At 69.8% G+C, this 115,343-nt stretch carries 98 protein-coding genes and 2 tRNA genes (1 of these 100 running past the window's edge); 28 read left to right on the top strand and 72 right to left on the bottom strand.

Features of this window, described 5'->3' with window-relative positions:
• Positions 1-184: the 5' end (the start) of an NADPH-dependent FMN reductase gene (locus ACIQD6_RS11800; protein ID WP_401880979.1), read on the bottom strand. It extends 518 nt beyond the left edge of the window; 184 of the gene's 702 nt are visible here — the first part of the coding sequence; the start codon lies at positions 182-184; the stop codon falls past the left edge of the window.
• A 75-nt stretch (positions 185-259) separates the two neighbouring features.
• Between ACIQD6_RS11800 and ACIQD6_RS11795 the strand changes: the two genes are divergently transcribed.
• Together ACIQD6_RS11795 and ACIQD6_RS11790 are read left to right on the top strand one after the other, a co-directional pair.
• Positions 260-1,102 carry an aminotransferase class IV gene (locus ACIQD6_RS11795; RefSeq protein ID WP_401880977.1) on the top strand — a complete coding sequence of 281 codons (843 nt, stop codon included), beginning with the start codon at positions 260-262 and terminating at the stop codon, positions 1,100-1,102.
• A gap of 752 nt (positions 1,103-1,854) precedes the next feature.
• Positions 1,855-1,989, top strand: a complete 135-nt coding sequence (locus ACIQD6_RS11790) for a hypothetical protein (protein ID WP_401880975.1) — start codon at positions 1,855-1,857, stop codon at positions 1,987-1,989.
• A 129-nt stretch (positions 1,990-2,118) separates the two neighbouring features.
• On the opposite strand, the gene ACIQD6_RS11785 is transcribed toward ACIQD6_RS11790, so the two are convergent.
• Positions 2,119-2,898 (bottom strand): sulfite exporter TauE/SafE family protein, encoded by a 780-nt coding sequence (locus tag ACIQD6_RS11785; RefSeq protein ID WP_401880973.1) that lies wholly within the window; start codon positions 2,896-2,898, stop codon positions 2,119-2,121.
• A 381-nt stretch (positions 2,899-3,279) separates the two neighbouring features.
• On the opposite strand from ACIQD6_RS11785, the gene nirB reads away from it, so the two are divergent.
• Positions 3,280-5,829, top strand: a complete 2,550-nt coding sequence (nirB, locus tag ACIQD6_RS11780; protein WP_401880971.1) for a nitrite reductase large subunit NirB — start codon at positions 3,280-3,282, stop codon at positions 5,827-5,829.
• Positions 5,826-6,257, top strand: coding sequence for a nitrite reductase small subunit NirD (gene nirD, locus ACIQD6_RS11775; RefSeq protein WP_401880969.1), 432 nt, complete (start codon positions 5,826-5,828; stop codon positions 6,255-6,257). Before nirB ends, nirD begins: the two co-directional genes overlap by 4 nt.
• A 47-nt stretch (positions 6,258-6,304) precedes the next feature.
• Here nirD and rph read toward each other — a convergent pair whose 3' ends face one another.
• The 3 genes from rph to ACIQD6_RS11760 all read right to left on the bottom strand — a co-directional run bounded on the left by rph (position 6,305) and on the right by ACIQD6_RS11760 (position 12,032).
• Positions 6,305-9,016 carry a rifamycin-inactivating phosphotransferase gene (rph, locus tag ACIQD6_RS11770; RefSeq protein ID WP_401880967.1) on the bottom strand — a complete coding sequence of 904 codons (2,712 nt, stop codon included), beginning with the start codon at positions 9,014-9,016 and terminating at the stop codon, positions 6,305-6,307.
• Between the two features lie 294 nt (positions 9,017-9,310).
• A complete protein-coding gene (locus ACIQD6_RS11765; RefSeq protein WP_401881701.1) occupies positions 9,311-10,639 on the bottom strand; it encodes an endo-1,4-beta-xylanase in 1,329 nt (442 codons plus the stop codon).
• Between the two features lie 280 nt (positions 10,640-10,919).
• Positions 10,920-12,032 (bottom strand): ArsR/SmtB family transcription factor, encoded by a 1,113-nt coding sequence (locus ACIQD6_RS11760; RefSeq protein WP_401880965.1) that lies wholly within the window; start codon positions 12,030-12,032, stop codon positions 10,920-10,922.
• Positions 12,033-12,617: 585 nt separating this feature from the next.
• On the opposite strand from ACIQD6_RS11760, the gene ACIQD6_RS11755 reads away from it, so the two are divergent.
• Positions 12,618-13,706 (top strand): tetratricopeptide repeat protein, encoded by a 1,089-nt coding sequence (locus ACIQD6_RS11755; RefSeq protein WP_401880963.1) that lies wholly within the window; start codon positions 12,618-12,620, stop codon positions 13,704-13,706.
• A gap of 223 nt (positions 13,707-13,929) precedes the next feature.
• On the opposite strand, the gene ppdK is transcribed toward ACIQD6_RS11755, so the two are convergent.
• A complete protein-coding gene (ppdK, locus tag ACIQD6_RS11750) occupies positions 13,930-16,668 on the bottom strand; it encodes a pyruvate, phosphate dikinase (RefSeq protein ID WP_401880961.1) in 2,739 nt (912 codons plus the stop codon).
• 404 nt (positions 16,669-17,072) lie between these two features.
• The gene (gene dusB / locus ACIQD6_RS11745) at positions 17,073-18,290 is read right to left on the bottom strand and encodes a tRNA dihydrouridine synthase DusB (protein ID WP_401880959.1); all 1,218 of its coding nucleotides are present in this window, start codon (positions 18,288-18,290) and stop codon (positions 17,073-17,075) included.
• 52 nt (positions 18,291-18,342) lie between these two features.
• Between dusB and ACIQD6_RS11740 the strand changes: the two genes are divergently transcribed.
• Positions 18,343-19,815 (top strand): MFS transporter, encoded by a 1,473-nt coding sequence (locus ACIQD6_RS11740; protein WP_401880957.1) that lies wholly within the window; start codon positions 18,343-18,345, stop codon positions 19,813-19,815.
• On the opposite strand, the gene ACIQD6_RS11735 is transcribed toward ACIQD6_RS11740, so the two are convergent.
• The 3 genes from ACIQD6_RS11735 to ACIQD6_RS11725 all read right to left on the bottom strand — a co-directional run bounded on the left by ACIQD6_RS11735 (position 19,782) and on the right by ACIQD6_RS11725 (position 21,944).
• On the bottom strand, positions 19,782-20,720 hold the full coding sequence (locus ACIQD6_RS11735; RefSeq protein ID WP_401880955.1) for a helix-turn-helix transcriptional regulator: 939 nt from the start codon (positions 20,718-20,720) through the stop codon (positions 19,782-19,784). The two genes, ACIQD6_RS11740 and ACIQD6_RS11735, sit on opposite strands and share 34 nt — an antisense overlap.
• 181 nt (positions 20,721-20,901) lie before the next feature.
• Positions 20,902-21,117, bottom strand: coding sequence for a DUF397 domain-containing protein (locus tag ACIQD6_RS11730; RefSeq protein ID WP_401880954.1), 216 nt, complete (start codon positions 21,115-21,117; stop codon positions 20,902-20,904).
• Positions 21,114-21,944 carry a Scr1 family TA system antitoxin-like transcriptional regulator gene (locus ACIQD6_RS11725; protein WP_401880952.1) on the bottom strand — a complete coding sequence of 277 codons (831 nt, stop codon included), beginning with the start codon at positions 21,942-21,944 and terminating at the stop codon, positions 21,114-21,116. The genes ACIQD6_RS11730 and ACIQD6_RS11725 overlap by 4 nt, the downstream gene beginning before the upstream one ends.
• A gap of 124 nt (positions 21,945-22,068) precedes the next feature.
• Between ACIQD6_RS11725 and ACIQD6_RS11720 the strand changes: the two genes are divergently transcribed.
• Entirely contained in the window at positions 22,069-22,251 is a 183-nt protein-coding gene (locus tag ACIQD6_RS11720; RefSeq protein ID WP_401880950.1) for a hypothetical protein, read from the top strand.
• Positions 22,248-22,514, top strand: coding sequence for a hypothetical protein (locus ACIQD6_RS11715; RefSeq protein ID WP_401880948.1), 267 nt, complete (start codon positions 22,248-22,250; stop codon positions 22,512-22,514). Before ACIQD6_RS11720 ends, ACIQD6_RS11715 begins: the two co-directional genes overlap by 4 nt.
• A gap of 99 nt (positions 22,515-22,613) precedes the next feature.
• Here ACIQD6_RS11715 and ACIQD6_RS11710 read toward each other — a convergent pair whose 3' ends face one another.
• Positions 22,614-22,805: a DUF1918 domain-containing protein gene (locus tag ACIQD6_RS11710; RefSeq protein ID WP_401880947.1), complete on the bottom strand. Its 192-nt coding sequence runs from the start codon at positions 22,803-22,805 to the stop codon at positions 22,614-22,616.
• A gap of 262 nt (positions 22,806-23,067) precedes the next feature.
• On the opposite strand from ACIQD6_RS11710, the gene ACIQD6_RS11705 reads away from it, so the two are divergent.
• Positions 23,068-24,462, top strand: coding sequence for an MFS transporter (locus tag ACIQD6_RS11705; RefSeq protein WP_401881700.1), 1,395 nt, complete (start codon positions 23,068-23,070; stop codon positions 24,460-24,462).
• A gap of 112 nt (positions 24,463-24,574) precedes the next feature.
• Here the strand turns inward: ACIQD6_RS11705 and ACIQD6_RS11700 are convergent, their stop codons facing one another.
• Positions 24,575-24,838 carry a DUF6243 family protein gene (locus ACIQD6_RS11700; RefSeq protein WP_401880945.1) on the bottom strand — a complete coding sequence of 88 codons (264 nt, stop codon included), beginning with the start codon at positions 24,836-24,838 and terminating at the stop codon, positions 24,575-24,577.
• 312 nt (positions 24,839-25,150) lie between these two features.
• Here ACIQD6_RS11700 and ACIQD6_RS11695 point away from each other — a divergent pair, with 312 nt between their 5' ends.
• Both ACIQD6_RS11695 and ACIQD6_RS11690 read left to right on the top strand, forming a co-directional pair.
• Positions 25,151-26,173 carry an aldo/keto reductase gene (locus ACIQD6_RS11695; protein WP_401880943.1) on the top strand — a complete coding sequence of 341 codons (1,023 nt, stop codon included), beginning with the start codon at positions 25,151-25,153 and terminating at the stop codon, positions 26,171-26,173.
• A 124-nt stretch (positions 26,174-26,297) separates the two neighbouring features.
• Positions 26,298-26,882: a TetR/AcrR family transcriptional regulator gene (locus ACIQD6_RS11690; protein ID WP_401880941.1), complete on the top strand. Its 585-nt coding sequence runs from the start codon at positions 26,298-26,300 to the stop codon at positions 26,880-26,882.
• A gap of 120 nt (positions 26,883-27,002) precedes the next feature.
• On the opposite strand, the gene ACIQD6_RS11685 is transcribed toward ACIQD6_RS11690, so the two are convergent.
• Positions 27,003-27,206 (bottom strand): hypothetical protein, encoded by a 204-nt coding sequence (locus tag ACIQD6_RS11685; protein WP_401880939.1) that lies wholly within the window; start codon positions 27,204-27,206, stop codon positions 27,003-27,005.
• Between the two features lie 91 nt (positions 27,207-27,297).
• Positions 27,298-28,680, bottom strand: a complete 1,383-nt coding sequence (locus ACIQD6_RS11680) for a glycine--tRNA ligase (protein WP_401880938.1) — start codon at positions 28,678-28,680, stop codon at positions 27,298-27,300.
• 144 nt (positions 28,681-28,824) lie between these two features.
• On the opposite strand from ACIQD6_RS11680, the gene ACIQD6_RS11675 reads away from it, so the two are divergent.
• The 4 genes from ACIQD6_RS11675 to ACIQD6_RS11660 all read left to right on the top strand — a co-directional run bounded on the left by ACIQD6_RS11675 (position 28,825) and on the right by ACIQD6_RS11660 (position 32,180).
• On the top strand, positions 28,825-29,814 hold the full coding sequence (locus tag ACIQD6_RS11675; RefSeq protein WP_401880937.1) for a metal ABC transporter substrate-binding protein: 990 nt from the start codon (positions 28,825-28,827) through the stop codon (positions 29,812-29,814).
• 182 nt (positions 29,815-29,996) lie between these two features.
• Entirely contained in the window at positions 29,997-30,737 is a 741-nt protein-coding gene (locus ACIQD6_RS11670) for a metal ABC transporter ATP-binding protein (RefSeq protein ID WP_401880935.1), read from the top strand.
• 2 nt (positions 30,738-30,739) lie between these two features.
• Complete coding sequence (locus ACIQD6_RS11665) at positions 30,740-31,666, top strand: metal ABC transporter permease (RefSeq protein WP_401880933.1); 927 nt, start codon at positions 30,740-30,742, stop codon at positions 31,664-31,666.
• Between the two features lie 73 nt (positions 31,667-31,739).
• The gene (locus ACIQD6_RS11660; protein WP_401880932.1) at positions 31,740-32,180 is read left to right on the top strand and encodes a Fur family transcriptional regulator; all 441 of its coding nucleotides are present in this window, start codon (positions 31,740-31,742) and stop codon (positions 32,178-32,180) included.
• 85 nt (positions 32,181-32,265) lie between these two features.
• Here the strand turns inward: ACIQD6_RS11660 and ACIQD6_RS11655 are convergent, their stop codons facing one another.
• Both ACIQD6_RS11655 and recO read right to left on the bottom strand, forming a co-directional pair.
• A complete protein-coding gene (locus ACIQD6_RS11655; RefSeq protein WP_401880930.1) occupies positions 32,266-33,123 on the bottom strand; it encodes an isoprenyl transferase in 858 nt (285 codons plus the stop codon).
• 13 nt (positions 33,124-33,136) lie between these two features.
• The gene (gene recO, locus ACIQD6_RS11650) at positions 33,137-33,886 is read right to left on the bottom strand and encodes a DNA repair protein RecO (RefSeq protein ID WP_401880928.1); all 750 of its coding nucleotides are present in this window, start codon (positions 33,884-33,886) and stop codon (positions 33,137-33,139) included.
• 217 nt (positions 33,887-34,103) lie between these two features.
• On the opposite strand from recO, the gene ACIQD6_RS11645 reads away from it, so the two are divergent.
• Positions 34,104-34,802, top strand: a complete 699-nt coding sequence (locus ACIQD6_RS11645; RefSeq protein WP_401880927.1) for a PepSY domain-containing protein — start codon at positions 34,104-34,106, stop codon at positions 34,800-34,802.
• A gap of 106 nt (positions 34,803-34,908) precedes the next feature.
• Here the strand turns inward: ACIQD6_RS11645 and ACIQD6_RS11640 are convergent, their stop codons facing one another.
• Both ACIQD6_RS11640 and leuA read right to left on the bottom strand, forming a co-directional pair.
• Positions 34,909-35,604 carry a TerB family tellurite resistance protein gene (locus ACIQD6_RS11640; protein ID WP_401880926.1) on the bottom strand — a complete coding sequence of 232 codons (696 nt, stop codon included), beginning with the start codon at positions 35,602-35,604 and terminating at the stop codon, positions 34,909-34,911.
• 154 nt (positions 35,605-35,758) lie between these two features.
• Positions 35,759-37,519, bottom strand: coding sequence for a 2-isopropylmalate synthase (gene leuA / locus ACIQD6_RS11635; protein ID WP_401880925.1), 1,761 nt, complete (start codon positions 37,517-37,519; stop codon positions 35,759-35,761).
• 294 nt (positions 37,520-37,813) lie between these two features.
• Here leuA and ACIQD6_RS11630 point away from each other — a divergent pair, with 294 nt between their 5' ends.
• On the top strand, positions 37,814-38,878 hold the full coding sequence (locus ACIQD6_RS11630; RefSeq protein WP_401880924.1) for a M4 family metallopeptidase: 1,065 nt from the start codon (positions 37,814-37,816) through the stop codon (positions 38,876-38,878).
• A 63-nt stretch (positions 38,879-38,941) separates the two neighbouring features.
• Complete coding sequence (locus ACIQD6_RS11625; RefSeq protein WP_401880923.1) at positions 38,942-39,208, top strand: protealysin inhibitor emfourin; 267 nt, start codon at positions 38,942-38,944, stop codon at positions 39,206-39,208.
• 30 nt (positions 39,209-39,238) lie between these two features.
• Here the strand turns inward: ACIQD6_RS11625 and era are convergent, their stop codons facing one another.
• The 13 genes from era to hrcA form a co-directional block, all read right to left on the bottom strand.
• Positions 39,239-40,189 (bottom strand): GTPase Era, encoded by a 951-nt coding sequence (gene era, locus ACIQD6_RS11620; RefSeq protein ID WP_401880922.1) that lies wholly within the window; start codon positions 40,187-40,189, stop codon positions 39,239-39,241.
• A gap of 61 nt (positions 40,190-40,250) precedes the next feature.
• Positions 40,251-40,616 (bottom strand): cytidine deaminase, encoded by a 366-nt coding sequence (locus ACIQD6_RS11615; protein WP_401880921.1) that lies wholly within the window; start codon positions 40,614-40,616, stop codon positions 40,251-40,253.
• A 148-nt stretch (positions 40,617-40,764) separates the two neighbouring features.
• Positions 40,765-41,124 carry an MmcQ/YjbR family DNA-binding protein gene (locus ACIQD6_RS11610; protein ID WP_401880920.1) on the bottom strand — a complete coding sequence of 120 codons (360 nt, stop codon included), beginning with the start codon at positions 41,122-41,124 and terminating at the stop codon, positions 40,765-40,767.
• Between the two features lie 48 nt (positions 41,125-41,172).
• Positions 41,173-42,462: a hemolysin family protein gene (locus tag ACIQD6_RS11605; protein ID WP_401880919.1), complete on the bottom strand. Its 1,290-nt coding sequence runs from the start codon at positions 42,460-42,462 to the stop codon at positions 41,173-41,175.
• Positions 42,459-42,956: an rRNA maturation RNase YbeY gene (gene ybeY, locus ACIQD6_RS11600; protein ID WP_401880918.1), complete on the bottom strand. Its 498-nt coding sequence runs from the start codon at positions 42,954-42,956 to the stop codon at positions 42,459-42,461. The genes ACIQD6_RS11605 and ybeY overlap by 4 nt, the downstream gene beginning before the upstream one ends.
• 51 nt (positions 42,957-43,007) lie before the next feature.
• Complete coding sequence (locus tag ACIQD6_RS11595) at positions 43,008-44,027, bottom strand: PhoH family protein (RefSeq protein ID WP_401880917.1); 1,020 nt, start codon at positions 44,025-44,027, stop codon at positions 43,008-43,010.
• A gap of 243 nt (positions 44,028-44,270) precedes the next feature.
• A complete protein-coding gene (locus ACIQD6_RS11590; RefSeq protein WP_401880916.1) occupies positions 44,271-45,383 on the bottom strand; it encodes a carbohydrate kinase family protein in 1,113 nt (370 codons plus the stop codon).
• 179 nt (positions 45,384-45,562) lie between these two features.
• The gene (locus tag ACIQD6_RS11585) at positions 45,563-46,471 is read right to left on the bottom strand and encodes a ribonuclease Z (RefSeq protein ID WP_401880915.1); all 909 of its coding nucleotides are present in this window, start codon (positions 46,469-46,471) and stop codon (positions 45,563-45,565) included.
• Between the two features lie 5 nt (positions 46,472-46,476).
• Entirely contained in the window at positions 46,477-46,836 is a 360-nt protein-coding gene (locus ACIQD6_RS11580) for a histidine triad nucleotide-binding protein (protein WP_401880914.1), read from the bottom strand.
• 134 nt (positions 46,837-46,970) lie between these two features.
• Entirely contained in the window at positions 46,971-47,717 is a 747-nt protein-coding gene (locus tag ACIQD6_RS11575; protein ID WP_401880913.1) for a 16S rRNA (uracil(1498)-N(3))-methyltransferase, read from the bottom strand.
• Complete coding sequence (locus ACIQD6_RS11570; RefSeq protein WP_401880912.1) at positions 47,714-48,793, bottom strand: nitronate monooxygenase; 1,080 nt, start codon at positions 48,791-48,793, stop codon at positions 47,714-47,716. Before ACIQD6_RS11570 ends, ACIQD6_RS11575 begins: the two co-directional genes overlap by 4 nt.
• A gap of 393 nt (positions 48,794-49,186) precedes the next feature.
• Positions 49,187-50,326 (bottom strand): molecular chaperone DnaJ, encoded by a 1,140-nt coding sequence (dnaJ, locus tag ACIQD6_RS11565; protein WP_401880911.1) that lies wholly within the window; start codon positions 50,324-50,326, stop codon positions 49,187-49,189.
• Positions 50,327-51,343 (bottom strand): heat-inducible transcriptional repressor HrcA, encoded by a 1,017-nt coding sequence (gene hrcA, locus ACIQD6_RS11560; RefSeq protein WP_401880910.1) that lies wholly within the window; start codon positions 51,341-51,343, stop codon positions 50,327-50,329. It abuts the gene before it with no gap.
• Between the two features lie 248 nt (positions 51,344-51,591).
• Here hrcA and ACIQD6_RS11555 point away from each other — a divergent pair, with 248 nt between their 5' ends.
• Together ACIQD6_RS11555 and ACIQD6_RS11550 are read left to right on the top strand one after the other, a co-directional pair.
• Positions 51,592-52,335, top strand: a complete 744-nt coding sequence (locus tag ACIQD6_RS11555) for an MBL fold metallo-hydrolase (protein WP_401880909.1) — start codon at positions 51,592-51,594, stop codon at positions 52,333-52,335.
• Positions 52,336-52,423: 88 nt separating this feature from the next.
• A complete protein-coding gene (locus ACIQD6_RS11550; protein ID WP_401880908.1) occupies positions 52,424-53,248 on the top strand; it encodes a DUF3097 domain-containing protein in 825 nt (274 codons plus the stop codon).
• Here ACIQD6_RS11550 and ACIQD6_RS11545 read toward each other — a convergent pair.
• The 3 genes from ACIQD6_RS11545 to ACIQD6_RS11535 all read right to left on the bottom strand — a co-directional run bounded on the left by ACIQD6_RS11545 (position 53,226) and on the right by ACIQD6_RS11535 (position 57,394).
• Positions 53,226-53,813, bottom strand: a complete 588-nt coding sequence (locus tag ACIQD6_RS11545; protein WP_401880906.1) for a Uma2 family endonuclease — start codon at positions 53,811-53,813, stop codon at positions 53,226-53,228. The two genes, ACIQD6_RS11550 and ACIQD6_RS11545, sit on opposite strands and share 23 nt — an antisense overlap.
• A gap of 105 nt (positions 53,814-53,918) precedes the next feature.
• Positions 53,919-55,151, bottom strand: coding sequence for a radical SAM family heme chaperone HemW (gene hemW, locus ACIQD6_RS11540; protein WP_401880904.1), 1,233 nt, complete (start codon positions 55,149-55,151; stop codon positions 53,919-53,921).
• A gap of 143 nt (positions 55,152-55,294) precedes the next feature.
• A complete protein-coding gene (locus ACIQD6_RS11535; RefSeq protein WP_401880903.1) occupies positions 55,295-57,394 on the bottom strand; it encodes a SpoIIE family protein phosphatase in 2,100 nt (699 codons plus the stop codon).
• A 269-nt stretch (positions 57,395-57,663) separates the two neighbouring features.
• On the opposite strand from ACIQD6_RS11535, the gene ACIQD6_RS11530 reads away from it, so the two are divergent.
• Positions 57,664-58,248, top strand: coding sequence for a two-component system response regulator (locus tag ACIQD6_RS11530; RefSeq protein ID WP_401880901.1), 585 nt, complete (start codon positions 57,664-57,666; stop codon positions 58,246-58,248).
• A gap of 183 nt (positions 58,249-58,431) precedes the next feature.
• Here ACIQD6_RS11530 and ACIQD6_RS11525 read toward each other — a convergent pair whose 3' ends face one another.
• Positions 58,432-60,336, bottom strand: coding sequence for an AMP-dependent synthetase/ligase (locus ACIQD6_RS11525; protein ID WP_401880900.1), 1,905 nt, complete (start codon positions 60,334-60,336; stop codon positions 58,432-58,434).
• Between the two features lie 319 nt (positions 60,337-60,655).
• A complete protein-coding gene (gene lepA / locus ACIQD6_RS11520; protein WP_401880898.1) occupies positions 60,656-62,524 on the bottom strand; it encodes a translation elongation factor 4 in 1,869 nt (622 codons plus the stop codon).
• A 214-nt stretch (positions 62,525-62,738) separates the two neighbouring features.
• On the opposite strand from lepA, the gene rpsT reads away from it, so the two are divergent.
• A complete protein-coding gene (gene rpsT, locus ACIQD6_RS11515; RefSeq protein ID WP_388547174.1) occupies positions 62,739-63,005 on the top strand; it encodes a 30S ribosomal protein S20 in 267 nt (88 codons plus the stop codon).
• Between the two features lie 223 nt (positions 63,006-63,228).
• On the opposite strand, the gene holA is transcribed toward rpsT, so the two are convergent.
• The 8 genes from holA to leuS all read right to left on the bottom strand — a co-directional run bounded on the left by holA (position 63,229) and on the right by leuS (position 74,461).
• Entirely contained in the window at positions 63,229-64,215 is a 987-nt protein-coding gene (gene holA / locus ACIQD6_RS11510) for a DNA polymerase III subunit delta (protein ID WP_401880896.1), read from the bottom strand.
• A gap of 67 nt (positions 64,216-64,282) precedes the next feature.
• Entirely contained in the window at positions 64,283-64,528 is a 246-nt protein-coding gene (locus ACIQD6_RS11505) for a hypothetical protein (RefSeq protein WP_401880894.1), read from the bottom strand.
• 34 nt (positions 64,529-64,562) lie between these two features.
• Positions 64,563-65,447, bottom strand: a complete 885-nt coding sequence (locus tag ACIQD6_RS11500; protein WP_401880893.1) for a YceI family protein — start codon at positions 65,445-65,447, stop codon at positions 64,563-64,565.
• Positions 65,448-65,742: 295 nt separating this feature from the next.
• A complete protein-coding gene (locus ACIQD6_RS11495; protein ID WP_401880891.1) occupies positions 65,743-68,265 on the bottom strand; it encodes a ComEC/Rec2 family competence protein in 2,523 nt (840 codons plus the stop codon).
• A complete protein-coding gene (locus tag ACIQD6_RS11490; protein WP_401880889.1) occupies positions 68,262-69,104 on the bottom strand; it encodes a helix-hairpin-helix domain-containing protein in 843 nt (280 codons plus the stop codon). Before ACIQD6_RS11490 ends, ACIQD6_RS11495 begins: the two co-directional genes overlap by 4 nt.
• Positions 69,105-69,546: 442 nt before the next feature.
• Positions 69,547-70,392: a DegV family protein gene (locus ACIQD6_RS11485; RefSeq protein WP_401880887.1), complete on the bottom strand. Its 846-nt coding sequence runs from the start codon at positions 70,390-70,392 to the stop codon at positions 69,547-69,549.
• A gap of 98 nt (positions 70,393-70,490) precedes the next feature.
• Positions 70,491-71,282, bottom strand: a complete 792-nt coding sequence (locus ACIQD6_RS11480) for a hypothetical protein (protein ID WP_401880886.1) — start codon at positions 71,280-71,282, stop codon at positions 70,491-70,493.
• A gap of 275 nt (positions 71,283-71,557) precedes the next feature.
• Positions 71,558-74,461 (bottom strand): leucine--tRNA ligase, encoded by a 2,904-nt coding sequence (gene leuS, locus ACIQD6_RS11475; RefSeq protein WP_401880884.1) that lies wholly within the window; start codon positions 74,459-74,461, stop codon positions 71,558-71,560.
• Between the two features lie 750 nt (positions 74,462-75,211).
• Between leuS and ACIQD6_RS11470 the strand changes: the two genes are divergently transcribed.
• Complete coding sequence (locus ACIQD6_RS11470; RefSeq protein ID WP_401880882.1) at positions 75,212-76,978, top strand: hypothetical protein; 1,767 nt, start codon at positions 75,212-75,214, stop codon at positions 76,976-76,978.
• Entirely contained in the window at positions 76,975-78,573 is a 1,599-nt protein-coding gene (locus ACIQD6_RS11465; protein WP_401880880.1) for an NADH-ubiquinone oxidoreductase-F iron-sulfur binding region domain-containing protein, read from the top strand. Before ACIQD6_RS11470 ends, ACIQD6_RS11465 begins: the two co-directional genes overlap by 4 nt.
• Positions 78,574-78,739: 166 nt before the next feature.
• Here ACIQD6_RS11465 and ACIQD6_RS11460 read toward each other — a convergent pair.
• The 9 genes from ACIQD6_RS11460 to ACIQD6_RS11420 form a co-directional block, all read right to left on the bottom strand.
• Positions 78,740-78,812: transfer RNA gene (locus ACIQD6_RS11460), tRNA-Ala, on the bottom strand.
• A gap of 198 nt (positions 78,813-79,010) precedes the next feature.
• Positions 79,011-79,244: a hypothetical protein gene (locus ACIQD6_RS11455; RefSeq protein WP_401880879.1), complete on the bottom strand. Its 234-nt coding sequence runs from the start codon at positions 79,242-79,244 to the stop codon at positions 79,011-79,013.
• A gap of 474 nt (positions 79,245-79,718) precedes the next feature.
• Positions 79,719-79,791: transfer RNA gene (locus ACIQD6_RS11450), tRNA-Ala, on the bottom strand.
• Positions 79,792-79,885: 94 nt separating this feature from the next.
• Positions 79,886-80,539: a histidine phosphatase family protein gene (locus ACIQD6_RS11445; RefSeq protein ID WP_401881698.1), complete on the bottom strand. Its 654-nt coding sequence runs from the start codon at positions 80,537-80,539 to the stop codon at positions 79,886-79,888.
• Positions 80,536-80,994 (bottom strand): ribosome silencing factor, encoded by a 459-nt coding sequence (gene rsfS, locus ACIQD6_RS11440; RefSeq protein WP_401880877.1) that lies wholly within the window; start codon positions 80,992-80,994, stop codon positions 80,536-80,538. Before rsfS ends, ACIQD6_RS11445 begins: the two co-directional genes overlap by 4 nt.
• A gap of 141 nt (positions 80,995-81,135) precedes the next feature.
• On the bottom strand, positions 81,136-82,968 hold the full coding sequence (locus ACIQD6_RS11435; protein ID WP_401880875.1) for an LCP family protein: 1,833 nt from the start codon (positions 82,966-82,968) through the stop codon (positions 81,136-81,138).
• 19 nt (positions 82,969-82,987) lie between these two features.
• Complete coding sequence (gene nadD / locus ACIQD6_RS11430; RefSeq protein WP_401881697.1) at positions 82,988-83,554, bottom strand: nicotinate-nucleotide adenylyltransferase; 567 nt, start codon at positions 83,552-83,554, stop codon at positions 82,988-82,990.
• 212 nt (positions 83,555-83,766) lie between these two features.
• On the bottom strand, positions 83,767-83,931 hold the full coding sequence (locus ACIQD6_RS11425) for a hypothetical protein (protein ID WP_401880873.1): 165 nt from the start codon (positions 83,929-83,931) through the stop codon (positions 83,767-83,769).
• 83 nt (positions 83,932-84,014) lie between these two features.
• Entirely contained in the window at positions 84,015-84,167 is a 153-nt protein-coding gene (locus ACIQD6_RS11420) for a hypothetical protein (protein WP_401880871.1), read from the bottom strand.
• 151 nt (positions 84,168-84,318) lie between these two features.
• Here ACIQD6_RS11420 and ACIQD6_RS11415 point away from each other — a divergent pair, with 151 nt between their 5' ends.
• Complete coding sequence (locus ACIQD6_RS11415; RefSeq protein WP_401880869.1) at positions 84,319-85,491, top strand: M48 family metallopeptidase; 1,173 nt, start codon at positions 84,319-84,321, stop codon at positions 85,489-85,491.
• A gap of 68 nt (positions 85,492-85,559) precedes the next feature.
• On the opposite strand, the gene ACIQD6_RS11410 is transcribed toward ACIQD6_RS11415, so the two are convergent.
• From ACIQD6_RS11410 to proB, 5 genes are all read right to left on the bottom strand, one after another.
• Positions 85,560-86,714 carry a hypothetical protein gene (locus tag ACIQD6_RS11410; protein WP_401880867.1) on the bottom strand — a complete coding sequence of 385 codons (1,155 nt, stop codon included), beginning with the start codon at positions 86,712-86,714 and terminating at the stop codon, positions 85,560-85,562.
• A gap of 153 nt (positions 86,715-86,867) precedes the next feature.
• Positions 86,868-87,458 (bottom strand): hypothetical protein, encoded by a 591-nt coding sequence (locus tag ACIQD6_RS11405; RefSeq protein ID WP_401880865.1) that lies wholly within the window; start codon positions 87,456-87,458, stop codon positions 86,868-86,870.
• 145 nt (positions 87,459-87,603) lie between these two features.
• A complete protein-coding gene (locus ACIQD6_RS11400; protein ID WP_401880863.1) occupies positions 87,604-88,887 on the bottom strand; it encodes a glutamate-5-semialdehyde dehydrogenase in 1,284 nt (427 codons plus the stop codon).
• A gap of 242 nt (positions 88,888-89,129) precedes the next feature.
• Positions 89,130-89,663, bottom strand: coding sequence for a hypothetical protein (locus tag ACIQD6_RS11395; protein WP_401880861.1), 534 nt, complete (start codon positions 89,661-89,663; stop codon positions 89,130-89,132).
• A 140-nt stretch (positions 89,664-89,803) separates the two neighbouring features.
• Positions 89,804-90,928, bottom strand: a complete 1,125-nt coding sequence (gene proB / locus ACIQD6_RS11390; protein ID WP_401881695.1) for a glutamate 5-kinase — start codon at positions 90,926-90,928, stop codon at positions 89,804-89,806.
• Between the two features lie 435 nt (positions 90,929-91,363).
• Here proB and ACIQD6_RS11385 point away from each other — a divergent pair, with 435 nt between their 5' ends.
• Positions 91,364-93,400, top strand: coding sequence for a glycosyltransferase family 2 protein (locus tag ACIQD6_RS11385; RefSeq protein WP_401880859.1), 2,037 nt, complete (start codon positions 91,364-91,366; stop codon positions 93,398-93,400).
• 89 nt (positions 93,401-93,489) lie between these two features.
• Here the strand turns inward: ACIQD6_RS11385 and rfbC are convergent, their stop codons facing one another.
• From rfbC to ACIQD6_RS11315, 14 genes are all read right to left on the bottom strand, one after another.
• Entirely contained in the window at positions 93,490-94,095 is a 606-nt protein-coding gene (gene rfbC, locus ACIQD6_RS11380; RefSeq protein ID WP_401880857.1) for a dTDP-4-dehydrorhamnose 3,5-epimerase, read from the bottom strand.
• Between the two features lie 141 nt (positions 94,096-94,236).
• Entirely contained in the window at positions 94,237-96,222 is a 1,986-nt protein-coding gene (locus tag ACIQD6_RS11375; RefSeq protein WP_401880856.1) for a glycosyltransferase family 2 protein, read from the bottom strand.
• Between the two features lie 169 nt (positions 96,223-96,391).
• On the bottom strand, positions 96,392-97,186 hold the full coding sequence (locus ACIQD6_RS11370) for a class I SAM-dependent methyltransferase (RefSeq protein WP_401880854.1): 795 nt from the start codon (positions 97,184-97,186) through the stop codon (positions 96,392-96,394).
• Positions 97,187-97,283: 97 nt separating this feature from the next.
• A complete protein-coding gene (gene rfbD, locus ACIQD6_RS11365; protein WP_401881693.1) occupies positions 97,284-98,135 on the bottom strand; it encodes a dTDP-4-dehydrorhamnose reductase in 852 nt (283 codons plus the stop codon).
• A 29-nt stretch (positions 98,136-98,164) separates the two neighbouring features.
• On the bottom strand, positions 98,165-99,151 hold the full coding sequence (gene rfbB / locus ACIQD6_RS11360; RefSeq protein WP_401880852.1) for a dTDP-glucose 4,6-dehydratase: 987 nt from the start codon (positions 99,149-99,151) through the stop codon (positions 98,165-98,167).
• The gene (locus ACIQD6_RS11355; RefSeq protein WP_401880850.1) at positions 99,148-100,215 is read right to left on the bottom strand and encodes a glucose-1-phosphate thymidylyltransferase; all 1,068 of its coding nucleotides are present in this window, start codon (positions 100,213-100,215) and stop codon (positions 99,148-99,150) included. The genes rfbB and ACIQD6_RS11355 overlap by 4 nt, the downstream gene beginning before the upstream one ends.
• A gap of 215 nt (positions 100,216-100,430) precedes the next feature.
• Positions 100,431-101,666: a glycosyltransferase family 2 protein gene (locus tag ACIQD6_RS11350; protein WP_401880848.1), complete on the bottom strand. Its 1,236-nt coding sequence runs from the start codon at positions 101,664-101,666 to the stop codon at positions 100,431-100,433.
• 208 nt (positions 101,667-101,874) lie between these two features.
• Positions 101,875-104,034, bottom strand: coding sequence for a hypothetical protein (locus ACIQD6_RS11345; RefSeq protein ID WP_401880846.1), 2,160 nt, complete (start codon positions 104,032-104,034; stop codon positions 101,875-101,877).
• Positions 104,035-104,182: 148 nt separating this feature from the next.
• Positions 104,183-105,694, bottom strand: a complete 1,512-nt coding sequence (locus ACIQD6_RS11340; protein WP_401880844.1) for an SDR family NAD(P)-dependent oxidoreductase — start codon at positions 105,692-105,694, stop codon at positions 104,183-104,185.
• A 413-nt stretch (positions 105,695-106,107) separates the two neighbouring features.
• Complete coding sequence (obgE, locus tag ACIQD6_RS11335; RefSeq protein WP_401880843.1) at positions 106,108-107,544, bottom strand: GTPase ObgE; 1,437 nt, start codon at positions 107,542-107,544, stop codon at positions 106,108-106,110.
• Positions 107,545-107,676: 132 nt separating this feature from the next.
• Positions 107,677-107,931 carry a 50S ribosomal protein L27 gene (gene rpmA / locus ACIQD6_RS11330; RefSeq protein ID WP_401880842.1) on the bottom strand — a complete coding sequence of 85 codons (255 nt, stop codon included), beginning with the start codon at positions 107,929-107,931 and terminating at the stop codon, positions 107,677-107,679.
• 14 nt (positions 107,932-107,945) lie between these two features.
• Positions 107,946-108,266, bottom strand: a complete 321-nt coding sequence (gene rplU / locus ACIQD6_RS11325) for a 50S ribosomal protein L21 (protein WP_225017587.1) — start codon at positions 108,264-108,266, stop codon at positions 107,946-107,948.
• Between the two features lie 381 nt (positions 108,267-108,647).
• Entirely contained in the window at positions 108,648-108,914 is a 267-nt protein-coding gene (locus ACIQD6_RS11320) for a hypothetical protein (protein ID WP_401880840.1), read from the bottom strand.
• Between the two features lie 55 nt (positions 108,915-108,969).
• Entirely contained in the window at positions 108,970-112,497 is a 3,528-nt protein-coding gene (locus ACIQD6_RS11315; RefSeq protein ID WP_401880838.1) for a hypothetical protein, read from the bottom strand.
• A gap of 417 nt (positions 112,498-112,914) precedes the next feature.
• Between ACIQD6_RS11315 and ACIQD6_RS11310 the strand changes: the two genes are divergently transcribed.
• Entirely contained in the window at positions 112,915-113,430 is a 516-nt protein-coding gene (locus tag ACIQD6_RS11310; protein WP_401880836.1) for a hypothetical protein, read from the top strand.
• 110 nt (positions 113,431-113,540) lie between these two features.
• Complete coding sequence (locus tag ACIQD6_RS11305) at positions 113,541-115,190, top strand: trypsin-like serine protease (RefSeq protein ID WP_401880834.1); 1,650 nt, start codon at positions 113,541-113,543, stop codon at positions 115,188-115,190.
• Positions 115,191-115,343: the final 153 nt, after the last annotated feature.

Raw genomic sequence — 115,343 nt, 5'->3', positions numbered from 1 at the left:
CCGGGCCGAAACGGCCTTCGCGGTTGCTGCCCAGGATGACGGCGAGCTTCAGCGGTTCGACTGGGGATGCGGATGCGGATGTGACGGCAGATGCGGATGTGACGGCAGATGTGGACGTGGATGCGGCGGTGGACGTGGATGCGGCGGTGGATACGGGCGCGGATTCCCGCGTGGTGTTGTCCATGAGGAGAGCCTCATACCTCAACCATGCTTGAGGTCAAGCCGCCCTTTGAACCGCCCACGCCATACGGTGAGGAGAATGACAACTGATGCACCGAACCTGCTGATCGAGGTCGACGGCCGGCCCGCTACCGAGGCCGATCTGCAACTCCGCGCGCTCGACACCTACGGTCACTTCACCGCCATGCAGATCAGGGACGGCCGGGTACGCGGCCTGGCCCTCCATCTCGACCGGCTGGACTCCGCGACCCGCGAGCTGTTCGGTGTGGGCCTGGACGGTGAGCATGTACGGTCCCTGCTCCGGCACGCGCTCGGTGACGTACGCGACGCCTCGGTCCGGGTGTACGTCCACCGGCAGACCGAGACGGACGAGAGAACCAGGACAGCCGAGAGAACCGGGACAGCCGAGACAACCGGAACAGCCGGGACAACTCTGATGGTGACGGTACGGCCGCCCGTCGCCACCGACGGACGGGCGCAGAGCCTGATGTCGGTCCCGTACCAGCGCCCGGTCCCGCACATCAAGCATCTGGGCGGCTTCGCCCAGATCCACTACGGCCGGCTCGCCGAACGCGCGGGGTTCGACAGCGCACTGCTCACCGGTCGCGGCGGGGTGGTCGCGGAGGGCGCCATCGCCAATATCGCTTTCTGGGACGGCAGTTCGGTGGTCTGGTCGGATGCCCCGGTCCTGACGGGCATCACCATGGCGTTGGTCCACGCCCGTCTGCTGTCCGCCGGTCTCCCGTCGGTCCACCGCGAGGTCACCCTGGCGGACCTGGGCCGGTACCGCGCCGCCTTCGTCACCAACTCGCACGGAGTCGCCCCGGTGAGCCGGATCGACGAGACGGTCTTCCCGGGCGACGCGACCCTGCTGAAGACGGTGACGGAACTGTACGACGGCGTGGAGTGGGACCGCCTGTGAGGGCGACCGGCCTCTCGTCACCCGTTCAGCACGACGGTGGAACGAATCGCCGCCACCTTGCCGGACACGCGCGTGACCTGCAAAAACAGCGGCTGTCACGTGCGACACGCCGAGGCCGGTCAATGGATCTGATGGTGCATCAGCAGGCGCCGACGCCGAGCCGCGCTTTATCTCGGAGGTGACGGATATCCCCCCGCCGCCTCGGAGGACGCTCTATGCGCACGATTGCCCGCCTGCTCACCTCTACCGCACCGGCGTCCGCTTGGATAGCCCTGGCCTCCGCGAATGCGACCGGGGCCGTCGCGGAGGTATCGAGACACTGGAATTGTCTCCCTACGACCGCGCGCCCCGGCGACCCCCGACACCGTCAACACCAAGGCCCACGGCCTGGACGGACACGGGAAGGGCTTCGTGGAAGCTGTCGACGCGGCGAAATGGTGAGTGGATCCCGGTACGTGCGGGGAGGCCGTCGTCGGAGAGTGCCGACCGCCGCCCGCCCGGCCCTGTACGTACGGCATCCGCGCGACGTGTGAGAACGGCAACGAGGCCACCGGCGATCTCACCATGAGGTACGCCGGGCCTAGGGTCTGTCGTTTGGATCAGGCCGGATCAGGGACGGGGTCTGGTGCCGTGGATCGCAAGGCGGAGGAGGGAGGCGACGCGGAGCGTCGCCGACTGACGACAACGCGGCGAGGCGCGGCACCAGGGCACGCGAGTCCGGCAAGATCCAAACGAGAGGCCCGAGGAGCCGAATGAAGACCGGGGCCGGTGGCACTAACGCCTCCGACACCACCCGGATCGCGGCGGGCACGGCTGTTACGGCCGTGCCCGCCGTCGGCGGGACCCGGCTCCTGCGTCGCCGGGCGAGCGGCGCGCAGGGCAGCTGACAGGGCCGACATCTACCGTGCCGCGCCTCGGTTCCGCCCCGCGTCCCCGTCCCCGTCACGCTCACCGCTGATGGGGGCGGGGAACCTTCATGTGGACCGCGGCACCCGTCTTGGCCTCGCACCCGGCGATCACGCCGTCCACTGGTCGAACGCCAACTTCGCGACCAGCGAGAACACCACTACCAGCAGCACCCCGCGGACGAACTCGCTGCCCTTCCTGAGCGCCGTCCGCGCGCCGAACATCCCGCCCGCCAGATTGAACACCGCCATCAGCGCGGCCAGTTGCCACAGCACCGTGCCCTGATAGGCGAACATCGCGAGCGCCCCCGCGTTGGTGCAGACGTTCACGATCTTGGCGGTGGCGGAGGCGGTCACCAGATCCAGGTGGAGTACGGCGGTGAGCGCCAGCACCAGAAACGTTCCCGTACCGGGCCCGAACAGCCCGTCGTAGAAGCCGATCCCGCCGCCGACCAGCACGATCGCCGTGACCGTACGCGCCCGGGTGACCTGGCCACCCGCCTGCGTCCGGCCGAAGGCGGGCCGCAGCATGACGAAGGCCGCCACCCCCAGCAGCACCACCATGATCACAGGCCGCAGCAGTTCGCTGCTGATCCCGGCCGCGAAGAAGGCACCGCCCATCGATCCGGCGAGCGCCGCGAGCCCGATCCGTACGGCCGCCTTCACATCGACCGGAGCCTTGCGCTCATAGGTCACCGCCGCGCCCGTAGTGCCGACGATCGCGACCGCCTTGTTGGTGCCGAGGATGTACGCGGCGGGGAGGTGCGGCAGCCCGAGCAGCATCGCGGGCAGGAGCAGCAGCCCGCCACCGCCCACCACGGCATCGATCCAGCCCGCCGCGGCGGCGGCCAGGCAGAGCAGAACGAGTACGGTCAGCGATATCTCGGGCATGATCACGAGCTTATGGACGCGATGAGTGCCCCGTCCACGTAACTCCGGAGTCTTGAGCAACGCCTGAGGTCGCGGTGGCGGCTGGGGCGAGCCGTGGACACCGCGGGCGCCGTGAACGCCGTGAACGAGCGAGCCCGAAGTCCCGTCCCCTCCCGTCCAGCGGACCCCTGCCGGACCCCTCACATCCCAGGCGGAGCCGTGCTGAGGGCAGCGTTCCGTACGGGAAACGGTGGCGATGCGGACGGGTAACAGCCGCCGCGCACGCTTCCGGACATGGCCCCGCGATGAGCCGTCCCGCCCGCCACCGCACTACATCTCCCCCCACTCCCCCAATTCCTGATCTCCCCGATCTCCCCGATCTCCCCGATGGAGGCTCCTGAGATGCCCACTCCCACGATCGTGGTCGTCGGCCACGGCATGGTCGGCCAGCGGTTCCTGGAGGCCCTCGCCGAACGGGGTGTGACCTCGCGGGCCCGGGTGGTGGTGCTCTGCGAGGAGCCGCGTCCCGCCTACGACCGAGTGCGGCTGACCTCGTACTTCTCCGGCAGCACGCCCGATGATCTCGCCCTCGGCGAGCCGGATTTCCTGGACCGCCACGGCATCGAGCTGCATCTGGACGACCCCGCCGAGACCATCGACCGCGCCGCGCGCACGGTCACCTCCCGGGCCGGGCTGACCTTCGCATACGACACGCTCGTACTGGCCACCGGCTCGTACCCGTTCGTGCCGCCCGTGCCCGGCAAGGACGCGACCGGCTGCTTCGTCTACCGCACCATCGAGGATCTCCTCGCGATCGAGGAGTACGCGATGACGGCCCGTTCCGGCGCGGTCGTCGGCGGCGGGCTGCTCGGGCTGGAGGCGGCGGGCGCGCTCAAGGGGCTCGGGCTCGACACGCACATCGTGGAGTTCGCGCCGCGCCTGATGCCCGTCCAGGTGGACGACGGCGGTGGCGCGGCCCTGCTCCGCACGATCGAGGACATGGGCCTGACCGTCCACACGGGCGTGGGCACGCAGGAAGTGACGACGGACGCCGGGGGCACGGTCACCGGCATGGCGCTGTCGGACGGTTCGGCCCTCGCCACCGACCTCGTGGTCTTCTCGGCGGGCGTACGGCCCCGGGACCAGCTCGCCCGGGACGCCGGCCTGACGGTCGGCGAGCGCGGCGGCATCGCGGTGGACGAGCGGTGCCGTACGTCCGACCCCGCCGTGTTCGCGATCGGCGAGTGCGCGCTGGCGGCGGACGGCCGGGTGTACGGGCTGGTGGCGCCCGGTTACGAGATGGCCACCACCGTCGCCGATCTGCTGGCGGACGGTGGAACCGGCGCCGTCGAGAAGGGCTTCACCGGCGCCGATCTGTCGACCAAGCTCAAGCTGCTCGGGGTGGACGTGGCGTCGTTCGGTGACGCGCACGGCGCCGCCCCCGGCAGCCTGGACGTCGTCTACTCGGACTCCCGCTCCGGTGTCTACAAGAAGCTGGTGGTGGCCGAGGACGGCACCCTGCTCGGCGGTGTCCTCGTCGGAGACGCCGACTCGTACGGCATGCTCCGGCCGATGACCGGCTCCGTGCCGCCGGTCTCTCCCGAACACCTGGTCCTGCCCTCAGGCGCGGGGGCGCCGGTCGAACTCGGCCCGTCCGCCCTCCCCGACGACGCGGTGATCTGTAGCTGTCACAACGTCAGCAAGGGCGCGATCCTGGGCTGCTCCTCCCTCCCCGAGGTGAAGAAGTGCACCAAGGCCGGTACGGGCTGCGGGAGTTGCGTCAAGGTCGTCGGCCAGCTGCTGGCGGCGAACGGCTCCGGCCCCGCCGACAAGGGGCTGTGCGGCTGCTTCCCGTACACCCGGGGCGAGTTGTACGAGATCGTCCGCACTCTGCGCGTCACCACGTACGCCGCGCTCCTCGACTCGCACGGCCGCGAGCAGGCGCGCGGTGGGGACGGGTGCGAGATCTGCAAGCCGACCGTCGGCTCGATCATCGCCTCGCTCGCACCGGCACTCGGGGTGAGCGGCTATGTCCTGGACGGCGAGCAGGCCTCCCTCCAGGACACCAACGACCACTTCCTGGCGAACATCCAGCGCAACGGTTCGTATTCGATCGTGCCGCGTATCCCCGGTGGTGAGATCACCCCGGAGAAGCTGATCGTGATCGGCGAGGTGGCCCGGGACTTCGGCCTCTACACAAAGATCACGGGCGGCCAGCGGATCGACATGTTCGGCGCTCGCGTGGACCAACTGCCGCTGATCTGGACCCGGTTGGTGGATGCCGGATTCGAGTCGGGGCACGCGTACGGAAAGTCCCTGCGGACGGTCAAGTCGTGCGTGGGGCAGACCTGGTGCCGCTACGGCGTGCAGGACTCGGTCAAAATGGCCATCGATCTGGAGCTGCGCTACCGGGGCCTGCGCTCGCCGCACAAGCTGAAGTCGGCGGTGTCGGGCTGCGCGCGGGAGTGTGCGGAGGCGCGCGGCAAGGACTTCGGTGTGATCGCCACGGCGAACGGCTGGAACCTGTACGTCGGCGGCAACGGCGGCGCGGACCCGCGCCACGCGGACCTGCTCGCCCAGGATCTCTCGGACGCCGAACTGGTGCGGCTGATCGACCGGTTCCTGATGTTCTACATCCGTACGGCCGACCGGCTGGAGCGCACCTCAGCCTGGCTGGAGCGGATCGAGGGCGGGCTGGACCACGTACGGGACGTGGTGGTCCATGACTCGCTGGGACTCTGCGCGGAGCTGGAGCAGCTGATGGCCGCGCATGTCGACGCGTACCGCGACGAATGGGCGGAGACGATCAACGACCCGGAGCGGCTGCGCCGGTTCGTCTCGTTTGTCAACGCGCCGGACGCGCCGGACCCGTCGGTGAAGTTCGTACCGGAACGCGATCAGGTCAAGCCCGACCTGGTATTCCTCACGCTGGAAGGGGCGACCGCCCGATGAGCACACAGCCGAGCACGCAGATGAGCACACCGACGACGCCGGACACACTGGAAGTCCTGCTCGACGCTCCCGACGGCCCCCAAGGCGCCGGCGACGAAGGCGGTGGCGGTGGCGAGGAGTGGTTCGCGGTGTGCGAGCTGTCCTCGCTCACCCCGGGCCGGGGTGTCGCGGCGCTGCTCCCGGACGGCCGCCAGGTGGCGGTGTTCCTGGACCGCGCGGGCCGCCCGTACGCGATCAGCAACCGCGATCCGTTCTCCGGTGCGCAGGTGTTGTCGCGTGGTCTGACCGGCACCCACGACGGGCGGCCCTTCGTCGCGTCCCCGCTGCTCAAACAGCGCTTCGACCTGGCGACAGGGCAATGCCTGGACGACGACGAGGTCGCCGTCCAGGCATACGAGGTACGGGTCAGGGCCCCCGTTCCGGCCTGAGCTTGGGCTTTACGGCTCCCGGTGGGGCCGGTCTCGGCGGAATGCGGTCACGGCAGGATCTCGACGTACCCGTCGGTTCCGTGTACGCGGATCCGCTGTCCGTCCCGGATCATCTGGGTGGCCCGCTCCACGCCCACGACGGCTGGCAAGCCGTACTCCCGGGCGATCACCGCGCCATGGGTCATCAGGCCGCCCACCTCCGTCACCAGGCCCGCGACCGCGACGAACAGCGGCGACCAGCTGGGGTCCGTGAAGGCCGTGACCAGGATGTCGCCCGATTCGAGATCGGCCTCCGCCATGTCAAGGATGACGCGGGCCCTTCCCTCGACGGTCCCGGCGGAGACCGGCAGGCCGGTCAGGGCGCCGGCCGGCACGTCGTCGCGCCGGTACGCCCCGGTCACGGCCTCACCGTCCGAGGTGAGCACCCGGGGCGGAGTGAGCGCGTGGTACGAGCGGAACGCGTCCTTGCGCCGCTGGATGAGCTGGTCATCGACCTGGTTCGAGCGCACGACGTCGTGGAGTTCCTGGAACGTGAGGTAGAAGATGTCCTCCTTCTCGGGAAGTACGCCGGCCCGCACGAGGCGCTCGGCCTCATCCAGCAGGGCCCGCTTGTAGACGAAGTAGCGGCTGACGATGCCGTACTTCGGGTACTCCCGATACCCGATGAAGGTTCTGACCCGGTCGATCATCCGCTTGGCCTCGTCGGCTTTCCGGTCCCCGTCCGGCAGGGCCCGCAAGCGTGACAGCACGTCCTGTTCCTTCTTCCGCGCCTTCTGCCGCCCTTGCTCGAAGCGCCGACCGGCCGCGCCCGGCTCGAAGTTCCTGACGTTGTCGAGGATCACGGGCACGAGCGTGGTGGGGCGCTCGCGCCAACGGGGTCTCGTGATGTCGATCTCGCCGACGCAGCGCATGCCGTACCGGTCGAGATAAGCCGCTATGGCGTCGCGCGCTTCGGTCCCGCCCGCGAGCTTCGCCAACTCGTCCAGGAAGTCTTCGTCCTTGATGTACTCGACGCCCCGCAGGAACGCCACCACCTCCGGCCGCGGGCGGATCACGTCCGCGACGTCGAGCAGCGCCAGTCCCATCTCCGACGTGACGTTGTCGGGGGCGGACAGCGTCAGCGTGTCGGCCGCGTTCTTCTCGCCCAGCCACTCGTGCAGCGTGTCGTTGAGCCACCACGTGGCCTCCATGCCCGCCATGATCGCCTGAAGACTCAGCGGATCACCGAGGGTCCGCTTGTGCTCCTCGAAGGCCTCCAGCAGGAAGTCGAACAGCGCCGGTCCGGCCTTCGACCGGATATCGCGCTCCAGGGCGGCGATGGACATCTGGCTGCGCTCGATCAGCTGGGTCACGATGGCCGGATCGGTCTCGACCGGAGCGGACGCACCGCGTCCCGGCGGCCCGGCGGGACGCGGTGCGTCCGGGAGTGACGGGACGAAATCGTCGCGGTCGAGGACGGTCTCCAGAGCGTCCCTGATCAGCGGATCGCCTCTCCCCATGACGTCCAGGAGGCCGGCGCGGCTCGCGGGCGAGGCCAGGCGCCGGGTGACGTCGACGAACAACCTCCCGCCGGCCTCGTGCATCGGCACCATGGCCGTCAGCCGCCATACGGAGAGCCCCAGGGGCTTCATGGGGTCGGTCATCATCTGCCCATGGCCGACGGAGACGTAGACGCGATTCTCCTGGTCGCCGGTCTCGGAGACGTCGCCGGTCCCGGATACGTCGCCGGTCCCGGGGACGTCGCGGCTCTCGGAGACGTCCTCGGTCCCGGGGATCGGGAACAGCGTCGTGATCGGCCGGCTCTGAACGATCTGGAAGCCGTCATCGTCCAGGCACCATTCGATGTCCTGCGGGCGGCCGAAGTGCGCCTCGATCGCCCGCCCGAGCCGCACGAGCCGCACGGCCTGCGCATCCGTCAGCGCCGGCTGCTCCTGGCGCCGCGAGTCGATCGCCACTTCCCGCGTACCGCCGGCGGGCAGGGCGTGAACGGCACGCTGTTTGGCGGCGATCGTCCTGGCGACGACTTCGCCGCGTCGCACCGTGAAGACGTCCGGATTCACCAGGCCGGAGACCAGGGCCTCGCCGAGGCCGAAGCCGGCGTCCACGGTGGCGACCTTCCGGTTACCCGTGACGGGGTCGGCCGTGAACAGGATGCCGGCCGCATGCGGGAAGACCATCCGCTGCACGACCACGGCCATGTGGACCGTACGGTCGTCGATGCCGTTCCGCCGGCGGTAGGTCACGGCCCGCTCGGTGAACAGCGAGGCCCAGCACCGGCTGATGTGCTGGAGGACCGCCGTCGGCCCCACGACGTTCAGGTACGTGTCCTGCTGGCCGGCGAAGGAGGCCGTCGGCAGGTCCTCCGCCGTCGCGCTGGACCGGACGGCGTAGGCGGCTTGCTCGCCGAGCCGGGCGAGCGCTCGGGTGATCGCCGCCGCGAGATCGCCCGGGACGGCGATCTCTTCGATGGTCCGACGTATCCGCGCGCTGAGCGTACGGATCGCCTCCCGGTCGTCCAGGTTCACGCGCGACAACTGATCCAGCCGATCGTCGATCGACGGCGCCTGCGCTTCCGCTTCCGCTTCCGCTTCCGCTTCCGCCATGATCCGCCGGAAGGCGTCCGTCGTCACGCAGAAGCCGGCCGGCACGCGAATGCCCTCGATCCGTGACAGCCCGCCCAGGTGCGCTCCTTTGCCGCCGACGACCGCGACCTGCTTCTCGTCAACCTCTCGAAGATCCCGCACATACTGCTCGGTCATCGCGACACCTCCGCGCCGAGCACCCGCGACTCCGCTGCCGGTCCCACCACTGGTCCGACTGGACCGGCTGTTTCAACTGGTACGACGTCACCGCGTCCCCCATACGTCACCGACAACGCACACACGTCGGGCCCCATTTCCGCTGGTTGTGGCATCGGCCGACGATTCTGCGCCGTGACCCGGGTCTTGCGGCAAGCCCCCCGGCGCGCTATACGTTGAGAGTGGCAAGGAGAGAGCTCTCCTTGCCTTTGTCTTGTGCCGTCCGTCTTCTGTCGTCCAATGGAGCGGCACGGCCTACGCCGTGGTGCAGGCGGCACCGTTCAGGGTGAAGGTGCTCGGGGCGGTGTTTCCTCCGCTCCAGGCGCCGTTGAAGCCGAAGGTGGCCGATCCGCCGGCGGCGATCGCCCCGTTGTGGGCGGCGTTGACGGCGGTGACCTGGGTGCCGGACTGGCTGACGGTGGCGTTCCATGCCGAGGTCACGCTCTGGCCCGAGGGCCACGTCCACTTCAGTGTCCATCCGTCGATCGCCGAGGAACCGGTGTTCCTGACCGTCACTCCGGCGGTGAAGCCGGTGTTCCACTGGCTCTGTACGGCGTAGCTCACCGCGCAGCCGGTGACCGGCCCGGGATCACCGCCACCGCCACCGGTCCAGCCGAGGGCTTCCGCGATGCCGTAATACGCGGGCTTGGGCTGGAAGTTGGCGTCGTACGGGGTGGCCGCGCCCTGGCCCGGGAAGACGTCCGGGATCCAGGAGTCGGAGTCGGTGAAGCCCCAGACCGTGACGCCCTTGCAGCGTGTGACAGCGAGGCAGGCGCTGGTGACCGCCTTGAATTCGGCTTTCTGCTGGGCGAGTTCGGCATCGGTGGCCGGGAGCGTCATCCGGATGTCGAGTTCGGTGATCGCGACATCCACCCCGAGGTCCGCGAAGCGCTGGAGGTTCGCCTGGAGCGTGGACGGCACCTGACCGAGGATCAGGTGGCCCTGGAACCCGACCCCGTCGATCGGGACGCCCTGTGCCTTGAGCCGCTGGACCAGGGAGTACATCCCGTTGCTCTTGGCGCCCGTACCGTCGGTGTTGTAGTCGTTGATGTACAGCTTGGCGGCGGGGTCGGCGGCGCGCGCGGCGCGGAAGGCGTCGGCGATGTAGGACTCGCCGAGCTGCGTGTAGAACTTGCTGGCCCTCATCGTGCCGTCTTCGTTGAGCGGCTCGTTGACGACGTCCCAGTGGTCGATGCGGCCCTTGTAGCGGGCGACCTCGGTGGTGACGTGACCGGTCGTGATCGTGCGCAGTTCGGCGTCGCTGAAGGTGCCGTTGGCCAGCCAGTTGGGCATCTGGCTGTGCCAGACGAGTGTGTGTCCGCGTACCTTCTGCCCGTGGGCCTCGGCGAAGTTCACGATGCCGTCGGCGCCCGCCCAGTTGAAGCTCCCCCGGGTCGGCTCGACCGATCCCCACTTCATCTCGTTGCCGGGCGTGATCGAGTCGAACTGGGCGCCGGTGACACTCCCGTACGTACCGGTCAGCTTCGACCCCGTGACGGCGGTGCCGTAGTACGTGCCCTTGGCGGTGGCGAGATCCCGCAGGACGGGGTCGGCGGCGTGCGCGGGGGCGGCGAATCCGACCATGGCGACGGCTGCGGCGGTCAGCGCGGAGACGGCTGTCGCGACGCGGGCCGTCACGGCTCGGGCCGTCACTGCGTGAGCCGTCACGGCTCGGGGGCGGGGGCGGGCGGCTCTGGACAAGGCCCGGAGTTTCCTCACGGTCGTCCCTCTCTCCTAGGAGATCCTGGAGTTTCGGAAAGCCAACTGAAAGTTTCGAGGACGCTGCTCGGAAAATAGAGGCACACGTGAGGTTCGTCAACGGACGTACGGGGGGGTCGTCAACGGACGTACGCGTGGGGGTTCGTCAACGGACGTAGAGGCCGTCCATGGTGGCGCAGCCCCGCAGCAGGGCGGCGCCCAGCGGGGTCAGCGTGTGCAGAACGGCGTTCCCGTTCCGCAGGGTGACGACCAGCCCCGCCTCGCGCAGGACGCACGCGTGCTGGCTGGCCGAGGCGAGGGACACGCTGGTCCTGCGGGCCAGTTCGCTGGTCGTACAGCCGTGTTCGATGGCCTGGAGGACTGCCGAGCGGGTGTGGCCGACGAGCCGGCCGAGCGAGGGCCCCGTCCGCTCCGCGACAGGGGGCCCGTCGGAGTGGGTGATGGGGTAGACGAGGACGGGCGGCTGCTCCGGGTCACGGTGCTCGCGGTGGACGACCGCGGTGGAGCGGCAGAAGAAGGACGGCTGGAGCAGCAACCCACGGCCGTCCAGGCGCAGTTCGCGATCCACCGGATAGTCGGCCTCCAGCACCGGGGAGCGCCAGCGCAGCATCGGCGGCAGGGTGGAGAGGAGGGCGTCCGCGCCGCCGTCGAGCAGGGCCCGGCCGCGCAGTGCGCGGTCCGCCTCGGCTCTGGCCCGGAGGTACGGCCAGTACGGCTCGACGGCGGCCCGGTGGTACGTACGCAACACCTCGACGAGGCGGGCGAGTCGGCCGGTGCCGCCGTCCGTGAACGCGGCGAGGGTGGCGAGCCGCCTGCCCCTGCCCGGCCCCGGGTGCCCCGGGCCCGTTCGCCCCGTACGGGCTCTGCCGCCGGTGAGCAGGGAGAGTTCGGCGTGGATCCGCTCCAGCGGGGTGGCGCGCACCGCCTCAAGACCCGCCTCAAGGCCCACCGTGCCGCCCGACTCCAGGCCGGACGGGCCGGACGCGCGGGCCGTCTCCGGGCCGGCGCCGTAGCCGGACAGGCGCGGACCCGGCGTCAGGAAATCGGGGAAATAGCCGCGCTGCGGAACGAGCGCGGAGAGGAGCGCTGTTTCACCATTCAACCGGGCGCGCGTTTCCCTGCGCCATTCACCGAAGACAAGCGGACCCCGCCGATCCCTTATTCGATGAAAGCTGAGAATCGTTTCCCAGAGCGGGTCGGGACCGGCGGCCATCCTGACCCCGCCGAGATCCTTACCCGTGAAATGAATACGCAGCATCGAAATCCCCATCTGTGCCAGCCACTTCCATGCCCCGTCTCCCAATCAAAGAGTATGCATGCCATCACAGGTGGTTACCACGGTGTTTCGGCCACAGTTGAAACGGGTCGCGGCGGCGGGGCCGGAAGCGAAAAGCTGTCCCGCGTCGGACATGAAACCTGAACGACCGAATGGCTCGGTGAAGGCCGTGGGGGGCTTTGCCGACCCGGCGGCGGTCGATGACGGTGGCGGCTCCATGTCCGGCCCGTGTAATGGAGCGCGGCCCGTCGGGTGGGGATCCACGGGCCGCGCTCCGGGGCCTGTCCAATTCAACAGGTCGGCCTTACGAGAGACGAAAAAGCGACAACACACCGTTCTCGTGGCCGAATACACCGTTCCCGTGGCCGGGAAACCGACTCCTCCGTACGACCTGTTGATGACCATGGAACCCCGTGTAGCACTCCAGGGGGACGCCACAAGCCCGTACGCGGAGGGATTCGCCGCCCCCGCCCCACCCCCTAGCTTCGTGATCAAGGCAGCGCGACCGGCCGGCACAGCACGGGACGGCAACCGGTCGGGCGCGCACGATCAGGAGGCCACCCGGACATGTACAGCAAGGCATTCGCTCCCGAGTACCAGGGCGAACTGAGGACCGTACTGGGCGTGAACTCTTCGTACGAAGAGGTACTGACAGCGGCGCGCGAGGTACGGCGCACTGCCGGCACCCCACTGGAACGGGCCCGCGCCTCGCTGGCCGTTGGCGAGGCCAACCGGCGGCTGGGCCGCGTGGACGAGGCCGGCGCGGCATGGCGCGAAAGCTACCGCAGCGCCCGTGAGGCCGAGCACCGGGGCGCCATGGCCTGGGCCCTGTGGAGCGGCGGCACGCTGGCCCGTCAGTGCGGCACGCTGCCGCTGGCCCGCCGCCTGCTGGCCCACGCGCTGGAACTCGCGGCCGGCAGCGGCGACCGGATCGCGCACGGCTACTGCCTGGCCGGGCTCGCCGAGACCGGCCGCATCCAGGGCGATTACGAGGCGGTCGCCGCCATGCACGAGGAACTCCTCGCCCAGGCCAGGGCGCACGGCGAGGCGCGGCACATCGTCTGGGCGCTGTCCGGCATCGCCCAGATGCACCGGAACACCGGCTCGCTGGACTCGGCGCTGGAGATGTTCGAGGAGTCGGTACGGATAGCCACCGACGGCGATGACGCGCGGGGCCGCGCCTGGTCGCTGCGCGGCGTCGCGGACGTCCTGTCCGCCCAGGGACACACGGAGCGCGCCCTGGCCCTGCTGTCCGAGGCCGAGGCGATCTGTTCCCGTATGAACCTCACGAGTGCCCACGCCTACGCGCACAAAATGCGTGGCAACGTCCTCTACCGGGCGGGGCGTTACGCGAGCGCTCGGGACGTGTACACGCAGGCGCTGGTGGAGTTCCGGGCCATCGACGAACCGCGCGGTGTGGTGCTGTCGCGGCTCGGCCGGGTCAAGTCCCTGCACTTCCTGGGGCGTTCGGCGGAGCTGACGCGGCGTGAGCTGGACGACCTGGAGCGCGAGGTGGACCGGATCGGGCTGGGGCATGCCAGGAAGACGATCGAGATCTTCCGGTCGCAGATGTCGGAGTACGACGCCCAGCTGTCGGAGTACGGGACCGGCCCGTCCGAGCACGAGGCCGGGCCGTCCGAGTACGCCGCCGCGTAAGCGGGTTACGAACCGGTCCGACGGCCGTGGCGAAGGAACCCGACGGCCGTGGCGAAAGGACCCGCCGTGGCGAAGGAGACGAAGGGACGGGCACCCCGCACAAAGGCGCCCGCCCCTCCCGTGCCCCGAAGCCGCCCGCCGGATCGCTGAGGGTCCAGGTCCTGTCCGGCCTGGGTGACCCGGCGACGGCCGCTCCGGTGTCCTTCCGGGGTGCCGGGTGGCGTTACCGCGAGTCGCTCCCGGTCGACTCGGCCGCCGCGCGCCCCGCCTCCAGCCGGGCCACCGGGATCCGGAACGGCGAGCAGGAGACGTAGTCCAGGCCCACCTCGTGGAAGAAGTGCACGGACTCCGGGTCGCCGCCGTGCTCGCCGCAGACGCCCAGCTTCAGACCGGGCCGCGTCGCGCGCCCCGCCTCGACCGCGCTCCGTACGAGCGAGCCGACACCGTCCCGGTCGATCGTCTCGAACGGCGAGACCCCGAAGATGCCCTTCTCCAGGTACGCGGTGAAGAAGCTCGCCTCCACGTCGTCGCGGGAGAAGCCCCAGACCGTCTGGGTGAGGTCGTTCGTACCGAACGAGAAGAACTCCGCCGCCTCCGCGATCTGCCCGGCGGTCAGCGCGGCGCGCGGCAGCTCGATCATCGTGCCGAGCGCCAGCTTGAGTTCGACGCCCGTGGCCTGTCGGACCTCCGCGATGACCTGCTCGGCCTCGTCGCGGACGATCTCCAGCTCCTGGACCGTACCGACGAGCGGGATCATGATCTCGGCGCGCGGGTCGCCCTTGGCGTTCTTGCGCTCGGCTGCCGCCTCCGCGATGGCCCGTACCTGCATGGCGAACAGCCCGGGGATGACCAGACCGAGCCGTACCCCGCGCAGACCGAGCATCGGGTTCTGCTCGTGGAGCTTGTGCACGGCCTGGAGGAGGCGCAGATCGTTCTCGTTGTGGTCCTTGCGCGACTCGGCGAGAGCGACCCGTACGGACAGCTCGGTGATGTCGGGCAGGAACTCGTGCAGCGGCGGGTCGAGGAGGCGGACCGTGACCGGCAGGCCGTCCATCGCCTCGAACAGCTCGACGAAGTCCTTCTTCTGGAGCGGCAGCAGGGCACCCAGTGCCTCTTCCCGCTCGTCGTCCGTGTCGGCGAGGATCAACTTCTCAACCATCGTGCGGCGTTCACCGAGGAACATGTGCTCCGTACGGCACAGCCCGATGCCCTGGGCCCCGAACCGGCGGGCACGCAGCGCGTCCTCGGCGTTGTCGGCGTTGGCGCGCACCCGCAGCCGGCGGCAGCGGTCGGCGTACGCCATGATCCGGTGGACGGCCTTGACCAGCTCGTCGGCGTCGTCGGCGCCCGCGTGCATCCGGCCCTCGAAGTACTCCACGACGGGCGACGGGACGACCGGGACCTCGCCGAGGTAGACCTTGCCGGTCGAGCCGTCGATGGAGACGACGTCGCCCTCCTCGATGACGGTCCCGCCCACGGTCAGCCGGCGCGCCTTGGTGTCGACCTCCAGTTCCTCCGCGCCGCAGACACAGGTCTTGCCCATGCCACGGGCGACGACGGCGGCGTGCGAGGTCTTGCCGCCGCGTGAGGTCAGGATGCCCTCGGCGGCGATCATGCCGTCCAGGTCGTCGGGGTTGGTCTCGCGGCGGATGAGGATGACCTTCTCGCCGGACCGGGACCACTTGATGGCGGTGTACGAGTCGAAGACGGCCTTGCCGACGGCCGCGCCGGGCGAGGCCGCGATGCCGCGCCCGAGGAGCGTCCGCGCGGCGTCCTCGTCGAAGCGCGGGAACATCAGCTGGGCGAGCTGGGCGCCGTTGACGCGCTGGAGCGCCTCGGCCTCGTCGATCAGCCCCTGGTCGACCAGCTGGGTGGCGATCCGGAAGGCGGCACCGGCGGTGCGCTTGCCGACGCGGGTCTGGAGCATCCACAACTGGCCGCGCTCGATGGTGAATTCGATGTCGCACAGATCCCGGTAGTGCGTCTCCAGGGTCTCCATGATGCCCATGAGCTGGTCGTACGACTTCTTGTCGATGGTGGCCAGTTCGGCGAGCGCCACGGTGTTGCGGATGCCCGCGACGACATCCTCGCCCTGCGCGTTCTGGAGGTAGTCGCCGTACACGCCCTGGTGTCCGCTGGCGGGGTCACGGGTGAAGGCGACGCCCGTACCGGAGTCGGGGCCGAGGTTGCCGAAGACCATGGAACAGACGGTCACGGCGGTGCCGAGGTCGCCGGGGATGCGCTCCTGACGGCGGTAGAGCTTGGCCCGGTCCGTGTTCCAGGACTCGAAGACGGAGCGGATCGCGAGATCCATCTGCTCGCGCGGGTCCTGCGGGAAGTCGCGCCCGGCCTCGCCGGCGACGATCTTCTTGAACCGCTTGACCAGCTTCTTGAGGTCGGCGACCTCCAGATCCACGTCGGTGGCGGCCTTCTTGGCCTGCTTGGCCTCCTCCAGCGCGTCCTCGAAGAGTTCGCCGTCGACGCCGAGCACGGTCTTGCCGAACATCTGGATCAGGCGGCGGTACGAGTCCCAGGCGAAGCGCTCGTCACCGGACTGGGTCGCGAGTCCGGCGACGGAGGCGTCCGAGAGGCCGACGTTGAGGACGGTGTCCATCATGCCGGGCATGGAGAACTTGGCGCCGGAACGTACGGAGACGAGCAGCGGGTCGTCGGCCTGGCCGAGCTTCTTCGCCATCTTCTTTTCGAGGGCGTCGAGATGGGCGCTCACCTCGTCGCGCAGGGCGACCGGTTCCGTGCCGCTGTCGAGGTAGATGTTGCAGGCCTCGGTGGTGATGGTGAAGCCCGGGGGGACGGGCAGCCCGAGGTTGGTCATCTCGGCGAGGTTGGCACCCTTGCCACCGAGGAGGTGCTTCAGATCCTTGTTGCCCTCGGTGAAGTCGTAGACGAACTTCTCGCGCTCGGGCTCGGGGGTGGCTGCGTGGGGACCTTTGTTTTCCGGCACGGGTCTCGACTCCTCGAGGACGCGGTGGCTGCCCTGACGGCAGGGAACATACCCAGATCAAAGGTGGCTGGGTACGTCCACTTGACTGTCATACGGCCTTAACCACCCGTCCGCCAGCAGATCGAAAGTGGGCCCTGGAGAACCGGTGGTTCGTGGCTCCTTCACTCCTCGAAGCGGGCATGACTCGCACATGACCAAGTTCGCTCAGACGAGCGGAGACATCGACGTCTGAGTTTAAGACTTGAACGCAGAAGGGGTGGCACTGCGTGCCACCCCTTCTGGAGGTACAGCCAGCCAAGACTCGCTCATCTGAGTTGATGATCGATCAAACGTGGCGAGAATCACGCCCTCGAATGGCCGTGTTCACCCCTCGATTCCAGAATCTGGACCAGGAACGCGTGCACTCACCCGCCCGAGGTGTCCAGCTCGGCGTCGGCACCGATGCCCGCGCAGTCGTACGGGTCCTTGAGCCAGCCGTCGGGCAGGACGACCCGGTTGTTCCCCGACGTACGCCCACGCGGCCCGTCCGCGCCCTCCGGCCACGGCTGGTCCAGGTCGAGCCCGGCCATCAGCTCGTCGAGTTCGGCGAGGGACGAGGTGATCGCCAGTTGCTTGCGCAGCTGCGAGCCGACCGAGAAGCCCTTCAGGTACCAGGCCACATGCTTACGGAAGTCGATCACCCCGCGCGCCTCGTCCCCGATCCACTCCCCCAGCAGCTGGGCGTGGCGCCGCATGACCCCGGAGACCTCGCGCAGCGTGGGCCGCGCGGGCGCTCCCGTACCTTCGAAGGCCGCGACCAGGTCCCCGAAGAGCCACGGCCGCCCCAGGCAGCCGCGCCCCACGACCACGCCGTCGCAGCCCGTCTCGCGCACCATCCGCAGCGCGTCGTCCGCCGACCAGATGTCGCCGTTGCCGAGCACCGGGATCTCCGGGACGTGCTCCTTGAGCCGCGCGATGGCGTCCCAGTCGGCCGTGCCGCCGTAGTGCTGGGACGCGGTCCTGCCGTGCAGCGCGATCGCCGTCACGCCTTCCTCGACCGCGATCCGCCCGGCATCCAGATAGGTGATGTGGTCGTCGTCGATGCCCTTGCGCATCTTCATCGTGACGGGCAGGTCCCCGGCGTTGGAGACGGCCTCGCGCAGGATCGCCCGCAGCAGCGGCCGCTTGTACGGGAGCGCCGAGCCACCGCCCCTGCGGGTCACCTTGGGCACCGGGCAGCCGAAGTTGAGATCGATGTGGTCGGCCAGCCCCTCGTCCACGATCATCCGGACGGCCTTGCCGACGGTGACCGGGTCCACTCCGTACAGCTGGATCGAGCGCGGCGTCTCGGTCGCGTCGAAGTGGATCAGCTGCATGGTCTTCTCGTTGCGCTCGACCAGCGCCCGCGTGGTGATCATCTCGCTGACGAACAGGCCCTTGCCACCGCTGAATTCCCGGCACAGCGTGCGGAAGGGCGCGTTGGTGATCCCGGCCATGGGGGCGAGCACCACGGGCGGCCGGACCTCGTACGGGCCGATCGCGAGCGGAGCCGCAGGTGCGGTCACCGGCGCGGTCACCGGTGCGGACGTCGCGGCGGTCTGGGCGGTGGCGGGGCTGGCGAGCGTGGCGAGTGGAGCGGTCATCCGCCCATTGTCGCGCACGACAGGGTTCATTAGTTAGTCGTACTATCAATGAATGTCCGAGCTCAGCCACCGACGGCAAATGCTGGTTCTGGCGATCTGCTGCATGAGTCTTCTGATCGTCAGTCTGGACAACACCGTCCTCAACGTCGCCCTGCCCTCCATGCAGAAGGAACTGCACGCCTCGGTCTCCGGGCTGCAATGGACGATCGACGCCTACACCCTCGTCCTCGCCTCGCTGCTGATGCTCTCGGGCTCGACGGCCGACCGGATCGGCCGCCGCCGGGTCTTCAAGGCCGGGCTCGTCATCTTCACCCTCGGCTCGGCCCTCTGCTCGCTCGCGCCGAACCTCGAATCACTGGTCGCCTTCCGCATGGTGCAGGCCGTCGGCGGCTCGATGCTCAACCCCGTCGCGATGTCGATCATCACCAACACCTTCACCGCCCCGCGCGAGCGCGCCCGCGCCATCGGGGTCTGGGGTGGCGTCGTCGGCATCTCGATGGCGGCGGGCCCGCTGGTCGGCGGGCTGCTGGTGGACTCGGTCGGCTGGCGGTCGATCTTCTGGCTCAACCTCCCGATCGGGCTGGCCGCCCTCGTACTGACCTGGCGGTACGTCCCCGAGTCCCGCGCCCCGAAGCCCCGCCGCCCCGACCCCGTCGGGCAGTTGCTGGTCATCGGCGTCTTCGGCGCGCTGACCTACGCGATCATCGAGGCGCCGTCGGCCGGCCTGACCTCACCGCTGATCATCTCCTTCGCCACCGTCGCGGCGCTCTCCCTGACCGGCCTGCTGCTGTACGAGCCGAGGCGCGCCGAGCCCCTGATCGACCTGCGGTTCTTCCGCAGCGCGCCGTTCAGCGGGGCGACGGTCATCGCCGTGTGCGCCTTCGCCGCGCTCGGCGGATTCCTCTTCGTCAACACGCTCTACCTCCAGGACGTACGGGGACTGTCCGCGCTGAGCGCCGGGCTGTACATGCTCCCGATGGCGGCCATGACCTTCGTCTGCGCCCCGCTGTCGGGCCGGCTGGTCGGCAACCGCGGCCCCCGCCTCTCCCTGCTGATCGCCGGAACCGCGATGACGGTGAGCGGGGTGCTGTTCGCGGCCTTCGACGCCGAGGCGACCACCACGCTGATGTTCACCGGCTATGTGCTGTTCGGCATCGGCTTCGGCATGGTGAACGCGCCGATCACCAACACCGCCGTCTCCGGCATGCCCCGCTCCCAGGCGGGCGTCGCGGCCGCCGTCGCCTCCACCAGCCGCCAGATCGGCCAGACGCTGGGTGTTGCCGTGATCGGCGCGGTGCTGGCGGGCGGGGTCACGGCCGCGGCGGGCTCGGCCCCGTACAGGGCGGGATTCACGGACGCGAGTCGCCCGGCCTGGTGGATCATCACGGTCTGCGGTGTCTGTGTCCTGCTGGTGGGCGCGCTGACCAGCGGCGACTGGGCCCGGCGGACCGCGCTCCGGACGGCGCGGCGACTGGAGGAGCCGTCCTCGGCTCAGGTCGCGACGGGCACCGACTCCAAGGCCTGAGCGGACGGCCGAGCCGGTGCCTGCGCCGATGTCCGCGCGAACGCGTGAAGCCGGTCGAGGCGGAGCCGGGACTCCTCGTCCACGGGAACGTAACTGACCAGCCGAGGGCCGGAGGACGGCCCGAGCCAGAGGTTGGTGTGCTCCACGCTGAGCCCGCCCACATGGGCGTTGACGAAACGCTTGGTCCGGTCGCCGACGGGCGCGACCACTTCGTGCCGCTCCCAGATCTCGCAGAATTCGGGCGAGGCCGCCCGCAGCCGCCCGAGCAGCGTCTTCCAGGCCGGCTCGGCGAGGTGCTCGGCCATGGCGGAGCGGAACTTGCCCGCCATGATCCGGATCGTCTCCTTGCGGTTGTCGCCGAGCGACTCGCCCCACTCCTGGTTGGTGAACGCCAGCAACATGCAATTGCGGTCCTCGGGCGGTATCGCGTCCATGTCACACATGAGCAGCCCGTACGTCCGGTTGTACGCGAGGATGTCGTACCGCGAGTTCTGCACGCAGGCCGGGAACGGCTCCAGCCGCTCCAGCATCGCCCGCAGCGCCGGCGTGATGGTGGGGCACGGCGTGCCGGGCGCGGGATCGGTGGCCGCCGCGAGCGCGAACAGATGCGCGCGCTCACTCCGGTCGAGCAGCAGCGCACGGGCGAGGGCGTCGAGCACCTGGGCGGAGACCTGGATGGAACGTGCCTGCTCAAGCCACGTGTACCAGGTGACCCCGACCGCCGAGAGCTGAGCGACCTCCTCACGCCGCAGCCCGGGAGTACGCCGCCGAGCACCCCGCGCCAGCCCGACCTGCTCGGGCGTGATCCGCTCCCGCCGACTGCGCAGGAACGCGGCCAGCTCGTGCCGCCGGATGTCGGTCTCCCGCTCGCGCAGGCTCGCGGGCGGGGTCACAGTCGTACTCATGCTTCCAGCGTGCCGGAAGCCCCAGCCGAATACCAGGTACGCCCAACACCAGGATAAAAGCGAACGGGCACCCCTCTGAGGCGCCCGTCGTCAAAGATCGTGTACTGGAATTCCCGTGTGGCGGGCATTTCGGTACGGGAGCTGTACGGGAGCCGTACGGGTGCCGGGCTCCCGGCGCGGCTCAGGAGGCGTCGAACTCGCCGCGCCGCACGGACCGTACGAAGGAGGCGAAGGCGCCGTGCGGGAAGGTGAGGTGCGGGCCGTGGGGGGCCTTGGAGTCACGGACGGGGACGACGCCGGTGAGGCCGTCGGCCACCTCGACGCACTCCCCGCCGTTGCTGCCGCTGTAGCTGGAGGTGCGCCACGCCTGCTCAGGTATACGGATCGGCTCGATCATGAAAAGCAGTCCTTCAAAATGGAGTCGATCACGGGGGCCGACTCATCCGGCGGCAGAGCGGTCGCCTTCAGCAAACCATAGGCAGTGCGCGCCGCGACCACATCGTCCGGTTCAGCCAGGATGTACCCCTTCGGGAAGCCGTCGACATGCACGACGTCCGCGCCTTCGCCGAAGGACAGGAGTCCGAACGGAGAGCCCGAACCGGGGTAGGCCGCAATGCTGTTCGGGATGATCTGGATGACGTGCTGCGGCTCCTCCGCCAGGGTCCGCAAGCGTTCCAACTGCCCCCTCATGACGCGCTTTCCGCCGACGGCACGGCGGAGGACGCCCTCATCCAGGATGATCCACAGCCGAGTTGGAACCTCACGCGTAAGGATGCGCTGCCGCTCCATGCGCGCGGTCACCAGGTCGTCCAGGTTGGTGGGGCGCCCGGTCCGCAGTACGGCTCGCGCGTACTGCTCCGTCTGCACAAGACCAGGCACAAGTAGCGGGTGGAACATGTGGACTTCGGTGGCGGTCCACTCCAGCTCGACATACCTGCGGAACCACGGCGGGAAGGCGTACCGAAGGGCGAGCGGCCACAGCCGCACGAAGCGCCCGTTGGCGTAGGGGAACGTACGGTCGCACGCCTCGGCGAAGTCCAGGGACGGCACCCGGTCCCCGGCCTCGATCTTCGCCACGAGCGAGTACCCGCAGCAGGCCACTTTGCCGAGGTCCGCGCGTGACATGCCCAGACGCTCGCGCTCCAGCCGTACCTCAGCCCCGAAATGAGCGAGCGGCGAGGCGGCCGCGTCGGTCGCTTCCACGCTCTCGTTTTCGACAGTCACATGGATCCCCGAATGGTCTTTGGACAGTTACCGGCGTCCAACGCACCTACCTGTTGAACGTACTCGCGACGGCCGAAGATTGAACACAGACAGCGAGTACTCGATGACGGAAGGTACATCCCCGATGCGTGAACGAGCCACCGATACACGGACCTACGACCCGGAAGAGCTGACCGCACTGGCCTCACTGGTAGCCGCCGACGGCTTCTGGCGCTTGGCGCCCGAGTGGGTACCCCTCCAGTTCGCCGTGCCGACGCGGGAGTTGATGGAGCGCGTGGAGCGCGGGCTCAGGCGGCTGGCCGCATGACCGGGAGTGAGGTGCGCAAGCGCCTGTCCCTGCTCATCGCCACGTTCGGCTCGGACGGCGCCCTGGTCGTACCGAAGTCCGGGCTGGAGGCGGAGGGCGCCGACCTCGCCCCCGGGTCCGCGCTCACGTGGCCGCCGTGCCGGTGCGGGAGCCGGAAGTGCCCGGACTACGAGCCGCCGCCCGCGCCGGACGCACCGTCCGCCGAAGAGCTGAGCGCGCGGGTGAAGGAGAGGAACAAGCGCAGCAGCAGGGGCGGGGTGTGAGGGTGTGAGGGCAGCCGTCGCACACCGCAGGAACCATCGGCCCGGCGCGCGACCCCCGGCGCGCCCGGCTCACGGACCGACGGACGACAACTCCCGCCGTCAGTGCGGACGACGCGTCTCCACCGCCGTGTCGGGGCCGGGCGAGACGATCGACTCATGGCCGTCCTCGGCGCGCACCCGGAAGGGCGGGGTACCGTTCGGCCCCAGCACCTCCACGACTTCCACGACCCGGTCCTGCTTGCCCACGACCCTGCCGTGCATCACCAAACGGTCGCCCTTGCTTGCTTTCATCCGCACTCCCACGTCACACGCCACATGAGCGCCCGATGGTCACTCGACGTAATCGTGAGTGTACGGAACAGCACCATCGGCGGCACCTCGGGGACTCAGCCCATTGCCGGGTAGTTCATGTACCAGGATAAAGACACTCTGGTACCAGGCTCAGTGATGAAGGACGGTGGGTGCCGTGAGTACAGCATCCGCGTCCACGACGTCTCCCACTGCCGCCGGGGCCACCGGCAAGGCCGGCCCCGATGGGGGCGGGTCGCCCGTCATCCATGACCACGGGTCCGCACTCGGCACGCTCGGCCTGTTCACCGTGCTGCTCGGGGCGGCCCTCCCGCTGATCGACTTCTTCATCGTCAATGTCGCCCTGCCGACCATCGACCACGACCTGGCCGCCGGGCCCGCGCTGCTGGAGCTGGTCGTCGCCGGGTACGGGCTCTCGTACGCCGTACTGCTCGTCCTCGGCGGACGGCTCGGGGACATGTTCGGCCGGCGCCGGCTCTTCCTGGTCGGCATGGCGGCCTTCGGGCTCACCTCGCTCGCCTGCGGCCTCGCGCCGACCGCCTGGACGCTCGTCGGGGCGCGCGTGACACAGGGGGCCGCCGCCGCGTTGATGCTGCCGCAGGTGCTGGCCACCATCCAGGCCGCGACCGCCGGACCGCGCCGGGCGAAGGCACTGAGCCTTTACGGCGCCACGGCCGGGCTATCGATGGTGGCGGGCCAGATCCTGGGCGGCGTACTGGTCTCCGCCGACATCGCGGGGAGCGGCTGGCGGGCGATCTTCCTGGTGAATGTGCCGGTCGCGCTGGTGGGTCTGTTCCTGGCGTTCCGTTCGGTGCCCGAGACCCGTTCCGAGCGGCCCGCGCCCATCGACGTACCGGGAACGCTGCTGCTGGGCGTCGCGCTGATCACGCTGCTGGCGCCGCTCACGGAGGGCCGCGCGGCCGGGTGGCCGGTGTGGACCTGGGTCTCGCTCGCCGCCTTCCCCGTCGCGGCGTACACCTTCCTCCGCGTGGAACGGCGGGCCGACCGGCAGGGCCGGACCCCGCTCGTACCGCCGAGCCTGTTCGCACTGGTCTCGCTACGGCGCGGGCTCGCGCTGGTGGTGCCGTTCTCGATCGGCTTCGGCGGCTTCATGTTCGTGATCGCGGTCGCGCTCCAACAGGGCCTGCGCATGGGCCCGGTGGCGGCCGGATTCGCGTTGGTGCCGATGGCTGTGGCGTTCTTCGCGGCGTCACTGGCGGGACCTCGTCTCGTACGGCGCCACGGCAGCCTCGTCGTGACGGCCGGCGCGGTGGTGCAGGCCGTCGGTGTCGTGCTGCTGGCGCTCACCGTATGGCGTGACTGGCCCTCGGTCGGCATGCTCGACCTGCTGCCGGGAGTCGCCCTGGCCGGTCTCGGCCAAGGGCTCCAACTGCCCGTCTTCTTCCGGATCGTGCTCTCCGACATACCGGCCGAACGGGCCGGGGTGGGCGGCGGCGTGATGGTGACGACCCAGCAGTCCGCGCTGGCACTGGGAGTGGCGACGCTGGGCTCGCTCTTCTTGACCCTGGAGGCCTCGGCGGGGATGCGGGGCGCGCTGACCGTCACGCTGCTGGCGCAGTTGGCCACGGTCGTCCTGACGGCGCTGCTCAGCCTTCGACTGCCGCGTCCGGTCGCCTGACAACCGCTCCCGCCGGAGGCTTCTCGGCCCGACAGCAGACCACGACATGAGCCCGGATCACTTCGGTGATCCGGGCTCATGTCGCATGTTTCTATGAGGTGTTGACGCTACGTCAGCCCTGCGTCGCTGCCTCACCCGACGCCTGGGCCGCACCGTTGTCGCCGGTCGTCCCGGCCGTGTCGGATGTCTCGGTCGCGCTGTCCTGTCGGTCCTGCCCGGCCGCGCGCTCACGCATCTTGCGCAGCAGTTCCTGCTTCTGGTCGGTGGCGACCTTGCGGTCGGCCTCGCGGGCGGTGGGGCTGCCCTGCCGGTCGGCGCGGGACAGCTTCTTACGCTGTCCGCCCACGCCAAGAAGGTTGTTGCGGCTCTTTGCCACGGGGTTCTCCCGATGTGATGAGAAGTGATCTTCGGATTCGTCGGTGGGGGGCGGGTCGTCGCCGCCGCGCTCTCACTCGTAGATCTGGAAGAACATGCCCGTGACGCTACCACCGGGCGAGGGCAGGGCGTTACGCATTTTTCCGGCGCCGCAGACATGTATTCGATGACAGATATTGAAATCTGTCATCGGTCATGCCATGGTTGTTGTACGAGCCTCCGATGTCGGTCCGGGACCCGCCCCTCACCGATGTCGCACTCACACCGACAACGCATCGAGAACCGCACCGAAAACGCACCGGAGGAACCCCTCATGGCTCCCACTCCCGCTCTCCCCACCCGTCCCCTCGGCACCACCGGCCCCCAGGTCTCCGCGCTGGGCCTCGGCTGCATGGGCATGTCCGGGATGTACGGGAGCGCCGACCGGACCGAATCCATCGCCACCATTCACGCCGCCCTCGAAGCGGGCGTCACCCTGCTCGACACCGGTGACTTCTACGGCATGGGGCACAACGAGCTGCTGATCAACGAGGCGCTGAGCAAGGCCCCGGCAGACCTTCGTGAACGGGCCCTCACCAGCGTCAAGTTCGGGGCCCTGCGTGATCCGGACAGCGGCTGGCACGGCTACGACGGCCGTCCCGCCGCCGTGAAGAACTTCGTGACGTACTCCCTCCAGCGCCTCGGCACCGGCCACATCGACATCTACCGGATCGCCCGGGTCGACCCCCACGTCCCGATCGAGGAGACCGTCGGTGCCATCGCCGAGCTGGTCCAGGCCGGCCATGTGCGCCATATCGGTCTCTCCGAGGTCGGCGCCGAGACCATCCGCCGAGCAGCAGCCGTCGCCCCGATCGCGGACCTCCAGATCGAGTACGCCCTGATCTCTCGCGGGATCGAGGCCGAGATCCTGCCGACGCTCCGTGAGCTGGGCATCGGCATCACCGCGTACGGCGTGCTCGGGCGCGGGCTGATCAGCGGCCACTTCACCCGCGACCGCGAGTTGACGGCGGGTGACTTCCGCGCGGCGGGCCCCCGTTTCCAGGGAGACAACCTCCAGCACAATCTCGGGCTGGTCGACTCCCTGCGCAAGGTCGCCGAGCAGAAGGGCGTCACGGTCGCGCAGATAGCCATCGCCTGGGTGCTGTCCCGGGGCGACGACATCGTGCCGCTGATCGGAGCCCGCCGTCGCGACCGGCTGACCGAGGCTCTCGGCGCCCTCGACGTCACGCTGGACGCCGACGACCTGGCCATGATCGAGCGTGCCGTACCGGCCGACGCGGCCGTCGGAGACCGCTACCCGGCCGCCCAGATGGCTCACTTGGACAGCGAGCACTGACCGTGGCCGGGAGCCACGGCGAGCGGACGCCTGCCCCCACGGCTCGCCCGTGGGGTGGCTGGACCTGACAGGTAATGTCATCTGCCGTGTCCCCTCGCACGCACCACGAAAGGCCGGACATCCCATGGCCGCCGAGACCCTGACCGCCGAGCGCATCCTCGAAGCCACCGAGGAGGTGCTGCGCCGCTACGGACCGGCGAAGGCCACGGTCGTCGATGTGGCGCGAGTACTGGGCGTCAGCCACGGCACGGTCTACCGGCACTTCCGTACGAAGGCGGCGCTGCGCGAGGCGGTCACCACGCGCTGGCTGCGGCGTACGGAGATCATCCTGGAGAGGATCACCGACGAGGGGACCGGGCCCGGCCCGGAGAAGCTCCACGAGTGGCTGCTGGCGCTGTTCGACACCAAGCGGCACAAGGCGGGGGACGATCCCGAGCTGTTCGCCACGTACTCCGTGCTCACCGGGGAGAGCAGCAGCGCGGTCGAGGCGCATCTGGCGGAGCTGACGGGGCAGCTCACGCGGATCGTCGAAGAGGGCGTGCGGGCGGGCGAGTTCACTGCGGAGGACCCGGCGAGCGCGGCCGGAGCGGTGTTCGCCGCCACCGCGCGCTTCCATGATCCGGCGTACGTCGGGGAATGGCAGAAGCCCACGATCGACGCCGAGTTCACCGCCGTGTCCGATCTGCTGGTGCGCGGGCTCCGGGCCTGATCCGGACCTGAGGAGGTACGGCCGGCAGCTTTCCGAGCCGTACCGCACCAGCCGCATCAGCCCTCTTCGGCCCTTTGAGCCGCCTCAACTGCCTCAGCCGCCTCAGCCCTTGCGGCCTCCTCAGCCGCCGGGGTTCACCGTCGCCTGATGCGCTTCGGTGAGATGCTCCTCGGCCTTGAGCCACGGCAGGAACTGCGCGTTCTTGCGCCAGCCGCAGGTGTCGCAGACCAACGACCGCTGCACGCCCGTCTTCTGGACACGTACGACATGCTCACGGCCGTGCTGATCCCACCGGTTGACCTTGCTGGTGGTCGTGGACGGCATCCGTTCCTCCTGTTGGCGTGTGCGCCCAGTGTGCGGCGAAGCCCCCGGTTCCGGTACGGAACCGAGGGCTTCGACCCACGAACGTAATGTGTCAGCAGCCGATCAGTCGGCCACCCAGGTAGCTCTGGATCTGGTCGAGCGAGACCCGCTCCTGCTTCATCGTGTCGCGCTCGCGCACGGTCACCGCGTTGTCGTCGAGGGTGTCGAAGTCGACGGTGATGCAGAACGGGGTGCCGATCTCGTCCTGGCGGCGGTAGCGGCGGCCGATGGCACCGGCGTCGTCGAACTCGATGTTCCAGTTGCGCCGCAGGTCGGTGGCGAGGCCCTTGGCCTTCGGCGAGAGCTGCGGGTTGCGGGAGAGCGGCAGGACCGCGACCTTGACCGGCGCGAGGCGCGGGTCGAGACGCATCACGGTGCGCTTCTCCATGACGCCCTTGGCGTTGGGCGCCTCGTCCTCGACGTAGGCGTCGAGGAGGAAGGCCAGCATCGCGCGGCCGACACCGGCGGCGGGCTCGATGACGTACGGGGTCCAGCGCTCGCCGGCCTCCTGGTCGAAGTACGACAGGTCGTGGCCGGACGCCTTGGAGTGCGCGGAGAGGTCGTAGTCGGTGCGGTTGGCCACACCTTCCAGCTCGCCCCACTCGCTGCCGCCGAACTGGAAGCGGTACTCGATGTCGGCGGTCCGCTTCGAGTAGTGCGAGAGCTTCTCGGCCGGGTGGTCGTACCAGCGCATGTTCTCCTCACGGAGACCCAGGTCGCGGTACCAGTTCCAGCGCTGCTCCATCCAGTATTCCTGCCACTGCTCGTCCTCGCCCGGCTTGACGAAGAACTCCATCTCCATCTGCTCGAACTCGCGGGTGCGGAAGATGAAGTTGCCCGGAGTGATCTCGTTCCGGAAGGACTTGCCCATCTGCGCGATGCCGAACGGCGGCTTCTTCCGCGACGTCTGCTGCACCTGGGCGAAGTTGGTGAAAATACCCTGCGCGGTCTCGGGGCGCAGGTAGGCGACGGCCCCGGAGTCCTGCGTCGGACCGAGGTGCGTGGAGAGCAGCCCGGAGAACTGCTTGGGCTCGGTGAAGGTTCCCTTGTTGCCGCAGTTGGGGCAGTTCAGCTCGGTGAGGCCGTTCGCGGGGGCCTTGCCGTGCTTCGCCTCGTACGCCTCCTCCAGGTGGTCCGCGCGGAACCGCTTGTGGCAGGAGGTGCACTCGGTGAGCGGGTCGGTGAAGGTCGCGACATGGCCGGACGCCTCCCAGACCTCCGTGGCCAGGATCACCGACGAGTCGAGACCGACAACGTCCTCGCGCGAGGTGACCATGTAACGCCACCACTGACGCTTGAGGTTTTCCTTCAGCTCGACTCCGAGCGGCCCGTAGTCCCAGGCGGCCCGCTGACCGCCGTAGATCTCACTGCACGGGTAGACGAAGCCACGGCGCTTGCTCAGGTTGACGATGCTGTCGATCTTGTCGGCGGCCACGTTGCTCTCTTCATTACGACGACGACGAACGGCGAATGCTTCAGATTAGCGGCGGGCGCACCCCTTGGATCAAATCGGTGCGGGGTAAGAGACTTCCTCGCCTCTTGTTGACAACCGTTTCCACTTTTGTTGAAAATGAGTGTCATGAACGTACGACGTCTGATACCCACCGCCACCATCGCCGGAGCGGTCGCTCTCGGCCTGGTGGCGCTGTCCGCCTGCTCCTCCTCCGACGCCTCCGGAGGCGCGGGGAGCGACGGCAAGCTCGCGGTGACCGCGTCGTTCTACCCCATGCAGTACCTGGCCCAGCAGATCGGCGGCGACCATGTCGACGTCACCACCCTGACCAAGCCGGGCGTCGAACCGCACGACCTGGAGCTCAAGCCGCGGCAGACCGCACAGCTCGGTGAAGCGGACGTCATCGTCTACCTCAAGGGCATCCAGCCCGCCGTGGACGAGGCCATCGCCCAGTCCGGTGTGGAGAACACCGTCGACGCGGCCTCCCTCACGAAGCTGGAGAAGCACGGCACCGAGGTCGGTCACGCGCACGAGGGCGACGAGCACGGCCACGAAGGCGAGGCCGACAGCGGGGACGAGGCGAGCGGCCTGAACGGCGCCGACCCGCACATCTGGCTCGACCCGGTGAAGTACGCCGAGGTCGCCAAGGGCGTCGGCGCCTCCCTGTCGGAGGCCGACCCGGACCACGCCGCCACGTACAAGAAGAACACCGCGGCGCTGGTCAAGAAGCTCGACGCCCTGAACAGCGAGTTCCGGCAGGGCCTCGCCGACACCGGCACCAAGACGTTCATCACCACCCACGCCGCGTTCGGCTACCTCGCCGAGCGTTACGGTCTGGAGCAGGAGGCCATCGCCGGTATCGACCCGGAGGCGGAGCCCAGCCCCGCGCGGGTCAAGGAACTGGAGACCATCGCGAAGCGCGACAAGGTCAGCACCGTATTCTTCGAGACACTCGCCAGCGACAAGACCGCCAAGACCCTCGCGGGGGACTCCGGACTCAAGACCGACGTCCTGGACCCGCTGGAGGGAATCACGGACAAGTCCAAGGGCGATGACTACCTACAGGTCATGCGGTCCAACCTCACCGCGCTCCAGAAAGCGCTTGGCGCGAAATGAACCAGCCGACAGCAGTATCGGAGGCGCCCGACATGGCGACGGTGGAGAGCGGAGACTCGGCGGACAGCGGTCCGCAAGCGGCAGAGCACGCTGAGCACACCGCACGGGCCGAAAGCGGACCGGAAACCGAAGAAGCCTCTGCGGAGAACCCGCGGCCGCGGAGTTCCGCCTCCGTCATCTCCATGCGTGGGGCCACCGCGACGCTCGGCTCGCGCCCCGTACTGCGCGGCATCGATCTCACCGTGCACCCCGGCGAGGTCGTCGCCCTGCTCGGCGCCAACGGCTCCGGCAAATCCACCGCCGTACGCTCCGTGATCGGGCAGATACCGCTCACAAGTGGCGAGATATCGCTGTTCTCGACCCCGCTGCGCCGCTTCCGGGACTGGGCGCGCGTCGGTTACGTACCGCAGCGCACGACCGCCGCGAGCGGAGTGCCCGCGACCGTCCGCGAGGTCGTCTCCTCCGGCCGGCTGTCCCGCAGCAGGCTGCTCCCGCCCTCCAAGGCCGACCGTGCGGCCGTCCGGCGGGCCATCGACCTGGTGGGGCTCACGGACCGCGCCAAGGACTCCGTGGGCGCCCTCTCCGGCGGCCAGCACCAGCGGGTGCTGATCGCCAGGGCGCTCGCCTCCGAGCCCGAACTGCTGATCATGGACGAGCCGATGGCGGGCGTCGACCTGGCCAGCCAGGAGATCCTGGCGGCGACCCTGCGCGAACAGGTCGCGGCCGGTACGACCGTTCTGCTCGTCCTCCATGAACTGGGCCCGCTGGAACCGCTGATCGACCGCGCGGTGGTGCTGCGCGACGGCTGTGTGACGCACGACGGACCGCCGCCCCGGGCCGTCGGCCAGCACGCCCTGCCCGGCCACGACCACGTCCACCCCCACGCGGCCGGCGAGCCGCTCCGTACAGGACTGCTGACCTGACCATGGAAATCCTCCAGACCGCCTTTATGCAGCGCGCGCTGATCGCGGCCGTACTGGTCGGCGTCACCGCCCCCGCCGTCGGCATCTACCTCGTCCAGCGCCGCCAGGCACTGATGGGCGACGGCATCGGCCATGTCGCGATGACCGGGGTGGGCCTGGGCTTTCTGCTCTCGGTCAGCCCCGTGTGGATCGCGACCCTGGTCTCGGTCGCCGGCGCCATCACGATGGAACTGATCCGCGCCTACGGCCGTACGCGCGGTGACATCGCGCTGGCGATGCTCTTCTACGGCGGCATGGCGGGCGGTGTCCTGCTGATCAATCTCGCGCCGAACGGCTCGAACGCCAACCTCAGTTCGTACCTCTTCGGTTCTCTGTCGACGGTCTCGCCGGAGGACGTGACCGCGATCTCGGTGCTCGCCGCGTTCGTGGTGCTGGTCACGGTGGGGCTGCGGCGGCAGCTGTTCGCGGTCAGTCAGGACGAGGAGTTCGCCCGGGTCACCGGGCTGCCGGTGCGCGCGCTGAATCTGCTGATCGCGGTCACCGCGGCGGTCACGGTCACCGTCGCGATGCGGGTGGTGGGGCTGCTGCTGGTCAGCGCGTTGATGGTGGTCCCGGTGGCGGCGGCCCAGCAGATCACCCGGTCGTTCGCGGTGACCTTCGTCCTGGCCGTGGTGATCGGTACGGCCGTGACGCTGGCCGGGACGGTCACCTCGTACTACCAGGACGTGCCGCCCGGCGCGACGATCGTGCTGATCGCGATCGGTGTCTTCGTGCTGCTCACCGCCCTCGCCACTCCCCTGGCCAGGCGGCGGGCCCGCGCGTTGCGGGCGGCGCGGGAGCCGGCCGCGGATGCGGCGGGGGACGGGTGCGGAGCAGCCGTACGAGAGGTGCCGGGCGCCCGGCTGCCCGCCGACGACATTCCGGTCTGACCCCGAGCTGGCAGAATGGCCCGTTGGAAGCGGGCAACGCCCGAGAGACACGGGCAAAGGCAAGGAGACACCTGTGACGACTGCGCCCAGTGGTGGATCAAGTGCGGCCCCCGTGCGCGGCCGATCGACCCGCCAGCGTGCCGCCGTGGCGGCCGCGCTCGACGAGGTGGACGAGTTCCGTAGCGCGCAGGAGCTCCACGACATGCTCAAGCACCGCGGTGACTCGGTGGGCCTGACCACGGTCTACCGCACCCTGCAGACTCTCGCCGACGCGGGTGAGGTCGACGTCCTGCGGACGAACGACGGCGAGTCCGTCTACCGGCGCTGCTCGACCGGCGAACACCACCACCATCTGGTGTGCCGCGTCTGTGGGAAGGCCGTCGAGGTCGAGGGACCCGCGGTGGAGCAGTGGGCGGAGACGATCGCCACGCAGCACGGCTATGTGAACGTGGCGCACACGGTGGAGATCTTCGGCACGTGCGAGTCGTGCGCGGCGAGGGCCGAGAAGAATTAGGGCCTGTCCGGCCGATCTTCGCCGGACAGGCCCCCGCGGCGCCGTACGGGCTGAGCGTGAGCCCGTACGGCGCCGAGGGCACCGATCAGGCCTGCTGAGCCTCCGCGTTCCCCTCTTCCCCCTCGTTGGGCAGCTCTTCCCCCACGTTGGGCAGCGCCCCGCCGAAGCGCCGGTCCCTGGACGCGTACTCCAGGCAGGCCCGCCACAGGTCCCGGCGGTCGAAGTCCGGCCACAGCACGTCCTGGAAGACCATCTCCGCGTAACTGCTCTGCCAGATCAGGTAGTTGGACGTGCGCTGTTCACCACTGGGGCGCAGGAACAGGTCCACGTCCGGCATGTCCGGGTAGTACAGGTACTTGGCGAACGTCTTCTCGTTGACCTTGGACGGGTCGAGCTTGCCGGACGCCACATCGGCCGCGAGCGCCTGTGCGGCGTCCGCGATCTCGGCGCGGCCACCGTAGTTGACGCAGAAGTAGAGCGTCATGGCGTCGTTGTCCTTGGTCTGCTCCTGAGCGACCTGGAGCTCCTGGACGACCGACTTCCACATCTTGGGCATCCGGCCGACCCAGCGGATCCGGATTCCCAGCTCGTCCATCTCGTCGCGGCGGCGGCGGATGACATCGCGGTTGAAGTTCATCAGGAAGCGCACTTCGTCTGGTGTGCGCTTCCAGTTCTCGGTGGAGAAGGCGTACAGGGAGAGGTTCTTGACGCCCATCTCCAGACAGCCCTTGAGCACATCGAGGACCACGCCCTCGCCCACCTTGTGACCCTCGGTGCGCGGCAGCCCGCGCTCCTTGGCCCAACGGCCGTTCCCGTCCATGACACACGCCACATGCTTCGGCACGAGCTCGGCGGGGATCTTCGGCGGAACGGCACCGGACGGGTGCGGTTCCGGGGTCTTGTACTCGCGGCGGGAACGTCCCAGGATTCCGCGTCGTGCCATGCGCTCTTGTCTCCTAATTCTTCTCTACATACCTGAGCGAGCGCAGCCCGCGCTCCAGATGCCAGTGCAGATAGGCGGACACCAGCCCGCTGCCCTCCCTGACGTGCCGCGCCTCGCACGCGTCAGCGGTCTCCCAGTCGCCGGTCAGCAGCGCGCTGAGCAGCTGGACGGCCTCCGCAGAGGGTACGACGCTGCCGGGCACCCGGCAGTCACCGCAGACCACTCCACCCGACCCGACCGAAAAGAAGCGGTTGGGGCCGTGAAGTCCGCATTTGGCACAGTCGTCGAAGCTCGGCGCGTAGCCGTTGACGGCAAGGGAACGCAGCAGAAAGGCGTCCAGGATCAGATGGGGGGCGTGCTCTCCGCGGGCGAGCGTGCGCAGCCCGCCGACGAGGAGCAGGTACTGCTGGACGGCCGGCTCGCCCTCATGGTCGGTGAAGCGCTCGGCGGTCTCCAGCATGGCGGTGCCCGCGGTGTAGCGGGCGTAGTCGGCGACGATGCCGCCACCGTACGGAGCGATGGTCTCGCTCTGGGTGCACAGCGGCAGTCCGCGCCCGATGAGTTCGCTGCCGCGCGCGAAGAACTGCACGTCGACATGCGAGAACGGTTCCAGCCGCGCCCCGAACTTGGACTTGGTCCGTCGTACTCCCCGGGCGACGGCGCGGACACGGCCATGGCCGCGGGTCAGAAGCGTGATGATGCGGTCGGCCTCACCGAGCTTCTGGGTGCGCAGCACGATGCCGTCGTCCCGGAACAGACTCATGGACTTCATTGTCCCGCATGGCTGCGGGCCGCATCGCACAGCCCTTTCGCGGCCCTTCGCGGCCCTTTCGCGGCCCCTTCGCGGCCCTTTCAGGTTCCTTCAGGTTCCTTCAGCGGGGCTTCAGGTTCGGTTCGGCAGTGTTGTGGTTGTCGGAAGGCGCACGGAGCCCCCGGCGAAAGCACCTGGCAGGACCTCAACCATCTGGAGGATCGCCCTCATGAAGGCCACCATCAAGCGCACGTTCAGCAACCGCCGCCGCGTCACCGCCGCCGCCGTCGCGGCCGCCGCGCTGCTCGGCACCGTGGGCGCCACCGCCGCCTTCGCGGACGGGTCCGACGACGGCGGCCGGGACGTGAGCTCGTCGGTGCGGCTCTCGGAGAACCGCGAACTGGATGACACGGCCAAGGACCTGGCGCTGGTGAAGGCCGCCAAGATCGGTGAGAGCGAGGCGGCGAGCGCGGCGTCGAAGGCCGTCCCCGGCACGGTCACTTCGGCCGAACTGGACGATGCGGACCGCGACGGCTCGGTGATCTGGGAGGTCGACGTCCTCGGCAAGGACGGAAAGAACCACGACGTGACGGTCGACGCCGGAAACGGCGAGGTGCTGCGGCAGCACGTCGACAGCGACGACGACACCGCCCAGGACCGGGCGCTGGTGAAGGCCGACCGGATCGGCCAGGACGGCGCCACGCACCAGGCTCTTCAGGCCGTCCCCGGGACCGTCACCTCGGTCGAACTGGACGACAGGGACAGCGGTTCGGTGGTCTGGGGGATAGACGTCCTCGGCAAGGACCGCAAGAGCCACGACGTGACCGTGGACGCCGGCAGCGGCAAGGTCCTCAACCAGCATGTCGACCACGACGACCACGGTGACAACGGCGACGGCAACAGCGACGACGACGGTGACGACAGCTGACGTCCTCTCCACCACCCCCCACACGGCGTCCCGCCCCACCCTCACGGGGGGGGCGGGACGCCGGACGCGTAAGACCGACCGGCAATTGAGGGGCGGCGTCGCGACCTCAGGACGGCGTGCCCGACGCCGCCAGCAGCAGCCTCTCCGTGTCGTCCGAGCACAGCCGCAGCGCGCCGCCGACGATGCTGAGCACCTCGCGCTCCGCCGGGCTGTACGGCCCGTCGGCCACGGCGATCCTGGCGCCCTGCAACAGGATCGACTCCCGCCCCGCCGGGGCCAGATGAGGGGCCAGCGGCTCCAGCGCCTCGTGCAGCTCGATGGCGAGCGCCGCGCCGCACGGGCCCGGTTCGGCGATGAACCGGCCGGTGTCGGCGGCCAGCGCCTCGACCAGGTCCGTCAGCCGGTCCTCCGTGCAGTCCTCGAATCCGGCCGACCGGACGATGGCGACAGCGGTCTCCCGGACCGTACGGGAAGAGATGCCACCGGCCGCGAGGACGGCGAGCGCGACCGTATGGACCGCGTCACGCAGCATCGCCGAGAAGCGGACCGTGGTGGGGTGGTCGAGGACATCCATGCCGAAGTGGGCGTGGCAGGCCGCGCATTCGGCGACGGGCCCGGCGAGTCCGCGCGAGAGCAGTGGGACGCCGAGCACGGTGAAGCGCCGACGGCCGGTGCGACGACGGTAGTTGCGGTCGCCCCCGCAGTCGGGGCAGAAGAACTCCCCGTCGCCGACGGTGTTCCACGACGTATGAGTGCCGCAGATGCGCACTTTTCGGCCGCTTGATCCTTGAGCTGGCAGCACGTCGCGCACCTCCGTAACGCTCCGGCAACATTGCCGCGTTGACGTGATGTTAGCCACATCACGCGGGTGCCGTCAGCACCACGGCGTGAGCTCGCCACGACATGGCCGAACCCCGCCCACCGGATCCGGCGGACGGGGTTCGTGAAATCTCGGCTCAGCGGGTCGCGCGGTTCACCGCGGAGATGACCGCTTTGAGCGACGCGCGGGTCGTGTTCGGGTCGATTCCGATGCCCCACAGCACCTTTCCGTCGACCGCGCACTCGATGTACGAAGCGGCCTGCGCGCTCGCGCCCTCGCTCATGGTGTGCTCCTGGTAGTCCAGCAGCCGGGCGTCCACCCCGACCGTGGCCAGGGCCTCGAAGAAGGCCGAAATCGGACCGTTGCCGGTACCGGTCAGTACGGTCTCCGTACCGTCCACGACGGCCTGGACGGTGAGCGTGTCCTTGCCGTCCGTGTCCGTCGTGGTCTGACCGGAGCGCAGCTGCACCCGGCCCCAGGAATTGTCCGGGTTGGGCAGGTACTCGTCCTGGAAGACCGACCAGATCTGGGCCGGCGTGACCTCGCCGCCCTCGGCGTCGGTCTTGGCCTGAATGATCCGGGAGAACTCGATCTGCATCCGGCGCGGCAGGTCCAGCTTGTGGTCGTTGTTCAGGACGTACGCGATACCGCCCTTGCCGGACTGCGAGTTGACCCGGATGACCGCCTCGTACGAACGGCCCACGTCCTTCGGGTCGATCGGCAGGTACGGCACGGCCCACTCGATCTCGTCGACCGACTTGCCCTGCGCGGCGGCGTCGGCCTCGCGCGCGTCGAAGCCCTTCTTGATGGCGTCCTGGTGGGAGCCGGAGAAGGAGGTGTAGACCAGATCGCCCGCGTAGGGGTGGCGCGGGTGGATCTCCATCTGATTGCAGTACTCGCTCGTACGACGGACCTCGTCGATCTGCGAGAAGTCGATCTGCGGGTCGACACCCTGCGAGAAGAGGTTCATGCCCAGTGTCACCAGGTCGACATTGCCGGTGCGCTCGCCCTGCCCGAACAGGCAGCCCTCGATACGGTCGGCACCGGCCATGATCGCCAGCTCGGCGGCGGCGACGGCCGTACCGCGGTCGTTGTGCGGGTGCACGGACAGACAGACGTGCTCGCGGCGGGACAGGTTGCGGGACATCCACTCGAACCGGTCCGCGTGCGTGGACGGCGTCGAACGCTCCACGGTGGCGGGCAGGTTGAGAATGATCTCGCGGCCGGCCTCGGGCTGCCAGACGTCCATGACGGCCTCGCAGACCTCCAGGGCGAAGTCCAGCTCGGTGTCGGTGAAGATCTCCGGGCTGTACTGGTAGCCGAAGCTGGTCTCGGGGCCCAGGATCTTCTCCGCGTACTCCATCACCAGCCGCGTACCGTCCACCGCGATCTGCTTGACCTGCTCCTTCGTGCCGCGGAAGACGACACGCCGGAAGGTGGGGGCGGTGGCGTTGTAGAGGTGGACCGTCGCGCGGTTGGCGCCCTTCAGCGCCTCGATCGTGCGCTCGATCAGCTCCTCGCGCGCCTGGGTCAGGACGGAGATCGTCACGTCGTCGGGGATCGCGCCCTCTTCGATGATCGACCGTACGAACGCGAAGTCGGTCTCGCCGGAGGCCGGGAAGCCGACCTCGATCTCCTTGTAGCCCATGCGCACCAGCAGGTCGAACATCTCGCGCTTGCGGGCCGGTGACATGGGATCGATCAGCGCCTGGTTGCCGTCGCGCAGATCGGTGGAGAGCCAGCGGGGCGCGGTGGTGATCCGGTTGTCGGGCCAGGTGCGGTCCGCGATGTCCACGGCTTCGTAGCTGCCGTATTTGTGGATCGGCATCCCGGAGGGCTTCTGGGTGTGGGTCGCGGTGGTGATGGGGGTGGGGCGACCGACAGAAGAATCAGACATTGCGTGGGGCTCCTCGTGTTCCGCTGAATACGGCCGACGGGGCGGGACTACCGCAACACCAGACTCCGCGGGGAGGGGGTCGGCCTACGACTACAGGCCCTCGCCGCGGCAGCTAAGGAGAAGCAGCCCGAAACGCATGATGCGTAGCAGCGTAACCGAGTCGTACCGAGCGCGCGGATCCGTATCAGCATGCGGAATCGGCGAGGTATTCGTGGAACGCCAACAGATCACTCCATTTCAGGAATTCCGGCCGCATTCAGTGACAGCGCGATGACGGACTGCCACCGTTTTTCCATGGACGCCATCAACTCCGTTTTCTGCACCATCGTGCCGCCCCATGTTCTCGACAAGCTCGCGCAGGCCGAGAACCCGGCCCTGTCCGAGTCCGCCCGCCGCACCCTGGAGGCGGACGCCGCCCGGCGCACCCGCCGTCAGCTGGTCATGGCCCGGACGGCCGCCGCGCCGGGCGACGAGCGCGCGGAGGAGGCCACGGGAAAGCCCCGCCGCACCATTCACGACTGCGAGCACCGCACCGCCCTGCCGGGCACGAAGGTCCGCGACGAGGGCGGGGATCCCGGCCAGGACGCGACCGTCAACCGCGCGTACAGCGGACTCGGCGCCACCTTCGAGCTGCTGCTGACGGCATACGGCCGCGATTCCCTCGACGGCGCCGGGCTGCCGCTGATCGCGAGCGTCCACTACGACAAGAAGTACGGGAACGCGTTCTGGGACGGCGAGCAGATGGTCTTCGGGGACGGTGACGGCGAGATCTTCCTCGACTTCACGCTCCCGGTCGATGTGATCGGGCATGAGCTGGCCCACGGCCTCACCCAGTACACGGCCAACCTCAGCTACTACGGCCAGCCGGGCGCCCTGAACGAGTCCGTGTCGGACGTCTTCGGCTCGATGGTCAAGCAGTACACCCTCGACCAGACCGCCGATCAGGCCGACTGGCTGATCGGCGCGGGTCTGCTCGCCCCGGGTGTCACCGGGGTCGCCCTGCGCTCCATGAAGGCGCCGGGCACGGCGTACGACGACGATGTCCTCGGCAAGGACCCGCAGCCGGCGACCATGGACGACTTCGTCCGTACGGGCCGTGACAACGGCGGGGTGCACATCAACTCGGGCATCCCCAACCACGCGTTCTACCTGCTCGCCACCCAGCTCGGCGGCAAGTCCTGGGAGAAGGCGGGGCAGATCTGGTTCGACGTGCTGACCGGCGGTGAGCTGGCGATCGACGCGAGCTTCGCGGACTTCGCCAAGCTGACGGTCAAGGCGGCGCGGGCCCGGTTCGGGGACGGTGCGGAGCTGGAGGCCGTGACCAAGGCGTGGTCGACGGTCGGGGTCCCGACGGCATGACAAGCGGGACGGGTAGTGCTCCCGCCCTTACGCCGCAGGCCGTCACGGACTAGACAGGAACCCATGCTCATCCAGGTACGGCGCACCGGCGGTTTCGCGGGCATCGAGCGCGGGGCCGAGGTCGACACCTCGGCCCTGCCCGATGCCCCTGTGTGGCATGAGCTGGCGGAGAGGGCCCTGGCCGACGGCCAGGGCCCCCGGCCGACAGGGGTGCGGGACGGCTTCTCGTACGAGATCACCGTCGACGGCCGTACGCTCCACTGCGCGGATCCACGGCTGTCCGAGGCGCAGCGCGCGCTGATCTCCCGTGTCCTGAAGGAGGGAGCCTAGGCACACAGACCGGAGGAGAAGCGGAGAAGCTCAGAAACCGAGCTTCCGCAGCTGCTTCGGGTCCCGCTGCCAGTCCTTGGCGACCTTGACGTGCAGGTCGAGGAAGACCGGTGTGCCCAGGAGCGCCTCGATGTGCTTGCGGGACTTCGTCCCGACCTCCTTGAGCCGCTTGCCCTTCGGGCCGATGATGATGCCCTTCTGGCTGGGCCGCTCGATATAGACGTTGGCGTGGATGTCGAGCAGCGGCTTGTCGGCCGGGCGGTCCTCGCGCGGGAGCATCTCCTCGACCACGACCGCGATCGAGTGCGGCAGTTCGTCCCGTACGCCTTCCAGCGCGGCCTCACGGATCAGCTCGGCCACCATGACCTGCTCGGGCTCGTCGGTGAGGTCGCCCTCCGGGTAGAGCGGGGGGCTCTCCGGGAGCAGCGGGACCAGCAGGTCCGCGAGCAGCCCGACCTGCTGGTCACCGACCGCCGAGACCGGGACGATCTCCGCCCATTCCAGGCCCAGTTCCTTGCCGAGCTGGTCGATCGCGATCAGCTGCTCGGCGAGCGCCTTGGAGTCGACGAGGTCGGTCTTGGTGACGACGGCGACCTTCGGCGTCTTCTTGATCGTGGCCAGTTCCTTGGCGATGAACCGGTCGCCGGGGCCGAGCTTCTGGTCGGCGGGCAGGCAGAAGCCGATCACATCGACCTCGGCCCAGGTGGTCCGTACGACGTCGTTCAGACGCTCACCGAGCAGCGTGCGCGGCTTGTGGAGACCCGGGGTGTCCACCAGGATCAGCTGCGCCTCGGGCCGGTGCACGATGCCGCGCACGGTGTGCCGGGTGGTCTGCGGCCGGTTGGAGGTGATGGCCACCTTCTGGCCGACCAGAGCGTTCGTGAGGGTGGACTTGCCCGCGTTGGGGCGACCGACGAAGCAGGCGAAGCCGGCCCGGTGGGGGGCTTCGGCTGTCTCGGGAAGGGAGGTACGAGCGCTCATGGCGCCCATTCTCCCCGATCGTTCACCCCCCGCCGACCAGACGGGTCCCCGGTGTCCGCCGTCAGCCGGCCGTGACGGTCACCCGGAGCGCGCCGTCGGGGCCCGCCACCAGGACCGAGGTCTGTGCCCCGCCCAGATCGCGCACGGCGGCACGGTCCTCGTCCGACACGCTCTCCGCGTCGGTGACGACGGCTGCCGCCTCCAGTGAGGTGGCGCCGCTGGCCACGGCCATCGCGACCGCCGTGCGCAGCGCGCTGAGCTTGAGGGAGTCCAGCTCGACGGTGCCCGCGACGTACGTACGCCCGGTCTCGTCCCGTACCGCAGCGCCCTCCGGTACGCCATTACGGGCGCGGGCGCTGCGGGCCAGAGTGATGATCTTGCGGTCCTCGGGATCGAGGCCGGTGCCGGGGTCGGTGCTCTGTGTCATGTGCCGAGCATATTCAGCAGGCAGGGAAGCACCACGGACGGCCCCGGGACGCCGGACTCCGGCCCGGCGGGAGCCCGGAGCGCGGTCGGCGCCCCGATGCGCACGTGCTGCTCCTTGCCCCGCCTCCGCCGGGCCAGGGCAGGTCCGTCTACGGCCGGTCGAGGCGGAGTCGCTCCGCCTTCGGCAGGCCCGCCGCCACCAGGTCGTACGAGTCCTCGATCAGCTCCCGCACCATTCGCGCGGGCAGCGGGCCGACCGTTACCGTGTTCCAGTGGCGCTTGTTGAGGTGCCAGCCGGGGACGATCTCCGGGTGGGCCTCCCGCAGTCGGACCGCCTCGTCGGGGTCGCATTTCAGGGAGACCTTCAGGGGCTTCTCCTCCAGCGCGCAGATCGCGAAGATCTTCGCCCCGACCCGGAAGACCGTGACGCCGGGGCTGCGGGGGAACGGGATGTCCTCGGACGTCCCGTTGAGCCCCAGGCAGCAGGCCCGCAGTTGCGCCGGTGTCATACGGTCCTCAGCTCCGCCGGTGTCATACCGCCCTCGGCCCCGCCGGAGTCATGAGGCCGTCGCCTCCTCGCGCACCGGTTCCGCGAGGACCGTAACGATCTTGTTCCGGCGGCCGGCCGGGGACTCGGCCGTCAGGCGCAGGTGCCGGCCGTCGGGCAGCTCGACCTCGGCGGTGGCTCCGGCGATCGGGACCCTGCCCAGGGCCTTCGCCAGCAGGCCGCCGACCGTTTCCACGTCCTCGTCGTCGTACTCGTCGAGCCCGAACAGTTCCCCGAGGTCGCCGATGTCCAGGCGGGCCGTGACCCGGTAGGAGCCGTCGCCGAGTTCCTCGACGGGGGGCAGTTCACGGTCGTACTCGTCGGTGATCTCGCCGACGATCTCCTCCAGGATGTCCTCGATCGTGACGATGCCGGCCGTGCCGCCGTACTCGTCGATGACGACCGCCACATGGCTGCGCTCCTGCTGCATCTCGCGCAGCAGGTCGCCCGCGTTCTTCGTGTCGGGCACGAAGGCGGCCGGGCGCATCGCCGTGGAGACCAGCTCGGACTCGGAGCCCCGGTTGATGTGGGTCTTCCTGACCAGGTCCTTGAGGTAGACGATGCCGACGATGTCGTCCTCGTTCTCACCGGTCACCGGGATCCGGGAGAAGCCCGAGCGCAGGGCCAGCGTGAGCGCCTGACGGATCGTCTTGTAGCGCTCGATGCAGACCAGGTCCGTGCGCGGGACCATCACTTCCCGTACGAGGGTGTCGCCCAGCTCGAAGACGGAATGCACCATCCGGCGCTCGTCGTCCTCGATCAGGGACTCCTGCTCGGCGAGGTCGACCATCGCCCGCAGCTCGGCCTCGCTGGCGAACGGTCCCTTGCGGAACCCCTTGCCGGGCGTGAGGGCGTTGCCCAGGAGGATCAGCAGCTGCGGGATCGGGCCCATGATCCGGGCGAGCGGCAGCAGGACGTACGCCGAGGCCGTCGCCGTGTTCAGCGGGTGCTGGCGGCCGATGGTCCGGGGGGAGACGCCCACCGCGACGTAGGAGACGAGGACCATCACACCGATCGCGACGACCAGCGCCGCCCAGGTCTGCCGGAACTCCTCCAGGCAGACATACGTCACCAGCACCCCGGCCGCCATCTCGCAGGCGACCCGCACCAGCAGCGCCACATTCAGATAGCGCGTCGGGTCGGTGGCGATCCGCTCCAGCTTGGCCGCGCCCCGGCGCCCGGACCGTACGGCCTCGGCCGCCCGGAAACTGGTGACCCGGGCCAGGCCCGCCTCGGCGCACGCCGCCAGCCACGCCACCACGACCAGGGCGACGGCGCCGACGATCAGTTGCCCGGTCACGAGACGGTCGGCGCGGGCGACGGGCCCGTGAGCCCCTGCTCGGTCCGCCAGCCGTCCACGATCGCCGCCTGAAGGCCGAACATCTCGGCCTTCTCGTCCGGCACCTCGTGGTCGTACCCGAGGAGGTGCAGCACACCGTGGACGGTGAGGAGCTGGAGCTCCTCGTCCATGGTGTGCTGCGTCGGTGCTTCCTCGCCCTGCTTCTTCGCGACCTCCGGGCAGAGCACGATGTCACCGAGGAGTCCCTGCGGGGGCTCCTCATCGTCCTTGACCGGCGGACGCAGCTCGTCCATCGGGAAGGACATGACATCCGTCGGACCCGGCAGGTCCATCCACTGGATGTGCAGCTGCTCCATGGCGGCTTCGTCCACCACGATCACCGAGAGCTCGGAGAGCGGGTGGATACGCATCCGGGTGAGCGCGTAGCGGGCGACATCGAGAATCGCCTGCTCGTCGACCTCGGTCCCTGACTCGTTGTTGACGTCGATCGACATGGTGCGCTCTTGCTCTCCTGCTCTCGGTTCAGCGGCTCGGCCCGGTGACCGTCAGGTCCCGTTCCGGCTGTCGTACTGCTCGTACGCGTCGACGATACGGCCGACCAGCTTGTGCCGTACGACATCCTGCGACGTCAGCCGCGAGAAGTGCACGTCGTCCAGGCCTTCCAGGATGTCCTGGACCTGGCGCAGACCGCTCTTCGTGCCGCCCGGGAGGTCGACCTGGGTGATGTCGCCCGTGATGACGATCTTCGACTCGAAGCCGAGCCGCGTCAGGAACATCTTCATCTGCTCGGGGCTGGTGTTCTGCGCCTCGTCCAGAATGATGAAGGCGTCGTTGAGCGTCCGGCCACGCATGTACGCCAGGGGCGCGACCTCGATCGTGCCTGCCGCCATCAGCCGGGGGATCGAGTCGGGGTCGAGCATGTCGTGCAACGCGTCATAGAGCGGCCGCAGATACGGGTCGATCTTCTCGTAGAGCGTGCCCGGCAGGAAGCCGAGCCGCTCGCCGGCCTCGACGGCGGGCCTGGTCAGGATGATCCGGTTGACCTGCTTGGACTGGAGCGCCTGGACCGCCTTGGCCATGGCGAGATACGTCTTGCCCGTGCCGGCGGGGCCGATGCCGAAGACGATCGTGTGCTTGTCGATCGCGTCGACATATCGCTTCTGGTTGAGGGTCTTGGGGCGGATCGTCCGGCCCCGGCTGGACAGAATGTTCTGGGTGAGCACATCGGCGGGCGTCTCGGGGCCGTCCGCTCCGCCGTCCTCGCTCGCCCTGAGCATGGCGATCGAACGTTCCACTGCGTCCTCCGTCATCGGCTGACCGGTGCGGAGCACCAGCATCATCTCGTCGAACAGGCGCTGGACCAGCGCGACATCCGCCGCGCTGCCGGTCGCACTGATCTCGTTTCCCCGGACATGGATGTCTGCGGCCGGGAACGCCTTTTCGATCACGCGGAGCAGGGAGTCCCCCGAACCCAGGACCGTGACCATGGGGTGCTTGGCGGGAACGGTGAACCGGGCACGTGCCTGCCCCGGTGCGGGGGTCTTGGCTGTAGGTGTCTGAGTCATGGGCCGGCGCTGTGGCCTGCGCATACCTCCCGTTGCAGGGTTCTCGCTGCTCGACAACCTCTGGGCTACCAGCCTACGGCTCCCCACTGACAAGGCCCTAGAGCTTTTCTCTGCGCCGTCGCACAGATTTGCGGACGGCGACCACGGGAGGCGTACCTCGGTGTCACGGGAGGCGTACCCCGTATCAGGCGCCCCAGCTGTGCGCCCGTACGGCCCGCGCAGTACGCCCGGTACACCCGCGCCTCACCCCGAGCGACCGAAACCGATCGTCGGTACGGCCCTGCGCAGCGGCCACGGCCGCGTCGGCGCGGGCAGCAGCTCCTCCAGGAAGGCGTAGCGCCGCAGCGCCGCCGGGTCCTGGTCGGAGCAGGCGCGTACGTAACTCCACCAGGCCGCGACCTCCGCCCAGCCCGGCGCGGAGAGCGATCCGCCGAACTCCTGTACGGAGAGCGCGGCCGTCAGCCCGGCGAAGGCCAGCCGGTCGGCGAGCGGCCAGCCCGCGAGCGTACCGGTGACGAAACCGGCCACGAAGACATCGCCCGCGCCCGTCGGATCGAGGGCCTCCACCGCGATCGCCGGAACCTCGGCGGTCTCGCCGGTGGTGCCGTCCACGGCATATGCGCCCTCCGCGCCCAGCGTGACGACGGCGACCGGCACCCGCTCGGCGAGCAGCTGCGCGGCGGCCCGTGGGCAGTCGGTACGGGTGTAGCGCATCGCCTCCTCGGCGTTGGGCAGGAAGGCCTCGCAGTGCTCCAGATCGGCCAGTCCCGACAGGTCCCAGCGGCCGGTGTCGTCCCAGCCGACGTCGGCGAAGATCCGTGCCCCGTGGCGGGTGGCATGGGCGATCCACTCGTCGCGGCGGCCGGGCGTGAGCGCGGCGACGGCGGCACGCGCGCGTGGCGGGCACTCCGGCAGGGCGCCTTCGGGCGGCGGGGCCTCGTGGCCGTGCGAGACCATGGTCCGTTCGCCCTCGTACGCCATGGAGACGGTGACGGGCGAGTGCCAGCCTGCGACCGTACGGGACCGGGACAGGTCGATGCCCTCGCCGTGCTCCAGCGCGTCCCAGCAGTACTCGCCGTAGTGGTCGTCGCCGAAGGCGGCGGAGAGCGAGGTGCGCAGTCCGAGGCGGGCCAGCGCGGTGGCCATGTTGGCGATGCCGCCGGGGCTCGACCCCATGCCCCGGGCCCAGGACTCGGTGCCGCGTACGGGCGCGCTGGCGAGGCCGGTGAAGATGATGTCGAGGAAGACCGTGCCCGTGAGATAGACATCGCACTCCGGGTCGTCCGGTGCGCGCAGGGCGCTCAGCGGATCGACATGGGCGGTGTGGTCGTACGTGTCTCCGTTGGATGTGATCACGGCGGACTCCCCGATCGCGTGCAGATCCGGACAGTCTGCACGATCGGACACGGCGCGGCGGACACGCGCGAGGTCCGCCCCACTGTCCCCGCCCCGCCCCGTCACCGCCGCCCCGTCCCGTCGCCGCCGGTCCCTCTCGCTGTCCCCGGTGTCCCGGGGATGGGCCGCGGGGACCGGCCTCAGGGAGACCGTTTGGGCAGCGGCACTCGTACGAGGTCGGCGGCGACCGTCAGTTCGCCCTCGAAGCCGGCCGCGCGGGCCTGGCGCTCGAACTCGTCCGGATCGCCGTACCGCTGCGAGAAGTGCGTCAGCACCAGATGCCGTACGTCCGCCTCCCGCGCCACGCGCGCCGCCTGGCCCGCGGTGAGGTGACCGTGGTCGGTGGCCAGCCGCTCGTCCTCGTCCAGGAAGGTCGACTCGATGACGAGCATGTCGCAGCCCTCGGCCAGCGCGTGCACGCCGTCGCAGAGCCGGGTGTCCATGACGAACGCGAACCGCTGGCCCCGGCGCGTCTCGCTGACCTCGTCCAGTGTGACGCCGTTCAGCACGCCCTCGCGCTGGAGCCGGCCGACGTCCGGGCCCGCGATGCCGTGCGCGGCCAGCCGCGCGGGCAGCATCCGGTGCCCGTCGGGCTCGGTGAGGCGGTAGCCGTACGACTCGACGGGGTGCGAGAGCTTGTGCGCGTCCAGGGTGTACGCGCCGGTCCGCGCGAGGACGCCGTCGCCGGTCACCGGCGCCTCGGTCAGCGCGACGGACTCGCGGTAGGCCGTCGCGTACCGCAGTCGCTCGAAGAAGCGCTGCCCGCTCGCCGGGTAGTGCGCGGTGACCGGGTGCGGCACCTGGTCGAGGTTGATGCGCTGGATGACCCCGGCCAGCCCCAGCGAGTGATCGCCGTGGAAGTGCGTGACACAGATCCGGTTGATGTCGTGCGCGGCGACCCCGGCGCGCAGCATCTGGCGCTGGGTGCCCTCGCCGGGATCGAAGAGCAGGCCCTCGCCGTCCCAGCGCAGCAGATAGCCGTTGTGGTTGCGATGGCGCGTGGGCACCTGGCTGGCGGTGCCGAGCACCACCAGTTCCCGTACGGACAAGGCGCTTATCCGGGAGGCCAGTTGAGGCCGCGACCGCCCAGGACGTGGGCGTGCGCGTGGAAGACGGTCTGGCCGGCGCCCGCGCCGGTGTTGAACACGATGCGGTAGCCGGTGCCGTCGGCCTTCTCCTGGGCGGCGACCGCGGCGGCCTCACGCAGCACGTCGGCGGCGATCTGCGGCTCGGCGGCGGCGAGGGAGCCGGCGTCCGCGTAGTGCACGCGCGGGATGACCAGGACATGGGTCGGGGCCTGCGGATTGATGTCCTGGAAGGCGACGGTGGTGTCGGTCTCGCGTACGAGGGTGGCCGGCACGTCCCCCGAGACGATCTTGCAGAACAGGCAGTCGGCCTGTGGTTCTCCCGCCATGGTCCTGGCCTCCTCGACGCTGCTGGTGATCAGTTCGGTACGGTCGCATGGTATCCGGGCCGGTGGCCGCTGTCCGTTGAGGGCGTCACCTGCCCGCCGAGGGCATCGCCGCGGCGCTCCCCGGGGCCGGGCGGTCAGGACCAGCGGCCCGTGCGGCCCAGCAGCAGGGCCGTCGCCGCCGTACCCGCGGTGGAGGTGCGCAGCACGCTGCGGCCGAGGCGGTACGGCTTCGCGCCCGCCGCCTCGAAGACCGCCAACTCCTCCGGGGACACGCCCCCTTCGGGGCCCACGACCAGCACGATCCGGCCCTCGGCGGGGAGCGGCGCGGTGGCCAGCGGTTCGCTGCCCTCCTCGTGCAGTACGGCCGCGAAGTCGGCGTCCGCGAGCAGCGCGGCGACCTGTTTGGCCGACAGCGCGTCCATGACCTCGGGGAAGCGGAGCCGGCGCGACTGCTTGCCCGCCTCCCGGGCCGTGGCCCGCCATTTGGCCAGGGACTTGGCGCCCCGGTCGCCCTTCCACTGGGTGACGCAGCGCGCGGCCTGCCACGGCACGATCGCGTCGACACCGGTCTCGGTCATCGTCTCGACGGCCAACTCCCCGCGGTCGCCCTTGGGGAGGGCCTGGACGACGGTGATCCGGGGCGAGGGCTCCTCCTCGGTCCGCACCTCCGTGACCTCGACGTCCAGCCGGTCCTTGCCCTCGACGGCCGCGACCGTTCCGTACGCGCCGGTGCCCGCGCCGTCCGTCAGCACGACCTCCTCGCCGACGCGCAACCTCCGTACGGAGACGGCGTGCCGACCTTCGGGGCCGTCGAGCGTGACCGTCCCCACCGCCAGGGCGCCGGGTCCGCCGTCTCCTACGACGAAGACCGGAGCGGTCACGAGGCGCTGCCGAGGCCCGGCATGAACGACGCCCGGGTCGCGTCGAGTTCGCCCGCGAGGACCTCGACCAGCCGGCCGGCCGGCAGGTCGCGCGCCATCCGGTGGCCCTGTCCCGCCCAGAGCGCCATGCCCTGCGCGTCCCCCACCTTGGCCGCGGCCTTGCGCAGTCCGGAGGTGAGGTGGTGGACCTCGGGGTAGGCGGGCGGGGCGTACGGGCCGTGCTCGCGCATGAAGCGGTTGACGAGGCCGCGGGCGGGGCGGCCCGAGAAGGCCCGGGTCAGTTCGGTCCGTACGAACAGCGGGTTGGTCATGGCCTGCTTGTGCAGCGCGTTCGCCCCGGACTCGGGGCACACCAGGAACGCCGTACCGAGCTGTGCCGCGTCCGCGCCCGCCGCGAGCACCGCCGCGATCTGCCCGCCGCGCATCAGCCCGCCGGCGGCGATGACCGGGATCTGCACGGTCTCCCTGACCTGGGACACCAGCGAGAGCAGCCCGATGCCCGCACCGTCGGTGGCCGGGTCGTCGCGGTGCGTGCCCTGGTGTCCGCCGGCCTCGATGCCCTGTACGCACACCGCGTCGGCGCCGGACCACTGAGCGGTCTGGGCCTCCTCGGGGGTGGTCACCGTGACCACGGTGAAGGTACCGGCGTGGGCGAACGCGTCGAGAACCGTCCGGGTCGGACAGCCGAAGGTGAAGGAGACCACCGGCACCGGGTCGTCGAGCAGTATGGCCAGCTTGGCCTCGTAGCCGTCGTCCCGTCCGGCCTGGGGGTCGCCGAGCGGTGTCTCGTACCAGGTGGCCTCACCGGCGAGCTGGTTCCGGTAGACCTCGACGGCCGCGTTGTCGGCGTAGTGAGGCTGCGGCATGAAGAGATTGATGCCGAACGGCCGGCCGGTGAGCCCGCGCAGCTGTTTGACCTCTTCGTACATGCCGTCCGCGGTCTTGTATCCGGCGGCGAGGAACCCGAGACCCCCGGCCTCGGAGACGGCAGCGGCCAGCAGAGGGCAGGAAGCGCCGCCCGCCATGGGGGCCTGCACGATCGGATACCGGCAAAGATCGGTCAGTGCGGAGGACATGGAGGCATCGTGCCATGTCCTCGGTGAGAGGTCCGAATCGGTGCCACGTATGGCATGCGCCGGGGAACACGGCGTGCGCGAGGCGACACGCACGGGCATCTGGGTGGCTGATTCCCGCCCCCTGGACGCCCGGCTCGCACGCGTCTGCCTCACGCGCGGGCCGCCGACCATCGACGGCGGCCCACGATCGGTCGATCGGTCGAACGACTTCGTCCAACTACGAGCGGCCCAGGGCCTGTCCGGCGGATCTTCCCGGGCCCGCGACGCCTGGCACCGCACCTCGCCGCGTTGTCGGAGTCGTCCACGTACATCCAGTACGCGGACGATCCTCCGCCTTGCGATGCACGGCACCAGACGCCACGGGCTGATCCGCGAAGATCCGCCGGACAGGCCCTACCGCCCGTTGAACGCGTCCTTCAACCGCGAGAACAGACCCTGCTGCCCCGGCTGGAACTGCCCCGTGGGCCGTTCCTCACCACGCAGCTTCGCCAGCTCCCGCAGCAGCCTCTCCTGCTCCGGATCCAGCTTCGACGGCGTCATCACCTCGACGTGCACGATCAGGTCGCCCCGGCCGCCACCGCGCAGATGCGTGATGCCACGCCCGTGCAGCGGGATCGACTGCCCCGACTGCGTACCCGGCCGTACGTCGATCTCCTCCACCCCGTCCAGCGTCTCCAGCGGGCACTTCGTGCCCAGTGAGGCCGCCGTCATCGGAATGGTCACCGTGCAGTGCAGATCGTCGCCGCGCCGCTGGAAGGTGCTGTGCTGCACCTCGTGGATCTCGACGTACAGGTCACCGGCGGGACCGCCGCCGGGGCCGACCTCGCCCTCGCCCGCGAGCTGGATGCGGGTGCCGTTGTCGACGCCCGCGGGGATCTTGACCGTGAGCGTACGACGCGACCGGATGCGACCGTCGCCCGCGCACTCGGGGCACGGCGTCGGTACGACCGTGCCGAAGCCCTGGCACTGCGGGCACGGCCGCGAGGTCATGACCTGGCCCAGGAAGGACCGGGTGACCTGCGAGACCTCGCCACGGCCGCGGCACATGTCGCAGGTCTGCGCCGAGGTGCCGGGAGCGGCACCCTCGCCCGAACAGGTCGTACAGACAACGGCCGTGTCGACCTGGATGTCCTTGGTCGTGCCGAAGGCCGCCTCGTTGAGGTCGATCTCCAGCCGGATCATCGCGTCCTGGCCGCGCCGCGTCCGCGACCGCGGGCCGCGCTGCGACGCCGTACCGAAGAACGCGTCCATGATGTCGGAGAAGTTGCCGAAGCCGCCGGCGCCGAAGCCACCCGCGCCGCCTCCGCCCCCGGCTCCGGAGAGCGGGTCTCCGCCGAGGTCGTAGACCTGTTTCTTCTGCGGGTCCGACAACACCTCGTAGGCGGCGTTGATCTCCTTGAAGCGCTCTTGCGTCTTCGGATCGGGATTCACATCCGGATGCAGCTCGCGCGCGAGCCGCCGGAATGCCTTCTTGATCTCATCCTGGGATGCGTCGCGGCGCACGCCGAGTACGGCGTAGTAGTCCGTGGCCACTTACGACTCCGCCAGGATCTGTCCGACGTAACGTGCCACTGCGCGTACCGCTCCCATCGTTCCGGGGTAGTCCATGCGGGTCGGTCCGACCACGCCGAGTTTGGCGACTGCCTCGTCTCCCGAACCGTAGCCGACCGCGACGACGGACGTGGAGTTGAGTCCCTCATGGGCGTTCTCGTGCCCGATTCGTACGGTCATGCCCGGGTCCTTGGCCTCACCGAGCAGCTTGAGGAGCACCACATGCTCCTCAAGTGCCTCCAGCACCGGCCGGATGGTCAGAGGGAAATCGTGTCCGAAGCGGGTGATGTTGGCGGTACCGCCGATCATCAGCCGCTCCTCGGTCTCCTCGACCAGGGTTTCGAGCAGGGTCGCGAGGACCGCTGTCACGGTCCCCCGGTCCTCCTGCTCGAAGGAATCGGGAAGGTCCTGCACCAGCGGCGGGACGTCCGCGAAACGGCGTCCCACGATCCGGCTGTTGAGCCGGGCCCGGAGATCCGCGAGCGAGGTCTCGCCGAACGGCGCGGGACAGTCGATCATCCTTTGCTCGACCCGTCCCGTGTCCGTGATCAACACGAGCATCAGCCGGGCGGGGGCGAGCGCCAGCAACTCCACATGCCGCACCGTCGAGCGGGTCAGCGAGGGGTACTGGACGACCGCGACCTGCCGGGTGAGCTGCGCGAGCAGCCGGACCGTACGGCCCACGACATCGTCGAGGTCGACGGCGCCGTCCAGGAAATTCTGGATGGCGCGGCGCTCCGGCGGCGACAGGGGCTTGACCCCGGCCAGCCGGTCGACGAAGAGCCGGTAGCCCTTGTCGGTCGGGATGCGCCCGGCGCTGGTGTGCGGCTGGGCGATGAAGCCCTCGTCCTCCAGCACCGCCATGTCGTTGCGGACGGTGGCCGGGGAGACACCGAGCTTGTGCCGCTCGGTGAGCGCCTTGGAGCCGACGGGCTCCTCGGTGCCGACGTAGTCCTGGACGATCGCGCGCAGCACCTCGAGTCTGCGTTCGCTGAGCATCGCGCACACCTCCAGCTGTCGTCGTCGGTCCCGGTCCGGCCCTTGCTCTGGCACTCGCGCGCGGTGAGTGCCAGTACTTCCACCGGCCAGTGTACGGCCGTCGGGTACGCCCCGGGCAAGGGCGGCCGACCACGCTGTCCCGCGATCGTCGTGGCCGTTCGCGATCACCCGTGGTCAAGCGGGTCTACTGCGGTCAACCTGCCCGTTTCATACGCGATCACGCTGGTCGTTGCGGATAGCGTCCTCGCATGAACGTCCGTTGGGAAGAGTGCGGGTGGGAGCGGTTGAGCCCGGGGGTGGGCCGGCGACGACTGCCCAGGTGGGACGCGACGGCCGGGCTGGTGGCGGGGGACGGCGCGGCCCTCCTGTACGACACCGGCTCGACGGTCCGCGAGGGCGCCGCGATCCGGGCGGCGGCCCAGTCGCTGCTCGGCGGCCGTCGAGTGACACATGTCGCACTGAGCCACCCGCACTTCGACCATGTGCTGGGCACAGCGGCGTTCTCCGGGGTCGAGGTGTACGGAGCGGTCGGCACGGCGGAACTGCTGGCTCCGGGCGGTGCCGGGCGGTCGGCGCTGTACGAGGACGCCGTACGGGAAGGTGTCGATGCCGCGCGGGCCGCCGAGGCGGTCGACGTGCTGGTCCTGCCGCGCCACGCGGTGTCCGGGGAGCTGACGGTGGATCTGGGCGGCCGTCAGGTCCTGTTGGCCAACGTCGGCCCGGGGCACACCGGTCACGATCTGGCGGCGCTGGTGCCGGGCGTCGGCACCGGCTCCCCCGATGTGGTCTTCTGCGGCGATCTGGTGGAGGAGTCCGGCGAGCCCCAGGCCGGCCCCGACGCGGTCCCCGCGCACTGGCCGGCGGCGCTGGACCGGCTGCTGGCACTGGGCGGTGAGGACGCGCTGTACGTGCCGGGGCACGGGGCGGTGGTGGACGCGGCGTTCGTACGGGCGCAACGGGACGCGCTGGCGGCGGGTTTCGGCGGGGTGTAGCGGCTCCGGCGGGGCGTTCCGGCAGGGGTCGGACCCTGGTGGGACAGCCTCTTAGCCGTACCGGCCCGATCCGCTTATCGTCTTCCGTATGCGCAGCTACAGCCCCGATCTGACGCCCCCGTGGAAGAAGTCCACGCCCGCGCCCGAGATCCCCGCCGAGCCGGATCTGGTGGTCGAGGAGGTGTCAACAGGCTTCTGCGGTGCGGTGATCCGCTGCGAGAAGACCGCCGAGGGTCCGACGGTCACCCTGGAGGACCGCTTCGGCAAGCACCGGGTCTTCCCGCTGATCCCGGGCGGTTTCCTGCTGGAGGGGCGCGTGGTGACGCTGGTCCGCCCGACGGCGGGCGGCCCGGCCCGGCCCGCCCGTACGGCCTCCGGCTCGGTCGCCGTCCCCGGGACCCGCGCGCGGGTGGCGCGGGCGGGCCGCATCTACGTCGAGGGCCGGCACGACGCGGAACTGGTCGAGAAGGTCTGGGGCGACGACCTGCGCATCGAGGGCGTGGTCGTGGAGTACCTGGGCGGCATCGACGATCTCCCCGCCGTCGTCGCCGAGTTCGCCCCCGCGCCGGACGCCCGGCTGGGCGTCCTGGTCGACCATCTGGTGCCGGGCTCGAAGGAGTTCCGCATCGCGGCGGAGGTGACGGGCCCGGACGTCCTGGTGGTGGGCCACCCGTACATCGACGTGTGGGAGGCGGTGAAGCCGTCCTCGGTGGGCATCGGGGCGTGGCCGTCGGTCCCGAGGGGCGAGGACTGGAAGACGGGCGTGTGCCGCGCGCTGGGCTGGCCGGAGAACACGGGGGCGGCGTGGCAGGACATCCTGTCCCAGGTCCGCTCCTACAAGGACCTGCGGCCCGAACTGCTGGGCAGGGTCGAGGAATTGATCGACTTCGTCACCGTCGGCGGTGCCAACTGACCGGGGAAAGCGTCTGGAATCCGGACGTGTCCAGTTCGACCCCGAGCACGTCCAGGGGAATGGGGTCGCCGAACTTGGTGGTCCGCTCCACCTGGTAGTCGGCCTCCTCACCACTGCCGGTCGGCTCGGTGAGCAGGACGCAGTGAGCCTCCATCGGGTCGATGATCAGGTACGCGGGCACCCGGCCCGCCGCGTACATGGAACGCTTGACGCCGTGGTCACGGTCGATGCTGGACTTGGAGACCACCTCCAGCAACAGGGTCACGGCCGAAGCCGGAATGAGCCGTCCAGGGCCTTCCACCGCGCCCAGTTCAAGGACCACGAGATCGGGCTGGGGCTCACTCGCCTCGCCCGGAATGGCGATGTCCTGCGTCTGCATACGGTCCCAGTCCTTGCGTGGGATCTGGTCCTGCACGGACTCCACGATCCCGTTGTGGACCCGGTCCTGCCCCGGCACCATCACGATGTCGCCCCTGAGGAGTTCCGCCTTGTAGCCCTCGGGGACCTCCATGTCCTCGAAGATCCTGGCCGCGCGCGTGGTCGATCGCGCATCCACAGCGGTCATCTCCGTGAGCCTCCGCTTTCCGCCGCTTCCGTTCCGTCGGCGGCAGCTTAGGAACAGCCCAGGCAGACGCACCCGCGATCCGCGGGGATTCACCCCGGCGAGTGATCAGTCCACCAGGTCCCTGACCACCGCGTCCGCCAGCAGCCGTCCCCGCAGCGTCAGAACCGCCCTGCCCGCCTCGAAGGACTCCGGGGCCAGCAGGCCGTCCCCGACCGCTCGCCGGGCCGCCGTGAGGCCCGCCGGGGCCAGCAGCGACAGCTCGCAGCCGTCGGACAGGCGCAGCTCCAGCAGGATGCGTTCCACCCGGCGGTCCTCCGCCGAGAGGATCTCGCGGCCCGCGCCCGGCGAGCGGCCCTCCGCCAGGGCCGAGGCGTACGCGCCGGGGTGTTTGACGTTCCACCAGCGGACCCCGCCGACGTGGCTGTGGGCGCCGGGGCCCGCGCCCCACCAGTCCGCGCCGCGCCAGTACAGCTCGTTGTGCAGGCAGCGGGCGGCCTCCGAGGTGGCCCAGTTGGACACCTCGTACCAGGAGAAGCCCGCCTCCCCGAGCACCGAGTCCGCGATCAGGTACCGGTCCGCGTGCTCGTCGTCGTCCGTCATCGGGACCTCGCCGCGCCGGATGCGCCGGGCCAGCTGGGTGCCCTCCTCCACGATCAGCGCGTACGCCGAGACGTGGTCGGGACCCGCGCCGACCGCCGCCACGAGCGTCTCGCGCCAGTCGGCGTCGGTCTCCCCCGGCGTGCCGTAGATCAGGTCGAGGTTCACATGATCGAAGCCGGCCGCGCGGGCCTCCGCGACGCACGCCTCGGGCCGGCCGGGGGTGTGGGTACGGTCCAGAACTTTCAGCACATGCTGCTTCGCGCTCTGCATCCCGAAGGAGATCCGATTGAAGCCGCCCTCCCGCAGGGTCGCCAGATACGCCGGATCCACCGATTCCGGATTCGCCTCGGTGGTGATCTCGGCGTCGTCGGCCAGCCCGAACTCGTCGCGGATCGTCCCGAGCATCCGTACGAGATCGTCGGCGGCCAGCAGCGTCGGGGTACCGCCGCCGACGAAGACCGTACGGACCTGCCTCGGGTCGTCGCCCAGCACCTTCCTGGCCAGCCGGACCTCGTCGGCCAGTGTCTGCGCGTAGTTGTCGCGGGAGGCCAGCACACCGCCCGAACCGCGCAGCTCGGTGGCCGTGTACGTATTGAAGTCGCAGTAGCCGCAGCGGGTCGCGCAGTACGGAACATGCAGGTAGAAGCCGAGAGGCCGGTCCGCCGCACCCGTCAGGGCGTGCCGGGGCAGGGCCCCGGTCTCGGGCATGGGGTCACCGTCGGGCAGTGCGGAAGGCATGCCCCCAGTGTCCCGTACGCCGAGGGTGTCCTCGTACGCCACCGATGGGCGGCGCCGTACGGGGCCGGACGCAAACGACGGCCCCGTACGTAGTACGGGGCCGTCGTCCCGCCGCCGCGCCCACCGCCCCGCGCCTCGCGCGGCTACTCGGCCTGGAACACCAGGAGCGCCAGATCGTCCCCCGGCGGCGTCTCCGCGAACTCGTGCACAGCGCGCCGTATGCGCTCCGCGACGCCCTGCGCCGTCAGACCCACGCACCCCGCCAGGGCCCGCGCGAGGCCGTCGCCGTCATCGAGCATCCGCGGACCGGAGCGGCGCTCCGTGACGCCGTCGGTGACGCAGAGCAGGGTGTCGCCGGGCTCCATGTCGAACGTGCTGCTCTCGTAAGCGACCTGCTCGACCACCCCGAGCAGCAGCTGTGGCTCCGCCGCGGGCCGGACCGTACCGTCGGGCCGCAGCAGCAGCGGCAGCGGATGGCCGGCGCTGGCGAGGGTGCACCGTACGCCGCCGCCCTCGCCCGGCAGCGGCCTCAGCTCTCCGTACAGCAGCGACAGGAACCGGGCCTGGCTGCCTTCGGACGGCGCCGACGCGGTGCCCGAGGACAGGCCGGGGAGGGAGCCGGGGCCGGTGGCCGCCGCGGCGACCATCAGGGACGCGGATTCGGCGGCCTCCGTGGCGTCGTCGAGGAGCAGCCGGTTGAGGCGGTCGAGGACGGCGCCGACGCGGTAGCCCTCGCGGGCCAGCAGCCGCAGCCAGGGGCGGGCCAGGCCGGTGACGACGGCGGCCTCGGGGCCGCTGCCCTGGACGTCGCCGAGCATGAAGCACCAGCGGTCGCCGGGCGGGCACGGGAAGACGTCGTAGAAGTCGCCGCCGGCTAGCCCCTCGTCACTCGGCTCGTACACCAGCGAGCTGGCGACGCCCGGAATCCGCGCGACCTGGCTGGGCAGCAGTCCGCGTTGCAGGACGCGGCTGATGGTGGCCTGCCGGGTGTAGCGGCGGGCGGCGCCGATGGCGAGGGCGATGCGTCGCGCGAAGTCCTCGACGAGGACGGTGACTTCGTCGGCGACGCTGCTCTGGCCCGGCCTGCCGAGCAGCAGCGTGCCGAGCACGCGTCCGTTCGCGACCAGCCGGCAGGCGAGAGCCACGCCGCCGTCCGTAGCACTGTCATCCGTATCGCTGTCATCCGTACCGACCACTCGGGCCCCGGCGTCGGACATCACGCCCGAGCTTCCCGGCCACGGCACCCGTACCGCCACCCCGCGCGGCGGGTCCGGCAGCCGCGGCGGCTCCTTCTCCAGGACCGCGCGCAGCCGCTCCAGCCGCGACTCGTCCGCGTGCCAGACCCGGGCGAGCCGGGGCGCGGCGCCCGTCTGGGCGCCCTCGCCGTCCAGCCAGACCGCGCACCACTCCGCCAGCCTCGGCACCAGCAGCTGCCCGGCGAGCGCCGCGACCAGGTCCTCGTCGAGCTGCCCGGCGAGCAGTTCCGAGGCCTCGGCGAGGAAGGAGAGGGCGCCTCGGCCGGCCCAGTCCGGATCGTCGCGCACGGTGCGCCGGGACGCGTACGCGGGCGCAAGGATCTCGGCGGCGCGCAACCCGCGGCGCAGTACCGGTTCGGTCCCCCGCACCGGCCCCGTGTCCCGCCCTTCGAGCGGCAGGCGCGCCCATACGGTCTTGAGCCCGGCGCGGTAGGTGATGCCCCAGCGTTCGGCGAGGGCGGTGACGACGTGCAGCCCCCTGCCGTACTCGGGCAGCCCGGAGGACGGTTCCCGCCCCGGCGACTGCCCGTCTTCCCGTCCGGGCTCCTGCTCCCGGGCGTCGCTCTGTATGGCGCGTGACGGGTGGTGGTCCGAGACTTCGAGGACGAGTGCGGCCGGCTCGTCCTCCTCCCCGGAGACGCCCGCCGAGGGGGCTTCCAGACGGCAGAGCAGTTCGACGGTGGTCCCCGCGTGCACCACCGCGTTGGTGACGAGCTCGTCGACGATCAGTACGGCGTCGTCCGCGAGCAGATCGGTGCTGTGTCTCCCTGGTGGGCAGCTCTCGTCCGCCTGGCAGAAGGTGCAGGTCGTGAGCAGCCCGAGGCTGGTCCAGTCCGCCAGCGCCGCGCGGATGAAGCGGCGTGCGGCGGACGGTGCGAGCGGGTTGCCCGGCAGGCTGGTACGTGATGTGGACCGCGCGTCCCCGCGTGACGGCACCGTGGGTGCCGGACGGTGAAGGGATTCGCGCGGGATCGGAATGGGCCCCACTGCGGCTCCTGATCCGGTTCTGGCGTTGTGCCGCTTACGATCCCGACAGAGTGACAGACAGACCGCGCCCATATGCGCCGAGTCATGGAAGTTGGCAGATATTGACCAAGGTTTGGTGGTAGGGCCGCCGCCGTGGGTGGGGTGCGGACGTACGGAACACGCCGCCACGTACGACACGGTCCCAAACGCGGGGAAGGACGTGCGGTTCCGCCCCGGACGGAGCATTCTTGCCTCGCTGGCCGAAAGTCGGGGCCGGACAAGGAGACGGGATGAGCGGGACAACAGCCACCACGGAGCGCGCGAGCATCCTTCTCGTCGATGACATGGAGGACAATCTCGCCGCGCTGGAAGCGGTACTGGCCTCGCTGGACGAGCCGCTCGTACGGGCCCGTTCGGGCGAGGAGGCGGTGGGGGCGCTGCTGCGGCAGCCGTTCGCGGTGATCCTGCTGGACGTGCGCATGCCCGGTATGGACGGATTCGAGACCGCGGCCCGGATCAAGCGGCTGGACCGGAGCAAGGACATCCCGATCATCTTCCTGAACGGGCCCGAATCCGACAGCGGTTACGCGTTCCGGGGGTACGCCTCGGGCGCGGCGGACTTCCTGACCAAGCCCTTCGACCCGTGGATGCTGCGCGCCAAGGTCAGCGTCTTCCTCGACCTGCACCGCAAGAACCGCCAGCTGGAGCGGATGCTGGCGCGGGAGGAGGAGCATCTGGGTGAGATCGCGGGCCGGTTGGCGGTGATCGAGGAGACGTTACGGCGCGACGTCCCGAACGATCTCACTCTCGTGGGGCGGCAACTGGCCCGGATCGAGGACACCTTGGGCGAGCTACGGCGCGAGCGGGACAGATAGGCGGCGTCACGTCGGCCCGCACCCGGCGCCCGTACGCCAGTGGCCCGCGACCGTACGCCAGTGGCCCGCGACCGTACGCCGACGGCCTGCGTTCGTATGCCAGCTGCCTGCGTTCGTATGCCGGTGGCCCCCGACCGGACACCGCGTGCCCGGTGGCCCCGCTTCCGCTCCGCGCCGTGCGGCTCAGCTCTCCCGCGTGCCCTCGTACATCTCCTCGATCAGGTCCTTGTACTCCCGCTCCACGACCGGCCTCTTGAGCTTGAGGCTGGGCGTCAGCTCGCCGTGCTCGATGTCCAGATCGCGGGGCAGCAACCGGAACTTCTTGATGGTCTGCCAGCGCTGAAGTCCCTCGTTGAGGCGCTTCACATAGCCGTCGATCAGCCGCTCGGTCTGCGCGGAGGCCACCACGTCGGCGTACGGCCTGCCCGCCATGCCGTTCTCGGCGGCCCAGCCGAGGATGGCCGGTTCGTCGAGCGCGATCAGCGCCGTACAGAAGTTACGGTCCGCGCCGTGCACCAGGATGTTGGAGACGAACGGGCACACCGCCTTGAACTGCCCCTCGACCTCGGCCGGTGCGATGTATTTGCCGCCCGACGTCTTGATCAGGTCCTTCTTGCGGTCGGTGATCCGCAGATAGCCGTCCGCCGACAGCTCCCCGATGTCCCCGGTGTGGAACCAGCCGTCGGACTCCAGGACTTCCGCCGTCTTCTCCGGCAGCCCGTGATATCCGGCCATGACCCCCGGGCCGCGCAGCAGGATCTCACCGTCGTCGGCGATCCGTACCTCGGTGCCGGGCAGCGGCTTGCCGACCGTACCGGTGCGGTACGCCTCGCCCGGGTTGACGAAGCTGGCCGCGCTGGTCTCGGTCAGGCCGTAGCCCTCCAGGATGTGGATTCCGGCGCCGGAGAAGAAGTAGCCGATGTCGGGCGCGAGCGCGGCGGACCCGGAGATCGCGGCGCGCAGCCGGCCGCCGAACGCCTCACGCAGCTTGGAGTAGACGAGCGCGTCGGCGACCCGGTGCTTGGCCTCGAGGGCGAACGGCACGGACTTCGTGCCCGTACGGCGGAAGTTGTCCTGGGCCGCCTTCGCGTGCTCGCGGGCGACCCCGGCCGCCCACTGGAAGATCTTGTACTTGGCCGCGCCGCCGGCCCGTGCCTTGGCGGCGACCCCGTTGTAGACCTTCTCGAAGATCCGCGGCACGGCCGCCATATAGGTCGGCCGGACCACCGGCAGATTCTCGATGATCTTGTCGACGCGCCCGTCCACGGCGGTGACATGCCCGACCGCGATCTGCCCGGAGGTCAGCACCTTGCCGAAGACATGGGCGAGCGGCAGCCACAGGTACTGCACGTCGTCCGCGGTGACCAGACCGGTCGTCGCGATGGCCGTGGCCATGTACGACCAGCTGTCGTGCGCCAGGCGTACGCCCTTGGGGCGGCCGGTGGTGCCCGAGGTGTAGATCAGGGTGGCGAGCTGCGTGGGGGTGATGGCGGCGAGCCGCTCCTTGACCGCCTGCGGGTTCTTGGCCAGGTACTCCGTGCCGCGCTCCTCCAGATCGGCCAGGGAGAGCACCCAGCCCTCCGGGTCGCCCTCGGCGGGCAGCGCGTCGGCGGCGTCGATCACGACGACATGGGCGAGGTGCGGCAGCTCGGCCCGGCGCTCCCGCGCCTTGGCCACCTGGGCGGCGTCCTCCGCGATCAGTACACGGCTGTCCGAGTCGGCGAGGATGAACGCGGACTCCTCGGTGTTGGTCGAGGGATAGACCGTGGTGGTGGCGGCGCCCGCGCACATCACCCCGAGGTCGACGAGGATCCACTCGACGCGGGTGGCGGAGGCGAGCGCGACACGCTCCTCGGGCCGTACGCCCAACTCGATCAGGCCGGCGGCCACGGCGTACACACGCTCGGCGGCCTCGCTCCAGCTCAGGGAACGCCACTCGTCGGGACCGCTCCGGCCGCCCTGACCGCTCCGGCCGCCCGCTACGGGGTAGCGGTAGGCCTCCGCGTCCGGCGTGGCCGCCACTCGCTCGGTGAAGAGGGTCGCCACGGAGGGCGGCCGGTTGTCGATCAGGTTCTGTGTGTCGCTCACGACATCCTCCGGGCCAGCGGCAGCGCTGCTTAACTGACTGACTGATTGTGTGACTGACGAGTAACTAACTGGCGAGTAACCGTGGATCCGTGATCAGAGTAGAGGCCACCCGCCCGGCGCGTAAGAGGAAGTGTGGTGCCTCTTCACGACGAATCCGCCGCAAGAACCACAGTGGCCCCCACGCCACAGCGCGGGGGCCCACCGGATACCGGACGACCACGTCACCCAGCCTTCGTCCTACTTCCTCGTACCGCTTCCACGTCCTGCAACGTCGAACGTACTTCCTGCTTCGGCGTACGTACTTCCTGCTTCGTCGTACCTACTTCTTCGCCTTGCCGCCGGAATCGTCGCTGGACAGCACCGCGATGAAGGCCTCCTGCGGGACCTCCACGCTGCCGACCATCTTCATCCGCTTCTTGCCTTCCTTCTGCTTCTCCAGCAGCTTCCGCTTCCGGGAGATGTCACCGCCGTAGCACTTGGCGAGGACGTCCTTACGGATGGCGCGGATCGTCTCCCGGGCGATCACCCGGGAGCCGATGGCGGCCTGGATGGGCACCTCGAAGGCCTGGCGCGGGATCAGCTCGCGCAGCTTGGCTACGAGCCGTACGCCGTACGCGTAGGCCTGGTCCCGGTGCGTGATGGCGGAGAAGGCGTCCACCTTGTCGCCGTGCAGCAGGATGTCGACCTTGACGAGGTGGGCGGTCTGCTCGCCGGTGGGCTCGTAGTCGAGCGAGGCGTAGCCCCGGGTCTTGGACTTCAGCTGGTCGAAGAAGTCGAAGACGATCTCGGCGAGGGGGAGGGTGTAGCGGATCTCGACCCGGTCCTCGGAGAGGTAGTCCATGCCCAGCAGCGTGCCGCGGCGGCTCTGGCACAGCTCCATGATCGAGCCGATGAACTCGCTCGGGGCGAGGATCGTGGCCCGCACGACCGGCTCGTGCACCGAGTCGATCTTCCCCTCGGGGAACTCGCTCGGGTTGGTGACCGTGTGCTCCTTGCCGTCCTCCATCAGCACGCGGTAGACCACGTTGGGGGCGGTGGCGATCAGTTCGAGGCCGAACTCGCGCTCCAGGCGCTCCCGGATGACGTCGAGGTGCAGCAGCCCGAGGAAGCCCACGCGGAAGCCGAAGCCGAGGGCCGCGGACGTCTCGGGCTCGTAGACCAGCGCCGCGTCGTTGAGCTGGAGCTTGTCGAGGGCGTCGCGCAGCTCCGGGTAGTCCGAGCCGTCCAGCGGATAGAGGCCGGAGAACACCATCGGCTTGGGGTCCTTGTAGCCGCCGAGCGCCTCGGTCGCCCCCTTGCTGAGGGTGGTGATCGTGTCACCGACCTTGGACTGACGGACGTCCTTCACGCCGGTGATGATGTAGCCGACCTCACCGACGCCGATGCCGTCGGACGGGGTCATCTCCGGGGAGGAGACACCGATCTCCAGCAGCTCGTGGGTGGCGCCGGTCGACATCATCCGGATCCGCTCACGCTTGTTGAGCTGGCCGTCGACGACACGGACGTACGTCACGACACCGCGGTAGGAGTCGTAGACGGAGTCGAAGATCATCGCGCGGGCGGGCGCGTCCTTGACACCGACCGGCGGCGGAACGTCCCTGACCACCCTGTCGAGCAGGGCGTCCACGCCGACACCGGTCTTCGCCGAGACCTTGAGCACATCCTCCGGCTGGCAGCCGATGAGGTTCGCCAGCTCCTCGGAGAACTTCTCGGGCTGCGCGGCCGGCAGGTCGATCTTGTTCAGCACCGGGACGATGGCGAGATCGTTCTCCATCGCCAGGTACAGGTTGGCGAGGGTCTGCGCCTCGATGCCCTGGGCGGCGTCCACCAGGAGGACGGTGCCTTCGCAGGCGGCGAGCGAACGGGACACCTCGTAGGTGAAGTCCACGTGGCCCGGCGTGTCGATCATGTTGAGGACATGGGTCGTGCCCTCGTCCTCACCCGTGTTGGGGGCCCAGGGCAGCCGGACCGCCTGGGACTTGATCGTGATGCCGCGCTCGCGCTCGATGTCCATCCGGTCGAGGTACTGAGCGCGCATCTGCCGCTGGTCGACCACTCCGGTCAGCTGGAGCATCCGGTCGGCGAGCGTCGACTTGCCGTGGTCGATGTGCGCGATGATGCAGAAGTTGCGGAGCAGCGCCGGGTCCGTACGGCTCGGCTCGGGCACGTGGATAGGGGTCGCGGGCACGCAGGGTCCTGATTCTTGAGACGCGCGGCGTCTCGTCTCGGGTCGACTCGGAGCGATACGTAGGCTCCATCGTCCCACGGGTGGGGGACTGCGCCGGGTTTGGGACGGCAGGAGGGGCGCTGGTAGCCTGAACAGCTGCGTCGCGTGCCGTCTTCGGTACGGGGCGAGCTCAGACAGCGTTTATCGAGTCATCAAAGCTGAAAAGGCATTCAACGTGGCGAACATCAAGTCCCAGATCAAGCGGAACAAGACCAACGAGAAGGCACGCCTGCGCAACAAGGCTGTCAAGTCGTCGCTCAAGACCGCGATCCGCAAGGCCCGCGAGGCCGCTGCCGCGGGTGACGTCGAGAAGGCCACCGTGGCCGCTCGTGAGGCGTCCCGCAAGCTCGACAAGGCCGCGTCGAAGGGTGTCATCCACAAGAACGCCGCCGCCAACAAGAAGTCGGCGCTGGCTTCCAAGGTTGCCTCCCTCCAGGGCTGAGCACTCTCTTGATTTGATCGCCGGAAGGGACTCAGCGGGCCCTCTCTACCGCTCCTGACCGGCACACCTCTAGAACTCGCACGCGACTGCGTTCGCCACGCGGGTGCGAGTTCGTCCGGTTCATGTCGAAGGCCCCGGTCTCGTCCTCCCCAGGACGGGACCGGGGCCTTCGACATGGTCGGGGGGCCCTGCGGGGGTTGCCTACGGGACGTGTGCCGGGCGCTCAACGGCCCGAGCGGGCCGCCCGGGCGATCGTGACGACCGCCTTCTCCAGCGCGTACTCCGGATCGTCGCCGCCGCCCTTGACGCCCGCGTCGGCCTCGGCGACGGCGCGCAGCGCCACCGCCACCGCGTCCGGGGTCCAGCCGCGCATCTGCTGGCGCACCCGGTCGATCTTCCACGGGGGCATTCCCAGCTCACGGGCGAGATCGGCGGGCCGGCCACCACGGGCGGACGAGAGCTTGCCGATGGCCCGTACGCCCTGGGCGAGAGCGCTGGTGATCAGTACGGGAGCCACACCGGTCGACAGCGACCAGCGCAGCGCTTCGAGCGCGTCGGCCGCCCGGCCCTCCACGGCGCGGTCGGCGACGGTGAAGCTGGAGGCCTCGGCGCGGCCCGTGTAGTACCGGCCGACGACCGCCTCGTCGATCGTCCCCTCGACGTCCGCGGCGAGCTGGGAGACGGCGCTCGCCAGCTCCCGCAGGTCACTGCCGATCGAGTCGACCAGGGCCTGGCAGGCCTCGGGCGTGGCCGAGCGGCCCACCGCGCGGAATTCGGAACGTACGAAGGTCAGCCGCTCCGCGGGCTTGGTCGTCTTGGGACAGGCGACCTCGCGGGCCCCCGCCTTGCGGGCGGCGTCCAGCAGCCCCTTGCCCTTGGCCCCTCCCGCGTGCAGCAGGACGAGCGTGATCTCCTCGGCGGGCGCGTCGAGGTACGCCTTGACGTCCTTGATCGTGTCCGCGGACAGGTCCTGCGCGTTCCGTACGACGACGACCTTGCGCTCGGCGAACAGCGACGGGCTGGTCAGCTCGGCGAGGGTGCCGGGCTGGAGCTGGTCAGAGGTGAGGTCGCGTACGTCCGTGTCGGCGTCGGAGGCGCGGGCGGCCGCCACCACCTGCTGCACGGCGCGGTCGAGCAGCAGGTCTTCCTGGCCCACGGCGAGGGTCAGCGGGGCGAGCGGATCGTCGGATGAAGTCTTTCTGGTGGCCATCGCGGTCCAGCATCCCACGCGCCACTGACAACCGGTGCTGCCTCTACGGCGCTCCCCGCCATCCCCGCTACGGCGCTTCCCGCCAGCCTTCCCAGTCCGCCACGAACGCGTCCAGCGCGGCGCCGTCCATCCGTCCCTGCGGGTCCTCGACGACCACCAGCCACTGGGCGTCCTCGGCGTCGTCCTCGCCGGCCAGGGCGTCCCGTACGAGCTGCGGCTCCTCGGTCACCGCGAAGCGCTCGCCGAGCGCCTGCGCCACCTCCTCGGCGGCGTCGCGGTCGGGCAGCACCAGCACGTGTCTCACATCGCTCACGGCCGCATTCTTCCAGGTGCTCAGGTCTTGGTGCTCAGGTCTTGGGGATGATCTGGATGTCCATCTCGATCTTGATGCTGGAACCGACGACCGCGATGCCACGCGCCAGCATGGACTGCCAGTTGACGGTGTAGTCCTCGCGGTGCAGTTCGGTGGTGGCCCGGACGGCCGCGCGGGTCTCGCCCTCCATACCGTTGCCGAGGCCGAGGTACTGGGAGTCGAGCGTCACCGTACGGGTGACGCCATGGAGGGTGAGCGCTCCGGTGATCGACCAGTTGTGGCCACCGCGGTGCGTGAAGCGGTCGCTGTAGAACTCCAGCGTCGGGAAGTTGTCCACGTCGAGGAAGTCCGGGGACCGCAGATGGTCGTCGCGCATCTGCACACTGGTGTCGATCGACGCGGCGCCGATGACGACATGCATCGCGGACTGTTCCATCGTCTCGCCGATCCGGATCGCCCCGGCGAAGTTGCCGAAGCGGCCGTGCACGCGGGCGAGTCCGATGTGACGGGCGATGAAACCGATCCGGGAGTGGGCCGGTTCTATCTCCCATTCACCAGGGGCTGGCAGCGGGAGCGACGGGGCTATCTGGAGCGTGATGTCGCCGACGCCCGCGGTCTCTCCGCCGTCGGTGATCGACACGTTGCCCCGGTACGGGCTGAAGCTCTCGGCGGATATGGCCAGTCGGTACCCACCGAAGGGGACCATCGCCACGAGCATCCCGAAGGGATCGGTCTCACCGCTCACGACCTTGCGGCCGTTGCTGTCGCTCACCGTGAACTCGGCCTGTCCCACCGGCTCGTTGACGGGGTCGAGGACACGGCAGCTGAGCAGGCCCGCGCCGGGCGGCACGGTCAGTCCGGCGAGCGGGTCACGTCTGTCACGAGCGGACGGCCGTCGGCCGAGAAGACGACTGATCATGGTGTGGGTACCCCTGTGCGATCGGACTCGGCGTGGCCGCGCACCGCAAGGCGTCCCGGAGGGAACGGCGGCCCAAGATGGAAGGGCATTCGATCACTCTTGCGCTGTTCGAGGCAAACACACCGACAGGTAGCGAAGTCGCCTGTTACACACCGTTACCGGACCGGGCCCGGGCCACAGACGCCCGGTCGAACGCGACCCGAAACGATCACGACAGGTGGCCAGGTTCTCTTCCTCACCGCCCAGCATCCGCTCCTGCCGGTCACCGCCCACGGTGGTGACGAACCGTCACCACTCAGCGTGACACGGCCGCCACCACTGGACTCTCGCTCCCCTGCGGCACCGCCCGCAGCCCGGCTCCTGTCCCCACCACCGCGATCGCGCCGTCCGTGTCGGTGCGCAGCACCGTCGCTCCCCCGGCACGGAGCGCGTCGACCGTGCGGGGCGCCGGGTGGCCGTACGTGTTGTCACGGCCGACGGAGATCAGAGCGAGCCGGGGGCGGACCTGGTGAAGCAGCCCCGGATCCTGGAACGGCGAGCCGTGATGGGCCACTTTGAGCACATCCGCCCGGGGCAGCGCCGGATAGTCGCGCAACAGACCACGCTGGGCGGGCGGTTCGAGGTCGCCGAGGAGCAGCAGACTGGGACCGCGGGCGATCCGCACGAACAGGGTGACGCTGGAGTCGTTCGGCTCCAGCGTGGCCGGTCCCGCCGGAACGCCCGCACCCGGCTCGGCGCGTGGCCACAGCACCCGCCAGGTGAGCGGCCCGACCCGGCGCTGCTCCCCCGGCACGGCACGGACGACGGGCACCCGCGCCGCCGCTGCCGTTCTCCGTACGAACGCGGCCTGCTCCGGAGGTTCTTCGGAGGTCGTCGTCTGGATCGCGCCGACCGCCCTGCCCCGCAGGACGCCGGGCAGTCCGGCGACATGGTCGGCGTGGAAGTGGGTGAGCAGCAACAGCGGGACGCGCGTGACGCCGAGGGCCCGCAGACAGCGGTCGGCGGGCGCGGGGTCGGGACCGGCGTCCACGACCACGGCCGTACGGTCGCCCGCCGCGAGCACGGCCGTGTCGCCCTGCCCGACGTCACACATCGCGAACGTCCAGCCCGGCGGCGGCCAGCCGGTGACGAACCGGGTGAACGGCGGGGGCCGCAGGACCGCGAGCAGCAGAAGCACGGCGCAGGCCGCGGCCGTCCACGGGTGGTGCCGGATCCGTCGTACGGCGAGCAGGACGAGGACCGTCAGGACGGCGAGCGTCAGCCCGCCCCACCAGCCGCCCGGCCAGGCGGCCTCGGCACCGGGCAGCGCCGCTCCGGTGCGGGCGACCGACGCGATCCAGCCCGCCGGCCAGCCCGCGCACCGGGCCAGCACCTCGGCCACGGGCATGGCCAGGGGCGCCACGGCGAGCGCGGCGAAGCCGAGGACCGTGGCCGGGGCCACCGCCAGTTCGGCGACGAGATTGCACGGGACGGCCACGAGACTGACCCTGGCCGCGAACACGGCCACCACGGGAGCGCACACGGCCTGCGCCGCGCCGGTCGCCGCCAGCGCCTCCGCGATCCGCGCCGGCACTCCGCGCCGCCGTAGCGCGGCACTCCAGCGCGGCCCGATGGTGAGCAGGGCTCCGGTGGCCAGCACGGAGAGGAGGAAACCGTAACTCCGGGCCAGCCAGGGGTCGTAGAGCACCAGCAGCAGGACGGCGGCGGCCAGCGCCGGAATCAGCGTTCTCCGCCGGCCCGTGCCGAGGGCGAGAAGAGTGATCAGCCCACAGGCCGCGGCCCGCAGCACACTCGGCTCCGGCCGGCAGACGACCACGAACGCGAGCGTGAGCACCCCGCCGAGCAGTGCGGTCGACCGCAACGAGATCCTCAGACGCGGGGCGAGGCCGCGGCGCTCGGCTCTCATGGCCAGCCCGGCCGGCCCGATCAGCAGCGCGAGAACGATGGTCAGATTGCTTCCGGACACGGCGAGCAAATGCGTGAGGTCGGTCGCCGTGAACGCGTCGTGCAACTCGGGCGGGACCCGTGAGGTGTCGCCGACGACCAGTCCGGGCAGCAGCGCCCGGGCGTCGGGGGCGAGGCCCTCGGTCGCCGCGCGCAGCCCGGCGCGGAGCTCTCCTGCCGTGCGCTGTACGCGGGTCGGCGGCCCGGTGATCTCCGGCGGTCCGGTCCCTTCCACACGTAACGCCGCCGCGTAACGGTCGTCCGGGTGCAGAGGCGGCGAGAGTCTCGCGGTCAGCCGCAGCCGGGTGGTCGGCAGCAGCCGCTGCCACCGGTCCTTGTGCTCGCCGGGCGTGGTGAGCACAAGGACGGGCGTCCTGGTTGTGGTCACCGCGCCGTCGGACGCCGTCACCCGGGTGATGTCCGCGTCGAGGACGAATCCTCCGCCGGACATCCGGTCGCCGAGAACCCTCGGGCGGGTGGGCCGTGGGTCGGAGGTGACCGTCAGCTCCGCTGTGACGCGCTGGTACCGCTCCGCGAGGCCCGGCACTGGCCCCCGGTGCCGATCCGCGCCATGCAGCCCGGCAGAGGCCGCCCCTGCCGCCGCGCACAGCAGCACCCCGGCCAGCGCCACCTCCTTGAGCCGCCACCCCGCCTCCGGCCGCCGCCTCCCGCTCCGCACCAGAAGCAGTCCGGCCACCAGCAGGCAGACCAGCACGCCGACGGCGGTCCACCGTCCGGGAACACCCAGCGCCACAGCCGCGGCGGCCCAGGCGGCCAGCGCGAGCGGGACAAGCCGGTAGTCGGCCGGGGCCTCCTGGTGGGGGTTGGCGGACCCCAGACGGCCGGCCGCCGCGTGAACCGCGGGGCGTGTCACGGGCTCACGAGCGGCTGAAGGTCCGCGAACCGGCGATCGCCGATGCCGTTGACCTCACGGAGCTCATCGACGGACCGGAAACCTCCGTGCCGGGTGCGGTAGTCGATGATGTGCTGGGCGAGTACGGGACCGACTCCGGGGAGCGTGTCCAGCTGTTCCGCCGTGCCCGAGTTGAGACTCACCGGCCCCGCGCCCTGAGCCCCGCCGGCACCACCACCGGCACCACCACCGCCCCCAGCACCGCCAACTCCGCCCGCGTTCACACCCGGTGGGGCCGGACCACCGACCACCACCTGTTCACCGTCCATCAGCACCCGCGCCCGGTTGAGCGCCGTGATGTCCGCACCGGGCCTGACGCCCCCGGCGGCACGCAGCGCGTCGGCGACCCGCGATCCGGTCGGCAGTCGCAGGACGCCCGGCTTCCGCACCTTGCCGCTCACATCGATGACGACGCGGTCCGCCACCGCCGAAGAGGACGGGGCCACCTCTGACTTGGGGACGACGGCCTTGGGGACGACGGCTTCCGCGCTGACGGTCTCCGGCGCCGGGACGGACCGCGGCCGGGCGACCCAGAAGTGCTGTGCGGCCAGAGCCGCGGCCACCACCAGGACCACGGCGAGTGCGGCGAGTGTCCTGGGCTCCAGCCCACACCTGAGCTGGACCCACATCGGCAGCCGCTCACGCAGCGCCACCCCCACCCGCTCAAGCCTGGCACGCAGGCGAACAGCTCCGGGCGCCCCGTCCGCCCTACGCACCCCGTCCGGCTTGCTCACCCCATCCGGCTCGCTCAGCCCATCCGCCCTGTTCGTACGGTCCGCCCCGCGGGACGCACCCGCCATCCTCGTGCCCCCTCCCCCGACGGGGGCGGGCACCGTATCCGCCGGCGCACCGGCGAAGAGGGCGTCCCCGCGGCGGCGCAGAGCCGTGCGAGGCGGGGCCGTACCGCCAACAGCCCGCCCGACACGCGACAACGCCGTACGCGGGCCGCGGGAACGAGACCGGATGCGTGTGTGGGTGTGGGCGTGAGAGGCAGTGTGGGTGTCGGCACGGACCCGGCCGTGGCGGCCGTGGCGGCTATGACGACCATGACGGGCGCGGCCGTCGGATCCCGGTGCTCGACCCGGGCCGCTGGTTACGGAGCGTGTTCGGAGAGTCATGCCACAGGACGGTAGACACTTCCTCCCGAACTCGCTGAGCGGGACGAATTTCCGTGGACAACCTGGCAGTTGTGGATAACTCGACCACCGGTACGAGCGGTTGACCCGATGACGCCCACGCCCATCAGCGTGGCGAGACCACGGCCCCCAGCAGTCCCGGCCCCGTGTGCGCCCCGATCACCGCGCCGACCTCGCTGACATGCAGATCCACCAGGCGCGGCACCCGCTCCCGCAGCCGCTCCGCGAGCGCCATGGCCCGTTCCGGCGACGCCAGATGGTGCACGGCGATGTCCACCTCGCTCGTGCCCGCGCGTTCGGCGACGATCTCCTCCAGCCGAGCGATCGCCTTCGACGCCGTGCGTACCTTCTCCAGCAGTTCGATACGCCCGCCGTCCAACTGGAGCAGCGGCTTCACCGCGAGCGCCGAGCCCAACAGCGCCTGGGTGGCGCCGATACGGCCGCCCCGACGCAGATAGTCCAGTGTGTCGACATAGAAATACGCCGACGTTCCGGCGGCCCGCTTCTCGGCCGCGGCCACCGCCTCGTCCAGCGTGCCGTCCCCCTCCGCGGCCTCGGCGGCCGCCAGCGCGCAGAACCCGAGCGCCATCGCCACCATGCCCGTGTCCACCACCCGTACCGGCACCGGCGCGTCCTTCGCCGCGAGTACGGCGGCGTCGTACGTTCCGGAGAACTCGGCCGACAGGTGCAGCGAGACGATCCCGGTCGCACCGGCCTCCGCCGCCGTGCGGTACGCGGCGGCGAAGACATCCGGGCTCGGCCGGGACGTGGTCACGGAATGCCGCTTCTGGAGCGCCAGGGCCAGCGAACGGGCCGAGATCTCGGTGCCCTCTTCCAGCGCACGGTCACCGAGCACGACGGTCAGTGGCACCGCGGTGATGCTGTGCCGCTCCATCGTCTGCGGCGGCAGGTAGGCCGTTGAATCGGTGACGATCGCGACATGGCGGGACATGAGACGGGAGGTTACCGGTCGTCGCCCCCGGTCGGCAGACCACCCCCAGGTCAGAGATCGATTCCCTGATCGATTTCGCCCCGCCCGGTGGAATCCGGTCAGTTCGTGGCCTCGGGCCTGGGCTCCCGGGCCGGCTTCTGCCACGGGTACGCCGTCCGCCGCCGGGGATCCGGCGGGTCGATCGCCTGCGGTTCCGCGGCGGACGACGGCTCCGTCCAGTCCGTGTCCTGCCCTCGGGGCCGGTCCGCACCGGAGTGCCGCTGGTCCGCGCCGGACGGCCGCCGCCCCTCACCGGAGCGCTGCCCCTCGCCGAATCGCCGCTGCTCCGCCGCGGGCTGATCCTCCGCCACCGTCCAGTGCCGCAGCGCCCCCGACTCCACATCGATCTGCGCGCTCAGCGACGACAGATCGTCCTCCGAGAACTTCCGCGCCCGGTCCCGCGCCGCCCAGCGCAGCGATTCCGCCGCATGCGTGATCCGCTCGGTGCGCTCGCGCAACTCCTCACGGTGCTCGGCGACCCTCGTCCGGTCCGGGTCCCGCTCCAGCTGCCTCAGCTCGTCGTCCAACTCCCGGCCGTGCACGCTCAACCGCTCGAACAGGCCGATCGACTCCGACAACGAGGCATCCTCGGCCACACCCGCCTGGAGCGCCTCCTGTGTCGCCCTCATCGAAGTGCGCAGCTTCAGCCGCAGCTGCGCCAGCTCCCCCGGCACGCCCGCCTGCCCGAGGCTCCTCGCCCGCAGCGTGGTGTCCTCCACGGTCCGGCGCGCGTTCGAGATCGTACGGTCGACGCCTCGCTTGGCCGCACCGACGGCCTTCACTCCCGCGTACACCCCCAGTGCGACGAAGGTGACGAAGAGCAACGCCATGATCAGGATTACGACCTCCATGGACGCCCCTTCGTAGTCGGTTCGTGCGGAGCCGGTGCACCGACCGGTTCCGACGGAGCCGGTTCACCGACCCGTTCGCGCGCGGCCCCGCTCACGGCCGGCACGCGGCCGGATCGGCCCTGCTCCTACCACCGTAAACGGAACAGGCAGGCTGAGGGTTCCGTCAGAACCCGCAACCTGCCCGTAGGGGAAAACCCTGTGTCCGCCGCGCGATCCACGCCCGCCGCCGGCCTGTGACCGCCGGAACGGTCCCCGCCACGCCGGAACGGTCCCCGCTACGCGGGAACGATGTTCACCAGCTTCGGCGCCCGCACGATCACCTTCCGGATACCCGCGCCGTCCAGCGCCGCGACCACCCCTTCGTCACCCAGCGCCAGCGCCTCCAGCTCCGCGTCCGAGATCGACGGGGAGACCTCCAGCCGCGCCTTGACCTTGCCCTTGACCTGCACCACGCAGGTCACGCTCTCGTCCACGACATACGCCGGGTCCGCGACCGGGAAGTCCTGGTGCACGACCGAGGCGGTGTGGCCCAGCTTGCGCCACAGCTCCTCGGCCACGTGCGGGGCCAGCGGCGCGATCAGCAGCACCAGCCGCTCGGCGACCGACCGCGACAGCGGACCGCCCGCCTTGGTCAGGTGGTTGTTCAGCTCGGTGATCTTGGCGATGGCCGTGTTGAAGCGCAGCCCCGCCATGTCCTGCGTGACCCCGTCGATCGCCTTGTGCAGGGCTCGCAGCGTTGCCTCGTCGGGCTCGGTGTCCACGACCGTGACCTCGCCGGTCGTCTCGTCCACCACATTGCGCCACAGCCGCTGGAGCAGCCGGTACTGGCCCACCACGGCCCGCGTGTCCCACGGCCGCGAGACGTCCAGCGGGCCCATCGCCATCTCGTACAGCCGCAGCGTGTCCGCGCCGTACTCGGCGCAGATCTCGTCCGGAGTGACCGCGTTCTTCAGGGACTTGCCCATCTTGCCCAGAACTCGGCTGACCTTCTCGTCCTGGTACCAGTAACCGCCGTCCCGCTCCTCGACCTCGGCGGCCGGCACCGCGATGCCCCGGCTGTCCCGGTAGACGAAGGCCTGGATCATGCCCTGGTTGTACAGCTTGTGGAAGGGCTCGACCGAGGAGATGTGCCCCAGGTCGAACAGCACCTTGGACCAGAAGCGCGCGTACAGCAGGTGCAGCACGGCATGCTCGGCGCCGCCGACGTACAGGTCGACACCGCCGTGCGGCTGGCCCTCCCGGGGGCCCATCCAGTACTGCTCGATGGCCGGGTCGACCAGCTTCTCGCTGTTGTGCGGGTCCAGGTAGCGCAGCTCGTACCAGCACGAACCGGCCCAGTTCGGCATGGTGTTGGTCTCACGGCGGTAGCGCTTGACGCCCTCGCCCTGACCCAGGTCCAGCTCGACATCGACCCAGGCCTCGTTCCGCGACAGCGGCGTCTCCGGCTGGGTGTCCGCGTCCTCCGGGTCAAACGTGCGTGGCGAGTAGTCGTCAACCTCCGGCAGTTCCAGCGGCAGCATCGACTCGGGCAGCGCGTGCGCGGTGCCCTCCTCGTCGTAGACGATCGGGAAGGGCTCGCCCCAGTAGCGCTGACGGCTGAACAGCCAGTCACGCAGCCGGAAGTTGACCGTGCCCTCGCCGATGCCCCGCTCGGCCAGCCAGTCGATGATCTTCGCCTTGGCCTCGACGACTCCCAGGCCGTCCAGCGTGATGCCCGTTCCCGCACCCGTACCCGTACCCGTACCCGTCGAGTTGACGATGCGCCCGTCGTACGAGGAGAACGCGTCGTCCCACTCGGCGGGGTCGGTGGAGCGGCCGTCCGTGGGCTCGACCACGCAGCGCATCGGCAGCTCGAAGGCGCGCGCGAACGCGAAGTCGCGGCTGTCGTGCGCCGGTACGGCCATGATCGCGCCCGTTCCATACCCCATCAGCACATAGTCGGCGATGAAGACGGGTACCTGCTCGCCGCTGACCGGGTTGGTGGCGAACGCACCGGTGAAGACACCGGTCTTGTCCTTGGCCTCGGCCTGCCGCTCGACGTCGGACTTCGACGCGGCCTGCTTGCGGTACGCGGCGACGGCGTCGGCGGGCGTCGCGTGACCACCCGTCCAGACCTTGTGCGTCCCCTCCGGCCAGGCTGCCGGGACGATCCTCTCGACCAGATCGTGCTCCGGCGCCAGCACCATGTACGTGGCGCCGAACAGAGTGTCCTGACGAGTGGTGAAGACGGTGATCGCGCCCGCGTCGCCGACCGGGAAGTCGACGCGCGCGCCCTCGCTGCGCCCGATCCAGTTGCGCTGCTGCAGCTTGATGGCCTCGGGCCAGTCCAGCGCGTCCAGGTCGCTCAGCAGCCGGTCGGCGTAGGCGGTGATACGCATGTTCCACTGGCGCAGCTTCGCCTTGAAGACCGGGAAGTTGCCGCGCTCGGAGCGGCCGTCCGCGGTGACTTCCTCGTTGGCCAGGACGGTGCCCAGTCCGGGCGCCCAGTTGACGGGCGCGTCCGAGGCGTACGCCAGCCGGTACTCACCCAGGACGTCGGCGCGCTCGGCGGCACTCAGCTCGCCCCAGGGCCGCCGCCCGTCGGGCGTCGCGCGCTCCCCGCTCTCGAACTGCGCCACCAGCGCCTCGATCGGGCGGGCCTTGTCCGCGTCCTTGTCATACCAGGAGTTGAAGATCTGTACGAAGATCCACTGGGTCCACTTGTAGTAGTCCGGGTCGATCGTCGCCACGGTCCGGCGCTTGTCGTGTCCCAGGCCCAGCCGGCGCAGCTGCCGCTTCATGTTGTCCATGGCGGCCTCGGTCGACACCCGGGGGTGCGTGCCGGTGGCGACCGCGTGCTGCTCGGCGGGCAGGCCGAAGGCGTCGAAGCCCAGCGTGTGCAGCACGTTGTGCCCGCTCATGCGCTGGTGGCGGGCGAACACATCGGTGGCGATGTAGCCCAGCGGGTGCCCGACGTGCAGTCCGGTGCCGGACGGGTACGGGAACATGTCCATGATGAACTTCTTGGGCTTCGCGACCAGCTCCGGATCACCGGCCAGCTCACCCGTGGGGTTCGGCGCCTCGTACGTGCCCTCGGCGTCCCAGACGTCCTGCCAGCGTGCCTCGATGTCGGCGGCCATGACCGCCGTGTAGCGGTGCGGCGCTGCGGACTCGGCGGCAGCGGAATTCGTCTCGCTCATGATTTCTGAAGCTCCATCGATCGTCTCTGCCCGCGGACCCGGCCGCGCCGTCCGGCGGATGCCGACCGGCGGCCGTGCCGCCCAGCGGTGCACTGTCCGGGCACTGTCCGGCGAATGAAAAAACCCCTCACACAGGAGGGGACGCCGCGCTGATTCCGACCGGATCACTCATCCGTCGGGACTGATCAGCGCGGCCCGCTAAGCAGAAGGCGTACGGCACGCATGGCGTCAGGGTACCGCAGCGCCCGGACGGCTCGCACGGGAGTATCACGCGCAGTTCCCGCCCTCACGCGGCACTCCCCTACTGAGATGTCGCCCACGGAGATGTCGCCACGACTGAGACGTCACCCCCTGCTGACACGTATCCCCCTACGGAGACGTGTCACTTCCGCGCGGACCACCACGGATCACTACGGATCACTACAGCCCCTACGGATCCCTACGGAGAGACACCACGCGACCACATGACCGGCACCGGACATACGTGAAGGTAGCGCGCGACGATGGCGAAGGGACCGGGCGAAGGAGGTGAAGAGGTTGACAGAAGCGGACACGCGGTCTTGACAGGTGACGATCGAAGGCCTGCGGGGAACCCGGCTTACCCCGCGTATCAGCCCCTATCCGGGCAACCGCGGAGTCGGATAACTCACCTTCCCTCGGTTAAACCTGCAAACGGAGTACCGACTGGTATGGCTCCACTTAGCATGCCGCAACGGGACCGCTTTCCCGAGCCCTTCGGAGTTGCCCCCTATGAACCCTCAACGCAAGCCCGACGCCTCGTCCTCCCTGACCCCCGGCACGCGCCGCAAGGTCCAGGGCGGAGTGACCGTCGCCGCACTGGTAGTGATACCCGTACTCGCCGTCGTAGGAGGCGACGCCTTCCGCGCATTCATCGACTTCGGCGCCGGTGTGCTGTCGCTCCTGTCACTGTCAGGGGCCGTCGTCTGGGGGCTGATAGCCACCGACCGGCTGTTGCTCTCGCCGAAGCACCGGCTGTTAGCCCAAGGCGTCCACCGGGCGACCGCGGTCGCCTCACTCGGTTTCCTGTTGCTGCACATCAGCATCAAGATCTCGCTGGGCAAGGTGGCGCTGATCGGCGCCCTGCTGCCGTTCGGCCTCGGCATCACCGGTACGAACGGCCTCATCGGCTTCGGCTCACTCGCCGGGCTGCTGATGGTCGTCGCCGCCACGACCGGGGCGCTGCGCAGTGTCTTCGTCCCCACCGGCCGCTTCGCGGGCCGCTGGCGCGCGATGCACATGGCGGCCTACCCCGCCTGGTGTTTCGCACTGGTGCACGGGCTCTTCGCCGGCCGTGCCGCGGCGACCTACGTCACCGTGATGTACTCGATGACCCTGATCGGAGTGGCCGCCGCCGTATCGGTGCGCCTCCTCCCCCGCCCGGTCCAGAGCAAGATCGCCGGCCGTATCGTGTCGATGGCCGGAAGCTCCAGGGAGAAGGGCGAGGCAGAGAACTCCCGCCGCGACCTCTCGTCGGCCCCGCTCCCGGGCGCGACGGGCATCCCGCCGCAGCGCGAGTACAAACCCCGGCGCCAGCAGGAACCGGCCTTCTCGGCACAGCCCATGGGCTCGTCGCTCGGCTCGGCGCGTACGCCCCCGCGCCTGGCCCCACCGTCCCCGCCCGTGTACGAAGCGACGCGGCCGTCCGTCGACCCCATGGCCGAGACCTTCATCGCCTCCCGCACGAACGGCTTCGCCGGCCTCGGCGCCGACCCGCTGACGGATACCGGTACGGGTCTCTCCGCCGGCTACCGCGCCGCTTCCCGGGGCGACGACGCGGCCGCGCGGATACCGCCGCCACCCCCGGGACCGCCCGGAAGTCCGCCCGGCGGGGACATCCCGTTCGCCGAGCGCGTCCCCATGACCGAGGAGATCCCGGTCATCTCGGACGAGCCCTCGGGCAGGGGAGGATCCTGGCCCGCGCCGTCCCCCCCACGGCCTGCGCAGGCCTTCATCCCGCCCACCCCGGCCCCGGCGTACGACAGCGGCGCGTTCCCCACGTACACCAACGGTGCGAACCAGCAGTTCGGCACGGGCCCCGCCGCCGCGTACGACACCGGCGCGACTCCCCAGTACGACGCCGGCGCCACACCCGCGTACGACATGGGCGCGGCCCCCCAGTACGACACCGGCGCCACTCCTCTGTACGACCCGGGGTCGGTCGCCTCGTACGACATGGGCGCGGCCCCGCCGTACGACGCCGGCGCCACCTCGGCCTACGGACCCGACGCCGCCTCTCCGTACGGCACGGGCCCCGCGCCGACGTACGACACCGGCGCCGGTCCGCTGTACAACGCCGGTGCCGCTCCCACCTACGACACCGGTGCCATCCCCGCCTACGACAGCCAGAGCTACGGCGGACAGCCCTACTCCGGCCAGTCACCGGCCACACCCCCGCCGTCCCCGTCCGCGTTCGACGGGACCGTGCCCCCGCCCGGTCCCCTCTATCCGCCGCAGGCCGGGGAACCCTGGAACGCACCCGCAGGAGACCGACCGTGACCGCCCTCCCCGATGTCCCCGAAGTCCGCGTCATCGGCCTCCCTCACCTGACCCAGGGGTTCGACCTGGTCGAACGCCTGGATCTGCCCATGCATCTCAAGGTGCACGGGCCACTGGAGGCGATGACCGGCGAGCGCCTGGCCCAACTCGCCGAGCACATATCCCTGACCGGCCGCGGCGGTGCCGGCTTTCCCTTCCACAAGAAGCTGCGCGCCGTCGCCAACTCCGCGATCAAGAAAGGCGTACGACCGGTCGTCGTGGTCAACGGCAGTGAGGGCGAGCCCCCTTGCCGCAAGGACACCGTCATGCTCAACCGGGCGCCGCACCTCATCCTCGACGGTGCGCTGCTGGCGGCCGAGGCGCTCGGCGCCCGCACCCTGGTCGTGGTCGTCACCCGCAACTCCACCGAGGTGTCGATCCGCGCCGCGCTCGCCGAGCGTGGCCTGTCCGACCGGCGTGGCCAGCAGCTGAGAGCACGGGTGGTGCGTACCCCCGAGCGCATGGTCTCGGGTGCGGGAGCGTCCGTGATCCGCGCGGTCAACGGCGGACCCGCGCTGCCGCCGGGCCGTAGCGCGCGTACCTCCGACTCGGGTGTCGCCGGGCTGCCGACGCTCCTGTCGAATGCCGAAACGTTCGCGCAGCTCGCTGTCGCCGCACGCTTCGGTGCTCGGCGCTACAACCACACGGGGCTGGAGGACGAGCCCGGCACGGTCATGCTCACCATCTCCGGAGCGGTGGCCCGTCCCATGGTGATCGAGGCCCCGACGGGAGTACCCCTGCCGTACGTGCTCCAGATGGCGGGCGCGCCCCCGGTCCCCCAGGGCGTACTGACGGGCGGCTACCACGGCAACTGGATGGATTCGACAGCCGCGCACGAGGCCGTCATCTCGAAGGCGTCCTTCTCGGCCTACGGCGGCGCCCTGGGCGCCGGCGCCATCCTGCCGATCGGCCCGGAGAGCTGTCCGCTGGGCGAGGCGCTGCACGTGGCCAACTGGCTGGCGGCCGAGACCGCGGGGCAGTGCGGTCCCTGTTACCGCGGCCTTCCGGCGGCGGCGGGCGGCCTCTCGGACGTCATCAACGGAGGCGGCCAGGCAGCGCTGGAGGCGCTGCGCATGGTGACCCAGGCGGTGAAGGGCCGAGGTGTCTGCCATCACCCCGACGGTTCGGCGCGCTTCTTCGCCTCGACCCTGTCCGCGTTCACCGACGATCTCGCGGCTCATGTGCTGCACGGCGGATGCGGGCGGGAGACGTTCGGGGTGCTGCCGCTGCCAGGCCCGGAGCAGGAAGAGGCGGCGGAGGAGTCGATCCCGAGCGGCGAGAAGCTCGTGATCGACTGGACGCTCTGCGAGGGACATCTGCTCTGCACGGATGTGCTCCCGGAGCTGATACGGAAGGCCCCCGACGGGTTCCCCGCGCTCTCGGACGCGTCGGTTCCGTCGCATCTGAAGGCGCGTGCGGAGCGCGCGGTGGCCAGGTGCCCCGAGCTGGCGCTCCGTCTTGAGCCGTCGGGGCCGCCGCGTCCCGCGAAGCCCGCCGCACGCGCGGAGCTGCCTCCGGGCGGTGGCCGCAAGGCCCTGGGCCCCGGGCGCGGTTAGGAACTTCGTTTCCGATCAAGCGGGATCGGATCAGGCGGGATCGAGCGGTCGGCGGGCCTTGCGGGGCCCGCCGGCCCTACCCGCCCGTAAGGGCATACAAAAGAGCGGACCATCCGGATCGGATGGCCCGCTTCTCTTTATCGCTCAATACTCAGTGAATCTGCTGTGGAGCTAAGGAGAATTGAACTCCTGACCTCCTGCATGCCATGCAGGCGCTCTACCAACTGAGCTATAGCCCCTTGCGATCTACCGCACTCCGGGCTTCCCTTCGGCGGCATCGCCTACATTACACGCTCTCTCAGGCTCCTCACCAATCGTTTCCGTTCTGGGCGGATACGGACGGTACTGTCGCTTTTCGCGACCTCCGCCGCATGACCACGGGCACGGCTCGACGACCGGGATGAAAGGCCGTCAGCCCCGTCAGGGCATCAGGCCCGTCAGGCCGTGGCGAAGGAGTAGAACCGCTTGAGCGTGCAGTGCTCCTCCAGGAGCCGGCCGTAGATCGGCTCGCCCTCCAACTCCCGGTAGGTCTCGATGGGATCGCCCTTTATGATCAGCGCCCGCGCGCACTCCTCGCACCAGTACTGGTAGTCGGAGTTGAGTGGATCCATGTCCCGGACGATCGGCGTACCGCTGTCGCACCAGTCGCATTTTCGCCTGTGTGCACCCATGTCTCAGCTCCAGCTGTGGCCGCAGGCCGTGCACACGTAGGAAATCCCGCCATTGTCACCGAGCACTTGAGCCACATGGGCCGAACCGCACGAAGGGCAGCTGAGGCAGGTACGAACCCCCGCCGAGGCGAGCAGATCATCGGTCTCGTCGATGCTGCTGACGGACAATACGGTCTCCCTCCCGATCCGGTACTTCGTCCCCTCCGGCCGTCCGATTCTGCCACGCCCGAGCAAGGGGGGCAGCCGGAAAAGGCGTGCCTGTAAGGGGCAATACAGGACGTCAGCGCCTTTCGGGCCGTCGTACAGCGCCGCCGGGACCGGCCATCGGCCGGGCCGGCGAGGGAGCCGGCACCGCGCCGAGGCCCGCGCGCCCGGCGTCCCGCGCACCCGCCGCCCGGGGGTGTGGGCGACGAACGCCGCGCGATCGCCGTACAAAAGAAATCCCGCCCCCCAAAGGGGACGGGATCCGAATTGTGGAGCTAAGGAGAATTGAACTCCTGACCTCCTGCATGCCATGCAGGCGCTCTACCAACTGAGCTATAGCCCCGCGTGTTCCCCGCGCTTCGCGCTGCGAACAAGAAGAACTTTAGCCTGCGACCTGCCGGAAAGTGAAATCCGGCCCTACGGCCGCCCCCGACCGCTCAGACGTCGTCACCGAGGACCGGTTCCGGGAGGGTCCCGGCGTTGTGCTCCGTGAGCCGCCAGCCGCGCGCGCCCTCGCCGAGGACCGACCAGCAGCAGTTGGAGAGCCCGCCCAGCCCCTCCCAGTGGTGCGCCTCCAGGCCCAGCAGACGGCCGATGGTGGTACGGATGGTGCCGCCGTGGCTGACCACGACCAGCGTGCCGTTGTCGGGCAGCTTCTCGGCGTGCCGGAGCACCACGGGCGCGGCCCGGTCCGCGACCTCGGTCTCCAGCTCACCGCCGCCGCGCCGCACGGGCTCGCCGCGCTTCCAGGCCGCGTACTGCTCGCCGTACCGCTCGATGATCTCTTCGTGGGTCAGGCCCTGCCAGGCGCCCGCGTAGGTCTCGCGGAGCCCGGCGTCGTACGAGACGTCCAGCCCGGTGACCGAGGCCAGCTCACCGGCCGTGAGCGCGGCCCGCCGGAGGTCGGAGGCGATGATCGCGGCCGGCTTCAGGGAGGCGAGCAGCCTGGCGGACCGGCGGGCCTGGGTGAGGCCGGCATCGGTCAGGTCGATGTCCGTGGTGCCCTGGAAGCGTCGCTCCAGGTTCCAGGCCGTCTGGCCGTGCCGCCACAGGATGACGCGGCGGCCCCTGCCGCTTTTGCTGCCGTTCAGTTCAGCTCACCGTCCGCGAAACGATCCGCGTCCGCGTCCGCGTCGGCGGCGGTGGTCCCGGCGTGCTCCTCGGCCTTGCCGCGGGTCTTGACGGCGTCCTCGGGCAGCGAGATCTCGGGGCAGTCCTTCCACAGCCGCTCCAGGGCGTAGAAGACCCGCTCCTCGCTGTGCTGGACATGTACGACGATGTCGACGTAGTCGAGCAGGATCCAGCGGGCGTCGCGGTCGCCCTCACGGCGCACCGGCTTGGCGCCGAGCTCCTTCTGGAGCCGCTCCTCGATCTCGTCGACGATCGACTTGACCTGGCGGTCGTTGGGCGCGGAGGCGAGCAGGAAGGCATCGGTGATCGACAGCACATCGCTGACGTCGTACGCGATGATGTCGTGGGCGAGCCGGTCGGCCGCCGCCTGCGCGGCGGCGTTCACGAGCTCGATGGAACGGTCAGTGGCGGTCACAAGCAAGCTTTCGTCGGTGGTCGTGGAAAACCCCAGGATCTCACGGACCACCGACAACCCACGCAGCGGCGAAAGGGGACGGGAGGGGCCCGGGGTCCTGTCTCCCGGAGAGCAGGACCCCGGGCCCCTCCCGGACAGGTCTCAGCCGGCCTTGTAGTCCTGGCCCAGGACCACCGAGACATCGGCGTTCGACGCGGCCGTGCCCTTCTTCACCACGCTCGTCGGCAGCCCGAGAGTCTTGGCGACCTCTTCCGCGTCCGCCTTCCGCGCCGCGTCACCGTAGGTGACCTGCGAGGAGGCCGCGGCGCTGCCCGTACCCGCGTCCACGACGTTCTGGCCCGCGTTGACCAGGGTGATCCGGGCGGACTCCGTGGCGTCCTGGTCGCCGGTCGCGTTCTTCACGCCGACCCGTACGGCCGAGCCCTCCGCCGGAGCCTTGACCGTTCCGCCCAGGATGTCCTTGACCACACCCTCGGTGGCCTGGTCACTGACCGTGCCGTCCGCCTGGGTGGGCAGGAGCGTCGTCTTGTAGTCGCCCAGCTTGGCGTGCTCGGCGAGCTTGGCGAGGGACGCGCCGAGGTCCTTCTCCGGCAGCGACGGGTCGAGGACCTGCCCCAGGGTCTCGACGGTGACCGTCGCGGCCTTCGGGTCGTCCGACATCTTCCGCAGTACGCCCTGGATGACCTGGCCGAAGCGCTGGAGCTGCGCGGCCTCGGCCTCGCCGGGTCCCCGGTACGTGGCGTAGGCGACGGCCGCCCGGCCGCTGAGCGTCTGCTTCTCGCCCTTCTTCACCAGCGGGTCCTCGCCCCTCTTGGCTGCGGGCACCGCGGTGTCGGTGGTCACCTCGATATTGCCGACCAGCTCGACGAGGTTCTCCAGATAGGGGGTGTCGAGCCGCCAGGTGCCGGTGATGTCGGTGCCGAGCAGGGAACCGACGGACTGGCGGGTGCCCTCCGAACCGTCGTCGTCCACGGACTTGGCGAGCGTCGTGGAGGCACCGCCCTCCTGGTCGGCCGCGGAGACGGAGAGGGAGTTGGGCAGCAGGACGGTGGTGCCCTGGCCGGTGGTGGAGTTGTCGACCAGCAGGGCCGTGGAGGTGCCCTTCTGCTTGGTGTTGTGCAGATGCACCACGATCACGTCGCGTTTCTGCGGCCCCGAGGCGGTGTTCGACCGCTCGTCCGCGGCGGACAGGCCGGGCAGCTTGCCCGCGTACCAGAGGTAGCCGACGCCTCCGGTGACCGTCAGGGCGAGGACGACGACCAGCGCCACGACCCGGCTGCGGCCTCGCCGCTTGGCCTCCTCGCGTCGTTCGGAGCGGCTCTCGGTGAACTTGAGCCAGTCGATGACGTCTTCGGAGTCCTCGTTCGGTTCCTCGATGAACGAGAACTGCTCGGTGCGGTAGTCACGGTCCTCGTCGGCGCCACGCTGTCCGGGCACGGAGGCCGGGCCGGGCGCGGACGCGGAGGCCGCGGAGGCCTGTTCACGGGCCGGCCCCTGCTCCTGCCCCGGCTGCTCGACCGCGCCGGGCCCGGGGACGGGCGCGGATCGCTGTGACTGCCCCTGCTCCTGGGGCTGTTGCTGCTGGGGCGGTGACTGCTGCTGTTGCTGCGGGATGTTCCACTGCTGAGGGGGGTCGACCGTCACGGGCTGCTGCTGACCCGTTTCATACGGCTGCTGCTGACCCGTTTCGTACGGCTGCTGCCCGCCCGTGTCGTAGCCGTAGCCGTCGTAGCCGTACCCCTGCGGGGCCTGTTGCTGGGCATAGGGGTCGTACTGCTGCTGGGCGTACGGGTCGTGGCCGTACCCCTGCGGCTGTTGCTGCTGGTTCTGCTGCGGCTGACCGTAGGCGTCGTACTGCTGCTGCGGCTGCTGCGGCTGCTGGTACACCGGCTGCCCGTACTCGTCGTACCCGACGATCTGGGGCTGCGTGTAATACGGGTCGTACGGATCGTACGGCTGCTGCTGGTCGTTCACCGGTGCCCCTCTCCGTGGCTCATTCGCCGCGGTACAACTGCCGCTTGTCGATGTAGCGCACCACACCGTCCGGCACCAGGTACCAGACCGGATCGCCCTCCGCGACCCTCCCCCGGCAGTCCGTCGAGGAGATCGCCAGCGCGGGAACCTCCACCAACGAGACGCCGCCCTTCGGCAGCCCGTCGTCCGTCAGATCGTGGCCCGGCCGCGTGACTCCGATGAAGTGGGCCAGCGAGAAGAGCTCCTCGTGATCTCGCCAGCTCAGGATCTGGGAGAGCGCGTCGGCTCCGGTGATGAAGAAGAGATCCGCGTCGCCGTGGTGCGCCCGCAGATCCCGGAGCGTGTCGATCGTATAGGTCGGGCCGCCGCGGTCGATGTCGCTGCGGCTGACCGAGAACTGCGGATTGGACGCCGTGGCGATGACCGTCATCAGATAGCGGTCCTCGGCCGGGGAGACCGTGCGGTGGCTCTTCTGCCACGGCTGCCCTGTCGGTACGAACACCACCTCGTCGAGGTGGAACAGGGCGGCCACTTCACTGGCCGCCACCAGGTGTCCATGATGGATCGGGTCGAATGTGCCGCCCATGACGCCGAGTCGGCGCTTGCCACGACCGGACGACTCCTGACCGGACGACAACTGACCAGGCGCCCCGTGACCGGACGAATCATGACTGGACGACTCGCGGCCGGACGGTTCGCGGCCGGACTTGTCGGGCTCACTGCCGGATTCAGGACCGGTAGGCGATTGCTGCTCTCCCATGCGTGCAGAGCCTACTGGCACACAAGTGCGGCTTCGCCTCAGCGGTCGCGGTTGAAGCGGGTGGTGATCCACAGCAGCAGAAGCAGCGCGAACAGGGAGCCGCCGCCGGTGAGGTAGGGGTTGAGGCTTTCGTGGTTGCCGCCGTGCTCGGCGCCCTCGGCGAGCGTGACCAGGCTGGCGGCGGCGGTACCGGTGAGGCTCATCTTCTGCGGGCCCTTTTCGTCAGGAGTCGGAGCGGGACTTCGCCCACATCGTATGCGGGGGTCCCGGGCACGCTTACGCCGACTCAGTCGTTGTGGTCGTTGTCGCGGTATCCGCGCAGCAGGAACCAGGCGAGCAGGGCGGCTCCGATCAATGAGACGACCAGTACGATCCGCACCGTGTTGCCCGGTCCCTCCTGGTTCGATGCGGCGGCGAGCAGTGTTGCGGTATCCGGCATGTCGGTTGTGCTCCTCGGTCTCCTCAGGCTGCGGACCCGGGACCCACCCCGGGAAGCACGGCCACAGTCCCCCGTCACACGGTAGTCCCAGCGCCTAGGGTGGGGCTGTCAGGGGGACGAGCAGTGGACTCGTACGAACAGGGGACAATCCATGACCGAAGACAGTCACGACGGCCACGAGCCCGACCTTCACAAGAACGTGCCGAGCAGGCAGCGCAGGCGCTTCCCCGGCATTTCCTCGCGGGCGTACGAACACCCCGCGGACCGCTCCGCGCTGGTCGCCCTGCGCAAACTCAGTGGCTTCGACACGGTGTTCAAGGCGCTGAGCGGGCTGCTGCCGGAGCGCAGTCTGCGGCTGCTCTTCCTCTCCGACTCCGTGCGGGTCAGCGAAGCGCAGTTCACGCATCTGCACTCCATGCTGCGGGACGCCTGCTACATCCTGGATCTTGAGAAGGTCCCCACGATGTATGTCGCACAGGACCCGAAGCCCAACGCCATGTGCATCGGCCTGGACGAGCCGATCATCGTGCTGACCACCGGGCTGGTGGAGCTGCTCGACGAGGAGGAGATGCGGGCGGTCGTCGGCCACGAGGTGGGCCACGCCCTCTCCGGTCACTCGGTCTACCGGACGATATTGCTCTTTCTCACCGGCCTCGCGCTCAAGGTCGCGTGGATCCCGCTGGGCAATGTCGCGATCATGGCGATCGTGACGGCGCTGCGGGAGTGGTTCCGCAAGTCCGAGCTGTCGGCGGACCGGGCCGGGCTGCTGGTCGGCCAGGATCTCCAGGCGTCGATGCGCGGTCTGATGAAGATCGCCGGTGGCAACCACCTGCACGAGATGAATGTGGACGCGTTCCTGGAGCAGGCCGAGGAGTACGAGGCGGGCGGCGACCTGCGCGACTCCGTGCTCAAGATCCTCAACGTGCTGCCGCGCACCCACCCCTTCACGACGGTGCGTGCCGCCGAGCTGAAGAAGTGGGCCGAGAGCCGCGACTACCAGCGGATCATGGACGGCCACTACCCGCGCCGCGACGAGGACAAGGACACCTCCGTCTCGGACTCGTTCCGCGATTCCGCGTCGCATTACGCGGACACGGTCCGCACCAGCAAGGACCCGCTGATGAAACTGGTCGGCGACATCACGGGCGGGGCGGGCGACCTGGGCGGGAAGCTGCGCGACCGGTTCATGGGCGGTGGCGGAGGCAGCAGTTCCGCTTCCGGTGACGGTGGCAGTAGCAGTGGCGGTACGGCCGACGGGAACGACAACGGGACCGGGAACGGCAACCGTCCCCGGAATGACGACGACAGCGGCAGCCAGAACTGAGCGCCGCGAGACCGGTCACCGCGGAACGGCGCGCTGACCGATGAAGCAGGCGGTCGGCCGCGCCCCGGTCACCCGGCCGGGCGCGGCTGCACCCCGCCCGGCTGCACCCCGCCCGGCTGCCCCGGGCTCGGCTGGGCCGCGTCGGACAAGGTGCCGCAGAGCGCCGCGTTCGCCGGGCCCGTCGAGTAAGGGTCCGTGCCCGTCGGGTCGTTGGGTCCGGCCCGCTGGCCGTCCAGCAGCGGGCGCAGCGTCCTCGGCACCTCGGCCGAGCAGTCCTGCGGGCCGGCCTGGACCGCGCTGGTCAGCAGCTCCACGCGATGCTTCGGCAGATCCTCCGTATCGAAGCGGAAGCGCAGCTCCCGCCGGACCGTGAACAGCGAGGCGTCCGAGGCCGGCCGAGCGTCGGACGCGGCCGGCCTCAGCGCGTACACGAAGAGATGGTCGGAGGTCACTTCGAGCGTGCCGGGCGCGGTCTCCTCGTAGCGCAGCGTGCCGTGCACCCGCACCGCGGCGCCGGCCTGTGCCACCTTCCCCGGGTCGAAGCGCACCAGCCAGCCGACCGGGGCATGCCTGCCGTCGTCCGCCGGGGCCGCGAAGCTGCTGTCGAACTGTGCCAGTTGGTCCGGGTCGATCAGAATCCGTACGGGCCGTACGGAACGGCCCTCGATGACGTCCGGGTCCAGCGAGGAGGCCACGAGATAGTCCTTGACGGTGGCCAGCGCGGCCATGACCTGGCCGTCCGAGAAGCCCCCGGAGCTGTGGACGGCGGGCAGCGTGATGCCGGCGGCTCCGGCGCGGAACTGCGCGGCGGGGCTGCGCCGGAAGAGGTCGTCGGGCGTGCCGCCCGGCACCGGCCCCTTGGGGGCCAGCGGAGTCACCGACATCCGCACCTGCGCCACGACACCGCCGGTCGTCGGCCGGTACGGACTGCGCACACCCAGGTAGACCGCCGTCCCGAAGGCCAGCACGACCACCAGGACGAGCATCAGGAGCTGCTTGGGACCGTTCCTGAGCCGCCGGATGCCCCGGCGGCGCGGAGGCGGGGGCGGCGGCAGCCTCCGTACGGCGTGCACGTGATCCTTCATCCGCTCTTTCGCGGAGGCTTCCTGGAGGCGGGCGGCGCGAATGAACGATTCGTCGAAGACGACGGACCGGTACTCGTCGTCACCGCCGCCGGGGAGCCCCTGAGGTTCCCCTTCGGGTGGGTCTCCACGCGCTGCCATACCTTCAGAGTAGGTCGATGCGGCCAAACGTAAACGCGGAGCCGACAGCCGAGTTATTCCGGTAAGCCGTCCGGGGAGCACCGTCGCCCGCGCCCGGTGTGGCCCCGGGCGCGGGCGACGGTTCACGGCTTCAGGACCTGGTCGGGCAGCGGCTCACGGCGTACGCGGCAGCGTGGATACCGCCGACGGACTGCCCGGGGCGCCGGTCGCCGCCGAAACCGAGGGCGCGACCGGTCCCGGCTTGTCGATACCGGTCGTGGCGGGCTGCGGCACCGTGTCGTCGCTGCTGCCGGAGGCCCCGCGATAGACGGCGGTGAACGCGAGCGCGACCATCCCGATGCCCATCAGCAGGGCGAGCAGCCAGGCGACGGGGCGGTGCCAGCGGGCGGTGCCCCTGTACGGGCGCAGAGCGCCGCCGTGGCGTCCGTACGGGCTCGCGGGCGCGTCGGGGTCGTCCGGGTCGTAGTCGTCGTCGTAGCCGTACTCATGGCCGTACGGGCCGTACAGCTCGTCGTACTCGTCCTCGGACGCTCCCCCACCGGCCCTGGCCCGTGCCGCCTCGGCCTCGGCTCGCGCCTGGGCGGCGGCCAGCAGCCGCTCGACGGCGGAGGGTTCGTGGATGGTGGCGGATCGGACGAAGTCCTCGTCGAACACCACGGAGGCGAAGTCCTTGTCCGCGCCTCCGCGGTCGTCGTCGGGCTCCCAGCCGTCCGGGAACGGCCTGCCCCCCACGTCGTCCGGCACGTCTTCAGAGTAAACCTGGGACGTCGTTTTGGGCAGGCGGAGTCCGAACTCTCCCGAATTCGTTTTCGTCACCCGCTCCGGACGTTCACCGGCCCCGTGGCTCCGCCCGCGGGGCCCCCGGACCGGCGTCGGTGGCCGTCCGCGCCTACCGGATGTGACCGTCGCCGGTGACGATGTACTTCGTCGATGTCAGCTCCGGCAGCCCCATCGGCCCCCGCGCGTGCAGTTTCTGGGTGGAGATGCCGATCTCCGCGCCGAAGCCGAACTGGCTACCGTCCGTGAAGCGCGTGGACGCGTTGACAGCGACCGTCGTGGAATCGACCAACTGGGTGAAACGGCGGGCCGCGGCCTGTGAAGTGGTGACGATCGCCTCCGTGTGACCCGACGACCAGAGCCGGATGTGGGCGACGGCCGCGTCCAGCGAGTCCACGACCGCGGCGGCGATGTCGTACGAGAGGTACTCGGTCTCCCAGTCCTCCTCGGTGGCCGCCACGATCTTCGCCTTCGTCCCCGTGGCGTACGCCCGCACCCGCTCGTCGGCGTGCACCGTGACCCCCGCCTCGGCGAGCGCGTCCAGCGCGCGCGGCAGGAACGCGGCCGCGACGTCCTGGTGGACCAGCAGTGTCTCGGCCGCGTTGCAGACGCTGGGCCGCTGCGCCTTCGAGTTGATGAGGATGTCGACGGCCATGTCGAGATCGGTGTCGGCGTCCACGTACACATGGCAGTTGCCGGTGCCGGTCTCGATGACGGGGACGGTGGATCCCTCGACGACCGTCCGGATCAGGGAGGCGCCACCGCGCGGGATCAGTACGTCGACCAGGCCGCGGGCCCGCATCAGCTCCTGGACGGCGTCGCGGCCCTCGCCCGGTACGAGCTGTACGGCGTCGGCGGGCAGCCCGGCCCCGCCGACGGCGTCGCGCAGCACCCGTACGAGCGCGGTGTTGGAGGAGAAGGCGGAGGAGGAGCCGCGCAGCAGTACGGCGTTGCCCGACTTCAGGCAGAGCGCGGCGGCGTCCACGGTGACATTGGGGCGGGCCTCGTAGATGATCCCGACCACGCCGAGCGGCACCCGTACCTGGCGCAGGTCGATCCCGTTGGGGAGCGTCGAACCGCGGACGATCTCACCGACCGGGTCGGGCAGCGCCGCCACGTCCCGTACGTCCGCGGCGATGGCCCGGATCCGCTCGGGTGTCAGCGTCAGCCGGTCGATGACCGTCTCGCCGGTGCCCGCTTCTCTGGCCCGTGCGACGTCCTCCGCGTTGGCCGTGACGATCTCGTGCGTACGGACCTCCAGCGCGTCCGCGATCGCCAGTAGCGCGTCGTCCTTGGCGGCGCGCGGCAGCGGCGCGATATCGGCGGCCGCGGCACGGGACCGGTAGGCGGCCCTGGCGACCGGGGAGAGGTTGTCGTACGGCGAGAGCGAGGTCATGCCCGCAGGGTAATGCGCGCCCTGCGGGCATTCCGCGCGTATTCCGCACTTCGAGACGCCCGACGGGACGGCGCAGGCCCGTACCCGCTGGACGCCGACGGGACTGCGCGGGCCCGTACCGCCGGACGCCGACGGGACGGCGCGGGCCCATGCCCCTGGACACCCCACGGGACGGCGCGGGCCCCTGAACGGCCGCGCCGGACTCCGCAGGCTTCCCCCGGGTCCGGATACCGCGTCCCGGGTCAGAACGGATGGACCCCCACCGGAGCCGCGGGCGGCGGACCGTACCCCTCCGCGATGCGCTGGTGGTACGTCTCCCGGTCGATGACCTCCAGCCCCACGATCTCCCACGGCGGCAGCTGCGCGCTCGACCGGTGCTCGCCCCAGAGCCGCAGCGCCACCGCGGCGGCGTCGTGCAGGTCCCGGGCCTCCTCCCAGTAGCGGATCTCCGCGTGGTCGTTGGCGTACCGGCTGGTCAGCAGGAAGGGATGGTCATGCGCCAGCTGCTCCAGGCCGCGGCGGACCTCCGTCAGCGGCGATTCCGCCCCCGAGACACTGAGCGTGATGTGCCACAGCTTCGACACCGGGCGCTTCTCCGCGCGCGCGTCCGCCTTCGATACCGTCTCCCGTTTCGATACCGCCTCCGGCTGTTGCTCGTCGTCGAAGTCTTCCCCCGCTTCGACGCTGGTCAGGGCTCGTTCCTCCCCCACGGCCCTCCGGGCGTGGGGGCTGCCCCCGGTCCCTCGGGGCACCGCCCCCGGGCGCGCTCGTCTCACCAGCGGCCTCCTGTTGATGCGTCGTCGTGCTTCCCCGTCGTACCCCTGGGACAAAGTTGACCAGTCCTGGGCTGGGCATGGGGCGGTTTTGGTAAAGGTGCCTGTTCAAAGGCGGGACTTTCAGCCGTTTCAGGGGCGGGTCAGGGATGCAGGATGACCAAATCGTCCCTGTGTACGACCTCGCGCTCGTAGGCCGGGCCGAGCTCGCGGGCGAGCTCCCGGGTGGAGCGGCCGAGCAGCTGGGGCATCTCCTTGGCGTCGAAGCTGACCAGTCCACGGGCGACGGCGCGGCCCTCGGTGTCCCGTAGCTCGACCGGGTCCCCCGCGGTGAACTCGCCCTCCACGGCGGCGATTCCGGCCGGAAGCAGTGAGGTGCGCCGTTCGACGACGGCCCGTACCGCGCCGTCGTCCAGGATGAGCGCGCCCTGCGGGGTGGAGGCATGGGCGAGCCAGAGCAGCCGGCCCGCGGAGCGGCGTCCGGTGCTGTGGAAGTACGTTCCGGTGTCCCGGCCCGCGAGCCCGTCGGCGGCCCGGCTGGCGGAGGTGAGGACCACCGGGACGCCGGCCGCCGCCGCGATCCTGGCGGCCTCGACCTTGGTGACCATGCCGCCGGTGCCGACGCCGGCCTTGCCCGTACTGCCGATGGAGATACCCGCCAGGTCGGCGGGGCCGCGCACCTCGGCGATCCGGGAGGTGCCGGGCTTGCTGGGGTCGCCGTCGTACAGCCCGTCGACGTCGGAGAGCAGGACGAGCAGGTCGGCCCGTACGAGATGGGCGACGAGGGCGGCCAGCCGGTCGTTGTCGCCGAAGCGGATCTCGTCGGTGGCGACGGTGTCGTTCTCGTTGACGACGGGGACGGCGCCCATGCCGAGCAGCTGGTCGAGGGTCCGGTAGGCGTTGCGGTAGTGCGCCCGGCGGCTGGTGTCGTCCGTGGTGAGGAGCACCTGGCCGACGCGTACGCCGTAGCGGGCGAAGGAGGCGGTGTAGCGGGCGACGAGCAGTCCCTGTCCGACGCTCGCCGCGGCCTGCTGCCGGGCCAGGTCCCTGGGACGGCGGGCCAGTCCGAGCGGTGCGAGTCCGGCGGCGATGGCTCCGCTGGACACCAGCACGATCTCCTTCTCGGGGCCGCCCTCGCCCCGCCCCTCCCCCCGGACGCCCGCCAGTACGTCCACCAGGGCGTCGACGCGGTCGGCGTCGAGCCCTCCGGAGGCCGTGGTGAGCGAGGAGGAACCGACCTTGACGACGATCCTGCGGGCTCGCGCCACGGCGTCCTGCCGGTGCGCCGTGGACTCCCCCGCGGCCGCGTCCTCCCTGGTCGCCGTGCCCTGTCGTGCCGCTGCCACCCGTTCCGCCTCCGCTCTCGCCGGCGGCATGCCCTCCGGCTCGCGGCCGGCATGCCCTCCGGCCGGCCAGCGTACGCGAGCGACGCGTCCGGAAGCGGGGCGGTTTCAGTGGCCGGACGGTCCGTCGTCTCAGTGGCCCGACAGTCCGCCGCCGCACCCCGCGGGCCGTCAACCCCACGCCACCCGCACACGCACACGACGTGAGCGACCGGTCACCCGGTGTAGTACAGGTCGGGAAACGTCACTGCCCGGAGCGGAGACGGCCCGCCGCCGCGACACCCGCGCACTCACCGGCCGAGGCCGCTGCCCTTTTCGACAGCGCGCCGGGAAACCACAGAAGAGATAGGCAGTTCAGCGATGCCAGTAAAAGTGACCGTCGTCATTCCGGTGTACAACCCGGGCAAGTACATCGACCCCTGCATCGATTCCCTACTGGCCCAGACTCTGCCACCGAAGGACTTCGAAGTGCTTTTCGTCGATGACGGGTCGACGGACGACAGCCCGGACCGCCTCGACAAACTCGCGGCCGAACATGCGCACTTCCGGGTGATCCACATCCCCAACTCCGGCTGGCCGGGCAAGCCCAGGAACGTCGGCGTGACCGAAGCCGAAGGCGAGTACGTACAATTCCTTGACCAGGACGACCACCTCGCGTCCGACGCCCTGCGACGCCTGTACGAGATGGGGCAGCGGAATGGTTCCGACATCGTGATCGGCAAGGTGGCATCGAATTTCCGCGGCGTCCCGCACGGTGTGTTCGCGAAGAACCGCGAGAAATGCGACCTGAGCAACGCCCCGCTGTACGACAGCCTCACCCCGCACAAGATGTTCCGCACGGACTTCCTCCGCACCAACAAAATCGCCTACCCCGAGGGAAAGCGTCGCCTCGAGGATCAGCTGTACATGATGCAGGCGTACTTCCCCGCGAAAGTCGTCTCGATCCTGGGCAGTTACACCTGCTACTACTACTCGAAGCGGGACGACGGGCAGAACGCGGGCTCGGCGAAGATCGTCCCGGCCGGCTACTACGGCAACCTGCGCGAGGTCCTCCACGTCGTCGTCGACAACACTGAACCGGGTGAATTCCGCGACCGGCTGCTGAGGCGTTTCTACCGGGTCGAGATGCTCGGACGGCTGAGCGAGCCGGGCGTGCTCAAGCTCGACCCGGAGTACCTCGACGAGATGTGCGAGGCGATCCGGCCGCTCGCCGCGGAGTTCATGCACGACGGTGTGCACGACGGCCTCGGCGCGCTGCCCCGGCTGCGCTCCACGCTGCTGCGCGAGAACAACCGCGAGGGGCTCGTACGGGTCGCCCGCTTCGCCGCGTCCGTGAAGGGGGCGGCCCGGCTGGAGGACTTCGACTGGCAGCCCGACGGCAGGGCGGCGGTCTCCGTAAGCGCCCGGCTCGTCCACGGCGACGACCAGGAACCGCTGCGCGTCGTCCGGCGCGACGACCGGTACTTCCTGCACCCGGACATCAGCGAAGGGCTGCTGCCGGACGGACAACTCCTCGACCTCACCGACGACATGAGCGACTTCAAGGGCGAACTCTCGCTGCGCAACCGCGAGACGGCCGTCGAGTGGCCGTGCCCAGCCACCTGGACCACCGAGGTGGAGAAGCTGGACGACGAAGACGACGAGGTCTACGAGGTCGTCCTGCACGGCCATGGCCATGTCACCAGCGAGGCGGTCAAGGGCCGCGGCCGGGTGTCCCGCGGCTTCTGGGACATCTGGGTGCCGGTGCGGGGCTACGGCCTCGTGCGCAAGGCACGCCTCGGCGCGGACCGCGCGGCGCACGTCGACGCCAAGTGCCTTCCGGCTCTGCTCGGTTCACCGGCGCGCCCGGTCATTCCGTATTTCACCGACCCGCACGGCAACCTGACCCTCGATGTCGCGGGCCGCGCCAAGAAGATGGCCGCCTATCTGGCCGACCGCCCGGTGCTCCGGGTGCCCGGCGGCCGGTCCGAGATCCGTCTCGACGTGTTCACCGGCACCGCGTCCGGTTCGAAGGCCGTAGAGGTGGCGGTGACCGGCGCGGACGGCGCGATCAGGACCGTGGCGGCCACGCTGCGTCCCGACCACGGCAGGGCGCACCTCGATGTCCCCTCCCAGGTGCCGGGCCTGCCCGCCGGCACCGCACACCTCTCGGTACGGCTGGACGGGCCGAAGAGTCCCGGGCTGCCGCTGTGCGAGGTGCCGGTGGCCAGTGGCGGCCGGCTCCGGCTGGACCGCGGCGGCCTGGCGGCCGTGGACGCCCTCACGCTCCGGCTGATGAGGGTGAAGCGCCGCCGAGCGGCGGTGCGCAAGGCGCTCCGCTCGGTCGGTGGACCGTTCGTACGCCGGCTGCCTCCCGTCGCGCGTAAGAAGGTACGCCTCCTCGCGGCCCGTTTCTGAGGACGGCTGAGCCGCGGGACGGGGTCTGATCCGAGCCGCGCCCGGGGTCTGGGTGATCCGGTATCACTCAGACCCCGTCGGCGATCCGCTCACGGCTCTCGTCGCGCGCCCAGCTGATCGCGGTAGGACACGCAGTCCTCGTACCGGGGCAGCAGGCCCTGTTCCTCGGCCTCGGCCAGGGTGGGCGCCGCGGCGTCCTTCGGGGACAGGATCGGCGTGACGTCCGCCGGCCAGGCGATGGCCAGGTCCGGATCGAGCGGGTGGATGCCGTGTTCGCGTGTCGGCGCGTATCCCTCGGAGCAGAGGTAGACGACGGTCGCGTCGTCGGTCAGCGCGAGGAAGGCGTGGCCGAGGCCTTCGGAGAGGTAGACCGAGTGGTGGTCGACGTCGTCCAGACGAACGATCTCCCACTGCCGGTACGTCGGTGAGCCGACCCGGATGTCGACGACGACGTCGAGGACCGCGCCGCGCACACACTTCACGTACTTGGCCTGCCCGGGCGGCACATCCGCGAAGTGGACACCCCGCAGCGTGCCACGGCTCGACACCGAGCAGTTGGCCTGGGCCAGGCGCAGTGGATGACCGGCCACCGCGGCGAAGTCGGGCTCCCGGAACCACTCGTGGAAGCTCCCCCGCTCGTCGGGGAACACCTTCGGCTCGTGTACCCAAGCGCCTTCGATGGACAGTGATCGCATGGTGTGTCCGTGTTTCCTTGCTGGGGAGTTCGGGAGAGTTGAGGTCCGTAGCGAGCCGTCATGGGACATCCGGGGGCTCTGCCCGCACACGCCCCTGTCGGTGAGAACTCGGCGAGAACCATGACTGCATGTCAGTGAAAACTACGACGTGAGCATACGGCGGATTTTCCTGACGATCCGACCCAGCAGCCGACGCAGCGGAGCGAGGCGACCCCGACCGGCCGTCCCCTTCGGCAGAGCCTTGACCTTGATGATCGTCACGCTGCCGTCGGCGCCGACCCGCAGACCGACCGACAGCTTCGTCCAGCGGGGCTTGTCGCGTTGCGGAGAGGGAAGTCCCAGTTCAACGGCCCATGTGCGGCCGGTGAGTTGTCCGATGGCCGGCTCGGACGACAGGAGTACGCCGGTGTCCTTCGGAGCGAGCGAGGCGGAGGCCTCGACTGTCGCGCCGCCCGCCGGGTTCGTGAACCGCAGCGTCACCTTCTCGGTGTCCGGTGCCTGGAGCGGCAACGCCATGTGGAGGCCGCCGTCCCAGGTGACGTCCTGGGGCGACACCTTCGAGACATCCCGGTCGAAGCGCGTGGTGGCAAGGTCGACGTCCAGCGAGAGGTTGCCGTGCGGCTCGGTCCAGTAGGGAAGGACCAGACGGCGGGGGGTCCCGCTGAGGGATCCCTGCCGTGCCTTGTCGACGCTGTCCGCGCGGACAGCACCCAGCCGGGCGTGCTTGGTCCAGCCGCACACGCTCATACGGATGAAGATGTCCCAGATCCCCGGGCCGAGCGGAGCCTGATGGGCCGCGGACTGGGGATCGACGACCGACTCGGCCTTCAGGACGAGCCGGAAGCCCGAGCCGGAACCGTCCGTGGCCGGCACCCGCTCACGGATGATCTGCGCGGGCTGGAAGAACTCGGCGGCGGTGGACCGCTCACGGACCACGAGGTCGGCCTTGGCCGCCTTGACCGGGGCCGTGATGGTGGCTCCCTGTTCACGGATCGAGGCCATGGCGGCATCGCCGATCGGAAGATCGAGCAGGTCTTCGCCGTCCTCGGTACGGAAGACGAGCGGAGCACCGTCCACCTGGTACTCGGCGGTGAAGCCGACCCGCAGTGATCCGCCCTCCCACGTGAGGCTCTCCAGGCGGGTCATGGGCTTGATCTTCGACTCCCAGCGGGCCAGCTCTTCGAGCCTGGCGAACTCACCGGCTCCCACGAGCGCGGCGACGACCTGCTGAGTGGGCTGGAGTCCGGCGACTACGCCTTCGCCCATACGCTCGTTGAAGACCGCGCGTATCTCGTCGAAAAGCTCCCTGCGGTAGTCCTCCGGCAGAACGAGCAGCCGACGGCCGCGCAGTCGCTCCAGCATCTCGTTACGAAGCCAGCGGCGATAGAGCTTGTCACGCAGTGGACCGGGTTCGGTATTGCGCTCGACGACATCCAATGCCTCGCGCATATTTCCGTAGTAGCCCACCGGGTCGAAGCGCTGGAAGCCCGCGTTGGAGGCATCGTCGCGCTTGACGTGGTAGTAGCACAGATAATCGCTCAGGACAGCGACGCTGGAGGCCAGAAGGTATGTCTCGGCGACGAAGACATGGTCTTCGAGGCGCCTGCGTCCTTCCTTGAAGAGAATGTTGTTCCGGTCCAGAAATTCCTTGCGGAACATCTTGTGCGGGGTGAGGCTGTCGATCAGAGGCGCGTTCTTGACGCTCGCGCGCGGCCGGTTGACACGGAACAGTTCCAGCGGCACCGGCCTGCCTTTGCCCGCCATCTTGCCGACGATGACGTCGGCCTCGTTGGCGACACCGTATGCGTGCATACGCTCCAGCGCCTCGTCGCCGAGCCAGTCGTCGTTGTCGACGAACATGATGAACTCGCCGCGCGCGGCGGCCATTCCGACGTTGCGCGGCTTGCCCGACCAGCCGGACGGCTCCTGATGGATGACGTGCATGTGCGGGTGCTCGGCGCTGAGCCGGTCCAGGCGGTCGGGTGTCTCGTCGGTCGAACCGTCGTCGACGAAAATCGCTTCGTACTCGTCATCGGGCAGGCTCTGACGCAGCAAGGAAGCAATACAGTCCTCGATGTACGGACCGGGGTTGTACACCGGTATGACAACACTGACCTTGACGGACATGCAGTAAGCCTCAACTCTTCGCGAAAGCACCCCGCAAGAAGTTGCCAGGGCATCGGATATCCATATTATCCTCTGCCTAAAGACGCGTCGGGGCGGAAGCGAGTTCCACCCCGACGGCCTGAACTTCCGCGTCAGGACCGGGATCCAAGGCGACGATCCCGGTCGAGGATCAGTGGCCGACGGCCTCGATCCGCTTGCGCAGCGGCCCGAATGCCGAGTGCCCACGGCGCAGATCACGGGCACGGGACAGCGGACGCCAGAAGTCGGCACCGAGAAGGATCTCCGGAGCGATCGCGTTCTTGCGCACCATTACCTCCTCCGGGACCTGCTGAGGATCGGGAACGACATATTCCTTGATGATTTCGTCATACGAATCCTTGAGAACGGTGCTCTCCGGGTTCGCGCCGAAGACGACCACCACACCGGTGGGCTTCGTGTCGACCTCGACCACCAGCAGATCGGGGCGGTAACGGCGCAGTACCGTCGCGACCTTGTAGACGTCTCCGGTCCACGCGTTGGTGTGACGGTCACGGGCGGCCTCGTCGATGTCGCGCGGCAGCATGTCGTCGAGGACGATCACGCTGGACCAGCGGGAGTGCTTCTCGACGTTCATGAAGTCGCGCAGCGCGAACTCGAACAGGTGCATGCCGTCGATGAACGACAGCTCCAGCTTCGGATCCCCGCCGAGGAGGTTGACCGGATCCCGACGGGCCAACGCCCGGAACGGGTTGCGGCCGTTGCGCAGATGGAGCAGCGGGTCCTTGCGGGCGAAGAAGTCGTCGCTGGTGGCCTTGACGAGGTGAACATCGCAACTGATGGACGTGACCACCTTGAAGGCCGGGTCGACAGCCACCGACGGGACCCGGGAAAGTGCCAGGCTGCGCCCGTCATTGACCCCGATCTCCAGATAGTTGCGGGGCTTGTACACACGGTGCAGGTGGCGCAGGAAGCCGTGGCGATCCACGTAAGGGCCCTTCACTTCGAATCAACAACAGGGGGATTGATTCTCAGTGAACTTAGTAGGACACCGGACCATCCGTAAACATCTACCGGCCAGTAGTTCACTCGTGTCGCTCAATCTCGGCCATGGCGGGGAACGCCTCGGCGAGCGCCGAGCGCCAGTCGCGAATCGGTTCGATTCCGGCATTCTTCCACCGCTCGTGCCCCAGCACGCTGTACGCGGGCCTGGGTGCGGGCCGCACGAAGGCCTCGCTGGTCGTCGGACGGACCCGCTCCGGATCCGCGCCGAGCAGCCGGAAGATCTCCCGGGTGAATCCGAACCAGGTCGTCTCGCCGCCGCTGGTGCCGTGGTAGACGCCGGGCGCGGCCGTGCCCGCGAGGGCCGCCCGGCCGAGCTGGACCAGCCGGTCGGCGAGGTCACCCGTCCAGGTGGGCTGGCCACGCTGGTCGTCCACCACGTCCAGGGTGTCCTTGATGCCTTCCAGCTTGATCATCGTACGGACGAAGTTGCCGCCGCCCGCTCCGTACAGCCATGCCGTACGGACCACGTAGCCGGTGTCGGGGAGCGCGTCGAGCACGGCGCGCTCCCCGGCCAGCTTGGTGCGTCCGTACGCGCTGCGCGGGGCGGTGGGGGCGTCCTCGCCGTACGGGGTCTCCCCGTCGCCCGCGAAGACGTAGTCCGTGGAGACCTGGAGCAGGACGGCGCCCGACTCCCGGCACGCCTCGGCGAGGACCCGGGGCCCGGTGCCGTTGACGGCCAGCGCCTCGGCCTCCTTGGCCTCGGCGTCGTCAACGGCCGTCCAGGCCGCGCAGTTGACCACCACGGCCGGCGCGTGCGCGTCCAGGGCGGCACGGACCGCGCCGGGGTCGGTGATGTCCAGCGCGGTACGGTCCAGGCCCTCCGCGCGCTCCCCCGCCGCGGCGAGCCGGGCCAGCAGATCCTGCCCCAGCATGCCGCCGGAGCCGGTGACGATCCAGGTGCTCACAGCGCCGCACGCTCCTTCAGGGGCTCCCACCAGGCGCGGTTGTCGCGGTACCACTGAACGGTCTCCGCGAGACCCCTGGCGAAGTCCATACGGGGCTCGTACCCCAGCTCCGAGCGGATCTTGGCGCAGTCCACGGAGTAGCGGCGGTCGTGGCCCTTGCGGTCGGTGACGTACTCGACGCTGGCGTCCCAGTCGGCACCGCAGGCCTCCAGCAGCAGGCCGGTCAGCTCCTTGTTGGAGAGCTCCGTGCCGCCGCCGATGTTGTAGACCTCGCCGGCGCGGCCCTTCGTACGGACCAGCTCGATGCCCTGGACGTGGTCGTCGATGTGCAGCCAGTCGCGGATGTTGCCGCCGTCGCCGTACAGCGGCACCTTCTTGCCGTCCAGCAGGTTCGTGATGAACAGCGGGATGACCTTCTCGGGGAAGTGGTGGTGCCCGTAGTTGTTGGAGCAGCGGGTCACCCGCACGTCGAGACCGTGGGTGCGGTGGTACGAGAGCGCGATCAGATCGCTGGACGCCTTCGCCGACGAGTAGGGCGAGTTGGGCTCCAGCGGGTGGGTCTCCGGCCAGGAGCCCTCGTCGATCGAGCCGTAGACCTCGTCGGTGGAGATGTGCACGAAGGTCTTGACGCCCGCGCGGTGCGCCGCGTCGATCAGCGTGTGGGTGCCCACCACGTTGGTACGGACGAACTCCGCGCCGCCGTCGATGGAACGGTCCACATGCGACTCGGCGGCGAAGTGCACCACCTGGTCGTGCTCGGCCATCAGCTTGCCGACCAGCTCGGGATCGCAGATGTCGCCCTGCGCGAAGGCGAATCCGGGCCGGTCGCGCACCTCGTCGAGATTGGCCGGATTGCCGGCGTAGGTCAGCTTGTCGAGCACCGTGATCTCGACGTCGCCGGGACCCTGGGGGCCCAGGACCGTACGGACGTAGTGCGAGCCGATGAAGCCGGCACCACCGGTCACGAGAATCCTTGTGGTCATGAAGAGATCTGCACCTTGCTGTGGTCACCGAGGACGAGACGGTGGGCGGACGGGTTACGGGGCGCGGGGGTGATCTCGACATCGCGGCCGATCAGCGATGCCTCCACCCGGCGCACGCCGGTGAGGGACGAGCCCCGCAGCACGATGGAGTACTCGATCTCGCTGTCCTCGATCCTGCATCCCTCGGAGACGGAGGTGAAGGGACCGATGTAGGCGTCGCTGACCACCGTGCCCGCGCCGATGATCACGGGGCCCACGATACGGCTGCCGGTCACCTGCGCGCCCGCCTCGATCCTGACCCGCCCTATGATCTCCGTCGCCTCGTCGACGTTTCCGTCGCGGCACGGCTCCACGGTCTCCAGCACCGAGCGGTTGACCTCCAGCATGTCGGTGACATTGCCGGTGTCCTTCCAGTACCCGGAGATGGTCGTGGAACGGACGTCGCGCCGCTGGTCGATCAGCCACTGGATGGCGTGGGTGATCTCCAACTCACCGCGCCAGGACGGCTCGATGGCGCGTACGGCCTCGTGGACGGCCGGGGTGAAGAGGTAGACACCGACGAGCGCGAGATCGCTCTTCGGCTCCTTCGGCTTCTCCTCCAGGGCCACCACCCGGCCGTCGGCGTCGAGTTCGGCCACACCGAAGGACGTCGGGTTGGGCACCTTCGTCAGCAGGATCTGCGCGTCGGGCCGGTCCTCGCGGAAGCCGTCCACCAGACCGGTGATGCCACCGACGATGAAGTTGTCCCCCAGGTACATGACGAAGTCGTCGTCGCCGAGGAAATCACGGGCGATGAGGACGGCGTGCGCCAGCCCGAGAGGGGCGTCCTGCTGGAGGTAGGTGACCTTTATGCCGAACTGGGAGCCGTCGCCGACCGCCTCGCGGATCTCCTCGGCGGTGTCGCCGACGATGACACCGACCTCGGTGATACCCGCCTCCGCGATGGCCTCCAGGCCGTAGAAGAGCACTGGCTTGTTCGCCACGGGGACGAGCTGTTTCGCAGAGGTGTGTGTGATGGGGCGCAGGCGGGTGCCCGCCCCGCCTGACAGTACGAGAGCCTTCACGATCCCTGTCCCATGCTGAGATGTCGGATGCCGTCCGGGCGTCGCCCGTTCACTCCGACTTTACCGACGATTTCAGCACAGCCTCTTGTCGGTCACCACGGGAGAGTGAACAGGGACTGTTCACCCCATGCGAAAGGGCACTCGCGGCGGCTTGAACGCATCCCCCCGAGTGCCCTTCACGAAACAGGTGCGCGGTCGGGCCGCGCCGACAGGCCCTACTTCGGCACCGCGGCCGACGCGCGCGGTACCGTCGCCCCCTGGGCCCGCGACCGCAGCCGCCGCACCAGGCGACGCGCGATCGACCGTCTCACACGTACGGCCGCGAGCGGCTCGATCCGCTCCTCCCCCGGCTTGCCCACCCAGTCCGGCACGGTCACCTCGAACGAGGCGTCCCGCAGTCCGCTCCGCTTGTCCCCGAAGTGCGGGTACGCGAGATACGCCGTGCGCGCGCGGCCGCGGCGGACCACCTCGGGCTTCGTCCCGGCCTTGATGAACTCCAGGGTCTCCCTGAGCAGATCGAACCGCCCCAGGGCGACACAGTCCAGCCGCAGCCGCTCCGCGACCTTGATGCGCTTCGCCACCTCGGGGGTCCAGTACCGCTCCATCAACGGCGCGGCCAGCGCCATCTTGTGCTCCTGGACCATCTCGGACTGCTTGAGGATCCCGTGGGAGAACTGCTGGAGCAGACCGACCGTGAAGGGCCGGACCATCAGCCGGTCGCGCTTGGGGCCGGCCGGCACCAGTTCCTCGATGAGCCCCATCATGGCCGTCGCGGAATCGAACCGCAGCGTGTAACTGCCGCTCTTCGTCACCTGCTTGCCGTCGTCACGGCCGACCAGGTAGTAGCAGGTGTAGCCGGCCACCACCGAGACGCCGTTGCCCCGGACGTACGCCTCCATCGTGAAGAGCGCGTCCTCGCCGGTCTTGAGCCCCTCGTCGAACCGGAGACCGATCCGCTCGATCATCTCGCGCCGGAAGAGCTTCTGCGCGCTCAGCGTGAAGATCACCTGGGAGTCGTAGATGTCGACCCGCTCGGCGGTCCGGCCCCACATCGACTTGGGCGCACCCCTGTTGACGCCCTCGACCTTGCCGAGCACCACATCCGTACCGGCGCGGTCGGCCATGGTCACCATGCGTTCCAGCGCCTCGTCGGCGAAGTAGTCGTCCGCGTCCAGGAAGAAGACGTAACGCCCCCGCGCCAGGCCGAGGCCCACATTGCGCGGTCCACTGGGGCCGCCCGAGTTGGCCTGTCGTACCACTCGGGTCGGGATGGTCGTGCGTGCGGCAAACTCCTCCAGATATTCCCCCGTGCCATCGGTCGAGCCGTCGTCGATGGCGACGATCTCGATGCGGTGGGCCATGGACTGCGACTCCACCGATTCCAGGCAGCGGACCAAGTACGGCATCGCTTCGTATGCCCCGACAATCACGCTCACATCAGGAACTGCCATATCGTTCATCGGATTTTAAGACAATCAATACTGCGCATTGGTTGTCCTGCCGGGATCGTCTGACCTGTGATGACGGTCACATGAATGTATCGCCATACCGCCAGAATGCGAACGAAACGGCCCGGCGGAGCGCTCGGAAGCGCTCCGCCGGGCCGTCGTGAGCCGTCGCGTACGGGCGGTGGACCAGCCCCGTACCGACCGGGAGGCGTCAGCCCCGCACGGGCGAGTCCAGGTCGTTGTTCTCGGGCTCGGTCCGCGCGTCCTTGGACGTCTCCAGGCCTTCCTCCGCACGCGGTTCGGCCGGTACGGAATCGTCCGGCGCCGGTGCGTCCGCGGGCTCCGCGAGGCGCTCTTCCACGCCCACGTTGCGCGCCTCGGACTTCACGGCCAGCGCGCGCGCCGCCGCGTTGAACTGCTCTATCGACGTCGGCTCGTCGGGACCCAGCAGATACCGCTTGAGCTCGTGGCGGTCATCCGCCAGCCGGTCGGCGGACGGATCGGCGACCGCCGCGAGCAACTGGCCCAGTTCCTCGGCGCTGTTGGAGAGGATCACGGCGGCCCGCACCGCGGTGTTCTGCCGCTTGAACTCCTCGGCGCCCAGCTCGGCGGAGTCGGTGACCGCGTACGGCTTGCCGCTCGCGATGAAGTCCGAGACCACGCTGGAGATGTCGGAGACCATGGCGTCCGACTCGTTGAAGCAGTCGTACAGCCGGGGCTCGGCGCCGCTGATGACCCGGTGCTCCCACCAGGGGAAGGAACGCCAGTACGCGGTGTTCCACTCGCTCCGCAGCCGCGCCAGCTCCAGCTGCCGCGCCGGGTCCGCCTTGGCGTCACGCGAGGCCTCGGCCTCGTCCCGGCCGCCCTCCGACACCCCCGACAGCTCGTTCAACCGCGCCTGGATACGGGCCAGTTCGGCACTCGCGGCGCTCTGCCCCTCGCGCAGCCCGGCCGCCTCCTTCGCCCAGCGGGCGTCGGTGGTACGGGCTGCGGCGGCCTTCTCGACCAGCGAGATGATCCGCGCGTGCACGGCCTTCGCCTTGGCGCTGCGCGTACCGGTGAAGGGATGCGGCTTGTAGAGGACACGGACCGGCTGCTCGGCGTTGAGCAGCCGCTTGATGATGTTCTCGCCGGCCAGCAGCAGCGAGGTGTTGCCGGGGTTGTCGTCCCAGCCCTCCCAGGTCGGGGCGTACAGCACCGTGGGGACGGGGTTCTTCGGCGAACCGGTCCCCTTCTCGATCGGGGCCAGCTGCGGGCGGCCCACCTCGACGATGTCCTCGTCCCGCACACCGACGTCGGCCAGCGCGTAGCGGTCGCGGCCGGCCCGGCCCGCCGTCCACACCTCGTCGTACGCCTTGCTGTACGGATTGACGCTGGCCAGCTTGTCGCTGTCGCCGTGCCCGATGAAGACGTGCTTCATGGTCGGGACGCGCAGCATGTGGATGTTCTTGCCGACGTTGGCCGCGTACAGCGCGACCCGCACGCTCGACAGGTCCAGGTTCATCAGATGCACGCCGCCCGGGACGCAGAGCACCGGCACGGCCGTCGGGGCCAGCTGGTTCGCGATGGCCCGCTCGCGCAGGACGATCAGCGGCCGGCCCTCCATCTTGTCCATCGTGTCCAGCCACATGTTGACCTGGTACGCGGACTCCTTGGAGCCGGAGAAGTACAGCATCACGGTCGGCCGGTACTCGGCCAGCCACTCGTCGACCGCCACGAGCACCTTGTCGGCCGGGGGTACGAGCCGGCTCGGCCGCATGTACGGCAGCAGCGCGGCGATGTAGCCGACGGCGAGGAACAGGCTGAGGCCCAGGCCCGCGAAGCCGTAGATGTTGTCGCGGGTCTGAAGCGTGACGATCACGCCCACCATGGCGAAGACGTCCAGGTGGAGCATCTTCTCCGCGGAGCGGTTGAGCAGCTTGCGCGGCGGGGCGTCCGGGATCCGGATGGCGCCGAGGTCGATGTTGCGGGTGACCACGGGCAGCCGGCGGCGCAGCCGGAGCAGGGTGACGATCGCGCCGTGCGGTGCCTGGAGCCCGTAGAACATCAGCACCGCGATGACGGTCACATAGAAGATCCGGTCCTCACCGAGTCCCGAGCGCGCCACCAGCAGCACCAGCAGCATCTGCCGGATCAGGAAACGGATCGACAGGCCGGCCCGCACCTTGGCGAGCCGGTTGACCAAATAGCTGCCGCGCCGATGCAGAAACGTGTCCGCGAGATAGGTCACGGCCGCCGCGGCGGCGAAGAGCCAGATATTGGGAAGTATCGCGGCGAGCATGACGCACGGGAAACTCAGCCCCAGAAGAAGTGCGGCTGCCAGCTCTGATCCGCTGCCCACTCGGGCCAGGCGGATGGCTGTCGAAATCACGGAAAACCTGCTCCAGACCGTGCCGGAAATTGACCTTGCAACGAGTTGACCTGCAACGAAAGTGTGAAGAGACACTTTCAAGAACTCGGGCCTCCGTAGTTCGCACAGCGGCGACCACGGAGGCCCTTATCAAGATTGTCGAGAATTATTACACATCTTCCTGACGGTCCAGAACGGCCGCCAGCGCCTGCTCGAATCCGGAGGCCTCGGAGGCACCCCGGGTCGGGTCCTGCTGCCGTACGTCGATGACGTGGCCGGTCAGCTCGGAAAGCAGCACATCGAGTGAGGTCTTGGCGACGGCCTCGGAGGAAAGCAGCGAACCCTCGGGCTCCTGGCCGAATGCCTTGGTGCGCATGGGAGTGGCGGTGCGCTCTGGATTCACGCAGTTCACCCGGATTCCCTCACCGGCCCATTCGTCCGAGAGCGCCTGGGTCAGATTCACCATGGCGGCCTTGGTGGACGAGTACAGGCTGTACTCCGCGCGGCCGCGGGTGTAGCTGCTGGAGGTGTACAGCAGCAGCTGGCCCTTGGTCTCCACCAGGTACTTGTACGAGGCGCGGGCGATCTGCACCGGCGCCAGGTAGTTGACGTTCAGCGCTTCCTGAATGGTGGTGTTGTCCGTCTCGGCCAGCTTGCCGATGCGCAGCACGCCCGCCGTGTTGATGACGTAGTCGATACGGCCGGTCTCGGCGTAGGCGCGGGACAGCGCGTCGTCCACGTGCTCCGGGTTCTCCACATGCGTACCGGTGGTGGAGCGGCCCAGCGCGTACACCGTGGCGCCGAAGGACTCGGCGAGCTGCGCGATGTCCGCGCCGATGCCGTACGACCCGCCGAAGACGACCAGCGTCTTGCCGGTCAGCAGCTCACGGTAGGCCTCCGCGGAGGGCTGCTCCGGGGCGGTGGCGGTGGCCAGCTGGAAGAGCTTGTCGGCGATGAAGACGTCGACCGGCTGGGTCACCTTCATGTTGTACTCGTCGCCCGCGACGACATAGATCGGCACGTCCGGCAGGTACTTCAGCACCACGGAACAGTCGTCGGTGGCCTGGAAGTTGGGGTCGGTCGCGGCGACCTCGTACGCCTTGCGGACGGTGGAGAGCTTGAACGCCTGCGGGGTCTGGCCGCGCCGCAGCCGGGACCGGTCCGGGACGTCCGTGATGAACTCGCCGTCGCCGCCGTGCGTACGGGTCACGATGATCGTGTCCGCGGACGGGATCGCCACGTCCACCGCCTGGTAGCGGTCCAGCGCGTCCACGCAGTCCTTGATCACGCGCTGCGACAGCAGCGGACGGACGGCGTCGTGGAAGAGGACGTTGCGGTCCTCGCCCTCGGCCAGGCCCTCACCCAGGGCGGCGATGGCACGCTCGGTGGTCTCGTTCCGGGTCTGACCGCCCTCGATGACCTTGCTGACCTTGGTCAGTCCGGCCTTCGCGACGATCTTCTCCACGTCGGGCACGAAGCCGGGGGCCATCAGCACGATCACATCGTCGATCGACTCGGCCTGCTCGAAAATCCACAGCGTGTGCTCGATGACCGCCTTTCCCGCGATCTTCAGCAGCTGCTTCGGGATCGACAGGCCCACACGCTGACCGGTACCACCCGCCAGGACGACGGCGGTGGTGCGGGGCTTCGCGGACGATACGGAAGCGGGAGTTGCAGACACAGGACTTGACCTACCTTGCGGGCTCAGAGGATGCAGCGATGGTCCCACCCCCGGCAATCGTCGTGCAAGGTGGACCACGACCGGACGACACCGGCTCGCAACCCCTGATTCACCTGCGAAGACCAGCACACCAATGGGGCGTGGCCGGGAGTCGTACGTGAAGGAGACCACATAAGTTTCACTTCAGAGCACGGGGGGTCCCAGATGAGAGCGTACGGAACGCCTCGTCGCGGTCACCTACGGCGACGCCGGACGACGGTGGCGTGGGGGATGACGGAGCGGGCGGCCGCGGCGAAAAGCCATGACCGCCCGCGTCGGCGATGTTCACGGGCCGGGCCAGCTCTCAGAGGACCCCGGACCCGGGAACATCGCCGCAACACTTACACACGGAACTCTCAGAACGGGCCGAGCGCTCAGAACGGGCCGAACTCGTCGTACTCCCGGTCCGCGTCGTCCCGTTCGCCCTCCCGGTCCCTGCGGCGCTGGGCCGCCGGACGCGGGGCTTCCATACGGTGGTCCTCACCGCGACGGCCGAGCATCTCCGCACCCGCCATCACCGTGGGCTCCCAGTCGAAGACGACCGCGTTGTCCTCGGCCCCGATCGCCACCGCGTCGCCCGCGTGGGCTCCGGCCTTCATCAACTGCTCCTCGACACCGAGCCGGCTGAGCCGGTCCGCGAGGTAGCCGACGGCCTCGTCGTTGCTGAAGTCGGTCTGGCGGACCCAGCGTTCCGGCTTCTCGCCGCGTACCCGGTAGATACCGCCGTCCTCCAGCGTGACGGCGAAGCCCGCGTCATCGACGGCCTTCGGGCGGATGACGATCCGGGTCGCCTCCTCCTTCGGCTTGTCGGCACGGGCCTGGGCAACGATCTCGGCGAGCGCGAAGGAGAGCTCCTTGAGCCCCATGTGGGCCACGGCGGACGCCTCGTAGACGCGGTAGCCGCGCTTCTCCAGGTCGGGACGGATGATGTCGGCGAGATCCTGGCCGTCCGGAATGTCGATCTTGTTGAGGACGACGATGCGCGGCCGGTCGTCCAGCCCGCCGTACTGCTTGAGCTCCTCCTCGATGACATCGAGGTCGGAGACCGGGTCACGGTCGGACTCCAGCGTGGCCGTGTCCAGGACGTGGACGAGCACCGAGCACCGCTCGACATGGCGCAGGAATTCGAGGCCGAGGCCGCGGCCCTGGCTGGCGCCCGGGATCAGACCGGGGACGTCCGCGATCGTGTAGACCGTCGAACCCGCCGTGACCACGCCCAAGTTGGGGACCAGCGTGGTGAAGGGATAGTCCGCGATCTTGGGCTTGGCCGCGGAGAGTACGGAGATCAGCGAGGACTTGCCGGCGCTGGGGTAGCCGACGAGCGCCACATCGGCGACCGTCTTGAGCTCCAGGACGACATCACCGCCCGTACCGGGCACGCCGAGCAGCGCGAAGCCGGGGGCCTTGCGGCGGGCCGAGGCCAGCGCGGCATTGCCGAGGCCGCCACGGCCGCCCTCGGCGGCGACGAAGGTGGTGCCCTCGCCGACCAGGTCGGCGAGGACATTGCCCAGCTTGTCAAGGACGACCGTGCCGTCCGGCACCGGCAGGACCAGGTCCTGGCCGTCCTTGCCGGAACGGTTGCCGCCCTCGCCGGGCTTGCCGTTGGTGGCCTTGCGGTGCGGCGAGTGGTGATAGTCGAGCAGCGTGGTCACCGACTGGTCGACGACCAGGATGACGTCGCCGCCCCGGCCGCCGTTGCCGCCGTCGGGTCCGCCGAGCGGCTTGAACTTCTCACGATGTACGGAGGCGCAGCCGTGGCCTCCGTTACCCGCGGCGACATGCAGCTCGACGCGGTCCACGAAGGTGGTCATGGGGATTGCCTCCAGTACATACGGAAATGTCATACCTCTAACGCGCGAAAGGCGGACCCGCTTCCCGTCTCCGGGAAGTGAGGTCCGCCCTCGCGAAGAAACCGCTCTACGGCTACCTGATGATCAGGATGATCAGGCGACCGGAACGATGTTCACGACCTTGCGGCCGCGGCTGGTGCCGAACTCCACCGAGCCCGCGTTCAGCGCGAACAGCGTGTCGTCGCCGCCACGGCCGACGCCGGAGCCGGGGTGGAAGTGCGTGCCGCGCTGGCGGACGAGGATTTCACCGGCGTTGACGAGCTGACCGCCGAAGCGCTTCACGCCGAGCCGCTGAGCATTCGAGTCGCGCCCGTTCCGGGTGGACGATGCGCCCTTCTTGTGTGCCATGTCTCCTCAGTCCCTTACTTCGCAGCCGCGGGGATACCGGTGACCTTGATCGCCGTGTACTGCTGGCGGTGACCCTGGCGACGGCGGTAGCCGGTCTTGTTCTTGTAGCGAAGGATGTCGATCTTCGCGCCCTTGTGATGGTCCACGACCTCGGCCGTGACCTTGATGCCGTCCAGCACCCACGGGTCGCTGGTGACGGCTTCGCCGTCAACCACGAGCAGGGTCGAGAGCTCGACCGTGTCGCCAACCTTGGCGGTGGAAATCTTGTCAACCTCAACGATGTCGCCGACAGCAACCTTGTGCTGGCGACCACCGCTGCGCACGATGGCGTACACGCGGATCTCACTCTCACTCGGAACGGAACCCCTGATGCCAGCCGCTCACACGGCCCGGGGGCCGTGATGATCCGGAGAGGACGAGCGGCCTCTCCCGGAGATCCGGGAGGTGGGTGCTCAGGGGTGGACGCGCATGGAACACGCCGAAGGTTTAGAGTACGGGGCCGCTGTACAGAGGGTCAAACCAGCCTCACGGCCCACCGGGCCGGGTGCGCGCGGACGGCCGGACGCCGACGGGACCGGTTTCCCGGCTCCGGAAGGGAAGGGCGGGGCCACTGCGCCCCGCCCTTCCCGTACGGCGGGCTCCACGTCACGCCCTACGACGCCGCCGCCCGGCCGGTCCCCGATCCGTGCCACCGGCAGGCCGGTGGCACCGGCAGATCAGCGCCACTGAGGCGGAATGTTCCGCATCTGCGCGTACGGGTCCCAGTCCACCGGACGGAACTCCGGGTCGTCGAATGTGAACCCCGCGTTCTCCCAGTGGGCCCGGACGGTCCGGACTCCTTCGAGCATCGTGTCGCCGTAGCCGAACTCGACATCGCAGCACACACAGATGTCGTGGCTCGGCTCACCGCAGTTCCAGACCGGCTGGTCGACGTAGTCGTAACCGCACACACGGCAGACATACTCGACATCATCGACTCCCAATACCCCTCCTTGCGGACCAGTCGCCCTTGAGACCACTCGTCCTTGAGACCACTCGTCAAGGGAGATTGATCCCTTGCTTCTCAAGGTATTCCCGCAGCGTAGCCTCCGTGTACCCCCGGGGATTGGTGACCGCGTCATAGGGCTTCGGTTTGTAGAACGACTGGGGCAATCCCGTAGCCCCCATGAATCCGAGGGTATTCGTCTTAGGATCGTAGACGGTCACGGAATCCGAATTCCAGAACCCCTTCGGTGATTTCATCGCCCCCGAAGGGGGATTGTGAAGAAATTGCCAGGCTTTTTCGACGTACTGCTTCGCGTTGCCGACGTCCGGGAAATCCGCCCCGTGATTCTTGTAGTGCTTGAAGGCGGTCTTGACCGGCCCCTTCTTGGGACTCCCGTAGGTCCAGATGTGCGACGGCTTCCCCAGCGCACGCTGCCCCTTGAGATATGCCTCAAGGGTGGCCATGCCCTTGACGCCCAGCTTTCCACCGGTCGCGCCCCATCCGAGGATGGGAATGGCGGCAGCGCAGGAGAGGCCGGAATTGAGGGCGTCACCTTCGGCTCCGTACCACCCGCAGTTGATCAGGTCGGCCGGCTCACCGACGACAGGGATGAGACCGGCGACATCGAGGACGAGGTGACCACCGGTGGCGAGCATGGACCAGACGGTGGTTTCTTCCTCCGTCGCAGCCTCCAGGAATTCGTCCTCCAGTGCCTGAAGTTCGGCGGTGGCCTTCCGGTCCTCCTCGCTCTCGTTCCGGCGTGCCGCCTCGGCTTCCTCCCGCAGTTTCTCGGTGGTCGCGACGAGCGCGTCCTTCGCCGCCTGGTCCGCCGCCTTGGCGTCCTTGCCCGCGGCGATCGCGGAGGCCCGTGCCGCGCCGGCCGCCGCCCATGCCACGTCCGCCGAGCCTCGCGCCGCCGACGCGGAGACCGCGGCGTTCGACGCGGACACCTGAGCGGCCCGGGACGCGCGGTGGGCATCGGCCTCGGCCGCTCGCGCGGTCTTGGCCGACTGCGCGGCCTGGGCCGCGGACGCCTCGGCGTCCTTGGCGGACTGACGTGCCTGGTCCGCGTAGTTCTTGGCCTCGGCGGCGGACGCCTTGGCCTGCTGGGCGTACTTTTCGGCATCCGCAGCCGCCTGGCCGGCTATCGCCGCCACCCTGGCGGCCTCCGCCGCGTTCTGCTGTGCGGTGGCCGCGATGCCCGCGGCGTCCGAGATGAGCTTCTGGACCTGGGCCACATGGGTCGTCGCCAGTCGGTCCTTGCGCTGGGCCTGGTGCTGACCGGAGGTGATGAAGGCGTGCAGGAGCTGGGTCGGACCCTCCAGCGCGATTCTCGCCGCGGCCTTCGTCTCGGGCCCTCCGGCCGTCATCAGCTGGACGGCCGTGACCCGCTCGTCGTTGCTCCGGGCGATGTGCTGACCGGTGGTGATGAACTCCCGCAGCTTGTCGATGGACCCGGAGTTGAGAGCGGCCTGGGCGGCTTCCTTCACCCCGGGGCCGGCACCGTCCATGAGCTGGACCACATGGACGCGGTAGTCGTTGGCGGCGGCCTGGTGCTGTCCGGTCGTCAGGAATTCCGTGATCCGCGCGGCGTCACCCGCGAGAGCTTCCTCCGCGGCGAGGCGGACCTTCTCCGAGTCCGAGTCCTCCGCCAGGCGTTCGACCCTGGCGCGCTCGTCGTCCTGCGCCGCGCCCTTCCAGCCGGTACGTATGTACTCGACGACCTGGTCGTCCGCGCCGGCCAGGGCCACCTCGGCCGCCGTACGGCTCCACGGACCTCGCGTCTTCATCGCCAGCAGGGCCACCCGGCGGCCCTTGTCGGCGACCTCCCCGGTGTCCGCGTCCGGCTGCGCCGCCTCGGCTGCCAGGCGTACGGCCTCGGCGTCGAGGTCCTCGGCCTCCTTGGCGGCGCGAGCCGCTTCCGCCTTGTCCTCGGCCTCCTTGGCCTTGAGATCCTTGGCCTGCTCGATCGCGGCCGTGGTCCGCGCGGCGAGTTCCGCCGCCTCGATCTTGCGGGCCACATCGTGGACCTTGCGGGCCTTGGCCACCGCGTCGGTCGCGCTGTCGGCCGCCTTCTTCGCGGCCTTCGCGTGCAGGTCGGACTCCTTGGCCGCGTTGGCCGCGTCCCCCGCGTGCTCCGCGGCCTGGTCGGCCGCCTTCGCCGCCGCTTCGGCGTGCTCGGCGGAGGAATTGGCCGCGTCCCGCGCCTCGTAGGCGGCTGCCGCGGACTCGCGTGCCAGCGATTCGGCGGCGTTGGCGGCGCGGGTGGCCTCCCCGGCGTGCCGGCGGGCCTGAGCTGCCGCCGCCCGCGCGGCGGCCGACTGGGCGCCCGCCTGGTCGGCGTACCCACTGGCCTCCTCCGCCGCGTCGGCCGCGGCGTCGGCGTTCGAGCCCGCGCTCGCCGCCGACTTTGCGGCGACTCCGGCCTGCGTCGCCGCGACGCCCGCCTGCTCGGCCGCCTGGGCCGCCAGACGGGCGCCCTTGGCGGCGGCGCGTGCGCCTTCGGCCGCCTTACGGGCCGTCGCCGCCTGGGCCGCGTCGGTCGCGGCATCCGCCGCCGCGCCACGCGCCTTCGACGCGGCCTGGGCCGCGCCCGCCGCGGCCGACGCCGCCTGGGCCGCCGCGTTCGCCGCGACACGGGCCGAGCTGTTGGCGGCGCGAGCCGCGTCGATGGCCTGCTGAGCCGCCTGTGCCGCGCCCTTGGCGGCGTCCGCGGCACGGCCCGCCGCACCGGCCGCCCGGGCGGCGTCGTTCTTCGCCGCCTCGGTCTCCGCGGCGGCCTTCTTCGCGGCCTCCTTGGCCAGCTTCGACGCGGCGACAGCCCGTTCGGAGGCGTCCTTGGCCGCCTCCGTCTCCTTCGCGGCCTGCCTGCCGGCCTCCTGGGCCTGTGCGGCGAGCTGCGCGACGGTGGAGCGCTCCTGGTCCCGGGCACGGGCCACGTGCTGGCCCACTTCCAGGAACTCCCGGATGTCCTCGACCGAACCGGCCGCCGCGACCTTGGCGGCCTCCTTCACCGCGGGCCCGCCCGCGCTCATGATCTGTACGAGCAGCACCCGGTCGTCGTTGTCACGCGCGGTGTACTGGCCCTGCGTCAGGAACGCGCGAACGTCCTCGATGGATCCGTTCAACGCATCGCGGCCGGCCTTCTGCACACCGGGACCACCGGAGCTGATGAGCTGAGTGGCCCTCACCCGCTGGTCATGCTGCAGCGGAACCTGCCAGCCGCCGCTCAGGAAGGCGCGAAGCTGCTCCGGGGTCCCGGCCAGTGCCGTCTCCGCGGCCTCCTGGACACCCCGCCCGCCCACCGTGTGGAGCTGCACCAGGGCCACACGGTCGTCCTGCAGTTCCGCGAGGTCCTTCTCGCTGTCCAGGAAACGGCGTACGTCCTCGTCGCTGCCCGTCAGCGCGGCCTCGGCCAGGGCCTTGACCCCCGGGCCGCCGGACTTCCACAACTCCACGATCCGCCCACGGTCGGTGGCGGGAATCGGGCTGACTATTTCTTCGTCGTCCGGCCCCTCGTACGCTGCGACCGGTGGCGCACCCACCAAGCCGAGCATCAGTGCCAGCGGCAAAAGACTCAAGCACAACAACGCGCGCACAGCACGCGCGCCCCCACCCCGGAAGCTGTTTCTTCGTCTCAAAGAACAGGCCTATCTCGCTCACTGGCAACTCCCTTTGCCAGCTGCCGAATTTCGGCGCCGCGAGCATAACCACATTACCGAAGCATGGTCTGGAAGATAACTGATTTTACCGGGCCCTCGATATCGATTAACACCGCTTTATCACCATGCACCCGATTCAGCGAAGGTCGACATCTGACGCTATAAGCGTGCATAACTCCACCAAACGGAAAGATCAAATCCGTCTCATGTGACACAGATCACGTATCGGATCGAATGGCGGGAGGGTTATTTTCCATCGGCGCTTTACTGACGATTGGTCGGGTTCCCGCTTATGCGACCTCGGCACCACCGGACACTTCCGAAAGGGCTCCATCCGTGATACCTCGCGCACGCAGGCTGCTGTTCGCCGGCCTCATTGCCTCCTTCGCCGCCGTCGCGGGAATCTCGACGCTCGCGAGCGCGGCCTCGCCCGGTCCGGCGACAGTCACCGCGCAAGCGATGGCGGACGACACCATTCCGCCTTTCGCCGTCGAAGACTTCGAATACCCCGGTGCGCAGAAAATCCTCGAAGAAAAGGGAATCACGCTGCGTAAAGGGGACGGCCGGATTCTCCTCGCCGACTGCGATCCGGCACAGCAGCAGATCCAGGTCTGGACGCGCAAGAGCAGCGCGGGAATGTTCTGCTTCCAGGCCACGGCCAAGACCGGCCACCTCACCCTGGAGGTGCCCGATGTCTTCGCCCTCCAGACGTCGGACCGTGCCATCAGCGCGGACCTCACCGCCCAGGGCAAGACCCAGACCGTCAACGTCCCCAAGGACAAGCTCCAGGGCGTCGGCGAAGGCACCGGCGGCGGCGACGCGGTCCTGGTCGAACTCCGCGTCACCGGATGAACGGCTCGGACACCCCGGTGCCCCACTCGTCCCACCACCGACAGGTGAGCGTGGTGACCGGCGGCGACGCCCACCACAGACCTTCGACCACCGTTCTTAGGAAGCTCCTCATGACCAGCAGACGTCCGCGCGCCACGCGGGTCACCGCACTGCTCACGGCCCTCGTCACCGCCGGGATCCTCGCCGGCCAGTCGGCACAGGCCCTGGGCGGCGATCCCGCCCCGGACGGCGTCCACGCCTTCACCGCGAAAATCGACATCGGTGGCGTACGGGCCTGCTCGGGCACCCTCATCAACAACCAATGGCTGATCACCGCCGCGAGCTGCTTCGCCGACGACCCGGCCGAGGCCACGTCGCTCCCCACCGGGCCACCCGCGCGCAAGTCGTCCGCGACCATCGGCCGGACCGATCTCACCGGCACGACCGGACACGTACGGGACATCGTTCACCTGGTGCCCCGTCAGGACCGGGACGTGGTCCTGGCCAAGCTCGCCACCCCGGTTCCCGGCATCGCGCCCCTGCGGCCGACCACCACCGCACCCGTCGCGGGCGAGAGCCTCAAGGGCACCGGATACGGCCGTACCAAGGACACCTGGGTCCCCGACCAGCTCCACACCGGAGCCTTCACCGCCGGACAGGTCCAGGACACCACCGTCAGCATCGACGGAACCCCCCTCTGCAAGGGGGACACCGGCGCACCCACGTTCCGCGAGAAGGACGGCCTCCTGGAACTGGTGAGCGTCGTCAGCAGGTCGTGGCAGGGCGGCTGCCTGGCCTCGAAGGAAACCCGGACCGGGGCGATCGCCGGCCGCGTGGACGACATCCGTACCTGGATCAGGGAGTCCACCGCCTCCACCCTGACCGCCTGGAAGCTGCAGATGGTCACCAAGACCACCAGCGGCCTCTACCACTCCATGCGTGACAGCAACGGCGACTGGGCCGGCTTCGGCGACGTCCAGAAAGTCGCCGGCACCGTCGAAGACGTGAAGTTCGCCGCCGACGCCGCCATCTCCGGCAAGAACTACGTCTTCGCCGTCGGCGGGGACGGACACGTCTACCAGGCCAACCGCCGCCCCACAGGCGGCTGGGAAGCCTTCCGCGACCTGACCTCCGAGATCGGCGCCAAGCCCGGCCTCACCCGCCTGGCGGTCACCTCCACCGGAAAGGGCCTGGCCCTGATCGGCCTGGCCGACGGCCGGATCTACCACGCGACCCAGGACCCCGACGAGAAATGGAGCAAGTGGGGCGACGTCACAGCCAAGTTGGGCGTCCTGGGCAACGCCACCCAGGTCACCACCTCGCAGACATCGGGCGGTGAGACACACGTCGGCGTCGTCGCCGACAACAAGGCGTACCACGCCATCAGGCAGGCCGACGGCACCTGGAGCGACTCCTGGGGCCGCATCAGCAACCTGCCCACCGGACTCGACTCGATCAACGGAATGGCCTTCGCCGGCATCGGAGCCGAGCTCCAGATCGTCCTCACCAGCCCCACCGGCGCCATGAAGCACGCCACCCGGGCAGCGGGCGGCAGCTGGAGCACCTTCGGAAACCTCAACGGGAAACTCGGCGACCCCGCACCGGCCGTCAGCGTGGACGCGGCCGCCGTGAACGGCGAGTTCCAGACCGCCGTCGTGTCGACCGACGGAAGGATCAGGCACGGCCTCCGCCATTCCAACGGCACCTGGGACGCCCCCGACGAGCCCACCGGCTACCCCGGAACCGCCACCATGGCCGCGATCACCGGCAGCACCAGCTGACGCCGCGCACCCCTCACGGAAACGGGCCGGGGGGGGGGCCCCCCCCCCGGGGGGGGGGGGGCCCCCCCGGGGGGGGGGGGGGGGGGGGAGGCAGGCAGGTGGGGCGGGCACCCAGCGGGGGCGCGGGGTGTTACGGGGCCGGGCGGGCTGTGA

The organism is Streptomyces sp. NPDC088400, from assembly GCF_044753355.1.
Classification (GTDB): Bacteria; Actinomycetota; Actinomycetes; order Streptomycetales; family Streptomycetaceae; genus Streptomyces.
This window is presented reverse-complemented; position numbering and strand designations above follow the sequence as displayed.

What these genes read in the sequence shown, in the direction of transcription:
- ACIQD6_RS11795 (WP_401880977.1), top strand. Translation starts at nt 260, where the DNA reads ATGACAACTGATGCACCGAACCTGCTGATCGAGGTCGACGGCCGGCCC.
- ACIQD6_RS11790 (WP_401880975.1), top strand. Translation starts at nt 1,855, where the DNA reads ATGAAGACCGGGGCCGGTGGCACTAACGCCTCCGACACCACCCGGATC.
- ACIQD6_RS11785 (WP_401880973.1), bottom strand. Translation starts at nt 2,898, where the DNA reads ATGCCCGAGATATCGCTGACCGTACTCGTTCTGCTCTGCCTGGCCGCC.
- nirB (WP_401880971.1), top strand. Translation starts at nt 3,280, where the DNA reads ATGCCCACTCCCACGATCGTGGTCGTCGGCCACGGCATGGTCGGCCAG.
- nirD (WP_401880969.1), top strand. Translation starts at nt 5,826, where the DNA reads ATGAGCACACAGCCGAGCACGCAGATGAGCACACCGACGACGCCGGAC.
- rph (WP_401880967.1), bottom strand. Translation starts at nt 9,016, where the DNA reads ATGACCGAGCAGTATGTGCGGGATCTTCGAGAGGTTGACGAGAAGCAG.
- ACIQD6_RS11765 (WP_401881701.1), bottom strand. Translation starts at nt 10,639, where the DNA reads ATGGTCGGATTCGCCGCCCCCGCGCACGCCGCCGACCCCGTCCTGCGG.
- ACIQD6_RS11760 (WP_401880965.1), bottom strand. Translation starts at nt 12,032, where the DNA reads ATGCTGCGTATTCATTTCACGGGTAAGGATCTCGGCGGGGTCAGGATG.
- ACIQD6_RS11755 (WP_401880963.1), top strand. Translation starts at nt 12,618, where the DNA reads ATGTACAGCAAGGCATTCGCTCCCGAGTACCAGGGCGAACTGAGGACC.
- dusB (WP_401880959.1), bottom strand. Translation starts at nt 18,290, where the DNA reads ATGACCGCTCCACTCGCCACGCTCGCCAGCCCCGCCACCGCCCAGACC.
- ACIQD6_RS11740 (WP_401880957.1), top strand. Translation starts at nt 18,343, where the DNA reads ATGTCCGAGCTCAGCCACCGACGGCAAATGCTGGTTCTGGCGATCTGC.
- ACIQD6_RS11735 (WP_401880955.1), bottom strand. Translation starts at nt 20,720, where the DNA reads ATGAGTACGACTGTGACCCCGCCCGCGAGCCTGCGCGAGCGGGAGACC.
- ACIQD6_RS11730 (WP_401880954.1), bottom strand. Translation starts at nt 21,117, where the DNA reads ATGATCGAGCCGATCCGTATACCTGAGCAGGCGTGGCGCACCTCCAGC.
- ACIQD6_RS11720 (WP_401880950.1), top strand. Translation starts at nt 22,069, where the DNA reads ATGCGTGAACGAGCCACCGATACACGGACCTACGACCCGGAAGAGCTG.
- ACIQD6_RS11715 (WP_401880948.1), top strand. Translation starts at nt 22,248, where the DNA reads ATGACCGGGAGTGAGGTGCGCAAGCGCCTGTCCCTGCTCATCGCCACG.
- ACIQD6_RS11710 (WP_401880947.1), bottom strand. Translation starts at nt 22,805, where the DNA reads ATGAAAGCAAGCAAGGGCGACCGTTTGGTGATGCACGGCAGGGTCGTG.
- ACIQD6_RS11695 (WP_401880943.1), top strand. Translation starts at nt 25,151, where the DNA reads ATGGCTCCCACTCCCGCTCTCCCCACCCGTCCCCTCGGCACCACCGGC.
- ACIQD6_RS11690 (WP_401880941.1), top strand. Translation starts at nt 26,298, where the DNA reads ATGGCCGCCGAGACCCTGACCGCCGAGCGCATCCTCGAAGCCACCGAG.
- ACIQD6_RS11685 (WP_401880939.1), bottom strand. Translation starts at nt 27,206, where the DNA reads ATGCCGTCCACGACCACCAGCAAGGTCAACCGGTGGGATCAGCACGGC.
- ACIQD6_RS11675 (WP_401880937.1), top strand. Translation starts at nt 28,825, where the DNA reads ATGAACGTACGACGTCTGATACCCACCGCCACCATCGCCGGAGCGGTC.
- ACIQD6_RS11670 (WP_401880935.1), top strand. Translation starts at nt 29,997, where the DNA reads ATGCGTGGGGCCACCGCGACGCTCGGCTCGCGCCCCGTACTGCGCGGC.
- ACIQD6_RS11665 (WP_401880933.1), top strand. Translation starts at nt 30,740, where the DNA reads ATGGAAATCCTCCAGACCGCCTTTATGCAGCGCGCGCTGATCGCGGCC.
- ACIQD6_RS11655 (WP_401880930.1), bottom strand. Translation starts at nt 33,123, where the DNA reads ATGGCACGACGCGGAATCCTGGGACGTTCCCGCCGCGAGTACAAGACC.
- recO (WP_401880928.1), bottom strand. Translation starts at nt 33,886, where the DNA reads ATGAGTCTGTTCCGGGACGACGGCATCGTGCTGCGCACCCAGAAGCTC.
- ACIQD6_RS11645 (WP_401880927.1), top strand. Translation starts at nt 34,104, where the DNA reads ATGAAGGCCACCATCAAGCGCACGTTCAGCAACCGCCGCCGCGTCACC.
- leuA (WP_401880925.1), bottom strand. Translation starts at nt 37,519, where the DNA reads ATGTCTGATTCTTCTGTCGGTCGCCCCACCCCCATCACCACCGCGACC.
- ACIQD6_RS11630 (WP_401880924.1), top strand. Translation starts at nt 37,814, where the DNA reads ATGGACGCCATCAACTCCGTTTTCTGCACCATCGTGCCGCCCCATGTT.
- ACIQD6_RS11625 (WP_401880923.1), top strand. Translation starts at nt 38,942, where the DNA reads ATGCTCATCCAGGTACGGCGCACCGGCGGTTTCGCGGGCATCGAGCGC.
- era (WP_401880922.1), bottom strand. Translation starts at nt 40,189, where the DNA reads ATGAGCGCTCGTACCTCCCTTCCCGAGACAGCCGAAGCCCCCCACCGG.
- ACIQD6_RS11615 (WP_401880921.1), bottom strand. Translation starts at nt 40,616, where the DNA reads ATGACACAGAGCACCGACCCCGGCACCGGCCTCGATCCCGAGGACCGC.
- ACIQD6_RS11610 (WP_401880920.1), bottom strand. Translation starts at nt 41,124, where the DNA reads ATGACACCGGCGCAACTGCGGGCCTGCTGCCTGGGGCTCAACGGGACG.
- ybeY (WP_401880918.1), bottom strand. Translation starts at nt 42,956, where the DNA reads ATGTCGATCGACGTCAACAACGAGTCAGGGACCGAGGTCGACGAGCAG.
- ACIQD6_RS11595 (WP_401880917.1), bottom strand. Translation starts at nt 44,027, where the DNA reads ATGACTCAGACACCTACAGCCAAGACCCCCGCACCGGGGCAGGCACGT.
- ACIQD6_RS11580 (WP_401880914.1), bottom strand. Translation starts at nt 46,836, where the DNA reads ATGGCGGGAGAACCACAGGCCGACTGCCTGTTCTGCAAGATCGTCTCG.
- ACIQD6_RS11570 (WP_401880912.1), bottom strand. Translation starts at nt 48,793, where the DNA reads ATGTCCTCCGCACTGACCGATCTTTGCCGGTATCCGATCGTGCAGGCC.
- hrcA (WP_401880910.1), bottom strand. Translation starts at nt 51,343, where the DNA reads ATGCTCAGCGAACGCAGACTCGAGGTGCTGCGCGCGATCGTCCAGGAC.
- ACIQD6_RS11555 (WP_401880909.1), top strand. Translation starts at nt 51,592, where the DNA reads ATGAACGTCCGTTGGGAAGAGTGCGGGTGGGAGCGGTTGAGCCCGGGG.
- ACIQD6_RS11550 (WP_401880908.1), top strand. Translation starts at nt 52,424, where the DNA reads ATGCGCAGCTACAGCCCCGATCTGACGCCCCCGTGGAAGAAGTCCACG.
- ACIQD6_RS11545 (WP_401880906.1), bottom strand. Translation starts at nt 53,813, where the DNA reads ATGACCGCTGTGGATGCGCGATCGACCACGCGCGCGGCCAGGATCTTC.
- hemW (WP_401880904.1), bottom strand. Translation starts at nt 55,151, where the DNA reads ATGCCTTCCGCACTGCCCGACGGTGACCCCATGCCCGAGACCGGGGCC.
- ACIQD6_RS11530 (WP_401880901.1), top strand. Translation starts at nt 57,664, where the DNA reads ATGAGCGGGACAACAGCCACCACGGAGCGCGCGAGCATCCTTCTCGTC.
- holA (WP_401880896.1), bottom strand. Translation starts at nt 64,215, where the DNA reads ATGGCCACCAGAAAGACTTCATCCGACGATCCGCTCGCCCCGCTGACC.
- ACIQD6_RS11500 (WP_401880893.1), bottom strand. Translation starts at nt 65,447, where the DNA reads ATGATCAGTCGTCTTCTCGGCCGACGGCCGTCCGCTCGTGACAGACGT.
- ACIQD6_RS11490 (WP_401880889.1), bottom strand. Translation starts at nt 69,104, where the DNA reads ATGGCGGGTGCGTCCCGCGGGGCGGACCGTACGAACAGGGCGGATGGG.
- ACIQD6_RS11485 (WP_401880887.1), bottom strand. Translation starts at nt 70,392, where the DNA reads ATGTCCCGCCATGTCGCGATCGTCACCGATTCAACGGCCTACCTGCCG.
- ACIQD6_RS11480 (WP_401880886.1), bottom strand. Translation starts at nt 71,282, where the DNA reads ATGGAGGTCGTAATCCTGATCATGGCGTTGCTCTTCGTCACCTTCGTC.
- leuS (WP_401880884.1), bottom strand. Translation starts at nt 74,461, where the DNA reads ATGAGCGAGACGAATTCCGCTGCCGCCGAGTCCGCAGCGCCGCACCGC.
- ACIQD6_RS11470 (WP_401880882.1), top strand. Translation starts at nt 75,212, where the DNA reads ATGAACCCTCAACGCAAGCCCGACGCCTCGTCCTCCCTGACCCCCGGC.
- ACIQD6_RS11455 (WP_401880879.1), bottom strand. Translation starts at nt 79,244, where the DNA reads ATGGGTGCACACAGGCGAAAATGCGACTGGTGCGACAGCGGTACGCCG.
- nadD (WP_401881697.1), bottom strand. Translation starts at nt 83,554, where the DNA reads ATGGGCGGCACATTCGACCCGATCCATCATGGACACCTGGTGGCGGCC.
- ACIQD6_RS11425 (WP_401880873.1), bottom strand. Translation starts at nt 83,931, where the DNA reads ATGAGCCTCACCGGTACCGCCGCCGCCAGCCTGGTCACGCTCGCCGAG.
- ACIQD6_RS11420 (WP_401880871.1), bottom strand. Translation starts at nt 84,167, where the DNA reads ATGCCGGATACCGCAACACTGCTCGCCGCCGCATCGAACCAGGAGGGA.
- ACIQD6_RS11415 (WP_401880869.1), top strand. Translation starts at nt 84,319, where the DNA reads ATGACCGAAGACAGTCACGACGGCCACGAGCCCGACCTTCACAAGAAC.
- ACIQD6_RS11410 (WP_401880867.1), bottom strand. Translation starts at nt 86,714, where the DNA reads ATGGCAGCGCGTGGAGACCCACCCGAAGGGGAACCTCAGGGGCTCCCC.
- ACIQD6_RS11400 (WP_401880863.1), bottom strand. Translation starts at nt 88,887, where the DNA reads ATGACCTCGCTCTCGCCGTACGACAACCTCTCCCCGGTCGCCAGGGCC.
- ACIQD6_RS11385 (WP_401880859.1), top strand. Translation starts at nt 91,364, where the DNA reads ATGCCAGTAAAAGTGACCGTCGTCATTCCGGTGTACAACCCGGGCAAG.
- rfbC (WP_401880857.1), bottom strand. Translation starts at nt 94,095, where the DNA reads ATGCGATCACTGTCCATCGAAGGCGCTTGGGTACACGAGCCGAAGGTG.
- ACIQD6_RS11375 (WP_401880856.1), bottom strand. Translation starts at nt 96,222, where the DNA reads ATGTCCGTCAAGGTCAGTGTTGTCATACCGGTGTACAACCCCGGTCCG.
- rfbD (WP_401881693.1), bottom strand. Translation starts at nt 98,135, where the DNA reads ATGCTGGGGCAGGATCTGCTGGCCCGGCTCGCCGCGGCGGGGGAGCGC.
- rfbB (WP_401880852.1), bottom strand. Translation starts at nt 99,151, where the DNA reads ATGACCACAAGGATTCTCGTGACCGGTGGTGCCGGCTTCATCGGCTCG.
- ACIQD6_RS11350 (WP_401880848.1), bottom strand. Translation starts at nt 101,666, where the DNA reads ATGGCAGTTCCTGATGTGAGCGTGATTGTCGGGGCATACGAAGCGATG.
- obgE (WP_401880843.1), bottom strand. Translation starts at nt 107,544, where the DNA reads ATGACCACCTTCGTGGACCGCGTCGAGCTGCATGTCGCCGCGGGTAAC.
- rpmA (WP_401880842.1), bottom strand. Translation starts at nt 107,931, where the DNA reads ATGGCACACAAGAAGGGCGCATCGTCCACCCGGAACGGGCGCGACTCG.
- ACIQD6_RS11305 (WP_401880834.1), top strand. Translation starts at nt 113,541, where the DNA reads ATGACCAGCAGACGTCCGCGCGCCACGCGGGTCACCGCACTGCTCACG.